Genomic DNA, 81,404 nt, shown 5'->3' with positions numbered 1-81,404 from the left:
CGTCGATGCTCCGCATCGACTCCCTCCTCCGCCTTGCAATGCACGGCACCAGACGACGCGGCCTGTCCGACCCTGATCCGCCGGACACCCCCTAGCCGTCGCCGGTGCGCCGTTCCAGCGGTGTAGCTACCGACGAGTTGCTCACACTGAAGGTCACGCTGCCGGCCCGGTAGCGGTCGTCGGACCACTCGATCGGGCGGCCGGAGGCCGTCGCGGAGACGTGCCGCTGGCGCAGCAGCGGGCTGCCGCGCCGGAGTTCCAGCAGCCGCGCGTCCTCGCTGCCGGCCGGGAGCGCGTCGATGAGGTGCTCGCCGTAGAGGGCCACGACCCCGGAGTCCTGCGCGAGGAGGTCCATGATGGAGCGGCAGTCCTCCGGCATCGCCTCCACGGCCGCCGCGATCCAGCCGGGGTAGGCGGTCCGCTCGACCATGGTGGGCTCCCCGTCGAGCCATCGCAGCCGGACCACCGCGAGGATCTCCGCACCCGGCTCCAGCGCGAGCCGCTCGGCCTCCTCCGCCGTGGCCGGCCGCCGCGTGCGGGACAGGAACCGGCTGGCGGCCCGGTGCCCGAGCCCCTCGGCCCACTGGGCGAAGCTGTTCAGCTCGCCGAAGCTGTGCCGCCGCTCGTGGCGCAGGACGATCCTCCGCGCGCCCTGCCGGGAACCGATCAGCCCCTCCGCCGCGAGCGTGGCCACCGCCTGGCGGACGGTTCCCCGGGACGCGGACCAGCGCGCGGCGAGGTCGCTCTCGGAGGGCAGCTGGGAGCCCACCGGGTGCTCGCCGGAGAGGATCGCCCGGCGCAGCGCGTCGGCGATCTCCAGATATCTGACCGTGCCCATGCCCTTCGCCCCCTGACCGGTGCGTGCGGAACACCTCGTGGTGCCCGTACCCATGATCATTCCAACACGTCCCGTCACGCCTTCTTCCGGTCATTGTCGTGTCTTCGTCGAGCCGTGCTCCCCGGTCCAGACTCCGTTCACCGTCCGTACAGTGAGACCGGGCGAACTGGAGCCAACTTGTTCAGACAAGTGAACCCCCACTTAGTCTCCGGGAGAGACCGTGCTCAGTTCCTCCGCCCGTCGTGGTGCGGCCGTTCTGCTCAGCGCCGCCGTCCTCACCACGCTCAGCGCGTGTGGTGCCGCCCCCGACACCAAGACCTCGGGTGGTGCCGGCGGCGCCAAGAACGGCGTGCAGCCGGCCGCCGCGGCCTCGGTGGCCGATTTCGGCTCCATGGAAGCCCTCGTCGCCGCCGCGCAGAAGGAGGGCAAGCTCAACGTGATCGCCCTGCCGCCGGACTGGGCGAACTACGGCGAGATCATCAAGGCCTTCGAGGCCAAGTACAAGATCAAGGTCAACAGCGAGAACCCGGACGCCTCCAGCTCCGACGAGATCGCCGCCGTCAAGTCCCGCAAGGGCCAGGACCGCGCCCCCGACGTCCTCGACCTCGGCATCGCCTTCGCCCGCAGCGGAGCCGGCGAGAACCTCTTCGCCCCGTACAAGGTCACCGCCTGGGACAAGATCCCGGCCGGCCAGAAGGACGCCGACGGCCGCTGGTACAACGACTACGGCGGCTACGTCTCCATCGGCTGCGACGCCGCGAAGATCACCACCTGCCCGCAGACCTTCGCCGACCTGCTGAAGCCCGAGTACAAGGGCAAGGTCGCCCTCAACGGCAACCCCACCAAGTCCGGTTCGGCCTTCGGCGGCGTCTACGCGGCAGCCCTCGCCAACAAGGGCTCCTTCGCCGACATCCAGCCCGGCATCGACTTCTTCGGGCAGCTGAAGAAGAGCGGGAACTTCATCCCCGTCGAGTCCACCCCGGCCACCGTCGAGAAGGGCGAGACGCCCATCTCCATCGACTGGGACTACCTCAACGCCGGCTACGCCCAGCAGTTCAAGGGCAAGGGCGTCGACTGGAAGGTCGCCATCCCCACCGACGGCGTCTACGCCCAGTTCTACTCGCAGGCCATCAACAAGGAGGCCCCGAACCCGGCCGCCGCCCGCCTGTGGATGGAGTTCCTCTACAGCGCCGAGGGCCAGAACCTCTGGCTCAAGGGCTACGCCCGCCCTGTCCTGCTCCCCGTCATGACCCAGGACGGCACCGCCGACAAGGACGCCGTCGCCAAGCTCCCGCAGGTCCAGGGCACCCCGTCCTTCCCGGCCTCCGCCGAGCTCGACAAGGCCAAGGCCACCCTCGCCGAGAAGTGGGACAAGGCCCTCTCCTGATGTCCACCACCACCCCCCGCCCCGTGGGGACCGCCGGCGGCAGCACCAGCCGCCGCCGGCGGCGCGGCCCGCGCACCTGGCTCGCCGCCCTCCCGCTCCTCGTCTTCACCGGGCTCTGCTTCGGCATCCCGCTCGGCGCCATGGCCTTCGGCGCGGTCACCCGCACCGACCCGGCGGGCGGCGCCACGCACCTCACCGGCGAGCACCTCGCGCGCTCGCTCCAGGGCCCCTACCTCGGCTCGCTCGTCGGCAGCGTCCAGCTCTCCGCCCTCACCGCCCTGATCGGCGGCGTGCTCGGAGTCGTCATCGCCCAGGCCGTGGTCACCTCCCGCTCCACCGCCCTGCGCAGCGCCGCGCTCACCGCTTCCGGGGTGCTCGCCAACTTCGGCGGCGTGCCCCTCGCGTTCGCGTTCATCGCCACCGCCGGCATCTCCGGGGTCCTGACCCAGCTCGGCGACCTCACCAGCCTCGGCTGGAACCTGTACTCCTTCACCGGCCTCACCGTGGTCTACCTGTACTTCCTCATCCCCCTCATGGTGCTGGTCATCGCCCCCGCCCTGGAGGGACTGCGCCCCCAGTGGCGCGAAGCCGCCCAGAACAGCGGGGCCACCGGATGGCAGTTCTGGCGCCACGTCGGCCTGCCCGTCCTCGCGCCCTCCCTGCTCGGCGGGTTCGTCCTGCTCTTCGGCACCGCCTTCGCCGCGCACGCCACGGCCGCCGCCCTCGTCGGCGGCTCCGTGCCGCTGGTCACCCTCAAGATCGCGGACGCGCTGTCCGGGAACGTGCTCACGGGCCAGGAGAACGTGGCGCTCGCCCTCGGCCTCGACATGATCCTGATCGCCGGCCTGGTCATGGCGGTCTACCTGCCCCTCCAGCGACGGAGCGCCCGATGGCTGCGATGACCCCCACCGCCACCCGCACGACCCCGGACGTCGAAGCCCCCGCGCGGCCCGCCCGGCCCCGGCCCAGGCCGCGGGTCTGGCGCGGAGCCGTCCTCGTACTGGCCGGCGCCTACTTCCTCGTGCCCCTCGTCGCCTCCTTCGTCTTCACCGTGCACGTGCCCGGCCAGGGCATCACCTTCGAGGCGTACACCGAGCTCCTCGCCGCCGAAGGCTTCACCCAGAGCCTGCTGCTCTCCCTCGGCCTCGCCGCCGCGACCATCGCACTGTCGCTGCTGCTCGCCGTGCCCGCACTGGTGGCCGTCCGCATCGGCTCCCCGCGGCTGCGCCCGGTCGTCGAGGTGATGTGCATGCTGCCGCTGGTGGTGCCGCCGATCGCCCTGGTCTCCGGCATCACCACCGTGCTGCGCTGGGGACCGGAACACCTGTCGCGGACCCCGCTCTACCAGACGTTCATCGCCGTCCAGAACGAGGACTTCCCCGTCGTCCTGGTCCTCGCCTACACCGTGCTGGCGCTCCCGTTCGTCTACCGCTCGCTCGACGCGGGGCTGCGCGCCGTCGACGTGCCCACCCTGGTCGAGGCCGCCCGCAGCTGCGGCGCGAGCTGGCCGCACGTCGTCCTGCGCGTGCTGCTGCCGAACCTGCGGGCCTCGCTCGCCGGCGCCGCCTTCCTCACCCTGGCCCTGGTGCTGGGCGAGTTCACCATCGCCTCGCTCCTCGGCTTCCGGCCCTTCGCGGTGTGGATCGTCTCCATCTCCGGAGCCCAGGCCCGGATGTCGGTGGCCGTCTCCATCCTCAGCCTCCTCATCACCTGGCTGCTGCTGCTCGCCCTCTCGCGGGCCGGGACCAACCCCACCACCGCAGCAGCCACCACCTCCCGCAAGGAGTCCTGACCCCCCATGCCCACCACTCTCCCCGCGGCCAGGAAGCCCATGGACCCCGCCGAGCCGGCGGGCGGAGCGCGCGTCGAATTCCGCGGCCTGCGCCGGGCCTTCGGCTCCACCGTCGCCCTCGACGGCCTCGACCTGACGGTCGAACCCGGCGAACTCATCGCCCTGCTCGGCCCGTCCGGCTGCGGAAAGACCACCGCGCTGCGGGTCGTCGCCGGCTTCGAGCAGCCCGACTCCGGCGAAGTCCTCGTCGACGGACAGGACATCACCCGCGTCCCGGCCAACCGCCGGGACGCCGGGATGGTCTTCCAGTCGTACAGCCTCTTCCCGAACCTGAACGCCCGCGACAACGTCGCCTTCGGCCTGCGCGTACGCAAGGTCGGCGCGGCGCAGCGCCGCGAGCGGGCCGCCGAACTCCTCGACCTGGTCGGCCTGCCCGACCACGGCGACCGCTACCCGCACCAGATGTCCGGCGGCCAGCAGCAGCGCGTCGCGCTCGCCCGCGCCCTGGCCCTGCGCCCGCGCGTGCTCCTCCTCGACGAGCCGCTGTCCGCCCTGGACGCCAAGGTACGGACGAACCTGCGCGAGGAGATCCGCCGCCTCCAGCTCTCCCTCGGCATCACCACCGTCTTCGTCACCCACGACCAGGAGGAGGCCCTGTCCATGGCCGACCGGGTCGCCGTCCTGAACGCCGGGAAGCTGGAGCAGTGCGCGGCCCCGGCCGAACTGTACGAACGCCCGGCGACGGCGTTCGTCGCCGAGTTCGTCGGCACCATGAACCGGCTGCCGGGGCTGCTCGCCGGTTCCGGCCTGGTGGAGGTGGCGGGCTCCCGCCTGCCCGTGGACGGCCCGGTCCCGGCGACGCCGGACGTGGAGGTCCTCGTACGGCCCGAGAACGTGACGGCGAGCGCCGACGCCGAGGGCACCGCCACCGTCGTCTCCGCCTCCTTCTTCGGCGCCGTCACCCGCCTCCACCTGGAACTGCCCGGCGGCGTACCGGTCAAGGCGGACCTGCCCTCGCGGGACGCCGCAGACCTGGTCCCCGGCGCGCGGGCCGCCGTCGCACTCGCCGAGCGGCCCGTGCTCGTCGTGCCGAGGTCCGCGTGAGCACCCTCGCCGCGGTCCTGTTCGACATGGACGGCACCCTTGTCGACACCGAGGTGCTGTGGTGGCGGACCACCGAGGAGATCGCCGACGGCCTCGGCCACCGCCTTGACCACGCGGACGCGCCGGAGGTCGTCGGCCGCGCGGTGGAGGACACCGCCGCCCACCTCGTACGGGTTTCGGGAGGGGGAGACCCGTACGAGGTGGCGGCGGCCCTCACCGACAGCTTCTTCCGCAAGGTGGACGCGGGGGCGCCGATGCGGCCGGGCGCACAGCGGCTGCTGACCGCGCTCGAAGCGGACGGCGTGCCCTTCGCCCTGGTCAGCGCCTCGCCGCGGGTGGTCGTGGACTCGGTGGTCGGGGGCTCGCTGGCCCACGTCCCCTTCGCCTTCACCCTCTCCGCCGACGACACCGACCGGACCAAGCCGCACCCGGAGCCGTACCGGGCCGCCGCCGGCCGGCTGGGCCTCGTCCCGGAGGCGTGCGTGGCGGTGGAGGACTCGCCGGACGGCGCGGCCTCGGCGGAGGCGGCCGGCTGCGGGGTCCTGGTGGTCCCCTCCCTGCTGCCGGTCCCGGGCTCACCGCTGCGGACCTTCGTACGCTCCCTGGAGGAGGTCACCCCGGACCTGCTGCGCCGGTGCCTCGCGGTGACGCCCGGCTAGTGCTGTGACCGGCAAGGTTCACCGGGTCACGGCGCCCGGCACGGCACCTCGCTGCGTTGTCGGACCGCGCAAGTACGTCCAGTACGAGGCGCGGCCCTCCGCCTTGCGATGCACCGCACCGGACACCGCGCCCCGGCAAACCTTTCCGGCCACAGCACTAGAGCGTGTCCGGGCGGTCTCGCAGGGCCTTGGCGACGAGGTCGTGGATGAGGTATTCGCCGGGGGCCCGGTTCTCCTTGAGGCGGGGCAGGTCTTCGGGGCCGAACCAGTCGTAGGCGGTGTGCTTGGACCATTCCAGGACCGGGTGGTCCAGGTCGCCGTCGACCTCGATGAGGTAGTCGGCCTCGTGCCGCATTCCGGCCCCGTCGTCGCCGGTCCACGTGGTGATCCCGAGGAGGCGCCGGACGCGGCGCAGGCGCCAGCCGGTCTCCTCCTCGACCTCGCGGCCGAGGGCGTCCAGCAGGGACTCTCCGGGCTCGACGTGGCCGCCGACGATGTCCCAGCAGTCGGGGAAGAGCCGCCGGCGGGGGCCGCGCTTCTGGGCGAAGGCCCTGCCGTCCTGGTTGAGGACGACCGCGCCGACCGCCCACAGCTCGCCGTCGGCGGGCACCGGGATCTCGACGCCGGCCTCCACGGCCGCGTGGTGCTGATCGTCTGGCATGTCCCCCACTGTAGGGGCGGGTTGTCCGACGGCGCCCGGGCTCAGGATCCCGGCCCTATCCGCCGGACACCCCCTGGCCCGATGCCCGGGCGCCGAGGATCTTCAGGATGCCCTCGGCGTACGCGGCGGCCCCCGACCCCGGGGCGACGGCGAGTTCGCGGCGGTAGCCGTCGACGCCCGTGCGGATGAAGGCCGCGCACTGGCCGTGCAGGCCGGCCTCGTGGGTGCCGCCGTCGTCCACCGTGCACAGCAGGGCCAGCAGCGTCCACAGCAGGGCCTCGCGGGTCGCCTGCCGGGGCGGCCGGGCCGACCACACGGCCATCAGGACGCCGCACGCCGCAGGCGCGGGCGGCTTCAGGTCCTCCCCGAAGAAGACGTGCCCCTCCAGCGCGCGGAACGCGGAGGGATGCCCCTCGGCGGCATCCCGCACCGCGCCCACCAGATGACCCGCGGACCGGCCGCAACCGCACTCGATCGCATCCCAGTCGTGACGCCGGATCTCCGCCTCCACCGCGTCCGGAACCAGTGGACTGGACGGCACCTCGGACTGGCGGCGCAGAGCACGCTGCGGCTTCTCGCTCCCCCTCATGGAGCACAGTATGAGGCCGGCCCCGGCAGCCCCGCGAGGGGGCCCGGAACCGGATCGCGCGGTCGGCCGTCTGAGACCCCGTGTGGATGAAAAGAAGAATCCTGACGCTGCTGTTCGCCCTGCTCGCGACCCAATTGGGCTCCCTCATCAGCCCCGCCTACGCGTGCGGCTGCGGGGCGATGATCCCGTACGGCCAATCCCGGTTCGGCGTCGACCGGGAGACCTCCGTCGTGCGCTGGGACGGCCGTACGGAACAGATCGTCATGCGCTTCATCGTTCGCGGGGACGCCGACCGGGCCGCCTGGATCATGCCGGTCCCGGGGCGGGCCACGGTGCAGCTGGGCGACGGGAAGCTGTTCGACGAGCTGGAGGAGCGGACCCTGCCCGAACACGAGACCCGGCACTACTTCTGGCCGCGCTCCAAGGACTGGCCCTTCTCCTCCGGCATGAGCGACGGCGTCGGCGCCGCCCCGCCGGGAGCCGGCGACGCGGCGGTCGGCGTCGTCGGCCGCGAGCAGCTCGGCGACTTCGACGTCGCCCGGCTGACCGCCACCGACCCGGCCGCCCTGAAGAACTGGCTGGAGTCCAACGGCTTCACCCTCCCCGACCGCCTCACCACCGAGGTCGAGCCGTACGTCGCCCAGAAGTGGGAGTACGTGGCCGTACGGCTCGCGCCCCGCGAGCCGGGCAAGAAGCTGCGCGGCGAACTCGACCCGCTGAGGATCCGCTTCGACAGCGACAAGCTGGTCTACCCGATGCGGCTGTCCCGGATGGCCAAGAACCCGCAGTCCCTGGGCCTCTACGTACTGGCCGAGCACCGGATGGAACCCGCGTCCCGGATCGGCGGCGCCGCACCGGAGGTGACCTTCGCGGGCACCGTCAGCCCCGGCTCCGGACCGCTCGCCGAACTGGCCGGCGGCAAGCCGGTGTTCCTCACCGCCATCGAGCAGGAGTTCCCGGAACCGGCCCGCATCGACGCCGACCACGAACTGCGGGCCACCGCCAAGGACACCCCCTACCGCCGGATCGTCTACCGCGACCAACTGCTCACGGTGGGCGGCGGAGTCCCGGTCTGGCTCCTGAGCGTCGTGGCCGCCCTCCTGGCGCTCGCGGCGGCGGTCGTCGTGATCCGGCGCCGCAGGCGAGCCCGGCGGTCCTGACGGTCGGACGTGCGGTGAGTACGGGTACTCATGTGCCCGGACATCGACGTCCTGCACGATGCGGGCATGCGATCGACACGACTCCAGAAGTCCGTTCTCGTGACCGTCCTCGGCTGCGTGGTCCTGGCCGGCTGCGGCACTCGGAACGCCGCCACCGATCAGACCCCTGCGGCGAACGCCGTCTCGGCGCCGGCCCCGCTCGGCGCCGAGCCCGGCGACAACGATCCCGAGATGCGGTTCGTCGAGCTGATCGGCCGCATCCTGCAGAGCTGCGACCCGGACGCCCTCAAGACCCCTGACGGCAGCGGTGGCATGGCCAGGCCCGAGGACCTGCCGGGTGGGAAGGGCGCGGGTGCGCCCACACCGGAGTACGGGCCGGGCGAGACCCCGCCGGGTGTGCCGAACGCCGACGGCGCCGTACCGGTCCCGCTGGAGGATCCCGCGCCGCCGGCGCCGAACCCTGACGCCCCCGGCCCCAAGCCGCTCGACGAGGTACCCCTGATGGACATAGAGCGGTGCGGCGGCAACGAGCACGCGAAGCGCATCGGCGAGGTGTTCAAGACCGCGAAGACGACCGACTACCGGGAGATGCGGGAGAAGCTGGAGGGCCTGGACTACCCGGCAGAGCGGATCCACCGGATGCCGGACCACGCCGGCGCCCCCCGGGCGAGGGTCGACCTGCGCTTCATGGGCGGCCACCTGGTCCTCGAGGTCACCGGCACCGGCAGCGGCGTCACGGTCGAGGCGTTCGGGGCCTCGGAGGAGGAGCGCGTGCACGCGACCGAGGTCAAGCGGACGCCGAAGCCGGACGCGCCCGCCTTCTGACCGGACCGCGCGAGAAGGGGCGTCCTCCGGGGAGGACGCCCCTTCTCGGTGACACGTTCAGGCCCGGGACCTCCAGAACGCGCACTGGTGATCGGCCTCGAAGGACGTGGACGTCCGCGTCGCCACCGGGTCGAGGACGAGCACCGTCGCCTCGGAGCCGGCCGCCGGCCACGGGGTCTGACCCGGCACGACGGGGGCGCCGAAGCGTGCGAAGGCACCCCAGTAGCCCTTCATCCTCGTCCCCAGCGCGACCTGGACCGGGGTCAGCGGCCGCTCGCCCATCGTGAAGTCGTGCAGATAGGCCAGCTCCGCACTGTGCGCGTTCGACTCGTCCAGCCCCGGCACCTGCGCCCCCGCCAGCGTCGGCGAGTCCGGGTCGTCGAACTCGTAGACATAGGTCGGCACTTGTGAGGCGAACGTGCGCGCCGACCACGCGGTGTGGCAGGCGAACGAGGAGTCGGTCAGCACGGCCGACAGCGCCAGGTAGGGCGAGCCGTGGGCCGACACCGGATAGCGGGCCAGCACCTCGGGCCCCGCGGCCCCGTACGTCGCCAGCACCTGCGCCGCGTACTCCTCCGCCGTCAGCCGCGGCTGCGTCAGCGCGACGAAGAAGCGCGCCTCGGAGCGGGTGCTGCCGATCAGCACGGGCACCTTGTTCCACGCCCCGCTCCCGATGGCCGCCGCCGGCTCCACCGGCAGCAGCCCGTCCCCGGACGCCGGACCCGAGGTGGGCAGCGCCCGGGCGGCCTCGACCAGCGCCGCCCCCGAGGCGGCGCGCAGGCACGCGGCGACCGCGGCCCCGTCCGTACACCCGGCCCGGTCGGCGAAGGCCCGCGCCTCGGCCTCGGCCCTCGCGCTGTCGGGCGTACGGAGCAAGGTGCACGGTCCGCTCTGCAGTACGGCCCGGTGGAACAGGCCGGCGGCCGACGGCGCGGCCAGCAGCGCGCACACGGAGCCGCTGCCCGCGGACTGCCCGGAGACGGCCACGTTCCCCGGATTCCCGCCGAACGCGGCGATGTTCTCCCGCGTCCAGCGCAGGGCCGCGAGCTGGTCCATCAGCCCGAACGACCCGGAGCGGGCCCCGTTCTCCGCGGCCAGCTCGGGCAGGCCCAGATAACCGAGCTGCCCCAGACGGTAGTTGACGCTCACGACGATGCTCTGCGTGAGCTCGCCCATGGTGCGCCCGCCGAACTGCGTTCCCGTGCCCTGGCTGTACGCACCCCCGTGCATCCAGAACACCACCGGGAGCCGGGCTCCCGGCCGGGCCGTCCGCGGCCGGTACACGTCCAGGTAGAGGCAGTCCTCACTGACGGCCAGCGGGTCGCGCAGCCCGAACGGCGAGAACTGGAGGCAGGCGGGCGCCTGTTGGACGGCCTCCCGTACACCGTGCCACCGGGGCGCCGGCTGCGGGGCCCGCAGCCGGGCGGCGCCGACCGGGGGAGCGGCGTACGGGACGCCGAGGAACTCGTGCGCCCCGCCCGCTTCCTGGCCGCGCAGGGCGCCCTGGGTGAGGGTGACCACGGGGCGCGGCGAGCCGCCGGACGGTAACGCCGCCGCGGGGACCGTCGAGGCGAGCAGGGCCGCCGCCAGCGCGAGGGCCGTGCCCAGCAGCGGTCTCATCCGGTGCTTCACGGGCGCAGACCCGCGATCAGCGCGGAGGTCAGGGCCGTGTCGGCCGGGCCGGTGTTCCAGTCCGCGTTCATCGGGCTGACCGCGATCCGGCCCGCGCTCACGGCCTCGATGTCGCCGCCCTTGGCCGCGGGCCGCAGGGCCACCTTCACGGTCACCTTCCAGGTGCCGTCCCCGGCGTCGGTGAAGTCCGGCTCCAGGAGGGTCTGCGGGTCCTGGAAGGTCGCGGCGACACCGGCCGCGGTGCCCTTGCCGTCGGCGCCGACCACGGGGTGGTTGACGTTCAGGCCGACGCCCTTGGGCAGCAGCGGCCCGGAGCGGGCCCGCGAGCGCAGCCGGTCGATGAGCTTGACCGCGAAGTCGACGGTCGGGCCCATCGCGTTGACGGTGGTGACCGGGTCGGGGGCGGAGACGCCGCCGGTGCTCAGCGCGATGGCCGGTATTCCGTGCTCCAGGGCGGCGACGGCGCCGCCGACCGTACCGGAGTGGGTGGCCAGACCGGCCACGTTCGGGCCGAAGTTGGTGCCGGAGACGACCAGGTCGGGGGCCCGGTCCGCGAATACCTCGGCCAGGCCGAAGGAGACCGAGTCACCCGGAGTGCCGTCGACGGCCCACACCTTGGGCTCGGGGTGCTTCACCGTGACGGAGGCGGCGCTCATCATCTTCGTACCGCTGCCGCTCTGGTTGGTGAGCGGGGCGACGATCGTGACGTCGTGGCCGGCGGCGGTCAGCTGCTCGAACGCCTTGCGGATTCCGGGTGCGTTGTAGCCGTCGTCGTTGGTGAGCAGGATCCGCAGCGGGCCGCCGGACGCGGCCGCCTCCTGCGGTGAGGCGAGCGCGGGCGCCGTCCCGGCCAGGGCCGGCGTGCACAGCATCAGGGCGGCCAGGGGCAGAACACGCTTGAGTCTCACGGAGTGCTCCTCGGAGGGGAGTTGCGCACGACGAGGGTGAACGGGGTGAAGACCGGCGGGCGGGCGACCCTCGGCGCGCGCCCGCCGGAGCAGGGGGTGCGAGGGGCTCAGCGCACGCCGCGGATCGGCAGGATGGCGAGCGCGCCGATCAGGGAGAGCGCCCCGCCGACCAGGAAGAGCGGGGTGTAGCCGCCGAGGGCGGTGACGATCGCCGAGGCGACGAAGGGGGCGATGATCTGCGGTCCGGCGTTCGCGATGTTGAGCACGCCCATGTCGCGGGCGGCGTCGTCGGCACTGGGAAGGACCAGGGTGACGAGCGCGGTGTCCACGGCCATGAAGCAGCCGAAGGCGAGTCCGTTGAGCGCGCTGAACACGAGCATGCCGGTCCAGGTCGGGCTGACCACGGGGACCACCATGACGAGCCCGGCGAGGGCGGCGGACACGCCGACGAACACCTTGCGGCGGTTCCAGCGGTCGGACAGCAGCCCGCCGAGCAGGGTGGAGACGGCCATCGCGACCATCGACACCGGGGTGAGCACGGCCATCGCGGCCGGCGGGGTCAGCCCGGCGGGCAGCGCGATGTGGTCGCCCAGGATGTACAGCTGGTAGCCGACGACGGAGAAGTAGCCGAGGACCATCAGGGCCCGGCCGATGAACGCCCACCGGAAGTCGTGGTGCGCCAACGCGGAGAGGAAGGCCGCGACTTGGGCGCGCTTGGGGGTGGCGGCGCGGACGGGCGCGGGCTCGGTGCGCGGGACGTCCCGGCAGAGGGAGGTCAGCAGCAGCGCGGACACGGCCACGATCGCGCCGAGGGCGAGGTAGCCGGTGCGCAGGTGGGTCGCGGTCTGCGAGGCGACCAGTACGCCGACCGTTCCGCCGATGGGCAGGCCGAGCCCCACCAGCGCGGACGCGGTGCCGCGGCGGGCGGCCGGGACGCGGTCGGGCACGATCGCGGTGACGGCGGCCTGGAAGATGTTCATGGTCGCCTGGGTCAGGCACCAGCCGATGCCGACCAGCAGGGCGGTGGACACGTTCCCGAGGAGGGCCAGGCAGGCGAGCGCGCCGAGGGCGCCGCCCAGGATCCAGGGGTTGCGGCGGCCCTTGCGGTCGGAGAGGGCGCCGGCGATCGGGTTGAAGGCGGTCGCGAAGATCGCGCTGATACCGCCGATCAGGCCGAGTACGGCGACCTTGTTCTCGGGGTCGATCGCGGCGACCTGGGTGGGGAGCAGGACGGAGCCGACGCCCATGTAGACCGCCATCATCGCGGAGTTCGCGACCAGCAGCAGGGGCAGGAGCGCGCGCTGGCGCGGCGGTTCCGAAGGGGTGGGGACGGGCGGATCGGCGACTTCGTGCGTGGCCATGACGACTCCTCGGGGGGACGGAACGGGGAGGTGGCGTGCGAGGGGGAGAGGGGTTCCCGGGAGCGGAGGACGCCGGGAAGCGATGTCGCCGGAAAGTGCGGCGGACGGACGCGGATCTGGTGCGTTCACTTGGTGTTGTTACACGTGTCACCGAGTGCGCTGGAGACTGTGTAGCACCCATTTCCGGGCTGCACCAGAGGTCGCGGTGGGGCGTTGTGCAGATCGTGACCGGGCGGCGAATCGGCAAGGAATGACGTGTAACCGCCGTGCCGAGGTCGCTGAGCAGGGCTGATGTGCCGAAAATCCTCTTGCCCTTGTGGCGGCCGTCACGGATCGGCCATACTCCGTGCCGCGCCGCGACGACCCCGTCGCCGGCTGCGGTCGGCCCGCGCCCCACCCCGGCGGCTCCCGACGCCGACCGCCCCCTCGCCTCGCGGCGGGGCCACCGCCTTTCGCCGCGTTCCCCTTCGCGCGGCCGCCGCCCGTGGGGCTTTTGTCGTCCGGCTCGCTCCGTCCGGCTCGCTCCGTCTGGCTCTGGCCGTCCGGCTCCCTGCGTCGGGGCCTTGTCATCGGGATCGCTCCGTCGGGCCCTTGGTGTCCGGCTTGCTTCGTGGGGGCTTTGCCGTCCGGCCCCTGCCTGCCGCCCCCTTGCCCGGCTCTCGTGCCGCCGGGCTCCGCCCCGTCGTCCGCCCTCCGGGCCGCTGCACCCTGCCCCGCTGTCCCGCCCAGCTCCCGCCACGCGCTGTGCCGCTTCCCGCTCTCCTCCCCGGCCCGCTGTCCCGCCCCGCACTGTCCCGTCCCCCGCTTCCCGTGGCCCCGGCCCCGCTGTCCCGCCTCGTGGTGTCCCGCTCCCCGCTGTCCCGCTCCCCGCTGTCCCGCTCCCCGCGGCCCCGCCGCCCCGGCCCCACCGCCTGGGGCCGCGCTCGTGAAAGGCCCGTCATGCCGCCCGCTTCCCCCTCCGTACCGGCCCGTGTGCCGTCGCCCGCGCCGTCCGCGCGCCATCACCTTCCGGCTGCCCCGCCGCGCCACGCGCTCGCCTTCGGGGTGGGTCTGCTGCTCGTCCCGTTCGCGGTCGCCCTGCTGCTCACGCTGGGCGGACGCCCCTTCTTCCAGGGGCTCGACGACGGCTGGGCGGCCTCGGCGAAGGGCCCGGCCGACGGATTCGTCCTGGTCCTCGACCGGCTCGGCGGCCCGTTCGGCCTGGTCCTGCCGCTCGCGCTGATCGGCTGCCTCTGCGTCTACGGCCGCTGGCGCTCGGGGCTGTTCGTCTTCGCCGCGGCCGTCGTCGCCAACGTGCTGGTGGTCCTGCCCCTCAAAGCGCTCGCCGACCGCCCGCGCCCGCCGTACCCGGCGGTGCTGGTCAACGACGGCTCGTACCCGTCCGGGCAGGTGTTCAGCGCGATCACGCTCGTGATCGTCGTCGCCGTGGTGGTGTTCCCGCCGCGCGCCCGGCGCTGGTGGTGGCCGGTCGGTGGTACGTACGTCCTCGCCATGATGGCGAGCCGGACCTGGCTGCACGCCCAGTGGCTGAGCGACACCTTCGCCGGCGCCCTGCTCGGCGCGGGGGTCTGTCTGGTGCTGTGGCGGGTGTTCGCGCCGATGCTGGAGACAGAGGCGCGGCGCATGGCCGCGGACAGCCTCTGGCTGTGAGCCCGATCGATATGGCGAAGTGTTGACGGTCGCGAAAATTGCGCAATAATCTCGAAGGTGTCGCGGCGCATCCGTTGCGCGGCCAGGAAGGACCGGCTCATGTCCCACTCCCCGGACGGCTCCACGCAGCCGTTCTCCAGCTCTGCCCCGGATCGCGGCCGGACGGTGGTGGACCCGCCCGCAGGCCGTCTCCGCGGGGTGATCGAGGACGGCCTCACCGTCTTCCGGGCCGTGCCCTACGCCGAACCGCCGGTCGGTGACCTGCGCTGGCGGCCCGCGCGGCCCCACCCCGGCTGGAGCGGAGTGCGGGACGCCACCGCCGACGGCCCGAGCGCCCCGCAGATGTACCAGGAGGAGGGCGACCCGGTGCTCGGCGGGCACGGATCGCCGCCCTTCGACGAGGACTGCCTGACCCTCAACATCTGGACGCCCGCCCCCGACGGGGCCCGGCGGCCCGTGCTCGTCTGGATCCACGGCGGCGGCTTCGTCTCCGGCTCGGGCTCACTGCCCGGCTACTCCGGCGCCACCTTCGCCCGCGACGGCGACCTCGTCGTCGTGAGCGTCAACTACCGCATCGGGCCCCTCGGTTACCTCTACTTCGGCCGGCAGGACGGCGACGCTTCCGACGAGGGCGGCAACTACTGGCTCACCGACCAGCTGGCCGCCCTGCGCTGGGTGAAGGAGAACATCGCCTCCTTCGGCGGCGACCCGGACCACATCACGGTCGCCGGCCAGTCCGGCGGCGCGGTGTCCACCGCCGCCCTCGCCGGACACCCGCAGGCGCGGGGGCTGGTCCGGCGGGTGATCCTGCAGAGCCCGCCCTTCGGGCTGGACCTCCCCGGCCCCGACGCCGCCCTCGAACGCACCGCCGTCTACCTGGAGTCGGCCGGAGCCAAGGACGTGCACGAACTGCGCTCCCTGCCCTGGCAGGCCCTCATCGGCGCGGGCGCCGGACTCTTCGCGCGGACCATGCGGTGGGGGTACTGGCCGACCCCCTTCCTGCCCGTGATCGACGGGATCACCCTGCACCAGCACCCGGCCGAGGCCCTCCTGCGAGCCGAGGCGGCCGGCATCGAGGTCGTGATCGGGTGGACGCGAGAGGAGGCCAACTTCGGCTTCGCCCTCGACGAGGGGTACGCCGGCGCCACCCGCGACCAAGTCACGGACCGGATCGCGGAGACCTTCGGGGGGCCGGCGGCGGCCGAGGTGTACGCGGCCTACGAGCGGGCCCGCCCCGGGGCCCGCCCGGCCGACGTCCTCATGGACCTCATCACCGACGAGCTGTTCCGCGTCCCCTCCGTCCGCCTGGCCGAGGCCAGGGCCGAGGCGGGCCGACCGGTCCGCGCCTACCAGTTCGACCTCCCGACCCCCGCGCACGAGGGCCGGCTCGGCGCCGCGCACTGCCTCGAACTCCCCTTCGTCTTCGACAACTTCGACCAGTGGTCGCACGCACCCTTCCTGGCCGGGCTCGCTCCCGCCGTCCGCGACGGCCTCGCGCACACCATGCACCGGGCCTGGATCGCCTTCGCCCGCACCGGCGACCCCAACCATCCGGGCATGCCGGCGTGGGACCCGTACGACACGGAGAACCGGACCACGATGCGCTTCGACTCGGTCGTGACGGCCCTCGGCGACCTCGCCGGCGCCTCCCGCCTCCTGTACGGGCCCGGGAGCCCGTCCGCGTAGCCCCGGCCGCGCCTTCCTAACTCGTGTAACCTGAGGGAGGAAGGTACGAACGGCACGAGGAGCGTCGAGGGACGTCATGACCAAAGCCACTCAGGTCCCCGCGTCCATCACCAGCGCGGACGTGGCCCGCCTTGCCGGAGTGTCCCGGGCCACCGTCTCCTTCGTCCTCAACGACACCCAGGGCCACCGGGTCAGCGCGAGCACCCGGGCCCGGGTTCTCGACGCCGCCAAGCAGCTCGGCTACGTACCGCACGCCGCCGCCCGGTCCCTGCGGGCCGGCCGCAGCAACCTCGTCCTGATGCCCGCGTCGATCTCCGCGATCGGCCGCCTGGTCAGCGACTGGGTCGACGACCTGCACAGCGAACTCGACCGGCACGGCTACACGGCGGTACTCCACGCGGGCCGCTTCGCCGACCCGCTCGACGCCGCGCGCGCCTGGGCGGAGCTGCGCCCGGCGGCCGTCGTCGCGCTCGACGGCGACCGCTTCAGCGCCCAGGCGGCCGAACTCCTGACCCGCGCCGGGGTCCGCGGCCTGCTGGCCTTCGCGTCCCATCCCGTCGAGGGGGTGCACAGCGTCGGCTTCGACCACGCCCGCATCGGGGCCACGGCGGCCGAGCACCTCATCGCCCGCGGCCGGACCGGGATCGGCGTGGTCATGCCCCAGGAGCGCGGCCTCGGCACCCTGGCCCAGCCCCGCCTGGCAGGGGCCGAATCCGTGGCCGCCCGGCACATGGCCACCGTCACGCCGCTCGACCTGGCCTACACGCGGGAGTCCGCGACCGCCCTCGCCCGGCGCTGGCCGAGCCTGGGCCTGGACGCGGTGTTCGCCTACAACGACGAGTACGCGGCGCTGCTGCTGCACGCGCTGCGGGCCGAGGGCATCGCCGTACCGGACGAGGTCGCCGTCGTCGGCTCCGACGACCTGGTCCTCTCCACCCTCCAGGAGCCTCCGCTCACCACGATCCGCCTCGACCTGCCGTCGGCGGCGCTGATCGCGGACACGGTCCACGCCCTGATCGAGACCGGCACGGCCCCGCCGGTACCGGACGTGGAATCTGTCCTGGTCCACCGCCAGACCTCCTGACGGGGGGCGGGCCGCTGCGGGCCCTGGCTACCCCAGGACCCGCGCTGGTGCGGTCACGCCATCAGGGTGAGCAGTTCGCGATGGCGCGCCCCGATTGGTTGCCACCACCGTTGTTGGTGTTCTGGAACTGGACGCGCCAGGTGTCGCCGGGGGTGTTGGTGGTCTCCTGATCGGACATGAGCGGGAAGACCCCGGGAGGCAGGGCGTAACCGCCGGAGACCGCCTTCTCGTTGGCCGGGCAGACGGCTCTGCTCGTCCCCGTACCGCCGTTCGGCGTCGCGGCGGCGAGCGGGCCGAGCTCTTCATGGGTCGTGACGGTGCCGGTGGCGCCGGTTGCGCCGGTTGCGCCGGTCGCGCCGGCCCCGCCCGTCCCGCCTGTGGCACCTGTCGCGCCCGCTGCACCGGTGGTGCCGGTCGGGCCCGTGGCTCCGGTTGCCCCGGTCGGGCCTGTGGCTCCGGTTGCACCGTCGTTTCCGGGGGTGCCGGTGGCGCCTGTTGCGCCGGTCTGGCCAGTGTTGCCGGTGGCTCCGGTGGCTCCGGTGGCTCCGGTCGCGCCGGTCTGGCCGGTGTCACCGGTTGCGCCCGTCGCACCTGTGTCGCCAGTGGCGCCGTCGGTTCCGTTGATCCCGGGGGTTCCGGTCGGGCCGGTCGGGCCCGTGGCTCCGGTTGCGCCGTCGTTTCCGGTGGCCCCCGTGTTGCCGGTTGCTCCGGTCTGGCCGGTGTTGCCGGTTGCTCCGGTCTCGCCCGTGGCCCCGGTCGGGCCTGTGGGTCCGGTTGCGCCGGGGGTGCCCGTGCCGCCGGTCGCGCCGGTTGCGCCTGTGTCGCCCGTAGGGCCGGTGGGTCCGGTTGCGCCGTCGTTGCCGGTGGCGCCCGTTGCACCTGCGGCGCCGTCGTTTCCGTTGATTCCGGGGGTCCCGGTGGGGCCTGCGGCGCCGTCGTTTCCGGTGGCCCCGGTCGCGCCGGCCAGGCCGGTCGCTCCTGTTGCGCCGTTCTGGCCCGTGGTGCCCGTTGCACCCGTCGCGCCTGGGGTCCCGGTCGCACCCGTGGCACCAGCGGGGCCCGCCGCACCCGTGGCACCAGCGGGGCCCGCCGCACCCGTGGCACCAGCGGGGCCCGCCGCACCCGTGGCACCGGCGGGGCCCGCCGCACCCGTGGCACCGGCGGGGCCCGCCGCACCGGCTGTGCCCGTGCCGCCGGTCGGGCCCGTGGGGCCGGTAGCGCCAGTGGCGCCCGTTGCACCGGTCGGGCCGGTTGCGCCGGTTACGCCCGCCGCTGTCGGGCCGGTCGGGCCGGTGGGTCCCGTGGCGCCGGTCGGGCCCGTGGCCCCCGTCGCGCCGCGCGGGCCCGCCGGCCCGGTGGCGCCGTGCGCGCAGGGGTCGTGGTCGCCCCGCAGAGCCGCTTCCGCCAGGTCAGGGGCAGCGAGCGGGTGGGGGCGGTGGGGGCGGCAGTCGTCGTCCCGGCCCGAGGGGACCACCGCGCTCCTGCGGGCCGACCTTTCGAAGCCCTGCGCCACGGCCACCGCAGGGCTCGCCATCCCCACCAGGACCAGGGCCAGCGAGGCCATGGCCCCGCCCGCGATCCATCTTCGGCTTCGGGGGAGCGGGCCGAGAGTGGACTTCGTCCAGTATTCAGGACACATGCGCTGCTCCTCGAAGAACCGACCGGGTGGCGCCCCGAACGAAAGGTCGGGCTTTCCCCGCCTCCATCGGTCCGCGGATTCCGCGGCTTGAGACCGCCACCGGAAAGATCAACACATTGGCGCAGCCGAGCGGCCCCGCTCCCGTTCAGCCGTCCCGGCCCACCCGTGCCCGCTCGGCCGCCCCCCGGCGGCCGTGCGTACGTACGCCTTCCCGGGCCAGCGCCGGCTGGAAGATCCACCACGCCAGCAGCCCAGCCCCCGCGCCGGCGGCCGCTCCGGCCACGGTGTCGGTGAGCCAGTGGGCGTGCAGCCAGGTGCGGCTCCACATCATCGCCAGCGTGAAGGCCGCGCCCCCGAGCCACCACGCCCGCCGTCGGGCCGCCGGGACCAGCAGGACTCCGACGGCCACGACCAGCAGCGCCGCCGTGGCCGCGTGCCCCGACGGGAAGGAGCCGTGGTCGACGCGGACCAGCGGGTTCGCCGGGCGGGGACGGTCCACCAGGTGCTTCAGCGCCTGCACCACGAGCAGGTTCCCGCCCAGGTACACGGCGAGCAGGAAGCCGGCCGACACCCACCGCCCGCGTACCAGCAGCAGGATCAGGAGGGCCAGCGGTACGAGGGCGCCGACAGGGCCGCCGAACCAGTTCAGGGCCGAGGCGACCGCCGCGTACAGCCCCTCGTGCGGGCCGCCCATCCAGGCCAGCCAGCGGTCGTCCAGGCCCTGGAACGGCGGTTCGGCGACGTCCGGGCGGACGACGAGCGCCGCCAGTCCAGCGGTTCCCAGGAGTACGAGGGCCAGGAGGAGCACGCCTGGACCGCGTGCCGTATCGCGGCTGCCGGGTCTGGCGGAGGGGGCGGTGGCGGTATTGCCGGACATGAACTGCCTCTCGCGGCCGGGGGAGTGACCGCGGCCGTGTGTGCGGTGAGTGGTGGGTGCGGGGAGCGGAGCCGTGCGGTGCGACGGGGCGAGGGCGTCGGGGGGTGCGGCCGAGCCGCGCCCCCCGACGTGCGGCCGGGTCGGCCTCAGGCCCGTGTGCCGAGGTGCCCGGCCAGGAAGGCCACGCCCTCGTCGACGATCGCGACGATGTCCGGGGAGCCGAGGAAGATGTGGTCGGCGCCGTCCACGGGCCGCAGCGTGACCTCGCCCCCGGCGCGCGTCAGCGCCCCGGCGAGGGATTCGCTCTGGCTGTAGGGGACCAGGCCGTCCCGGGTCCCGTGCACCAGCAGGAACGGCGGCGGGTTCGAGCCCTCCGCGTACGTCACCGGGCTCGCGGCCCGCGCCAGCGCCGCGAACCCGGGGTCGGACGCGGCGGCGCCCAGCAGGGCCTCGTACGGGTCGGGGAACTCGGCCCCGGACGGCATCGCCGGCATGGGGTGCGCCGACAGGGCCACGAGGTCGGAGACGCCGTACCAGTCGACGACGGCCAGCACCCCGGTCTCGCCGGAGCCGACGCCGTGCGCGCCCTCCAGCGCCGGGCCGTCCGGGCTGCCGGGCCCGACGAGCCCGGCCAGCGCGGCCAGGTGGCCGCCCGCCGACTCGCCCCAGACCCCGATGCGGTCCGGGTCGATGCCGAGGTCCCCGGCGAACCGGCGGACGTAGCGGATCGCGGCCTTCACGTCGTGCAGCTGCGCGGGGAAGGGGGCTTCGAGGCTGTGCCGGTAGTCGATGGAGACCAGCGCGAGCCCGGCCGCCAGCACCGCCCCGTGCAGCAGCGGGGCGGGCACGGTCGGCGGCGGGTAGCGGCGGTCGCCCTCCAGCCAGCCGCCGCCGTGGATCCAGACGACGGCGGGGAACGGCCCCTCACCGGCGGGCACCTGTACGTCGAGCAGCCGGGGGCGGTAGCCGGGCGTGGTCGCGTACGTGATCCCGTCGAAGCGCCGTACCCCGTCCGCGCCCGTGACGGGCGGCACGGGGGACTGGAACGGCGGGGGCGGCCAGGTCATGTCGGCGATGTCGAACCCGGCCGGAGGAGATTGCGTCATTGCGGCCCTTCCAAGGCGGAGTGGAGCCCGGCGGGGCGGGAGCAGGCTTCGCGGCGTTTGTCCGGAATGCTTGCGCGAGCCACCGGGGGAGGCGTAACGTGTTACACGTGTAATCAAGGACTCTAGCGACGTGTTTCCGCTGACCACAAGCCCCGAGGCGATCAGAGGCCTCTACCAGTTACACGAGTAGCTCAGCGGCTGCGGCGCCGGCCCTCCCCGGGAGTACGACATGCACACCATCACCCGCAGCTCCGCGATCCCCGCACCCCAGGCGGCCCGCAGCTTCGTCCAGTGGGTCGTCGACCCCGTTGCCGAGAACGTTCCGCAGGTCAGGGCCCGCGTGCGCGCCATCCTCGAGGGCTGGTGCGTCCCCCTCGGGGCGGCCGACGCCCTGCTGCTGGCGGTGAGCGAGCTCGTCGGCAACGTCGTCCGGCACGTGGGCGTCGGCCGCATGCGGGTCGGCCTGAGCTCGGCCGGGGGCTGGCTCCGCCTGGAGGTCGCCGACCAGGGTGCCGCGCTGCCGCGGCTGCCGTCTCCTCGCGAGCCGATGGACCCGGAGGCCGAGGACGGGCGAGGACTGGTGATCGTGGAGCTGCTGACCGCCGAGCTGGGCGGTCGGATCACCGTCACCGCCGGCGAGTTCGGGAAGTCCGTCCGCGTGCGCATCCCCGCCGCCTGACCTCCACGCCGGTCCGCGCCTGCGGCGCCACCGCCATGGGCCCCCGTGAGTCCCGCCCGGCCCCTCAGCCGGCGTGCAGGACCCGGAAGCGGCCGGGTGCCGCGGGATCCCGGTCGACGACCTGCACCGGTGTCCACGCCCACTGCCACACGCCGATGCCCGGCGTGCGCGAGAACCGGATCTGCCCCCGGGTGCCTTCGACCGCGACGCGCGGCCAGGAGGCGGCGATGCCTGCGCGGTCCGCGTCGCCGTGGGAACGCAGCACTTCGGCGAGTACGGCGATCGTGTCGTAGCCCTCGAAGGCCACGAAGGACGGCGGTTCGGCCAGCCGCTCGCGCAGGGCCGCGCCGACCCGGACACCGAGCGGGCCGAGCCGCTCGGGCAGGTAGCGCAGGAACGGGATCGCGGACCCCTCGTCGCCCAGCGACCTCGCCCATCCGGCGAACTCCGGTTGCCCGGCAGGAGCGCCGATCAGGACCTCGGCGAGGCGCTGGTCGCGCCGGACGGCCTGGACGATCGGCACGGCCGGCTCAGGGGTGCCGACCAGCAGGAGGAGGGCCGTCGCGCGCTGCTCGACGAGCGCGTCGCATAAGGCCGCGGGGGAGAGGGCGCGCGCATCGAGTTCGATGACGGTGCCGCCGCGTGGAGTGAGGTGGTCCCGCAGGATCCCGGCCCCCGAAGCCCAGTACACGCTCGGTTCGGCAGCGACGGCGATGCGGCTGTGGCCTGCGCCGAGGAGGAAGTCCGCGTAGATCCGCCAGCCGTGGGACTGCGCCGGAGCGAGGCGCGCGACCCATTCGGTCGGCCGTTCGGTGAGCGCGTCGAGAACAGCCGACGAGCAGAGGAACGGCAGGCCGAGGGCGTCGGCCCGGGCGGCCGCGGCCCGGGCGACGACACTGTGGTACTCGCCCGCCACGGCAGCCACGCCCAGGCGGTCCAGTTCCTCCACGGCCGCCTCGGCCTGCCGCGGATCGGCCGCCGTGTCCCGGACCACCAGCTCGAGCGGCCTTCCGTCGATCCCCCCGGCGTCGTTGACCTCGTGAACGGCCAGCTCGAGACCGGCGAGCACGTGCCGGCCCGCCTCGACCCAGCCGGGCCGGGACAGCGGAACGAGGGCGCCGATCCTGACGGATGATCCGTCAGTCCGATGCGCACCGGCCGGAGATGGTGTCGTGCTCATGTGCTGGCGTCTCCTGTGTGACGAGGTGGTGCGGGCGGGTTGCCGGATCGCAGCATTGCATCCACGGCCGGCGCGAACGGGCAAGCGATTATCAGCGGCCCTCCGCAGGCCGGCGCCCTCACGTCAGGGAGAGGTTCCAGAAGCCGGCGTAGCGGCCACCGCGGCGCACCAGCTCGTCGTGGCCGCCTTCCTCGGCGATCCGGCCGCCGTCCAGGAAGACGACGCGGTCCGCGCGCCGGACGGTCCGCATCCGGTGCGCCACCATCACCACCGTCCGGCCCGCCATCAGGCGTTCGACGCCCTCGTGGACCGCCGTCTCGTTCACGGGGTCCAGTGCGGAGGTCACCTCGTCCAGCAGCACGATCGGCGCGTCCTTCAGCAGCGCCCGCGCGATCGAGACGCGCTGGCGCTCACCTCCCGACAGCCGTGCGCCGCCCTCGCCGACGTTCGTCGCCCACCCGTCGGGCAGCCGCTCGATCACCTCGTCCAGCCGCGCCGCGGCGGCTGCCGCCCGCACCTCGGCATCGTCCGCGCCGGGACGGCCGATACGGACGTTCTCCTCGATCGTGCCGTCGAAGAGGTAGACGTTCTGGAAGACGATGGCGATCCGCGACATCAGCACCTCGGGGTCGATCGCGCGCACGTCCACGCCGCCCACGCGCACCGCGCCCGCGTCCACGTCGTACAACCGGGCGAGCAGGTGCAGCAGGGTGCTCTTGCCCGCACCCGACGGTCCGACGACGGCGAGCCGCTGCCCCTGCGGAACCGACAGCGTCACGCCGTCGACCACGGTGCGGTCGCCGTGCCGGAACGAGACGGACTCGAACTCCAGGTCGTGGCGCTCCGGCCGGACCGGTTCGGCGGCTTCGGGCAGCGGCTCGGCGCGCAGGACCGCGTCGAGGCCCGCCAGTACGCTCCGCGCGCCCCGGAGCCGGCCGCCGATGTCCGACAGCGACAGCAGCGGATCCGCGCTGCGGGCGGCGAGGACGAGGATCGTGAGGACCTCTGCCACACCGGTCTCCCCGCCGAGCGCGAGGTAGGCGCCCAGGGCCAGCAGGACGGTGAACACGGCCTGCACCGTGAGCGTCAGGCCCAGCGCGCCGGGCAGCGACGACAGCGTGGAACGGCGGGAGGCGCGCTCGACGTCCGCGAGCGAGTCGTCCAGCAGGCGGAAGCGCTCCGCGGACCGGCCGCCCGCCCGCAGGACCGGCTGCAGCTGGACGTACTCGATGACCCGCCCGGTGGCCTCCTGGTCGCGTGCGGCGCGCTCGGCGTCGTCCGCCGCCATCGTGCGTCCCGTCCGGATCTGGATGGCCGCCACGACCGGTACGGCGGCCAACGCGGCCAGTCCCATCTGCCAGTTGAAGGCGAGCATCACGGCGACGATCGTGAGGGGAGTCACGACGGCGGAGACGAAGGGTGCCAGCAGGTGCGCGATCGTGCCCATCGCCTGGAGGACGCCCCGGCCGGCGAGGACGGACACCTCCCCGACGCGGCCCGCCTCGTACCAGCCGATGGGCAGCCGCGCCAGGTGTGCGCCGAGCCGGTGGTACAGGCCGCGCAACAGCGAGGCCCCGACCCGGAAGCCCGACAGGTCGCTGATGTAGCGCAGCGCCGCGTAGACCGCGATCGCGCCCCCGAACGCGAGCAGCCAGGGCCAGGCGTCTTCGGGAGTGCCCCCGAGCAGTGCCCGCAGCACCGGCACCAGCAGGGCGTACGACAGCCCCTCGGCCATCGCGGTCGTCACCATCAGGGCGACGGTGCGGCGCAGCGGCCGGGCGTACTCGCGCCCCAGCACACGCAGCAGCATGCGGATCATCGGGACTCGTCTCCTCGGTGGGATTGCCAGAACGCGGCGAACTTCCCGTTCTGGGCCAGCAGTTCGGCGGGCTTGCCGCGCTCGGTGACCGCCCCGTCCTCCAGCATCACGACGGTGTCGGCATCGGCGACCGTCTCCAGGCGGTGGGCGATGACGAGGATCGTCCGGTCGGGCGCCAGCGTCGCCAGGGCCTGGCGCACCGCGCGCTCGGTCTGCGGGTCGGCGAAGGCGGTCGCCTCGTCGAGCACGAGGACGGGCGTGTCGGCGAGCAGCGCGCGTGCGAGGGAGATCCGCTGCGCCTCGCCGCCCGACAGGCCGGCGTCCTCGCCGATCACCGACTCGTATCCGCGGGGCAGTTCGAGGATCCGGTCGTGGATGTTCGCCAGCCGGGCGGCGCGCACCACGTCGTCGAGGTCGGCGTGCGGGACGGCCAGCGCGATGTTGTCGGTGATCGAAGCGCGCAGCAGCCTGACGTCCTGGAAGACGAAGGAGACCTTCCGGTAGAGCTCCCGGCTGCCGAGTTCGCGCAGGTCGACACCGCCGAGGAGGACCGAACCGGCGGTCGGGTCGAAGAACCGCGGCAACAGCTGGACCAGAGTGGACTTTCCGCTCCCCGACGGCCCGACGAGCGCGGTGACCGTCCCCGGCTCCAGCACGAGGTCGATGCCGCGCAGCACCTCGCGGCCGGCTTCGTAGGCGAACCGGACGCCGCGCAGCTCCACCCGGTGGCCCTGTGGTGCGAGCGGGTGCGCCGGCTCCGGCAGCGACCGCACGTCCAGCACGTCGCGGATCCGGCCGACCGCGCGTCGCGCGGCCTGCATCTCGTCGAAGCCGTGGCCGAGGGCCGCCACCGGGGCGGTCAGGCCCAGCCCGAGCAGCAGGAAGGGCAGCAGGTCGGCCGGGGCCAGGCCGCCGTTCACGATCAGGGCCGTACCGCCGGTCAGTACGACGAGCAGCACGAACGGCGGCGCCAGTACGAGCTGCATCCCCGCGGCGATCCTGGAGAGCCCGTGCACCCAGCGGTGGAACGTGCCGACGAACTCGTCCGCGGCCGTGAGGAACGCGCCGTGGGCCCGCCCGGCTCCGCCGTACGCCTTGACCACCGGGATGCCCTGCACGAACTCGACGACGGAACTCGAGATCCGTCCCATGGCCGCGTCGAACTCCTCCTGCTCGCGCAGCCGGGTCGGGGTCATCATCAGGGGGACCAGGGCCACGGCCAGCACCACCGGGACCAGCGTGATCAGGGTGAGCCGCCAGTCGATGGTGAAGAGGTAGACCAGGGACACCAGCGGAACCACGAACGCGGAGACGAGCTCGCCGGGGGTGTGGGCGATGAACGGGTGCACGGCACCGACGTCCTCACCCACCACCTTGGCCAGCTCCCCGGTCCGGCGCCGGGAGAACCAGCCGATCGGCACGCCCCCCAGCCGCTCGGCCAGTTGCCGCCGGAACGCCAGCTGGACCCGGCCGTCGAGGATGTGCCCGATGCCGGACGACGCGGCCGTGAACAGCAGCCGGACGAACAGGCCGACGGCGCCCGCGATCACGACGTTCCGGACGTGACCGTGGTCGACCGGTCCGGGCGCGGGCAGGGTGCGCCCGAGTTCGACGACCGCCAGCAGCGGTGCCAGACCCGCGAGGGCGCCGATCACCTGCAGGGCCACCACGGCGGCGAAACTCCGGGCATGGGGGCGCAGCAGCCCCGCGATGCTCCGTCCTGCGGTGTGCTGTCCGGTCGCGGGACCGGCGTCCGGAGGTGGCGCGGACTGCTCCCTCGCCTCGGCGAGGCCGGTGGTGGTCATCGTTCTCCCGTTTTCGTCGATGTCGTCGCGGCCGTGCCCGTGGTGGGCCGACGGCCGACCGTCCGCTCAGTCCCGGGCGGGGACCAGGTCCCGGTCTTCGGCCCGCTCGCCCGGTGACGGAGGGCCGGTCCGGCGCAGTACGGCGAGTGCGACGAGGACCGCGGCGAGCAGGAGCGTGGCGCTGAGCGTCAGCCCGAGGGCGTAACCGTCGGAGAGGGTCTCGGGTGTGGTGGTCCGGCCGGTGCGGTCGTGGGCCGCCGTGCCGAGCGCGGCAAGTCCGAGTGCGGCGCCGATCTGGCGTGAGCTGTTGAGCAGGCCCGAGGCGGTGCCGGTCTCGTGCGGTGCGACGCCGGCGGTGGCGGTGGCGACGAGCGGTGCGAGGCAGAGGCCGAAGCCGACGCTGGTCAGGACCGAGGGCCCGAGCACGTCGGTGGCGAATGTTCCCTCGGGGCTGATCAGGCCGAACCAGGCGAGCCCGGTCGCGGTCAGGAGCCCGCCGGCCACCAGGAGGGTGCGGGGAGCGAGACGGTAGCCGAGTTTGACGGCGATCACAGAGCCGACGACCACTCCGAGGGCGAACGGCAGGAACATGGCCCCGGTCCGCGCCGGCCCGTTCCCGAGCACGTGCTGGATGTAGAGGGACAGGAAGTAGAAGGTCGAGGTCATGGCCGCGCCGACCAGGAAGATGTAGGCGTTCGCACCGATGACCGCACGGTTGGCGAACAGGCCGAGCCGGACGAGCGGTTCGCGGGCCGTGGTCCGCTCCACGTGGATGAAGGCGGCGAGCAGCGCGGCGGCGACCGCCAGGGTTGTCAGGGTGACCGGCGAGGTCCACGCGTACCGGTCGGTCCGGACGACCCCGAACACCAGCAGGGTCATGCCCGCGGTCGCCAGGACGGCACCGAGGACGTCCGGGCGGCCGCTGCGCGCGGACGGCGGTCCGGCGGCGACACCCCGCCGGACCATGGCCAGCGCGGCGGCGGCCATCGGTACGTTCACGAACATCACCCAGCGCCAGCTCGCGTACTCGGTGAGGACGCCGCCCATCAGGACGCCGAAGGCGCCCCCGGCGGCGTTCATCGCGCTCCACACTCCGAAGGCCCGGACGCGGGCCTTGCCGGTGGGGAACGTCGTGGTCAGCAGCGACAGTGCCGCCGGAGCCAGCGCGGCGGCCCCGACGCCCTGCGCGGCGCGGGCGGCGACGAGCTGGCCGGGCTCCTGGGCGAGTCCGCCGAGTAACGAGGCGACGCCGAACAGGCCGAGACCCAGCAGCAGGACCCGCTTTCGGCCGTACCGGTCGGCGGCCTTGCCGCCGAGCAGGAGCAGCCCGCCGAAGGTGAGGGCGTACGCGTGGATCACCCAGGTCAGGCCCACCGCACTGAAGCCGAGGCCGGCGGCGATCTGGGGGAGTCCGACGTTCACGACCGACAGGTCCAGCGACACCATGAACTGCACGACGGCCACTGCTGCGAGCGTGAGCCCTGGCCGGGCCCCCGACCTATTCGTCATCACGAACTCCGTTCCAGGTGTTGCCCAACGACTTTCCGAACATGTTCCGAAAGTAGCACGGGGTGGGCCGGTGTGAACACGGAAGGCTGATCCGGACCCGTTTCACGGCTGGGGCGGCGGGGCGGCATGATGGGACGATGTCCCGAGCGCCCGCACCGCACGGCCGCACCGGCCGGCCCCCCGTGACCTCCCGCGCGCAGATCCTGGTGGCCGCCCGTCGGCTCATCGACCAGGACGGCTGGGAGAAGCTGACGATCCGGCGCCTGGCCGCCGAGCTCGGCATCGGAGCGACGACCCTGTACCACCACATCCGGAACAAGGACGACCTGCTGCTCCTCCTGCTCAACCAGCACGTCGCGCAGAGCGGGCGCCCCCCGCTGCCCGATGACCCGCGGGAGCGCGTCGTCGCCGCCGCCACCGCCATGCACGACGCCCTCGCGGCCTGGCCCTGGGCCGCGGAGGTCCTCGCGGCCGACGGGTTCGTCGGCCTCCTCGACGAGTCGGCGATGTGGATGGTCGAAGCCATCGTGGCCGGGGCCGACGACCACGGATGCACGCCCGAGCAGAGCGTCGACGTCTTCCGCAGCATCTGGTACTTCACCGTCGGCGAGGTCCTGGTCCGCGCCCAATCCGCCCGTCGGCAGGCCCAGGGCAAGCCCTTCGCCGAGCGCGACGACCTGGACCCGTCCCAGGTGCCCCACCTGGCCGCCATCGGCGTCCGATGGGCCGGCCTGGCGGCACGGGACATCTACCCCCAGGGGCTGCGCACCTTCGTCGACGCGCTGTTCGCGCAAACGCAGGCGTCCACGCGGTGAACACGGTCGCGATCACGCACTCGAAGACGGACTGCAAGCCGCCGGGGCATCACGGCGCGCCTTCGCCCGCCCGGGCCACGGCCAGCACTCCCGCGCAGATCAGGCCCACGCCCAGCAGCTGGGGGAGCAGCCACCAGTCCGAGCGCAGGTGCTCCTCGTAGAGCAGCACGCCCAGCGCGACGCTCACGCTCGCGTCGCCGAGGGTCAGGGCCGGCTGGGAGGCGACCAGCGGGCCGCCCTGCATGGCATGTTCGAGCAGCAGCAGCGCGCAGATCCCGGTCGCGCCGAACGCGTACGTCTCCCAGGAGGTCAGGAACGCGCCGAGACCGCCCTCGTCGAGCACGTGCACGGCGGACTTCATCAGGGCCGCCGTGAGCGCGTAGCAGACGGCGGTGGCCGCGCCGAGGCAGCCCGCCCGCGCCCGGCCCGGCGGGCGGCGCAGGCCGGTCACGGCCGGCGCGGCGACGGCCGCCGCACACGCCGCCAGGGCCAGGATCCACCGGTCGAACGGGACGTCCGTACGGTTCCCCTCGGGCGAGGCCGCCGCCATCGCGACCCCGAGCCCGGCCACCAGCACCGCCACGGCCAGCCACAGCGCCCCCGGCAGCCGTTGGTGCCCCAGCAGCGACGCGATCAGCAGCGCGAGCGGCAGCTCCAGCACGAACAGGGGCTGTACGAGGGCCAGTGCGCCGGTCGCCAGCGCCAGGGCCTGGCCGACCCCGGCCGCGATGACCGCGAGGATCCCGCCGATCCACAGCGGCCGCCGCAACAGGTCCAGGATCAGGCCGAACCGGAAGCCGTCGCTCTGCGGCACGGTGAGCGCGGCCCGGCGCTGCAGGACGGTGGCGAGCGCGTTGGAGAACGCCGCGAACACGGCGAAGAAGACCGGCAGGACGACGCCCATGCCCCGATCCTCACCGATCCCGCCGCCCGCCGGGGCCGCGACACCCCCTAGCGGGTGGCGCGGGTCCGCCGGGTCCGGCCGGTCCGCCCGGTCGCGCGCCGCAGCGCGAGCGCCGCCAGGGCCTCGGGGGCGCCGGCCTGGCCGCGGATTCCGGGGAAGGCGTTGACGTCCACGATCAGCGGCTTCCCGTCGCCGAGGTCGATGATGTCCACGCCGTAGACCTCCAGCGCGAACACCGCGCCCGTCTCGCGCACCAGATCGGCCCAGCCGACGGGCAGTTCGTCCAGGGGCAGCGAGCGAGTGGGCCCCCGGCCCTCGGGGGAGAGCTCGGAACGGCGCAGCGCGCAGAAGACCTGGTCCCCGATCGCCCAGAGCTTGTGGTCCCAGCCGCTGTTGGGGGCGAACTCCTGCACCACGACCGGCTCGTGCGGCCAGGCCTGTGCCAACTGCCGCAGCCCGCCGTCATCGTCCACCCGGGCGACCAGGTCGCCCCGGCGGCTGCTCCGGCTCTTGACCACCACGGGGGAGGCGAGCGCGGCGCCGGACGCCCATGCCGCGAGGGAGTCGTGGGTGCGGGTGGCGGCGAAGGGCAGACCCGCCGCCAGGGCGAGCTCCGCCATCAGGGTCCGGTCCTGGCACCGCGCGGTGGCCGCGGCGGAGTTGACCACGGCCGCGCCGCGGGCCTCCAGTTCGCGCGCGAGCCGCAGTGCCCGCTCGGTGCGCGACTTCAGCAGGTAGACGTCGGCGGGGCGGGTCGGCGCCCCGTCCGGCGCCGCCGGGTCGAGCACCTCGACGGTGTGCTCCGGCTCCAGCAGGGCGGTGGCGGCCGCGAGCAGCGGATGCCCGGGCTCCGGGGTGATCAGGCCGACCCTCACGCGCCGTCCCCCGCCCGGGCGGAGACCGGCGCCGTCGGGACCTGAGCCGTCGGGAGCTGAGCCGACGGGGCCTGAGCCGGCGGGGCCTGAGCCGGCGGGGCCTGCGTCGACGTCGCCTGTACCGGGATCGACACGGGCAGGGTGCACGGCAGGACCTGAGCGGGTGCCGGCCGCCCGGCCGTGCCCGCCCGCGCCAGATCCAGCACCGCCCCGGCCACCCGCGCGGCCGCCTCCGGCACCTGCCGGAAGCTCGGGAAGTCGTTCACGTCGACCACCACCGGCCCGTCCGGACCCAGCAGCACGTCCACCCCGTACAGGTCGAGCCCGTACACCGCCCCCACCCGCGCCGCGATCTCCGCGACCTCCGCCGACAGCGGCACGCGCCGCTCCCGTACCGAGGCGTCGGGATGCAGCGGGGAGCAGCGTTCGGTCGCGAACAGCTCGCCGCCGACCCCGTACACCTTGATGTCCGTACCGCGGTTGGGCACGTACGGCTGCGCGATGAGCATGCCCTCGCCCGCGAGTACGGGGAGCAGCTCCTCCAGCCGCCGCGGCGAGGACACCAGGTGCACGCCCCGCCCCGAGCTGCCGTCGGCGGGCTTGACGACGAGGGGGTACTCCGCCGCCGGTATCTCCCGCAGCAGCTCGGGGCCGGCCACCGCGTACGTGGTCGGCAGTGGGAGTCCCTGCCCGCGCCCGATGGCGGCGGCCAGCGCCTTGTCCCGTACGCCGCGGATCGCGCGGGCGTCGTTGACCGTGGTCATCCCGGCCGCGGCGGCGGCTTCGAGGAGGGTCAGCCCGGGCCCGCCGGAGACCGTCTTCAGCACCCAGGCGTCGTGCGCGCCCGCGTCGACCACCTCGCTCATGCGCAGCAGCGATCCGCCCGGCCGCACCACGTCGACCCGGTGCCCCCAGGCGGTCAGCTGCCGGATCACCTCGTTCGGCATGCCGTCATGGCGGTAGTGCTCCTCCACCAGGAAGCAGAGCCTCATGGACCTTCCCCATATTCCGCGGACGTCCGCCGATCCCGTCCGGCGAGTTGTGAGGCCACAGGATGTCATGAACCGCAATGTGATGATCGGTCCAGGCCTGCCCGGGTGCCGCACCGCCGGTCCGCACGCCCCGCCCACGGATCCGGCCGAAATCCCGGTGAATCATCGGACGATCGGCTGCTACGTTGAGCGCGTGCCGAAGCTGAATCAGATCATCGCCGTCGAAAAGGGCGTCAAGTCCAAGTCCCTCTCGGAGCTCACCCAGGCTCACCACGACGTGCAGAAGCCCGCCCTGCTGGCCGGCATCTCGCGGACGTACCAGCCCAAGGACGAGGAGGGCGAGCAGCTGCCGCCCGAGTCCACCCGGGTGCAGATCAAGGCGGAGGACGTGCTGCGCGCCACCGCGGGAACGCTGACGCGGCTGTTCGACGTGACGGCGACCAAGGACTGGGCGAACCGCAGCGCGGCCGCCGACGTGGTCGTGGACGGGAACGTCCTGCTGCCGCAAGTGCCGGTCCCGTACCTGCTCTTCCTCGAGAAGCAGCTCACCGATCTGCACACCTTCGTGCGCAAGCTGCCGGTGCTGGACGCCTCCGAATCCTGGAACCTGGACCCGTCCTCGGACTCCTGGAAGACGGACCCGGTGCGCACCGTCCGCACCAAGAAGGTGCCGCGCAACCACGTCAAGGCCGAGGCCACCGAGAAGCACCCGGCTCAGGTCGAGGTCTACTACGAGGACATTCCGGTCGGCTACTGGACGACCGTGAAGTTCTCCGGCGCACTCCCGGCCCGCCGCGTCAACGAGCTGCTCGACCGCGTGGAGAAGCTCCAGCAGGCCGTGAAGTTCGCCCGCGAGGAGGCCAACAGCACCGAGGTCACCGACCAGCGGGTCGGCGACGCGGTGTTCGGCTACCTGTTCAGGTAGCCCCGAAGACTCCCCCCGTATGTCTGCGGGGGGTGCGCGAGAGCGCAAGCTGAAACTGATGTTGAAGCTGAAACAGGGGTGTCAGTTGGGGGTTCGAATCCCTCCCCCGGCATTGACGAGCCGGGGTGGCCCAAGCCGGTAGAGGCGGCCCCATGAATCTCAGATTCTCGCTCCAGTCTCAGTATTCGCCGCCGAACGCCGGATCGACCGAGCGTGGACGATCATCGATGGATGGGGGTTCAAGTCCCCTCTGCGCCTCTCCTCGTGGCGCGGTAGTTCAAAGGCAGAACACATCGATCTAAGAATGATCCGCGACTCTTAAACGTGCCGGTGTGCGCAATTGGGTGGCACACAGGAGCCCGGGAGCTGGATATGCTCCCGGGCTCCGTCACGCCCGCTCCACCGGGCCCGCCCCGCAGGGCCCGTCAGACCGGTACGGACACGAACGCGCGGCCCGCCTCGTTCTCCACGAGGATCTCCTTGACGGCCGACGGGTCCACGGCCGCCGAGCCGTCCAGCGACGCGCCCTTGCCCTCGCCGCTCGAAGCGCTGCCCACGACCCAGCCTCCGGCGGTGGTGCGCGTGCCGTCCTTGGCGACCACGACCAGCCGGCACCGCTCGCCCGCCGGCACGCCCGTGACCGCCGCGTTGAGCCTCACCCACTTCGCGGCCGGGGTCATCTGTACGGTGATCCGCGCCCCGGAGACCGGATCTGTCGCGGAGGCCACCCTGGTCCCGGGCACCTGCGTCGCCGGAGGAGCCGCCGTCACCGTCGGGGACGGCAGCGGGGGCACGGCGACAGCGCCTTCGTCACCGGAGCCGAGCTGCGTACCGGCCCAGAACACGGCGGCCAGCGAGGCCGCCGCGGCCAGGGCCGCGAGCCCCGTGCGCCGGCGCCGCCGGCCCTCCAGCTCGCCGCGCATCTGCCGCAGGGTCCGCTGGAGCAGCAGGTCCCCGCCCTGCGGGGGTCCGTCCAGGAACGCCTCCTCGGGCACCTCGCCGAGCGCCGCCTCCATCTCCCGCAACGCGGCCACTTCCTCCCGGCACCCCGCGCATCCGCTCAGGTGCTCCTCGACCCGGCGGACCTCCTCCTCGTCCAGCACGCCGAGGACGTACGGGCCGAGCAGTTCCTCCTCGTGCAGCTGCCGGTTCATGCCACCACCTCACGCAGTCCGGCGGGCTGCTGGGGCGGCCTGCCCGATCGTTTGCCGTCTCTGAAACCGTTCTCCCTGCCTCCGCCGCCGTCGGTGAAGAGCTCGCGCAGGGCCTTGAGCGCGTAGTGCGAACGCGATTTGACCGTACCGGCCGGGATGCCGAGGCTGTCGGCGGCCTCCGCGACGCTCAGCTGCCCGTAGTACAACGCCGTCAGCACGTCCCGGTGTTCCGGGGACAGCCGGTCGAGGGCGCCGAGGACGGTCATGGTATCCACCACGGACTCGGCGTGGTCCGCCTCCACCGGGGGAGTGGCCGAGACGCCGGAGACCTCCGGCGGCCGGGCGGCCTTGGCCCGGTACCGGTCGGTGATGATGTTGCGGGCCACCGTGAGCAGCCAGCCGCGCACCGAACCCTTTCCGTTGACCAGGACCTCGGAGTGCCGCCAGGCCCGGATGAGCGTCTCCTGGACCACGTCCTCGGCGGCTGCCCGGTCCCCGGTCAGCCGGGTGGCGTACGCGAGCAGGGCGTGGCCGTGCTCCTCGTACACCGACTTGATCAATGCCTCGTCGGTCGAGCCCCGCCGAGTGCGGGGCCACAGTGGTCCGGCCATCTCACCCTCTCCGTCTTCCTCGCTTCGGTCGTGCGCTCGGAACACGCCGCCCGTACGGACCCGGTTCAGGTGACGTACGTCACTCAAAGGCGGCAGTCGCGGCCCGTGTTGAGGCAGTCGACGACCCCGGCCATCCGGCCGTCGGCCATCGCGTTCACGAACATGGCGTGGTCCGTGCGGGGGCTGTGGCGCTGTTCGGAGAAGGAGTCGAGGGCGATCGGCGCGCCCGCGGGGACCTCGTAGGCGAGGGTGAGCCGCAGTTCGGGCACGGGGAAGGTGCCCCTGGGGCAGGCGCCGCCCGCCCCCGGGAACAGCAGGTGCGAGCGGTGCCCGGCGGAGGCCGTGTCCAGGCCGTTCCAGCAGCTCGGGAAGGCGAGGGTGCGGGTGACGCGGTCGCCGGCCGGGCAGCGCGGGTAGCGGGTGGTGGAGCGGTCCGGGGAGCCGGAACAGCCCCACCGGGCCCGGACATCGGCGTCGGTGCCCGCGGTGAACGCCACGGCGTCGCCCGTCATCGCGCGCAGGAACCGCGGCATCGGCACCACCTTGCTCACCGGGTTGCCGCGGAACTCCACCCGGACCGAGGCCTCCCGCAGGATCTCGCCGGCGTTGCCGTGCCCGGCCGCGGTCTCGTGCGCGAGGGTGCCCGGCCGGTCGGTGCGGCGCAGGACCGGCCAGTAGTACGTGGACCGGTCGCCGCCCGTACAGCTGGTGGCGGCCGCGTCCAGGGAGGCGTCGGTGGACATCGCGTCCGCCGAGAGGTTGCCCACGTACGCGTGCGTGTGGTGGGCGCCGGACCGCAGGCCGGGGGAGACCACCAGGTTGTCCTCGTTGTAGTGGCCCTCCTCGTTGCGCCCGCACTCCACCAGCACCGACCCCGCCGAACCCTCGGCCCCGGCGGCCGGAGCGGGAGCGGTGGAGGGTGAAACGTCCGCGATGTCCACGTAGTCGGAGGGCGCCGGCCCGGCGGACCCGTGCCCCGGCCGCGGGCCGGCCGCTCGCGAGGCCCCCAGGACGGCGGCGAGCAGCCCGCCCCCCAGGACCAGGCAGATGACGAGCGTGAGCAGTCGGCGTTCGTTCCCCATGGCGGTCACGGTTGCCGGTGGCGCCACCGCAGTCAACCTGGCATCCGCATGCCGGGCGCGGTTCCGCCGGGGGCGCGAGGCGCTCTTGCCCGGAGGCCCGGCGGGTGCGCAGAGTACGGCTCATGACACCTGCCCAGCTCCTGAATGCCTTCGCCCGCACCCGCGCGTCGCTCGACGGCGCCGAGGTCGCGTTCTGGTGGTCCGGTGACGTCCACGCGTGGGGCCCCGGGGAGCCGTACCGGCGGCTGTTCGGGTTCGAAGGGGTCAACGTCGCCCGCCTCCTGCCCGACGAGGAGACCGGGGGCTGGCAACTGCTCACCCGGGAGGCCGCGTTCTACCTGGACCCGGTGAGCCGGGAGATCCTGGAGACCTGGGAGGACAAAAAGGTCGTCCACGTCTGGAACGACCCGGCGAACCAGCGGCTGCGGCCATTCCCCGTGCCCCTGACCGAGCTCGGCGAGCAGGTCTGCTTCAGCCTGGAGATCCCGCTCGCCTATCCTTCGCCGCTGCCGGTCGCCGAATTCCCGCTGAACTCCGCGGACGACACCTACCGGGCCCTGGAGCTCTTCCAGTTCTTCGCGCCGGCCGCCGTGACCGCCACCGACGCGCCGAGCGTGCCCGCCACCATGTCCTGGACCCGGATGTCCCCCTGGCTGCCCTGGATGGAACAGGGCCCGCGGCCCGGCGGCCTCGCGTTCCACTGCCGGGGCCGCAAGCTCGCCTCCTACGCCGAGGTGCCCGAACGCACCCGTGCGTACATCGCGGCCCACGGGCCGGAGTTCGCCCGGGCCCCGGAGAAGTGGACCGAGCCGAACGAGACCAGCTGGACGTACTTCCGCAAGCTCGCCGAATCCGGCTGAAATTCGACCGGACGTCCGGCCGGGGCACCCCGCCGCACCTCCCGCCGAACACCCCCCTTAGTATCCGGCGAGGGGGTCTCCGGGGGCCGGACAAGGGTTTTCCCCGTATCCAGTTCATTCCCGCGTTGCCTAATGTCTGCCCATCGGCGATCTTCCTCCAGGACGGTCGGACCCCACGCCAACCCCACATGGCGTGAATCCGCACCTCCTGGTGGTCCGCCGGTACCGCCGTTGCCCTGCCCCGCCGTCGAGGCCGGAGCGACGTGGCGCGCGGTGGCGGCCGGGGCGAGTTCGACCAGCTCGCTCCCGGCCCCGCAGCGCCGCCGGTTCACCTCCCACACTGCACCGACCGGCCGCTCCGGTTTGTCCGGAACCGGCCCGCGAAAGGGAACAAAGTGCACGCATCCAGACGTCGTAGGCTCATATCCGTGGCGGCCGTCTCCGTCACCCTGCTCGCCGGCTCCGCCACCGCTTCCGTGGCCATCGAGACCCCCGCCGGGGCCCCGGCCGCCGCGGCCGGCACCGCGCCGGTGGAGAACCTCATCGTCGGATACAAGTCCTCGGCCTCCGAGGCGAGTTCCAACACCGCGGCCGCCGCCGACGCCACCTCCAAGGGGAAGAAGGCCGGCAAGAAGGCGAAGTTCGACCGTCGCCTCGGCACCGGCGCCGCCCTCGTCAACCTCGGCGGCACCGTCGCCCCGGCCGACGCGGCCAGCGTGATGGCCCAGTTCCGCGCCGACCCGGACGTCGCCTACGTCGAGGTGGACTCCCGCGCCTACGCCCTGGCCGTCAACCCGAACGACACCGAGTACGCCAAGCAGTGGGACCTCTTCGAGCCCACCGCCGGCATGAACGTTCCCGCGGCCTGGGACAAGACCACCGGCTCCGGCGTCACCGTCGCCGTGATCGACACCGGCTACGTGGCCCACTCGGACCTCGCCGCCAACGTCGTCGCGGGCTACGACTTCATCTCCAGCTCCAGCGCCGCCCGTGACGGCAACGGCCGCGACAGCAACCCGGCCGACCAGGGCGACTGGAGCGCGGCCGGCGAGTGCGGCACCGGCTCCAAGGCCAGCGACTCCTCCTGGCACGGCACCCACGTGGCCGGCACCATCGCGGCCGCCACGAACAACTCCAAGGGTGTCGCGGGCATCGCGTACGGCGCGAAGATCCAGCCCGTCCGCGTGCTCGGCAAGTGCGGCGGCGCCACGTCGGACATCGTCGACGCCATCACCTGGGCCTCCGGCGGCACCGTCGCGGGCGTCCCGGCCAACGCCAACCCGGCCAAGGTCATCAACATGAGCCTCGGCGGCTCCGGCGCCTGCAGCTCCACCTACCAGAACGCCATCAACGCCGCCGTCGCCCGCGGTACGACCGTCGTCGTCGCGGCCGGCAACAGCAACTCGGACGCGGCCAACTTCTCGCCCGCCAGCTGCGGCAACGTGATCAACGTCGCCTCCACCAACCGGACCGGCGACCGCTCGTTCTACTCCAACTACGGCGCGAGCATCGACGTCTCCGCCCCGGGCGGTGAGACCCGCCGCGCCACCGACACGCCCGGCACCGTCACCACCCCCGAGAACGGCATCCTCTCCACGCTGAACGCGGGCACCACCACCCCGGGCGCCGAGATCTACAAGCCCTACCAGGGCACCAGCATGGCCGCCCCGCACATCGCGGGTCTCGCCGCCCTGCTGAAGTCCGCGAACAGCGCCCTCACCCCGGCGCAGATCGAGTCCGCGATCAAGGACAACGCCCGCCCGCTGGCCGGCACCTGCACCGGCGGCTGCGGCACCGGTCTCGCCGACGCCGCCGCGTCCGTCACCGCCGTGACCTCGACCCCGCCCACCTCGGGCTTCGAGAACACCATGGACGTCGCCATCGTCGACAACGCCACCGTGGAGAGCTCGATCACCGTCAGCGGTGTCGCAGGCAACGCCCCGGCCGGCCTCCAGGTGGCCGTGAACATCGCGCACACCTACATCGGTGACCTCAAGGTCGACCTGGTCGCCCCGGACGGCAGCGTCTACACCCTGCACAACCGCTCCGGCGGCGGCACCGACAACATCAACCAGGTCTACACCGTCAACGCCTCCTCCGAGGTCGCCAACGGCACCTGGAAGCTCCGCGTGAACGACAACGCGAGCGCCGACACCGGCAAGATCGACTCCTGGAAGCTCACCTTCTAGTCCCCCGGTGCCGCATCCTGCGCTCCCGCCCGCCAACTCGGCCTGACGGAGCGATAGTACGGACCAACCGAGCCCGCGGACCTGCTGATACACCTCGTATCGGCAGGTCCGACGGGTTTTCCTGTCACGTGACTGATTTCTGCGTCACAATCGGGGCCCTCCCGCCGTTTGACCTCGTATTGTCGCGTCTCACAGGAAAGGCACAGGAGCTGGGGACCGAGAGGCTGGTGGCTGTGCGTGGTGGCGGCGACGGGGCACGCTGACACAAGTGTCGGACACGTTGAACTCATCAAGGCGGTCGACCGCGCGCTGACCACGCACGGCCGGGCGGTCCTCACGGGACCCGCCGGCGCCGGCAAGACCGAACTGGTGCGCGCCGTCGCGGCCGCGGCCGCATCGCGCCGCGAGACCGTACTGCGCCTGGCTCCCGAAGCCGCCGACCAGTGGATACCGGAGGCCTCCGCCGCGGCCCTGCTGGCCTCCGTGCCCTGCGCCGCCTTCGAGCAGCTCTCCGGGCCCCAGCGCACCGCCATCGCCCTGCTCTGCCGGGAGACGGAAGCCCCCCGGGCCGGCGGCCGCGACCACGTCGCGCTGCGCCTCGCCGTCGTCGAGGTGCTGCGGACGCTCGCAGCCCGCCACCCCGTCCTGCTCGTCCTGGACAACGCCCAGTGGATGGACGCCGAGAGCACCGGCCTGCTCCGCTTCGCGCTCCGCCTCACCCCGCCCCGGGTACGGGTCCTCGTCGCCGAACGCGTCCAGGACGGGGCCCCCGTCGGCGAATCCCTCTGCGGCCCCGGCACCCCGGCCGTCCGGATCCCGCCGCTCGGCGCCGACGAGGTCGCCGAACTCCTCGTCCGGCACGGCCTGCCCGCCCGCCTCGCCGGCCGCATCCACCAGGCCAGCGGCGGCAACCCCCGGCTCGCCCTCGCGCTGGGCCACTCCTTCGCCCAAGCCGCCGAGGCCCGCGACGGCAGCGCCCACCACGCCGATGCCCTGCCCGTCGCCGGCCAGGCCCGCGAGGTGGCCCGCAGACTGCTCGCCGAAGTCCCCGCGGAAGCCCGCCGCACCCTCCTCCTCGCCGCCCTCGCCGCCCGCCCCACCACGGCCCTGCTGCGCCGGGCCGGCCGCCCCGACGCCGAGGCGGAGCTGGCCGCGGCGGAACGGGCCGCGCTGGTACGGGTGGAGGAGGACGGCACCGTGGAGTTCACCGCCGGCGCGCTGCCCACCGCGCTCGCCGCCGACGCGGGGTGGCCCGAACGCGCCGCAGGACACGCGGCCCTGGCCGAAGCCGTCGGCGACCCCGTCCAGGCCGTACGCCACCGGGCGCTCGCCGTGGACGCCCCCGACCAGTGGCTCGCCGCCGAGATCACCGAGGCCGCCGCGGTCTGCCGCCGCCTGGGCCGGCGCGCCCTCGCCGCCGAACTGGGCCTGCTCGCCGCCGAACGCACCCCGTCCTGGCTGCCCGGCGAGGAACTCGCCCGCCTCGTCACGGCCGCCGAGGACGCGGGCTGGGCCGGCCGGGCCGACCTCGCGCGCCGGGCCACCCGGGCCGTACTCGCCCGCGACGCATCGCCCGCCGACCGGGTCCGGTCCCGGCTCGCCGTGATCGACGCTGCCGGACAGGCCCTCGGCACCCTCGACGAGACCTTCGCGTACGCCATGGCCGACGCCGCGGGGGACCCCTCGCTCCAGGCCGCGGTCCAGCTGCGCATGGCCTGGAAGCACAACCTCAGCGACGGCGACCCCGTCCGCGCCCGCGACGCCGCGGCCCGGGCCGGAGCCCTCGCCGCGCTCGGCGGCGACCAGGTCGCCGAAGCCATGGCGCTGACGGTGCGGGCCCGGATGGGCCGCATCCTCGGCGACCCGGGCGCCGAGGCGATCCTCGCCGAAGCGCTCGCGCTGCCCGCCCCCGAAGTCCCGCTCGGCATGCGCAACGCGCCCCAGTACCTCGCCGTACGGCACGCCCTCTTCGACGACAGCCTCGACGACGCCCGCCGGCAGCTGATGGTGCTGCTCCCGGCCGTCCAGCGCACCGGCTCCGCCGAGGACGTCTTCGAGGTGCTGCGCAGCCTCACCGAGGTGGAACTGCGCGGCGGCCGCTGCGAGGCCGCGTCCGCGCGCGCCCGCCAGGCCCTGGAACTGACCATCGAGGCGGGCCTCTCGCCCGGCCCCGCCTGGTACCTCGCCGCGATGGCCGAGGCCGCGGGCGGCAGCTTCGCCCGCGCCGCCGGATACGCCCGCCGCGGCATCCAGGCCTCCCGGGAGGAACGGGACCAGGTCTTCCTCTCCCGCAGCCTGCACGCGCTCGGCCTGGTCGAACTGGCCACCGGAGAGGCCGCGAAGGCCGTCGCCACCCTGCGCCGGGTCGCCGAACTGGAAGCCGCCCAGAAGGTGGCCGACCCCTCGATCCTGCGCTGGCACGGGGAGCTCGCCGAGGCCCTGGTCGCCGCCGACGCACCCGACGAGGCCGCCCGGCTGATCGACCCGGTCCGCACCGTCGCCGTCGGCCTCGGCCGCACCGGGGTCGTCGCCGCCCTCGACCGGGCCCGCGGCCTGTGCCTGTCCGCACAGGGCGACGCCGATGCGGCCGTCCACCTGCTGGAGGCCACCGCCCACCGGTTCGAGACCCTCGGGCTGCCGCTGGAACGGGGACGCACCCTCCTCACCCTCGCCCGCGTAGAGCGGCGCCGCCGCCGCCGCGCACCCGCGCGGGCCGCGCTCACGGCGGCGGCCGAGGTGTTCGGCCGGGCCGGCGCCGCGCCGTGGGCGGAGCTCGCCGGCGAATCCGCGGCGGGCGAGGGAACCCGTACGGAATCGGCAGCGGCGGCGGCCCTCACCGAGGGCGAGGCCCGGCTCGCGCTGCTCGTCAGCCAGGGGGCCAGCAACCAGGAGGCCGCGGCGAAGCTCTTCCTCAGCGTCAAGACGGTCGAGGCACGGCTGACCCGTATCTACCAGAAGCTCGACGTGCGCTCCCGGGCCCAGCTGGCCACCGCCCTGGCCAAACGGAACGCGCCGGCGTAGCGGGAGCTACGCCGGCGCGCGGGGTGGGCCGGAGCCCGGGGATCAGCTGCCGGAGGAGAGGTTGCCGGACAGGATCGGGATGTTGCTGGCGATGTGCGACGCGGAGTCGTCGCCCTTGGCCTGCGTCGAGTTCTCGGCGCACTGCTGGTTCTGCGGGTTGGCCAGGACGTTGATGTCCTGGACGCCCACGTTGACGAGCGCGAGGATCGACTGGGCGTTGACCTTGGCCGGCAGGCCGACGCAGAGCTTGTTGAGGGAGCCCTGGACCAGGCTCGCCTGCGGGCTCATCGCGCCACCGGTCTCCTGGTTGCCGTAGATCTGCGCGGCGCCGTTGCCGTTGACGGTGTTGACGCCGTTGTCGTTGCCGATCGCCATCGCCGGGGTGGCTACGGCGGCACCGGCGCCCAGGACGGAGGCGGTGACCGCGGCGCTGGCCATGAGCTTCTTGAACATGTGGGGGATCCTTCTGTCGCACTGTCGCATGAGATAGCTGCCCTCGGCGGGACGAGCTGATCAACTGCTGGCGGCGCCAGGGGTTATCCCCCCTCACCCGGGTGGCCCATTTGCCATACCGGGCCACCCGGTCGACCTCCCGTGGTCCGGGGTCAGCCGGTCTTGCGGCGCACCTTCTTGTTCTTGCCGCCGCCGCCGCTGCTGGTGCCGTGGACCTTCGCCCGGTTCTGGTGCGCCTGCTGGGACTGGGCATTCGCCGCGTTGCGGTCCAGGGCCTCCCGGAACTTGCGCTTGGCCGCCTCGGCCGGGGATTCGTCCTGCGGGGTCTGCGTCTCGTCTGCCATGTGTCCTCCTGGGGTGATCAAGCGATTTCAGTCTGTCAGTCGGCGCTCGCGCTGACCAGCGAGTTCGGTGAGTGCGACGGGTGCGGGAGGACCGGAGCACCCCAAGTGAAACTTGGGTAGGCCATAAGTCAGCGTTATGGGGGCATAAGACGGGACCGGGTGCTAGGTAAGGCTGCCCTTCGTTTAGGGTTCAGCATGATCCATGTTGCAGTCGCTCGAAGGGAACCATTGCCATGCCTCGCCCTCTGCGAGTAGCAATCGTCGGTGCCGGACCCGCCGGCATATACGCCGCTGACGCCCTGCTGAAGTCCGAGACCGCCGCCGAGCCCGGTGTCTCCATCGACCTCTTCGAGCGGATGCCCGCACCGTTCGGCCTGATCCGCTACGGGGTCGCGCCGGACCACCCCCGGATCAAGGGCATCATCACCGCCCTGCACCAGGTGCTCGACAAGCCCCAGGTCCGCCTCTTCGGCAACGTCGACTACCCGAACGACATCAGCCTCGACGAGCTGCGGTCCTTCTACGACGCCGTGATCTTCTCCACCGGCGCCACCGCCGACCGCGCGCTCGCCATCCCCGGCGTCGACCTCGACGGCTCCTACGGCGCCGCCGACTTCGTCTCCTGGTACGACGGCCACCCCGACGTCCCGCGCACCTGGCCGCTGGAGGCCGAGAAGGTCGCCGTGCTCGGCGTCGGCAACGTCGCCCTCGACGTCGCGCGCATCCTGGCCAAGACGGCCGACGAGCTGCTGCCGACCGAGATCCCGGCCAACGTCTACGACGGCCTCAAGGCCAACAAGGCCCTCGAGGTGCACGTCTTCGGCCGACGCGGTCCGGCCCAGGCCAAGTTCAGCCCCATGGAGCTGCGCGAGCTGGACCACTCGCCCAACATCGAGGTCATCGTCAACCCCGAGGACATCGACTACGACGAGGGCTCGATCGCCGAGCGCCGCAAGAACAAGCAGACCGACATGGTCGCCAAGACCCTGGAGAACTGGGCGATCCGCGACGTCGGCGACCGCCCGCACAAGCTGTTCCTGCACTTCTTCGAGTCCCCGACCGAGGTGCTCGGCGAGGACGGCAAGGTCGTGGGCCTGCGCACCGAGCGCACCGAGCTCGACGGCACGGGCAACGTCAAGGGCACCGGGCGCTTCACCGACTGGGACGTCCAGTCCGTCTACCGCGCCGTCGGCTACCTCTCCGACGAACTGCCCAAGCTCCCCTGGGACGTCGACTCCGGCACCGTCCCGGACGAGGGCGGCCGTGTGATCGAAGCCGGCGCGCACCTCTCGTCGACGTACGTGACCGGCTGGATCCGGCGCGGCCCGATCGGCCTGATCGGCCACACGAAGGGCGACGCGAACGAGACCGTCGCCAACCTCCTCGCCGACCACGCGGAGGGCCGCCTGACCACGCCGGCCGCGCCCGAGCCGGAGGCCGTCGAGGCCTTCCTCGCCGAGCGGAGCATCCGCTACACGACGTGGGACGGCTGGTACAAGCTGGACGCCGCCGAGAAGGCGCTGGGCGAGCCGCAGGGCCGCGAGCGCGTGAAGATCGTCGAGCGCGACGAGATGCTCGACGCGAGCGGCGCGTAACCGCCCCCGAGGGCCGGGACCCGAACGGAGTCCCGGCCCTCGCGCGTGGGGAATGCCGTGCGCGCCAAGGGAGTTCGTACAGGCGCGACACCCATCCCGCGCGCACTGGAGGGCTCATGAAGATCGGCATCATCGGCGCAGGCAACATCGGCGGCAACCTCACCCGCCGGCTCACGGCCCTCGGGCACGAGGTCTCCGTGGCGAACTCCCGCGGCCCGCAGACCCTGAGCGCCCTCGCGGAGGAGACGGGCGCGACCCCCGTCACCGTCGCCGAGGCGGCCCGCGGCGCGGAGGTCGTCGTGGTCACGATCCCCCTCAAGAACGTCCCCGACCTCCCCTCCGGCCTCTTCGCCGGGGCCGCCGGGGGCTTCGCCGTCATCGACACCGGCAACTACTACCCGCGGCAGCGCGACGGCAGGATCCCCGGCATCGAGGACGAGGGCCTGACCGAGAGCCGCTGGACCGAGCGGCAGCTCGGCCACCGTGTGGTCAAGGCCTTCAACGGCACCTACGCCCAGGACGTCCTGGACCGCCCGCGCCCGGCGGGCGACCCCGAGCGGATCGCACTGCCCGTCGCGGGCGACGACGAGACGGCGAAGAAGACCGTCCGCGCCCTCATCGAGGAGCTCGGCTTCGACTCGGTGGACGCGGGCGGCCTGGACGAGTCCTGGCGCCAGCAGCCCGGAACCCCCGTCTACGGCCTCCGCGCCGGAGCGGAGGCCGTGACGAAGGCCCTCGCCGAAGCCTCCCCGGTCCGCCCGGAGGACTTCCGGGCCCGCTGACGGCTATGCCCTGCGCTCCAACAGGCCCCGTACGAAGGCCGCCTGGCCGGCGTGCTGCCAGTTGTCGCCGAGGACGCTCACCAGGCGGACGCCCAGGGTGACCGGCGGGTCCCAGCGCTCGTCCACCACCCGCTCCAGGTCGGCGGCGGCGAGGCCGTGGACGAAGCGGACCGTTTGCGCGTGGACCGCGTCGTAGTACCCGAGCAGCAGGTCGGGCGAGTCGACCCGGACCGATCCGACCTGGCGCGCGGTGTGCCCGTACCCGGTGGACGCGGCGGGCAGGGGCAGGGCGAAGCGGGTAGCCCAGTCCTGGGACAGCCAGACCTGGTCCAGCTCCGCCGCGTCCGCGATGTGGTCGTCCTGGATCCGGGTCAGGTGCCAGACGAGCCAGGTGATCGAGTTCGCGGCCGGGTCGACGCGTGCGTTGAGCGACTGCGCCGGGAGCCCGTCCACGACCTCGTGGACGAGCTCCCGGATGCGTCCGAAGCCGTCGGCGATGACCTCCGTAGCCTTCATGCACCCACCATGCGGTGCCCGGCGGCCGACCCGCCGTGCGCGACACGCGGCGGCCGGGGCGACTCAGACGGTCGCGTCGGCCTTCTCCGGGCTCGGCTTGGCCGTGGCCGTCGCCTCCGGTGCGGCGGCCGCCACCGTGCCCTGCCCGCCCCGCAGGCCGAACCGGCTGATCAGCGCGACCAGGGCGAAGGCCACGGCCCCGATCGCGAAGGTGAGCGTGAACCCGGACTCGGCGGGCAGCGGAGGCACGCCCGCGGGCAGGTGCTCGATGGTCTTCGACGCCAGGATCGTGGTGACGATCGCGCTGCCGATGGCGCTGCCCGTGGAGCGGGAGATCGAGTTGATGCCGTTGGCGATGCCGCTCTGGTGGTGCGGGACGCTCGACATGATCACGGCGGGCATGGCCGCGTAGCCGAAGCTCACGGCCGCGCCGACGACGAGGCCGGCGCCGATCACCGAGGCGGTGTGCGCGTGGTCGAGGGCCAGCCAGCCGAACCCGGCGGCGCCGAGCCCCGCGGCCAGGGCCAGGGTGACGCGCGGACCGCGGTGGCGGACCAGCTGGCCGCCGATCGGGGAGGCGAGCAGCGAGACGATCGCGCCGGGCAGCAGGAACTGGACGGACGCGCGCAAGATAGACGCGCCGAAGCCGTAGCCGGTGAGGGCCTCGGGCATCTGGACGAGGTAGGAGACGCCCAGGAAGTTCGCGAACATCCCGAAGCCGACGAGGATGCCGGCCAGGTTGGCCATGAGCACCGGGCGGTGGACGAACATCCGCATGTCGACCAGCGGCTCGCGGACCTTCAGCTCGGTCAGCACCCAGACGGCGGCCATGACCGCGGCTCCGGCGAAGCTGCCCAGCGTACGGCCGGAGGACCAGCCCCAGTCGTGGCCCTGCGAGATCGGCAGCAGGAGCAGCAGCAGCGTGAGGCCGAGGGTCAGCGCGCCGAGGAAGTCGGTGCGCCCGCCCGTCTTGTGCCGGGTCGCGGGGACCAGGAAGACCACGGCCAGCAGGGCGAGGACCGCGAAGCCGGTCGCCATCCAGAAGGCGTTGCGGTAGTCGGCGCCGGAGCCGGAGGTGAGCAGGCCGGTGGCCACCAGGGCGAGGCCGCTGCCGAACGCGAGCGTGCCGCTGACCAGCGCCATCGCACCCGGCAGCTTCTGCGGCCGGACCTCTTCGCGCAGCACCGACAGGGCCAGCGGGAAGATCGCGGTGGCGGCTCCCTGGAGCACCCGGCCCAGGATCAGCAGCGGCAGCGAGGAGGCCAGCGCGGCGATCACGGAGCCGGCGACCATGACGCCGAGCACGGCGACCAGGGTGGGCTTCTTGCCGTGCTGGTCACCGAACCGGCCGAGCAGCGGGGTGAAGACGGCCGCCGAGAGCAGGGTGGCGGTGGTCACCCAGCTCACGCCGGCGGTCGTGGCGCCGAGGTCGGCGCGGATGAGGCCCAGGATCGGGACCGGCAGGGTCTGCATCATCGACACGACCATGGCGGCCAGGCTCAGGGCGAAGACGATGACCGTCTCGTTCCTGCGCCCGGTGGCCGGGGCGGCTGAGGTGGAGGGGGTGCTCATGGCGGGCAGGACCTTCTTCGGACTTCGGAGAGCTTCAGGGCGGAGATGTTTGAGGTCATCAAGCAACTCGATCGAAGGTAGACCTCTATAGTTAAGGTGGTCAAGTAAACAATTGATAATGTGAAGCATCCTGGGTACGCTCCAAGGCATGAGCGACACCGCCGCCCCGCACGCCCCCGCCAAGCTCCAGCTGCTGGAACTGCTCGCCGCCATCGGCACCGCCCAGTGGCGCGACTTCGCGGCCGCAGCCTCCCGCTACGGCCTCACCTCCACCCAGGCCCGGGTGCTCGCCCAGCTCGACGGCCCCGTGCCGATGCGCGGCCTCGCCGCGCTCCTGGTGTGCGACGCGTCGAACGTGACCGGCATCGTCGACCGCCTGGAGGCCCGTGAACTGGTGCGCCGCGAGCCGGCCCCCACCGACCGCCGCGTCAAGAACGTGGTCGCCACGGACGCGGGCCGCGAGATCATCCGCCGCGTACGGGAGGAGATGCAGGCGACGCACGGCGCGCTGGACACCCTCGACGAGGCCGAGAGCGCGACCCTGTACGCCCTGCTGGAACGCCTGCGTCCCACGATGGAGAAGGACGCCCTGAAGTAGGCTCGGCCCCCATGAGCGCTCTGCGGACGATCAACGACGTACCGGTGCTGGTGTGCGAGGCCGAGGGTGAGGTCATCGCGGGCGAACGCGAAGCACTGGACTGCATAGGGAACGCCGGATACCAGGGTGCCCAGTGGGTGGTCATCCCCGCCGGGCGCTTCGATGAATCGTTCTTCCGGCTGAGCACCCGCGTCGCCGGCGCGATCATCCAGAAGTTCGTCCAGTACCGGATGGGGCTGGTCGTCCTCGGGGACATCTCCCGCCACACCGAAGCCAGTTCGGCGCTGCGGGACTTCGTCCGCGAGTGCAACCGCGGTACCCAGACCTGGTTCCTCGCCGACGAAGCGGAACTGCGCGCGCGGCTGGCCGGGGTGGGGGCGTGAGCGACCGCCTCAAGGTGCGCGTCCTGCGGGCCGCCGATCGCGCGGCTTCCCTCTGGAAGAACGGCGGGGGAGTCACCCGGGAGATCGCCGTCCTCCCCGAGGGCGCCGGCATGGACGATTTCGTCGTGCGGGTGAGCCTCGCCGAGGTGGCCGCCGACGGGCCGTTCTCCGCCTTCCCCGGGATCGACCGGACCCTGACCCTGGCCGAGGGTGCGGGCATGGACCTCACGGTCGGTGGCCAACGCCGCCTGGTGGACGAGCGGTTCGCGCCGCAGCACTTCCGCGGGGACGAGCCGACCGAATGCCGGCTCCTCGCCGGCCCCGTCGTCAACTTCAACGTGATGTACCGCCGGGGCGCCGCCGGGGTCCAGACCGCCGTCGTACGGGGCGACCTCACGGTCAGCGTCACGACGGACGAGGCCGTCCTGGTGGTCGCGCTCCAGGAGCCGGTCGCGGTCGAAGCACCCCTGGGTGAGGCCCTCACCCTGGACCCGTACGACGCGGTGCTGCTGGAGGGCTCCCTCATCGACCTCGTACGGATCTCCGGGCGCGCGGCGGTCGTACGGCTGCGGCCGCTGCCGTCCGGGCGGAAGGGCGGCCGAGCAGGATCCCTCCCAAGGCCAGCATGAGCCCGCACACCTGCTGCGGGCCGAGGCCCTCGCCCGCGATGGCCGTGCCGAGCAGGACTCCCGTCACCGGGTTGAGCAGGCCGAGCAGGCCCACCGTCGCGGCGGGCAGGTGCCGCAGGCCCGCGAACCAGGTGACGAACGCGAGCGCCGTCGCCACCACCGTGGCATAGCCGAATCCCAGCAGCGCACGCCCGTCGAGGGCCGGCGGCGCGCCCTCCACGACCACGGCGAGCGGCAGCAGCACCAGGCCGCCGCCCAGCAGCTGCCAGGAGGTCGAGGCGAGGAGCCCGGCCTCGGCGCTCCACCGCTTGGCCAGGACGTGGCCCAGCGAGGACGTCCCGATCGCGGCGACCGACGCGAGCACGCCGATCGCGTCGAGCGCGACGGCCGAGGTGAGCAGCATCAGGCACACGCCGCCCACGCCGACGGCGGCACCGGCCACGTGCCGCACCCCCGGCCGCTCGCCGATGAGGGCCCAGGCGACCAGCATCACGACCAGCGGCGCGGTCGCCATCACGGTCGAGGCCACGCTCGTCGGGAGCCGCTGGGCCGCGAGGTAGACCAGCGTGAAGAAGCCGCCCATGTTGAGCACGCCGAGCAGGAGCGACTTCCACCACCAGGACCCGCTGGGAAGCTGCCGGCACATGGCCAGGAGCAGCAGCCCCGCGGGCAGTGCCCGCAGCACCGCTCCGTACAGCGGAGAGGCGGCGGGCAGGAACTCCCGCGTGACGAAGTAGTTCGCCCCCCATGCGATCGGCGCGACGGCCGCGACCAGGGACCACCGCAGATTGGCTTCCATGGAAGGTAATATATCTTCCATGGAAGCCATTGACCATGTAGCCCGGATCCAGGCCGAGTGGGCCCGCGAGCGGCCGGATGTGGACGTCAGCCCCCAGGCCGTGATCGGACGGCTGCACCGCCTCGGCCTGCTCCTGACGGAGCAGCTCTGCCTCGTCTACCGCCGCTACGGCCTGAGTGAAGGGGAGTTCGACGTCCTCGCCGCGCTGCGGCGGGCGGGCGAGCCCTTCGAGCGGGCACCCGGCGAACTCGCCGCCCACACCATGGTGACCACGGGCGCCATGAGCAAGCGGATCGACCGGCTCGAACGCGGCGGCCTCGTCACCCGGAGCCGGTCCGCCGCCGACGGCCGGGGCCGCGTGGTCGCGCTCACCCCCGCAGGACGGGACCTGATCGACCGGGCCTTCACCGAGCACATGGGCAACGAGCGCCGCCTCCTCGAAGGCCTGGAGGCGGGGGAGGCGGCGCAGCTGGAGCGGATCCTGACCGGGTGGCTGGCGAAGATCGAGCCGCCGAACCCATGACCGGGGTCAACGACGTGAAGGGCTGCGGCCATAGAGGTGAGAGCGGGGCCGTGTAGCCCGCGCCGACCGCCCCGCGCGGCCGCGGGGCGCTATCCATGACGACGTGATCAAGTCGCTTCGTACCGGGTTCACCGCAGCCGCCGTGACCGCAGCCCTCGCCACCCTCACCCCCTCGGCCGGGGCCTCCCACGCTCCCTCGGCCCCCACCGACCAGGTGCGCGTGGACGTCGCCACCGTGAACGGATCGGGCTGCCGGCCGGGCAGTGCCGCCGTCGCCGTCGCGCCGGACAACTCGGCCTTCACCGTCACCTACAGCGAGTACCTGGCCCAGGCCGGCGGGGGCGTCTCCGCCGTCGAAGGCCGCAAGAACTGCCTCCTGTCCCTCGTGGTGCACGTGCCGCAGGGCTTCACCTACGCCGTGGCCCAGGTCGACTACCGGGGCTTCGGCAGCCTCCAGCCGGGCGCGATCGGCACGCAGAAGGCGAGCTACTACTTCCAGGGCATGAGCCAGACCGCCCAGCGCACCCACAAGTTCAACGGCGCACTCGACGACAACTGGCAGGCCACCGACACCACGGGCATCGAGGCGCTGGTCTTCGCGCCCTGCGGGGAACAGCGCAACTTCAACATCAACACCGAGCTGCGGGCCGAGGTCGGCAGCTCGGACCCGTCGAAGCTGAGCTTCATGGCCCTCGACTCGACGGACGGCAGCATCAACAGCGTGTACCACTTCTCCTGGAAGCAGTGCCCCGTGCGCTGACCGGTCCTCAGGCCGACGCGCGTCGCACCAGTGAGGTGGCCGTGACCACCGATCCGGGCGCGGCGCGCTGCTCGTGGCCCCCGCCCAGGGTCTCCAGCAGCAGACGTGCCATCAGCCGGCCCATCCCCTCGATGTCCTGGCGTACGGTCGTCAGCGGCGGATCGGCGATCGGCGCCACCGCCTCGGCGTCGTCGAACCCGACCACCGCCACCTGTGCCGGAACCGTACGGCCGCGCTCCCGCAGGACCCGCAGCGCGCCCGTCGCCATGAGGTCGTTCGCGGCGAACACCGCGTCGATGCCGGGGCAGCGGTCGAGCAGTTCACCCATGGCCCGGGCCCCGCCCGCCGCGGTGAAATCCCCCTCGGCGACCAGCTCGGCGCCGGCGGCCGGCAGCACGTCCCGGTAGCCGCTCAGCCGGTCGGCCGCGGAGGTCTGGTCGAGCGGGCCGGAGATGTGCGCGATCCGCTCGCGCCCCTGCGCGACCAGGTACCGTACGGCCTCGCGCGCGCCGCCCCGGTTGTCCGCGTCCACGAACGCCACGCCCCCGGACCGCCCGGGCTCCCCGGAGCCGTCGGTCCAGCCCGGCCGGCCGCCGTACACCGTGGGCACGCCGATCCTGCGGGTGATCTCGGGCAGCGGGTCGTCGGCGTGCAGGGAGAAGGCGAGCGCCCCGTCCACGTGCCCGCCGGCGAGGTAGCGCTCGATCCGCTCGTAGTCGCCCCGGTCCTCCACCAGCAGCAGCACCAACTGCGTGTCGTGCGCGGTCAGTTCCTTGCTGATACCGCGCACCTGGCGGGAGAAGAAGGGGTCGGAGAAGATCCGGGTCTCCGGCTCGGCGATGATCACCGCCACGGCCCCCGTGCGCCGGGTGACCAGCGTGCGGGCCGCCGGATTGGGCACGTAGCCCAGGTCCCGGACCGCCTCGCGCACCTTGTCCGCCAGGTGCGCGCGGACCCCGTCGCCGCCGTTGACCACGCGGGACACGGTGGCCCGGGACACCCCGGCGCGCGTCGCCACCGCCTCCAGGGTGGGCCGGTTCCCGGGACGCTGTTCGGGCACGGGCGCTCCTCCTGGGTGTCCGCGGGCGGTCGCCGCGCCGGGCAGCAGGGTAGCCCGTACCGCGCGGAGGCCGGGGGCGCTCCGTGCGGTACGGGCCGTCCGCGGCGCCGTCCTGTCCGGTCCGGTGCGGTCAGTGGCCGAAGTCGAACCAGTTGACGTTCACGTAGTCGGCGCCCTGGCCGCTGGTGAAGGTCAGGTAGACGTCGTGCGTGCCCGTGACGCCGCCGATGTTCGCCGGAACCGTCCGCCAGCTCTGCCAGCCGCCGGTGTTCGCCACGGAGAAGCTGCCGATCGGCGCGCTGGTGCGGCTGTCGAGCCGGACTTCGACGAGCCCGCTGACCCCGCCGGCCGCGCCGGAGGCGACCCGCCCGTAGAACTGCCGCGCGGCCGTGGACCCGAAGTCGACGCCCCGGAAGAGGGCCCAGTCGCCGTTGCCGATGGCGGCGAGGTTCTGGCCGCCGCCGGTGTCGGAGGTGGTCTCCCTGGCCACCCCCGCCTGGTCGTCGTACGACTCGGCCTGGATCGCCGCGTACGCGTCACGGTGGCCCGCCGGAGGGGTCGTGGGCGGGGTCGTGGTCGGCGGCGGCGTAGTGGGGGTGCCTCCCGTCGAGCGGAGCACGGACACGTAGTCGACCACCATGGGGTGGCCGGGCTCGGTGCCCGCGTCGGGCCCGCCGCCGAAGGCGTCCGGGAACCCGCCGCCCATGGCGACGTTCAGGATGAGGAAGTAGCCGTGGTCCGTGGCGTTGGTCCAGGTCGCCGCGTCCACCTGGTTCGCGCGCACGGTGTGGAAGACCAGCCCGTCGACGGCGAAGCGCATCTCCTCGACGGCCGTCGACCTGTCCCACTCCACGGCGTACGTGTGGAAGCCGCCCTGGCAGCCGGTGCCCGGGCAGACCCGCTGGCCGCCGATGCCGGAGGTCTCGTTGCAGGGGCCGCCGGGGCTCGTGCCGCAGTGCATGGTCGCCCAGACGTTGTTGATGCCCTGGACGTTCTCCAGGATGTCGAGCTCGCCGATGCCCGGCCAGTTCCACCAGTTGCCGCGGTACGGGGCCCCGAGCATCCAGAAGGCCGGCCAGTAGCCCTTGGCCGCCGGGCCCGTGACGTTCGGCATCTGGATGCGGGCCTCCACGCGCAGCCTGCCGCCCGCGGCCGGCCGGAAGTCGGACCGCCTGGTCTCGACGCGGCCCGAGGTCCAGTTGCCCGCGGCGTCCCGCCTCGGGGTGATCCGCAGGTTGCCCGCCCCGTCGAGGGAGACGTTGGCGGGGTCCGCGGTCATGGTCTCGATCTCGCCGGTGCCGAAGGCCGCGGGGCCGCCGGGGTAGCTCGTACCGGTGGTGTACTGCCAGTCGGCGGTGTTCACGCCGGAGCCCGCGGGCCCGTTGAAGTCGTCCAGGAACACCTGGGACCAGCCGGCCGGGGTGGGGGGAGCGGCGGCGCCGGCCGGCAGGGTGGCGGCGGCCGCGGCGGCCACGACCACGGCGACCGTACCGAGCGCGGCTAATACGGCCCGCCGTGCGGCCGGCCGCTTCCTACGGGATGTCTCTCGCATGGGTGCCCTCTCTGATGCGCCGTGCGGCGCGGTGCGGGGGGAAGAGCCAGGGGAGTTCGCCGTTCGGGAGCCGTCTGAGAGCGCTCTCAGACGGTGCCGCTGGACACTGTGCTCCCCAACCGTCGGGCCGTCAAGAGATGGAACCGGGAAAGGGCCTGCGGGGCGGAGCGGTGCACTTGTTGAACGCTCGCACGCCGAGGGCGGGGCGGAACGCCGCGTCACCCGTCAGGCCCAATCCTCCGTTCGACTTCAGTAGGCCGGGCCGAGAACCTCCTGCGCGCCCGGGAGTTCGTGCACGGAGGCGGCCTTCCCCGTGAGCGGCAGAAGGGAGGAGAGCGGGCAGACCACGGGCATCTCGTGGTCCACCTCCCACTCGCCGACCGCGTTGCGGCCGCCGCCGCGACCACCGCGGTCGGTGGTACAGACGGCGTACAGCTGACCGGCGCAGCCCCGGCAGAACAGGGGCAGATGGGCGCTCACGCCGGCTCCGCACGCGCGGCGGCCGGATGGCTGGGCGCGTTCCCCCGAGTGCCGGGTGCGCCGCGCGCTTGTAGCGTCGATCGCGTCAGGAGTCCCGGTGATCCGGAAGGACTCCGCAGGCCGGTTCGCATCCGCGGAACACGTCCCGCCGGCGCGCCGAGCCGCACGTGTGCAGCCCGCGACGGCGCCGAGCCGGTCCGCCCCGCACGCCCCGACGACCGGGCGCACGCGCAGCCCCCGTGAGAGAGGCCGTGCTGATGACGAACGACGCCCCGATAGCCCCCACCGCCCCGACCGCGAGCCTGTTCCGCGTCGAGAAGGGCCATGCGGAGCCCGAGGAGCTGGCCGCGATCGCCCTCGTGGTCGCCTGCTGCGCGCGGCGTACCTCCGGCGGCGGGAACGGCGCCGGCGGCGGCGCCCCGGGCCGGTCCGGATCCGCGGCGAAGGGCGCCGGGCGCCGCCCCGCCCGGTCGAACACCGGCTGCTGGGCAGGCTGCTGGGCCTGCCGCTGAACCCCCTCCGCCGGCCGCGCGCACGGCCGGCGGAAGGGAGAGCGAGGTGGTCACGCCCGGCGCAGCACCGTCGAGAGGGCGTTCCGCAGCGCGGCCCGGGCATCAGGCACGGCGCCCTCCGAGCGCCACGCCACGAACCCGTCCGGCCGTACGAGCACCGCGCCCTCGGCGCCCATCCCGTGGACCTCCGCCCAGTCGGCGCCGCCCTGGGGGACCAGGTCCGCGTCCGGCCCGGAGCCGATGGCGTAGGCGTCCAGCCGCGCCGACAGCTCCGCGGCCACCTGCTCGCCGGCCGCCCGCCACGGCGTACCCGCGCCGCTGAGCAGCACGAACGAGCGCTCGTACAGGTCCAGCGAGGAGATCCGCTCGCCGGACTTCGTCAGCCACATGTGCGGGGCGCGGGTGCCGGTGTCGCCCTTCAGCCGCAGCTCCTCCGGGATGACCGGCCGCCCGGGGTCGCCGCCGACGACCGCGCCCTCGGGGTAGCAGTAGCCCATGGCCGTCGTGAGGACCCCGCTGCCGGGCCCGCCGCCCATCGTGGGCGGCGGGGCGTACCCCGGGTGGCTGTGCTCGGCCGAACGGGCCGAGGCGCGGGCGCTCGTGGCGATGGCCACCGGAAGCCGCTCGGCCTCGTAGGTGTCGAGGAGCTCCATCCCGGCCGTGCCGTCGAGCACCGCGGCGATCTTCCAGGCCAGGTTGTGCGCGTCCTGGATGCCGGTGTTGGAGCCGAACGCGCCCGTGGGGGACATCTCGTGGGCCGCGTCGCCCGCCAGGAACACCCGGCCCACGGAGTACTGCTGCGCCACCCGTTCGGCGGCGTGCCACGGCGCCTTTCCGCCGATCACCACGTCCAGGTCGGGCACGCCGATCGCGGCCCGGATCTGCTCCTTGCAGCGCGCGTCGGTGAAGTCCTCCAGCGTCTCGCCGTCCTCCGGGTGCCAGGGCGCGTGGAAGACCCACTGCGTGCCGTTGTCCACCGGGAGCAGCGCACCGTCGGCGCCCGGGCGCATCAAGTAGCAGACGATGAACCGCAGATCGCCCAGCACCTCGGGGAGCATCTGGGAGCGGAAGGTCACGCTCACGTTGTGGAACAGCTCGCCGCCACCCGTCTGGGGGATGCGCAGCTGCTCCCGGACGGGGCTGCGCGGCCCGTCCGCCGCGATCAGGAAGTCCGCGCGCACGGTGGTGTGCTCGCCGGTCTCCCGGTCCTTCACGACGGCGCTCACCCCCGTCGCGTCCTGGTCGAAGCTCATCAGCTCCGTGGAGAAGCGGATGTCGGCGCCCTGCGCGCGGCTCTGCGAGGCGAGCACCGGCTCGATGTTGTTCTGGCTGCACAGGCACCAGCCGGTCGGGCTGAACCGGCTCAGCGCCCCGGACGGGTCGATCGCCTTGATCAGCCAGTTGTGGTCGCCGTCGACCAGGGACGTGGCCTGCAGAATGCCCTGGTTTCCCTCCAGTACGGAGGCGGCCCGGCGGATCGCGGGCTCCGCTCCTGCCGTGCGGAACAGCTCCATCGTCCGGGCGTTGATGCCTCGGCCGCGCGGGTGTGCGGACGTACCGGAGTGCTTCTCGACGAGCAGGTGCCTCACTCCGTGGCGGCTCAGGAAAAGCGAGGTGGACAGGCCCACGAGCGAGCCGCCCACGACGAGAACCGGTACGCGAACATCGGCTTTGTCTTCCATCAGCTGAGGGCTCCTGTTTTCTGTGTGGGGGAGTGGAGTCTTTATGCCACCGATCGGAGATCAGGCCCGGTTGATTCGCCGGTTGTCACCCGCTTGATCCGGACATGTAGCGGTACGCCCTCACCCGGACGACGATGAGCGACAGCGGCGCCCCCGACAGACGCGCCAGGCCTGCCGTTCCCGACCGAGACGGCCGCCGGCCCGGGTGGACGCCACCGGTGACGGACGAGGGGTCCGTACGCGATGGATCTCCACCCCCTCATGAAGGAGTGAGTAGATGACAACCACCCTGTCCGAACGGGTGTCGCAGTCAGCCTTCGACGGCTCCATGCTCCGGGTCGTCCTGCTGATGGACCTCCACGAGGGGACCCAGCAGCAGTTCTTCGAGGCGTACGAGCAACTCCGCCACGACATCGCCTCCGTCCCGGGCCACATCAGCGACCAGCTGTGCCAGTCGTTCGAGAATCCCTCCCAATGGCTCATCACCAGCGAGTGGGAGAGCGCCCCGCAGTACCTCGCCTGGGTCAACAGCGAGCACCACGCCGAACAGGTGAAGCCGCTCGGGGCCTGCGCCCGGGCCATGCGCCCGCTCAAGTTCACCGTCCTGCGCGAGACCGGCCGCGGCTACGACCAGGCCTCGCGCCCGGCCGCGGCCCGGCTCCAGCCCGTGCCCCGGCTCGGCGCCGGCATCGTGCACCACGCCCTGACCTTCACCGTCAAGCCGGGCAGCGAGAAGAAGGTCGCGGACATCCTCTCCAGCTACGCCTCCCCGGCGGCCCGCGTCGACGACCACACCCGCCTGTGCCGCACCTCGCTGTTCATGCACGGCAACCGGGTGGTACGGACGATGGAGGTCCAGGGCGACCTGATGGCGGCCCTGCGGCACGTCTCCGAACAGCCCGAGGTGCGCGCCGTCGAGGAAGCCATCAACCCCCACCTCGAACAGGACCGGGACCTCGGAAACCCCGAGTCCGCCCGCATGTTCTTCATGCGCGCGGCCGTCCCCGCGGTCCACCACATCGCGGCCGAGGAGCCGGACTCCGCCGACGTCACCCGCCACGCGCTCTTCTACCCCGCCAAGCCCGGCTGCGGCGCCGCGCTCGCCAAGTTCCTGGCCCGGCAGGACGAGGCCGCCGCGCACCTGCCCGCGCACCCCGTTCGGAGCAGCAGCATCTTTCAGCGCGACGACATCGTCGTCCGCCTGATCGACGTGAGCGGCCCGCTCGACGCCGACCCGGGAGCGGCCCTGGGCGCCTCGGGACCGCGCAAGACGGCGGTGCTGGAGCGCCTGATGGACGCGCCCGGCGGGCGGCCCCGCGCCGCGCGCCACACCATGAACCTCATCACCGACCGCCGGGCCCCCGCGGACTCCTGATCCGCTGCGCTCCCCCCACCGAGACCACCCCGAGCCCCACCCCACATCCCCGTCCAGGCACCCCACAGGCCAGGAGGAACCCGCCATGACCAAACAGCGCCCACGCATCGTGGACCTCAGCGAGACGCCGCCCAACCGCAGGCGCGGAGGCGACCTGAGGGCCGTGCTCACCCCGACCTCGGTGGGCTCCACCAGCGGCTTCATGGGCATGGCGATCATGGCGCCCGGGGAGTCCATCGCCGAGCACTACCACCCGTACTCCGAGGAGTTCGTGTACGTGGTCGCCGGCCGGCTGGAGGTGGACCTCGACGGCGAGGCCCATCCGCTGCGCACCGACCAGGGCCTGCTCGTCCCGCTCAATGTCCGCCACCGGTTCCGCAACGTCGGGGGCACCGAGGCCCGCATGGTCTTCCACCTCGGCCCGCTCGCGCCGCGCCCGGAACTCGGCCACGTGGACACAGAGGAGGCCCCGCACCCGGAGAGCACCGCGTGGGAGCAGCCTCCGGACCGCACGGGAGTGGTCTCGTGACCCGCCGCCGGGTGGCGGTGACCGGGGTCGGCGTCGTCGCCCCCGGCGGGATCGGGGTCTCGGCCTTCTGGGACCTGCTGTCCAGCGGCCGTACGGCGACCCGGGGCATCACCCTCTTCGACCCGGAGGGGTTCCGCTCCCGGATAGCCGCGGAAGTCGACTTCGACCCCGCCGAGCACGGCCTCACCGACGAGGACGCGGCCCGCGCGGACCGGTACATCCAGTTCGCCCTGGTCGCGGCCCGCGAGGCGCTGCGCGACTCCGGACTCGACCTGACCACGGACGAGGCCTGGCGGACCGGGGTCTCCCTCGGCACCGCCGTCGGCGGCACCACGCGCCTGGAGCACGACTACGTGGCCGTGAGCCAGTCGGGCGCCTGGTGGGACGTCGACCACCGGCTCGCCGGACCTCACCTGCACCGGGCGTTCACGCCCGCCACCCTCGCCTCCGCGGTCGCGGAGCAGACGGGTGCGCGCGGCCCGGTGCAGACCGTCTCCACCGGCTGCACCTCCGGACTCGACGCCATCGGGTACGCCGTGCACTCCATCGCGGAGGGCCGGATGGACGTGTGCATCGCCGGCGCCTCCGACTCGCCCATATCGCCGATCACCGTGGCCTGCTTCGACGCCATCAAGGCGACCTCGCCGAACAACGACGACCCGGCCCACGCCTCCCGGCCCTTCGACGCCGACCGGGACGGGTTCGTCCTCGGCGAGGGCGGCGCGGTCCTCGTCCTGGAGGAGATGGAACACGCCCGCGCCCGCGGTGCGACCGTCTACTGCGAGATCGGCGGCTACGCCACCTTCGGCAACGCCCACCACATGACCGGTCTCACCGCCGAGGGCCTGGAGATGGCCCGGGCGATCGAGACCGCGCTGGCCCAGGCCCGCGTCGGCGCCGACGAGATCGACTACGTCAACGCGCACGGCTCCGGCACCAAGCAGAACGACCGCCACGAGACGGCGGCGGTCAAGCGGGTCCTGGGAGAGCACGCCTACAAGACGCCGATGACCTCCATCAAATCCATGGTGGGCCACTCCCTCGGCGCCATCGGCGCGATAGAACTCGCCGCCTGCGTCCTCGCGATGAACCACCAGGTGGTCCCGCCGACCGCCAACTACGAGACGCCCGACCCCGAGTGCGACCTGGACTACGTCCCCCGCACCGCCCGCGCCCGCACCCTGCGCAACGTCCTGTCCGTCGGCAGCGGCTTCGGCGGGTTCCAGTCCGCCGTCGTCATGTCCCGGCCGAAGGAAGAGGTGTCATGACCAGCAGCCGTACGGTCATCACGGGCATCGGGGTCGTCGCGCCCAACGGCATCGGCGCCGACGCCTTCTGGAAGGCGACCCAGTCCGGCCTCAGCGTCCTGGACCGGGTCACCAGGGCCGGGTGCGAGCACCTTCCGCTGCGCGTGGCCGGCGAGGTGCGCGGCTTCGACCCCGGCTCGATGGTCGAGGACCGGTTCCTCGTCCAGACCGACCGGTTCACCCACCACGCGCTCGCCGCGGCCGACCTCGCCCTGGAGGACGCCCGGCTCGGCCGCGCCGACTACGAGGACGACCCCTACTCCATCGGGGTCGTCACCGCGGCCGGCTCCGGCGGCGGCGAGTTCGGCCAGCGCGAGCTCCAGCACCTCTGGGAGCAGGGGCCGCGCTACGTCGGCCCGTACCAGTCCATCGCTTGGTTCTATGCCGCGAGCACCGGCCAGGTCTCCATCCGGCGGGGCCTCAAGGGCCCCTGCGGGGTGGTGGCCAGTGACGAGGCGGGCGGACTGGACGCCTTCGCGCACGCCACCCGGGCGATCCGCCAGGGCAGCCGGGCGATGCTGGCCGGCGCCACCGAGGCACCGCTGGCGCCGTACTCGATCGTCTGCCAGCTGGGGTACGAGGGACTGAGCACCCGGGACGACCCCGAGCGGGCCTACCGCCCGTTCACCGCCAAGGCCTGCGGGTACGTGCCCGCGGAGGGCGGCGCGATGTTCGTCGTCGAGGACGAGGAGGCCGCCCGGCGCCGCGGGGCCGCCGTACGCGCCGTACTGGCCGGCCACGCCGCGACCTTCACCGGCACCCTGCGGCCGGAGGAGTCCGGCGAGGGACTCGCCCACGCGATCCGCGGCGCGCTCCGGGAGGCCGGCTGCGCCCCGGAAGAGGTCGACGTGGTCTTCGCGGACGCGCTCGGCACCCCCGAGGCGGACGCGGCCGAGGCCGCGGCCATCGCCGACGCCCTCGGCGGACACGGACGCAAGGTGCCGGTCACGGCCCCCAAGTCCGGTACCGGCAGGGCCTACTGCGCGGCGCCCGCCCTCGACACGGCCGCCGCGGCCCTGGCACTGGAGCACGGAGTCGTCCCGCCGACCCCCAACGTCTACGACGTGTGCCACGACCTCGACGTCGTGACCGGCAGCGCCCGCCCCGCGGAGCTGCGCACCGCGCTCGTGCTCAGCAGGGGCCGGATGGGCTCGAACTCCGCGCTCGTCCTCCGCAAGGGCTACCCGGCGCCCCTGTAGGCCGGAGGGACTCGTGCAGTCCCCTTCCAGGAAGAGAGAAAGCGACCATGTCCGACCGACTGACCCTGGAGGAGCTGGCGGCCCTGATGAAGACCGCCGGCATCACCGTCGACCCCTCCGAGATGGCGAGCCGTCCGGACTCCGCCTTCGACGACTACGGCCTCGACTCGCTGGGCCTGCTGGGCATCGTCGGCGAGCTGGAGAACCGGCGCGGACGGGCCCTGCCCACCGACGCCGACCGCTGCAAGACCCCCGGGGAATTCCTCGACCTCGTCAACAACAGCCTGATGACAGGAGCTTGAGATGGCAGGACACACCGAGAACGAGATCACCGTCAACGCGCCCGTCGACGTCGTGTGGGAGATGACCAACGACCTGCCGAACTGGCCGCAGCTGTTCAGCGAGTACGCCTCGCTCGACATCCTCGACCAGCAGGGGGACACCACCCGGTTCCGGCTGACCATGCACCCCGACGAGAACGGCACCGTGTGGAGCTGGATCTCGGAGCGGACCGTGGACCGCAAGGGCCTCCAGGTCCGGGCGCGGCGCGTGGAGACCGGCCCGTTCGCCCACATGGACATCCACTGGCAGTACTCCGAAGTGCCGGGCGGCGGCACGCGGATGAAGTGGACGCAGGACTTCGCCATGAAGCCGACGGCCCCGGTCGACGACGCGTGGATGACCGACAACATCAACCGGAACTCCAAGATCCAGATGGCGCTGATCCGGGACAAGATCGAGCAGCGCGACCCTGACGGCCGCGCCCCCGCCCACAGCCGTCTCTGAAGATCAGCCCGCACAGCAGCGAAAGGCGCACAGCAGGATGCACAGCAAGCACCGCGCTCTCATCGTCGCCCGCATGGCGCCGGAGTCGGCCCCCGACATCGCCGACCTGTTCGCCCACTCGGACGCCGGTGAACTCCCGCACCTGGTCGGGGTCACCCGCCGCAGCCTGTTCCAGTTCGGCGACGTGTACCTCCACCTGATCGAGTCGGACCGCCCGCCGGGTCCGGCCATCGCGAAGGTCACCGACCACCCCGAGTTCCGGCAGCTCAGCGACCGGCTCAGCGCGTACATCAGTCCGCACGACCCGGAGACCTGGCGCAGTCCGAAGGACGCGATGGCCCACGAGTTCTACCGCTGGGAGAACCCCGGCGCCAAGTGACACGGCGGCCCGGACGGGACCCGCACACCCGCGTGTGCGGGTCCCGCCGCGCGTTCCGCCCACCTACCGGCAGGAAGACCAGGGAAGACCAGGAGACGGTGATGACCCCGACCGACAACGACAACGACCACGAACCCGACCGCTTCCCGACGGATCCGGCCCGTCCGCACGAGGACGACCACGACCACGGCCGCGGCTCGCTGCGCGTCCTCGTCCTCTCCGGGTCCTCCCGCACCGGCTCGGTCAACGCGCGCCTCGCCTCCCTCGTCGCCGCCCAGATCGGCCGGGCCGGGGCGGTCGCCGACCCCGCCACCCTCGCCGACTTCCCGATGCCGCCCTACGACGGCGACGTGGAGGCGGACGAGGGGCTGCCGAAGGGGGCGCTGGCCCTGTGCGAGCGCATCGAGCTGGCGCAGGCGCTGGTCATCGCCTCCCCGGAGTACAACGCCTCCGTTCCCGGCGTACTGAAGAACGCCATCGACTGGGTCTCCCGCTACCGCCCGCAGCCCTTCAAGGACAAGCAGTCCCTGCTGGTCTCGGCCTCGCCCTCGATGGTCGGCGGCAACCGCGGGCTCTGGGCCCTGCGCGTCCCGCTGGAACACCTCGGAGCCCGCGTCTACCCCGACATGTTCAGCCTCGCCGGCGCCCACCACGCGTTCGGCGAGGACGGCGCCCTGGCCGACACGGGCCTCGGCGAGCGGCTCGGCGCGACGATCGGCTCCTTCCTCGACCTCGTCGAAGCGGACACCCGCTACCTGTGCCTGCAGCGCCGCTGGTACGAGTTCCTCGGCGACCGCACCGATGCCCCGGTGACCTCCCGCGCCCAGGATTGATCTTCACGGGGTGCGCCGTGAGCTATGTTGGAGCGCGAGCGTCGGTGAGAAGGAGGCCCTCCCGTGTCATCGGGGCAGCAGGCACGAGCGCAGGCGGCCGCGATCAAGCCGAGCGGCAGCGGCCAGTCGTCGGAGGAGGTCCGCCCTCCGGCCGACCGCCTCCTCGCGCTGTTCGACGGGCACCGGCTGTCCCCGGGCCAGCGCCGCATCGCCCAGTACCTGATCGACCACCTCACCGAGGCCGCTTTCCTCTCGATCACCGAGCTCGCCGAGCGGGTGGGCGTCAGCCAGCCGTCCGTGACCCGCTTCGCCGCCTCCCTCGGCTTCAGCGGCTACCCGGCCCTGCGTGACGTCCTCCAGCCGATCGCGCTCAGCGCGGTCGCCGGGGCCCCCGACACCCGCGAGCAGATCCGCCGCAACGAGCTGCAGGCCGCCGTCGACGCCGAGATCGAGAACCTGGAGAACGTGCGCCGGCTGCTCGCCGACACCAACCAGGTGCTCGACATCGGCCGCGACCTGGCGGCCTCGGTGCCCCTGACCGTGCTCGGACTGCGCATCTCGGTATCGCTGGCGGAGTACTTCGCGTACGCGGCCCGGCGCATCCACCCCGACGTACGGCTGGTGACCCGCGGCGGAAGCGTCGCCTTCGACGCCCTGCTCCAGTCCCGGGCGGCCGGCGGGACCTGGGTGCTGGCCTTCGCCATGCCCCGGCACGCCAAGGAGACCCTGGCCGCGCTCCGGTCCGCCCGCAGCGCCGGGCTGCGCGTCGTACTGATCACGGACCCCACCGTGGGCGGGCTGGTGGACGAGGCCGACGTGGTGCTCACCGCGGGGACCGGCTCGCGCCTGGTGTTCGACTCGTACGCGGCCCCCGGGATGCTCTCCGCGGCCCTGCTCCAGTCGATGGCCGACGCCGACCCGGAGCGCACGCAGGCCCGGCTGGAGCAGTACGAGCACGCTGCCGAGCAGCACCACTTCTTCCTGTAGGACCCACCCGACCCACCCGGGCCGGAGCGAACCGGCTGCGACCTGGACATATTCATGCCTCGACATGCATGAAATTTTTCATACCCTTGCTTACTCGACGGTATATATGTTTACTGACGGCGGCGCTCCGGATCCACCAAGATGCCAAGGAGGACTCTCCCCAGGTCCTCCCGAACGTTCAGCCGGCACGACGAACCTCCTCACGTCGTGACCGGGTGTCGAGTCCAGGCTTTCGGATCCCGCAGAGCGCCCTTGGCGGCCTCGGTCAACCCCTGGGCCGAGGCCGCCCCCACGCAACGTCTCGATCAGAGTTCGACACCACTCGGAAGTGACGAGAATGCCCCAGACGGCGACCATCACGCGCAGCCCGGACTGGCCCCTGCAGGTCAAGGCCCCCGGGACCCACGACTGGGAACGCAGCGCCACGCGCTGGCTGCGGGACCTCCTGCCGGCCCGCTACGGCAGCTACCTGACCCTGACCCGCCACCACGCGCTCCTGGCCCGGCACGTCCAGCTCCAGTTGCAGCACGAGATGCGCGCGGTGCGGGTGGCCATGCAGACCAGCCGCGCCGAACTGCCCATGCTGGGCATGGGCGAGTCCGTCATAGAGAACACGATCAGGATGTACGCGGTGGAGCTTGAGCAGCTGGGACGTCTCGCCCGCGGCGCCCGGCTCGTCAGCGACGCGCTCCTCGTGGGGACCCCTGCCCAGCGCAGGCGCTGAGGCCGGCCCCTGCCCCGGCCCCTGCCCCGGCCCCGGCTACGCGCTCCGCCAGGAGCGCAGCCGGTCGGCGATGTCGTAGACGGTGGCGCGGAGCGCGCGGATGTCCGTGATGAGCTCGCGCCACTGCTCGTACGTGGCCTCCACCGTCCGGCCGGACGCCTCGATGTACGCGACGGCGACCCCGTAGGCGAAGTACTCGTTGGAGCCCGGCAGCGGGCGCAGCAGGACGATCGCTTCGAGGAGGGCGGCCGCGCGCCAGTAGGCGTCGGGGTCGTCCACGTCCAGGCTGGGTGTGTTCACCCGGTGCCGGGCGACGGCGGCGACCAGGGCGGAGTGGTCGGCCACTTCCACGTCCTTGAACAGGGCCTCCTGCCGCTCCAGCAGCCAGCGGTGATCGATGTGCAGTTCCACGCGTCCGAGTATCCCCGCCCGGGGCCCGGCCGTGGGGCTTTTCGGGTCGGGCGGGGGGACTCCTGCGGTCGCTGCTACGGCTTGGGCAGGGTGCAGCCGGGCCGGTTCAGGTCGATCACGTTCTTGGGACCTATGCAGGGGACGATGGTGTAGGTCTCCTGCGCGTAGTTGATGCCCTGGCGGACCGTCACGTTGCCGCTCTCGTCCACCTCGCACGGGTTGTTGACGGTGCAACTGGCACCGTCCTCGTTCCCCGTGTTGTTGACGGCGACGACCTTGCCCGTCACCCGGTCGATCACCGGCGAACCGGAGGTGCCGCCGATGGTGTTGCAGGCCGGGGTGTAACGGACCGAGTCCTTCCAGGTCCACTCGCCCTCTTTGAGGCGGTAGGCGAAGCCGTCGATGTCACAGCTGTAGATCCGCTTCCAGTACCCGGACACCACGCTGATCGCCGAACCCTGCACCGGGCGCGCGTCGTTCAGGGTCAGCGGGCTGATGCCGTACTGGCTCTGGATCTGGGCGTAGGTCTTGGTGAGCTGGTAGATCGAGACGTCCGTGTCGGTCATGGTCGCGTACGAGATCTTGGCCGCGCGCAGCGTCGCGACCTTGGAACCGGCCGAGTTGAGCAGGGAGAACGAGCGGCTGGACCGCTGGTCCTTGATGACCTCGCCGGCCGCCGGGAAGCCCGTCTCCAGGCAGTGCCCGTTGGACAGGACGAGCGCGGGGTCGTTCGGCTGGGACGAGGGCGCGCGGACGACGGATCCGGAGCAGTTGCTGAGCGCGACGGTGCCCGCGAAGTCGATGGTGGCGGCAGCCTCGCCCGAGGCCGCCGCGGCGGGGGCGGCGGCAGCTCCGATTAGGAGCAGGGTGAGTGACGCGCCGACGAGAGGCTTCTTCATGTGGGGGTTCCCCTCTGAGGACAGAACGCGACCGAAGATCCTTCGGTTGTCATGGGCATTGTTGGTAGCTCCGCTTCAAGCCGCAAGAGCGCGCGGGGAGTTGGGGAACCGGGCGGCGGGAGGGGAATGGGGGCCGTCGGGGTGGGCGGATCTCGCCGCCGCACGGGTGTTCCGTAGCCGAGGGTTTGCCTCCTACGGTCTGTGCCAGCACAGTTCCGGATCTGGAGGCAGAGTGAAGCGCGAGATCGACATCGAGCAGCTCGTGACGGCGATGAAGGCGGTCGACGAGGCGGGACGGCTCTTCGAGGAGGCGCTCGGCGTGTACGAGGCGCGCGGTCTCCAGCGCACCGGCGACGACTTCCAGGTGGCGGGCGGTTCCGTCCAGACCCTCCAGGGCGCCGAGGAGATGGCCCGCGGCGCACGCAAGTTCCTGGCCGACCTCGCGCTGATCGTCGGCTACGCGAGCGCGGGCTTCGAGGACCGGGTGGCCGGACGGCACGACATGTCGCGGACGGGCTTCACCGCCGTCTCCGGCGGAGCCGCCCGGATGGCCCGCCCGCTGCTGGACCCGACCCTGCGCGGGCTGCGGCTGCTGCAGTCCGTGGACCTCTTCGACGACGCCTTCAGGGAGGCGGTCGAGGAGGTCGTACGCGCGGAGAAGGCGACCTACCCGGACCCCTCGATGTTCCGCGTCACCGGCCGGCGGGCCGCCGCCACCCCCGTGGGCGGCGGCCCGGCCTGATCCGGAAGGGACGTCCTGGGCCAGTTGCCAAGAGATGGGACGGTCCGTCTCGATCTGTGGTGTGGATCCTAGAAGTTGATCATGTGTCCGGCGAGTCCGTGCACGGCCTCCTTGACCGCCTCGCCCAAGGTCGGATGGGCGTGCACGTTCCGCGCGACCTCGTGCACGGTCAGGTCCCACTGCTGGGCCAGGGTCAGTTCGGGCAGCAGCTCCGTGACGTCCGGGCCGATCAGGTGGGCCCCGATGATCTCGCCGTGGGTGGCGTCGCTGATCAGCTTCACGAAGCCGGCCGTGTCGGCCAGGCCGTGCGCCTTCCCGTTGGCGGTGAACGGGAACTTGGCGACGGCGACGTCGAAGCCCTGCTCCCTCGCCTGCGCCTCGGTCCAGCCGAAGCTGGCGATCTGCGGCTGGGAGTAGGTGGCACGCGGGATCATCACGTAGTCCAGCTCCATCGTCTCCGCGTCCGCGATCGTCTCGGCGGCGATGACGCCCATGGCCTCGGCGGTGTGCGCGAGCATCAGCTTGGCCGTCACGTCGCCGATCGCGTAGATGTGCGGCACCGAGGTGCGGCAGCGGCCGTCCACGTCGATCGCGCCGCGCTCGGTGACGCGTACGCCGGTGGCCTCCAGGCCGTAACCCGCGACGTTCGGCGCGAAGCCGATCGCCTGGAGCACCCTGTCGGCCTCCAGGACCTTCCGGACGCCGTCCTTCCCGGTGACCGTCACGCGCACCTGCGGGCCCGACTCGTCGATCGACTCGACCTTGGTGGAGGTCAGCACCTCGATGCCGAGCCTGCGGTACCGCTTGGCGAGTTCGGCGGACACGTCGGCGTCCTCCAGCGGCGCGATCCGGTCCAGGAACTCGACGACGGTCACCTTCACGCCGTAGTTGTGCAGGACGTACGCGAACTCGATGCCGATGGCGCCGGCGCCCGCGATCACGATCGACCGCGGGACGCCCTGGCTGAGGATCTGCTCCTCGTACGTCACCACGCGCTCGCTGCGCCGGGTGCCGGGCAGCAGCCGCGGTGTGGCGCCGGTCGCGATGACGCAGTTGTCGAAGGAGATCGTGCAGAGGGTGCCGTCCGACTGGGCGACCTCGAGGGTGTTCGCGTCGAGGAAGGTGCCCCGGCCGTCGAACTCCGTGATCCCGTTCTTCTTCATCAGGTAGTGGACGCCCTTGGCCCGGCCGTCGGCCACCTGACGGCTGCGCCGGAACGCCGCGCCGTAGTCGAAGGACACCCGGCCCTCCACCTCGATGCCGAAGGTCTTGGCCTCGTGCGTGAAGAGGTGCGCCAGCTCGGCGTTGCGCAGGAGAGCCTTCGTGGGGATGCAGCCGACGTTGAGGCAGACGCCGCCCCAGTACTTCTCTTCCACGATCGCGACCCGCTTGCCCAGCTGGGCGGCGCGGATGGCGGCCACGTAGCCGCCGGGCCCGGCACCGAGTACGACGACGTCGAAGGGCTTGCACATGACAGTTCCTCAGGGTTGGAAGGGAAGGGCGGAGGACCGGGCGGGCGCGGCGGTTCGGGTCAGGTGTGCCCGGCGTGCGGGTTCCGGGACCGCGGCGAGCACGACGGCTGCCGTCTGCTCGTCGGCGCCGTCCAGCAGCCACGGCAGGAGCTGCGGTGCGTACGGTCCGACGCGCTGGGCGTGCAGCCGCCTGAAGCGGTCCCACTGGTGCTCGCCCAAGGCAGCCTGGATCAGCGGGAACACCGCATCCTCCTCGTGGTCGAGGTGGGCGCCGAGTCCGGCCAGCAGGGCTTCGGTCAGCTCGGCGAACAGATCCGGCGCGAGCCCGGGGGCGGTCGGCGCGGTCTCGTCGATCGCCCGGACCAGGGACCGGATCGCGGCGTGCTCGGCCTCCATCGCCTCCAGCCGGGTCAGATCGTAGGGCCGGCCTTCGAGGGCCCGGCGCAGGACCGGCCACAGTGCCTCGTCCTCGGCGGACTGGTGGGCGCGCAGCGCCCCCCTGAAATGCTCCCAGTCGGAGCCGGCGCGCGGGATGTGCCGGGGGTCCGAATCGAAGCGGGTGGCGGCCTGGGCAATGTGCTGCAGCTCCCGTCGCAGTCTGTTGTGCATCGCGTACATCACCGTCATGTCGAGCCTGTCGCTCACGGCTGTCTCTCTCTCCGCCCGTGGAAGTCGGCTGAGCGCGCTCCCCGGGCAACTCCACCCTTCCCTGGCGCCGCGTCACAATCAACGTAGAATTCGCGCGTTGATCAATAACTCTCCGGTTATCGCGGTGCGGGGGCGGCCATGGAACTACGTGATATCGAGATCTTCCTGGCCCTGGCGGAGGAACTGCACTTCGGCCGGACCGCCGAACGCCTGCGGATATCCCAGGCGCGGGTCAGCCAGGCGATCAAGAAGCAGGAACGCCGCATCGGTGCCGCCCTGTTCGAACGGACCAGCCGCACCGTGACCCTGACCCCGGTCGGGAAGGTCCTGCGCGTCGAGCTCCAGCAGGCCTACGACCTGATCCAGGGCGGGCTCGCCCGCGCCGGCGAGGCCGCACTGGGTGTGCGGGGGACGCTGCGCCTGGGCGTCATGGGCGTGCTGGCCCAGGAACTGCGGGAAGTGATCGAAGCGTTCCGCGCCAGGTACCCCGACTGCGACCTCGACATCGTGGAGATCCACTTCAGCGAGGCGTTCGCACCGCTGCGCACCGGAAAGACCGACCTGCAACTGATGTGGCGGCCCGTCCACGAACCCGACCTGACCGTCGGCCCCACCCTGCTGACCGAGGACCGCGTCCTCGCGGTCGCCGCGGACTCGCACCTGGTGGAGCGCGGGACCGTGTCCCTGGAGGACCTCGGCGACCTGCGCGTCCTCGACCCGGGCCCCGAGGTTCCCGGGTACTGGTTCGAGGCCATGCTCCCCTCGCACACGCCGAAGGGCCGGCGCATAGAGCGGGGGCCGGTCGGCCGCACCTTCCACGAGATCCTCGCCCACATCGAGGCCGGCCAGATGGCCTGCCCCGTCAACGCCCACGTCCCCCGCTACTACACACCTCCCGGCATCGCCTTCCTGCCGATCCACGACGCGCCGGTCACGGAATGGGCGCTGGTCTGGAACACCGCCGACGAGAGCGCCCGGCTGCGGGCCTTCCTGCAGACGGCGCAGGACTTCGAAGCCCGCCACATCGCCGGAGCCGGCCGCTGAGCCCGTGCGGGGGAGCCCGTCCGGGGCAGCCGTCCGGGGCCCCCGGGGTGCCGCGGCGGGCCGGCCGGGAGAGGCTGGGGCCATGCATCACGCACCCGTGGTCGTGCACCGGATCCTCCCCTCGGGAGGACGCCAGGTGACGCTGCGCACCGAGACCGGCGAGGAGTCCCTGGGGCTGGCCCGCTCGGACGAGGACGTCATCGAGTTCCTCCGCCGGGCCGGCGTGCCCGATCCCGACGAGGCCGTCCTCGGCGACGGCGCGCTCGTGGAGTGGGATGCGGACGCGCCCCACGCGTACGCGGCGGATCCCCCGACCACCGACCTCCCGTGAGCGTCACGGCGGCGGCCCGGTGGACGCGGTCGGCCGGTAGTCGAGGGCGATCGCTCCCGAGCTGAAGGTGGTCGTACCGGCGAGCGTCCAGGTCGTCCTGTCGCCGCTGTCCGGGAACAGGCGCCGCCCGCCGCCCACGACGACGGGGTGGAGGAACAGCTTGAGTTCGTCGACGAGGCCGTGCCGGAGCAAGTACGTGACGAGCCGGCCGCTCCCGTAGACCAGGAGGTCCTGGCCGGGCTCGCTCTTGAGCCTGCCCACTTCCTCGGCCACGTCCCCTTTCATGACCACGGCGTTCCACTGCGGGTCCGTCAGGGTCGTCGAAGCGACGTACTTGGGCATGCCGTTCATCCGGGTGGTGCCCTCGTCGGCGTCGCCCATGGCGGTCCAGGCCTTCGACATCCAGGCGTAGGTCTTCCTGCCGAGCACGAGCGCCCGGCTCTTGGACAGCTGTCCCGCCTGGAACTTGCCGTGCTCGTCGGTCCAGAACGGTGCCGTCCAGGAGGGCTCCTCCACGACGCCGTCCATCGACAGGTAGATCACCGCAACCAGCTTGCTCATGCGCACGCCTCCACCAAGAATTCCGTCGGCGTCCGCACACGACCTCGCTCCCGGACCACCCGTGAATACCTTGCCGGTTGGAAATGGCCCCATCAAGGAGCGATCATGGAACGCGTTCTTTAGACAAACTCAACGGTGGGGGCGAGCGTCCTGTGCTGGAACGGTTCGAGTTGGAAACGCTGTTCGCCCTTGCCGACGAACTGCACTTCGGCCGCGCGGCGGCGCGGCTGCACGTCAGCACCGGCCGGGTCAGCCAGACCATCAAGCAGATGGAACGCCGGATCGGGACGCCCCTGTTCACCCGCACCAGCCGCACCGTCCGCATCACCCCCGCCGGGCAGCAGCTCCACGACGACCTGCGCCCCGCCTACGACCAGCTCAAGGCCGGCCTCGAAAGGGCCATGGCCGCGTCGGGGGCCCTCAGCGGCATCCTCCGGGTCGGCTACACCACCCTGTGGTGCGGCGACCTCGTCGTCAGGGCCGCCGACCTGTTCCGCATGCGCCACCCCGACGTCGACGTCCGCATCCAGGAAGTCCTCATCCACAACCCCATCGGTGCCCTGCGCGCCGGCGACCTCGACCTCCAGCTCTCCGAATTCCCCATCGACGAGCCCGACATCACCACCGGCCCCGTGGTCCTCAACGAACCGCGCGCGCTCCTCGTCCCGGCGGACCATCCGCTCGCCCGGCAGGAGACCGTCTCGCTGGAGGACTACGCCCTGGCTCCTCTCATCACCATTGCCGGTGACGTTCCGGACTACTGGCTCGAGGCGCACTTCCCGTCCCGTACGCCCTCGGGCAAGCCGATCCCGCGCGGCCGCGCGGTCACCTACTGGCAGGAAGTCCTCCCCGACGTCAGCGCGGGCAAGGGCATCACCACGGTCTGCGCGCGTGCCGTCCACCACCACATGCACCCCGGAGTCGCCTTCGTCCCCTTCCGGGACGCGCCGCTCGTGCAGTACGGGCTGATGTGGCCCGCCGGCAGCGAATCGGCCCGCGCCGACGTGTTCATGGACACCATCCTCGAAGTGGCCGAAGCGGCACGCACACCCCGCTGACCACCCCGGGAGGCGTCCGGCCCTATTCGGCGGCGACGGTCTCGCCGCCGCCCGCGGTGGTGGTCGCGGTGCTCATGCCGCACCGTCCTTGAGGGAGCGGCCGAACTGCTCGTCCAGGACGGACAGCCGGCGCCAGTACTCGTCCTCGTCGATCTCGCCGGAGGCGAAGCGGCGGCCCAGGATCGCGATCGGCGAGTGCGGGCCGTACGCGGCGCCCCGGCTCTGCCACGGTGCCCGGCGGCCGCGCCACACCGTGCGGCGCAGCACGGTCACGACGGTGATCACGACGGCCGCCCAGATCAGCGGGAAGAACAGGATCCACGGGCCGGGACCGTCGTAGGCGAGGGTGGTGAGGGTGTTCATGTCGGTTCAGCTCCTCGGAAGCGTGGACTTCTCGTCTTGCTCCGAGAGTGGCCGTGGGAGGGGGTGCGGGTCGTCGTACGGCCGGCTGTACCGCGGGTACTTCCGTGGGAGTACGAGCGGGCGCGGTGGGGCCGGCTGGCCATACGAGAACCGGGCCGTGTCAGTGTGAGGGGTGTGACAGAGATCGAGATGGCAGATGTGTGCGCGACCGGTCGCCGCCATGGATGCGGGTGCTTCTACGCCTACCGCGTGCGTGGGCGCGGACGCAGCGCCGTGGTCCTGTGGATCGGCGGGCGGGGCGACGACCTCGACCAGGTGTTCGCGGTGCCGGAAACCGACCGCCTGCACGTGCCGGTGTTCGTGACGGCGCGGCAGGCCCGGGTGTACGCGCGCCGACGAGGCCTGGAGTTCGCCACCTCTGAGGCCGGCACGCTGGACCTCTGCCGTGTCGAGCACTGGCTGGACGATCCGGCGCGTCGAAAGATCCCGGCAGGTGCGGTGCTGGAGGCCTGGAACTACTTCGAGGACCTGGCCCGGGGCATCGACGAGGTCCACCAGTTGCCGCAGCAGGGTGCCGTGCAGAACAGCGCCTACGAGAAGCTGATCGACGGGGCGTGCGCCACGTGGACTCCCGACGAACAACGCGCGGTACTGGAGTTGATCAGGGCCGGCGTGGAGCTGTGGAACGCTTGCCCAGCGATCGTCAATCCCCGCTCGGGGACCGTCTCGGACGGTGGACCGGCCTCCGAGACCCGCCGCTAGCCGAGCCAGCCGGGCCGCACCAGGCCCGATTCGTAGGCCAGCACCACCAGCTGCGCGCGGTCGCGGGCGCCGAGTTTGACCATCGTCCGGCTGACGTGCGTCTTCGCGGTGAGCGGGCTGACCACCAGACGGCGGGCGATGTCCTCGTTGGACAGGCCCATGCCCACCAGCGCCATCACCTCCCGCTCCCGGTCGGTGAGCCGCTCCAGCTCGGCCGCGGCGGCCGGCTGCTTCGAGCGGGCCGCGAACTCGGAGATCAGCCTGCGGGTGACGCCCGGGGACAGCAGCGCGTCACCCTCCACCACCGCACGGACGGCGCGCAGCAGCTCCGCCGGCTCGGTGTCCTTGACGAGGAAGCCCGAGGCGCCGGAGCGGATGGCCTCGAAGACGTATTCGTCGAGCTCGAACGTGGTGAGCATGACCACCCGGACGGAGGCCAGTTCGCTCTCCCCGGTGATCCGGCGGGTGGCGGCCAGACCGTCCAGGACCGGCATCCTGATGTCCATCAGCACCACGTCCGGGCGCAGTTCCCGGACCAGCCGGACGGCCTCCTCCCCGTCCGCGGCCTCGCCCGCCACCTCTATGTCCGGCTGGGCGTCGAGCAGCGCCCGGAACCCCGCCCGCACCAGCAGTTGGTCGTCGGCGAGCAGTACACGGATCACGGGTCCTCCTGGATCGAAGCGGCCTTCAGCGGGAGCCGCGCCACCACCTGGAAACCACCGTCCGGACGCGGACCGGCCTTGATCGTGCCACCCAGGGCCGAAGCCCGCTCGCGCATTCCGACAAGACCGTTGCCGCTGCCGCCCGCCGGGTCCCCGGTGGCCGGGCCCTCGTCGTCCACGCGCAGTTCGAGAGCGCCCCGCTGCCAGCCGAGACCGATGCGCGCGGTACGCGAGCCGGAATGCCGCACCACATTGGTCAGCGCCTCCTGAAGGATCCGGAAGGCCGCCAGGTCCATCCCGGGCGCCAGCGCCCGCGGCGACCCCTCGACCGCGACCTCCACCGCGAGACCGGCTGCGGCGGCCTGCTCGACCAGCTCGGGGAGCCGGTCGAGACCCGGGGCGGGGGTGCGGGGGGCGTCCCCGGGCGAGCGCAGGGTGTCGAGGACCTGGCGGACCTCGCCCAGCGCCTCCTTGCTGGCCGCCTTGATGGTGGTCAGCGCCGTACGCGCCTGCTCGGGATCGGTGTCGAGGAGGGCCAGCCCGACCCCGGCCTGGACATTGATCACCGAGATGCTGTGCGCGAGGACGTCGTGCAGTTCGCGGGCGATCCGCAGCCGCTCCTCGTCCACCCGGCGTCTCTCGGCCGCGGCCCGCTCGGCCCGCTCGCGGGCCCACTGCTCGCGGCGGACCCGGACCAGCTCGGAGAGGGCGAGCATCGCCAGCACCCACGCGGTGATGCCCAGCTCCTGCGCCCAGGGCGCCGGTCCGTCCCCGGCGGGCGGCAGCCACCGGTAGAACCAGTGGCCGATGAGCAGATGCCCGGCCCACAGCACCCCGATGGCGCCCCAGGCCGCTCTTCGCCGCCCGGCGATCACCGCGGCGAAGCAGGCCACGGCGAGGCTGACGAAGACGGGGCCGTACGGGAATCCGGCCCCGACGTACACCAGGGTGACGACGGCGACCCCGTACACCACGGCCACCGGATACCGGTGCCTGAGCAGGAGCAGCGCGGGCCCCAGCAGCAGCAGGAGCCGCGCGAACCAGTCCAGCGACACCCGCCCGGTCTGTGCCCGCTCGGCCCATCCGGAGCCGACCTGGGCGAGGACGGCGACGACCAGGGCCGAGCGCCAGGCCGGGCTCCGCCCGGTCCGCTCCACCCATCGCCGCCACGGTGGGCCCTGGTGTTCCCGCTGATCTTCCATACCGGCCACGCTAGGCCGCGACCGCCATCACCCGCGTCACCCCGGCGTAGCGTTTCCGGCGTACTCCCCAGGTAGTACGCGGCCACTGCCCGCCCGCCTCACCATGCGGGCCCCGTAGGGCGTTTGACGGCCCGGCCGACCAGGAAGGTGTCGACGGACGGGATGCCGAGCCCGCCGATGTCGCGGGTCAGGAAGGCGTAGAGGTCGGCGAGGCCCGGCAGCCAGACGGCGACGTGCAGGTTGGCCGCCCCGGTGGTCGCCAGCACCCCGTGCACGGCGGGGTGGCCGGCCAGCCGCCGCCCCAGGGCGTCCAGCTCGCCCGGCGGAACCCGCATCCCGAGGTTCGCGTCGACGTACAGGCCCAGCCTGCGGGCATCGACATGGACCTCGGTGAGCAGCAGCCCGCGCTCCCGCAGGGAGGCCAGCCGCCTGCGCACGGTCGACTCCGCACCCCCCGTCCGCCGGGCCACGACCGCGGCCGTGGCCCGCCCGTCCTCGGCGAGGGCGGCCAGGATCCCGCGGTCGGTCCCGTCGGGGGCGCCCGCCGGGACCCGGGGGAGGGCCGGGGTGAGCGCCGCGCGTTCGGCCGGGGTGAGGACGTCGAGGCGCCAGTCGGCCGCGGTCCCGCCCTCGAACACGTGCAGCACGGTCTGCGCGTCCACCGACAGCACGGAGCCCGTCGCGGGCAGCTGCCGGAAGACGAGGCGGTTCGGCGCGCCCGGATCCGCGAGCAGGACCGCCCCGATCTCGTCGCCGCCCGCCGATAGGTCGACGTACGGGACGTCGTCCCGCTCGGCGAGCGCCCGCGCGACCGTCTCCGCCTTCCCCCGCAGCACCTTGATCCGCAGCAGCATTCCCGGTGGGAACGCGGTGCCGCCGGCCCGCGCGGACACGCGCACGGTCCCGCTGCCGAGCAGCGCCGCCAGCCGGCGGTGCACGACGCGGACGTTCAGCCCCAGCACCTCGGCGGCCCGCTCGGCGGTCAGCCGGCCGTCGCACTGGAGGGCGGCGATCAGCCGCTGGTCCCGCAGGCCGAGTACGTCTTCGATCGGTTCATCGGGCATGTATGCCAGTTTCGCTCATCCGATGGCCCGGGAGGATCGCCATGCGCCACCCGCGGGCGAATGTGTGTGCGTACGGACGAACCCACGCGCACCGAGGAGCCGTTGATGCCCGAAAACCCGGCAACCCCCGAAACCCCCGTAACCCCCGCCCACGCCTCGCTCCTGGCCCCCATGACGGCCGCCGCCGAAGAAGCCGGCGCCTGGGTGCGCACCCGGCCCCTGCCCGGGCCCGCCCGCACCATGGACGAGCTGCGCACCGCCTTCGACGCCGTCGACGGCCCGGCGGCCGCCCTGCTGCGCGGCCGGCTGTCGGCCCTGCGGCCGGACGCGGTCTGGGCCGAGGAACTGGACACCGAGCTGCCCGCGAAGGGCGCGGCCTGGGTGGTCGACGCCGTCGACGGCGCGGTCCAGTACCTCCAGGGCCTGACCTCCTGGTGCGTCAGCGTCACCCTGGTCGAGGACGGCGAGCCGGTCGCCGCCGTCCTGCACTCCCCGGTCCTCGGCGAGACCTACACCGCGGCCCTCGGCCACGGCGCGCGGCGCGACGGCGTCCTCGTCTCCCCGTCCCGCAAGCGGGCCCTGGAGGCGGCCGTCCTCGCGCACGCCCACCCGCCCTTCGCCGCCCGCCGGCCCGGGGCCGCGGCGTCGGCGGGCCGTTCGCTGAGTGCCGTACTCCCCGCCGTGGCAGCCGTCCGCAACCTCGGGCCGACCTCCTGGCAGATCGCGGACGTCGCCGCGGGCCGGCTCGACGCCTTCTGGGAGTACGGCCGCGACGACTCGAACCTGCTGGCCGGCGCCCTGCTCGCGCGCGAGGCGGGCGCCGAGGTCACCGACCCGTCGGGCGCGCGCTGGAGGCCCGGGGCCGAGGGCTTCGTCGCGGCTCCCGCCGCCCTGCACGCACCGCTGCTCGCGCTGCTGCCCTGACCGGTCCGAACCGACCGGCCCGCCCGAACATGACCGGCCGGGCCGGGTGCGTTCCGGTCAGGCTGCGGGCCGGCGGAACAGGGCCGTTCAGAGGAAGTCCTCGCCGAACAGCGCGGACTCGGCGGGTTCGTCGCGCATCCGGCGCAGCTCGACCTCCGTGAAGTCCGAGAAGATCAGGCGGAGCGACTCCGGTGTGTAGGCGAGGCCGCCCTGGAGGCCCGACGCGCGGTAGAACTCCGCGTCCGGCAGCTCGGAGCCCATACCGCCGGCCGCGAAGCGGGTCATGGCGAGGTGACCGCCCGGTGCCAGGACCCGTTCGAGCAGGCCGAGGTCGAGGGCGCGGCCCGGGGAGATCAGGTCCCGGTCGAGGTACGAGACCAGGTTCTCGTCCGGCTTCGCGACGAAGAAGGGCACGGGCTTCGAACGGTCGGCGTAGAAGCCGTCCCACCAGTCGGCGGCTCCGGTGGTCCATCGGTCGGCCCCCGGTGCGAAGAGTCCGTCGAGGAGGCTCAGTACGTCCTCCACCGTGCGTATGGTGCGGTCCACGTTGGACCCTGCCCCTCGCGGGTGGGTGCGCCAGGCCCTCCAGGGGCCCGCCGGAGGCCCTCCCGGCCGCGGGGCAGGTTTTACGAGAAAGACCCGGCAGTCCGCCCCTTCCGGGGCCGGCTGCCGGGTCGGTGGCCGTCGCGGCCTCCGTCACGGTCGTTCAGATCAACGCGGGGGCCTGCCTCAGGGCTTCGACGGCGGCCTCCGCCTGCGCGAACACCTCCCGCGCGCGGGCTTCCCGCAGCTCCTGCGGGATGCCGGAGAACTCCGTCCCGTACAGGAACCGGAATTCGACGCGGCCGACCCCGCAGTACTCCGAGACACCGGCCCTCAGCTGGAGTTCCAGCGCTTGGGTGAGGGGCGAAGTCGACGCCTCGCCGGCCAGGGCCAGCCACAGCATCCGCTTCCCGGCCAGGCGCGGCTTGCTCCGCCCATAGGCGAAGCCGTAGTTCCACACCCGGTCGATCCAGCCCTTCAGTACCGCCGGCGGGGCGTACCACCACACCGGGAAGACCACGATCATCTCGTCGGCCTCCTCGATCCGCCGCATGTGGGCGCGGACCTCCGGCGTGTACTCCTTCTCGCGGTTCGTCCAGTCCGGCTCGTCGGGCGGGGTCAGCAGCGGGTCGAAGCCCTCCGCGTACAGGTCGAGCAGGTCCACGGTGCCGCCCGCCGCCTCCAGCAGCCGGCGGGCTCGGTCGGCGACCTGGGCCGTGAGGGAGTCGGACCGGGGATGGGCGAGGACGAGCAGGGTGCGGGACACAGGGGCCTCCATGGCGAGGGGATCGGGCGGGGAACGGGGTGCTTCGATGTGATGAAGCGTGCGGTGCGGCGCATCGGATGCGGCTCGGATCCGGTTCGGGTTCTGTTGCGCCCCAGTTCAGGGCGGGGGTTACGGTGACGCCATGCGATTCGGAGTGCTGGGGCAGCTGAGCGTGTGGACGTCCGGGGGGATATCCGTACGGGTTCCCGAGCTGAAGGTGCGGACCCTGCTGGCCTCGCTGCTCGTGGACGCGGGACGGCCCGTCTCCGCACACCGGCTGATCGACGACCTGTGGGGCGAGGAGCCGCCCGGGAATCCCCTGAGGGCCCTTCAGGCGAAGGTCTCCCAGCTGCGCCGCGTCCTGGACGAGGCCGAGCCCGGCGCCCGCGACCTGGTGGCCACCCGCGCCCCCGGCTACGCCCTGGCCGCTCCCCGGGACGCCGTGGACACCGCCGCCTTCGCCGCCCTGGCGGCCAGGGCACGGGCGAGCTCCGACCCGGGCGCACGGGCGGCCCTGTTGGCCGAGGCCCTCGCGGTGTGGCGGGGCCCCGCCTTCGCCGACTTCGCCGAGCAGCACTTCACCCGGGCCGCGGCCAACCGGCTGGAGGAGGAACGGCTGGTCGTGCGGGAGGAGCACGCCGAAGCCCGGCTCGAACTCGGCGAACACGCCCTCCTCGCCGGCGAGCTCGCCGAACTGGTGGAGCGCCATCCGCTGCGCGAGCGACTGCGCGCCGTACACCTGAGCGCCCTGTACCGGGCCGGCCGCCAGAGCGAAGCGCTGGCGGGCTACGAGGACCTGCGCACCCGCCTCGCGGACGACCTCGGCCTGGACCCCAGCCCCGCCCTCGTCGCCCTCCAGCGGGCCATCCTCACCCAGGACCCCGGCCTGGAGGCCCCGCCCGCCGCCGCGGCCGCACCCCTGCGACCGGCACCGACCGCGCCCACCGAGGCCCGCACGAACCTGCCCGCCCCCCTCTCCGCCCTGGTCGGCCGCGAGCAGGCCGTGGCCGCCGTACGCGAACTCGCCGCCACCCGCCGCCTGGTCACCCTCACCGGCCCCGGCGGCGTGGGCAAGACCCGGCTGGCCGTGGAGAGCGCCGGCGGCCTCATCCCGCTGTTCCCCGACGGGGTGTGGCTGGTCGAACTCGCCGGATCCAAGGGCGAGGTGGCCGAGGCGACCGCCGCCGTCCTCGGCATCCGCGACGACGCCGTCTGGGGCACACCCCCGGCCGCGCAGCGGCCCGGTGCCGCCGGACGACTGGCCGGGGCGGTGCGCGGGCGCGAGCTGCTCCTCGTACTGGACAACTGCGAGCACGTCGTCGACGAGGTGGCCGCCCTCGCGGAAACCCTGCTGCGCACCGCGCCCGGGCTGCGGATCCTGACGACCAGCCAGGAGCCCCTGGCCCTGGCCGGCGAGACGCTGTGGAACGTACCCGCCCTCGAACTCGGCGCGGCCGTCGAACTGTTCACGGCACGCGCCGCGGCCACCGCCCCCGGCTTCGCCCTCACGGAGGGCAACCGGGAGACCGTCGAGGCCGTCTGCCGCCGGCTCGACGGCATCCCCCTCGCCCTCGAACTCGCCGCGACCCGGGTCCGCGCCCTCGGCGTCGACCGGCTGCTGGAACGGCTCGACGACCGCTTCCGCCTCCTCGCCTCCGGACAGCGCGGGGCCCCCGCCCGCCAGCAGACCCTGCGCGCCGTGATCGACTGGAGCTGGCACCTGCTCACCGCACCCGAGCAGGCCGTACTGCGCCGCTTGGCCGTGCACGCCGAGGGCTGCACCCTGGAAGCCGCCGAAGAGGTCTGCGCGGGCGACGGCGTGGACCCCGCCGACGTGCTCGACCTGCTGGTCCGCCTCGTCGACCGCTCCCTGGTGGCCCCGGCCCCCGGCCCGGCCGGGCCGCGCTACCGACTGCTGGAGTCCGTGGCGGCGTACTGCACCGAACGCCTCGAGGAGGCGGGGGAGTCGGGGGCCGCCCGGGCCCGGCACCTGGCCCACCACCTCGACCTCGCCGAACGGGCCGCACCCCGGCTGCGCACCGCGGCCCAGCACACCTGGCTGGACCGGCTCGACACCGAGGGCGCCAACCAGCGCGCCGCCCTGGACCACGCCCTCGGCCGGGCCCCGGCCACCGGGGACGCCGCGGCCGGGCTGCGCCTGGTCTGCGCACTGGCCTGGTACTGGATCCTGCGGGGCCGCCTCGGCGAGGGCCGGCGCGCACTGGGGGCTGCGCTCGCCGCACCCGGGGAGGCCCCGGCCGAGCTGCGCGCCCGGGCCGCCGTCTGGCACACCGGCTTCGCGATCCTGGCGGGCAGGGGAGCCGGCCGCACGGCCCGCATCCGCACGGCACTCGACGCCTACGAGGCGACCGGCGACCGGGGCGGCCTGGCGTGGGCGCGCTGGTTCCTGGCGCACGCCCTGTGCGAGACCGGCGATCCGGCGGGCGGCCAGGACCTCACCGGGCGGGCGCTCGACGGCTTCCTCGCCCTCGGCGACCGGTGGGGCACCGCCGCGGCCCTCGCCGACCGCTCCGTCCAACTCCTCCTCGGCGGAGACCTTGCCGGCGCCGCCCGCGACGGAGCCCGCAGCGCCGCGATCTTCCGCGAAACGGGTGACGGCGCGGCCGGGCTGTGGACCGTCTACGCGCTGGCCTCCCTCGCCGAGATCCACGGCGACTACGCCGAAGCGGCCCGCCTCCAGCGCGAAGGGCTGGCGACCGCCGAGCACCTGGGCCTGACCACCCAGGCCGCGGACCTCCTCTCCGGCCTCGGCCGCACCGCACTGCTCACCGGCGACTTCGACGCCGCCCGCGACCTGCACGAGCGTTCCCGGCGTACGGCGGCCGAGCAGGGCTTCACCGCCGGGGAGATCAACGCCGAGCTGGGCCTCGGGCTCGGCGCCCGCCGCGCGGGAGACCCGGCCGCCGCCGAGCGGCACCTGCGCCGGGTCCTGGACTGGCACCGAGACGTGGGCCTCGACGGGTCCGGCGCCCTGATCCTGGCCGAGCTCGGCTACCTCGCGCAGCTCGCCGGCGACACCGAAGGCGCCCTGGCCCTCCAGGAGCAGGGCCTGGCCATCGCCCGCACCACGGGGGACCCGCGCGCGCTCGCCCTGGCCCTGGAGGGGCTCGCCGGGGCCCTCGCCCAGGCCGGCCGCCCGGCCACAGCCGCGGCCCTCCTCGGCGCGGCGGACGCCGCCCGCCGCTCGACCGGCGCCCCGCTGCCCCCGGCGGAGCGCGCCGATGTGGACCGTACGGATGCCGCCGCCCGAGAGGCCCTGGGCGACGAGCGGTTCGACGCGGAGTTCACCCGCGGCTCCGCGCTGCCGGCGGGCACGGCCTACGAACGGATCACGGGAGGGTTTTAGGGGGTGTCCGGCGGGTCAGGGTCGCCTGGCCCGGGCCCGGCCATGACCCGCCGGACACCCCCTAGGGTGGGGCGGTGACGATGAACGCGGGCGCGGGCGAGCGGGTGTTGTACGGGTGCATGGGCCTGGGCGGGAGCTGGGAGCCCGAACCGTACGGTCCCGGCGAGATCGACACGGCCGAGGCGGCGATCGCCGCCGCCCTCGACATCGGGATCACCGCCTTCGACCACGCGGACATCTACCGCGGCGGCAAGTCCGAGGCCGTCTTCGGCGAGGTGCTCGCCCGGACGCCGGGGCTGCGCGAACGCATCACCCTCCAGACCAAGTGCGGCATCCGGCGGGCCGACGGGGACCGCCCGGGCCTGTACGACCTGCGCGGGGAGACCATCCTCCGGCGGGTGGAGGAGAGCCTGACCCGGCTGCGGACCGACGTCCTCGACGTGCTCCTGCTGCACCGCCCCGACCCGCTCGCCGACCCGGACGAGATCGCGGCCGCCCTCACCTCCCTGCACCGGCAGGGCCTCGTACGGCACTTCGGCGTCTCGAACATGGGCGCCCCGCAGATCGCCCGCCTCCAGGCACGGCTCGACGTACCGCTGGTGGCGAACCAGCTGGAGATGAGCCTGCACAGCCGCGACTGGGTCGAGGCCGGAGTCCTGCTCAACACCCCCCACTCCACGGGCAACGGCTTCCCCTTCGGCACTCTTGAGCACTGCCGCGACCACGGCATCCGCCTCCAGGCCTGGGGCGCGCTGGCGCAGGGCCGGTTCACCGGCCTCCAGCAGACGCCCGCCGAACAGGCCACCGCCGTACTCCTCGCCGACCTCGCCCGGCGCAAGGGCACCACC

The 81,404-nt window shown here is 73.2% G+C and carries 80 protein-coding genes (1 of these 80 only partly in view); 42 read left to right on the top strand and 38 right to left on the bottom strand.

Translation table 11 applies throughout. The annotated features are described in order from the left end of the window. Positions 1 to 91: 91 nt before the first annotated feature. Positions 92 to 838, bottom strand: coding sequence for a GntR family transcriptional regulator (locus AB0O21_RS08265; protein ID WP_365167744.1), 747 nt, complete (start codon positions 836 to 838; stop codon positions 92 to 94). Between the two features lie 256 nt (positions 839 to 1,094). Here AB0O21_RS08265 and AB0O21_RS08260 point away from each other — a divergent pair, with 256 nt between their 5' ends. The 5 genes from AB0O21_RS08260 to AB0O21_RS08240 are packed head-to-tail and all read left to right on the top strand — an operon-like array spanning position 1,095 to position 5,780. Beyond that, on the top strand, positions 1,095 to 2,225 hold the full coding sequence (locus tag AB0O21_RS08260) for an extracellular solute-binding protein (RefSeq protein WP_365167775.1): 1,131 nt from the start codon (positions 1,095 to 1,097) through the stop codon (positions 2,223 to 2,225). Continuing rightward, positions 2,225 to 3,127, top strand: a complete 903-nt coding sequence (locus AB0O21_RS08255; RefSeq protein ID WP_365167742.1) for an ABC transporter permease — start codon at positions 2,225 to 2,227, stop codon at positions 3,125 to 3,127. Before AB0O21_RS08260 ends, AB0O21_RS08255 begins: the two co-directional genes overlap by 1 nt. After that, positions 3,115 to 4,017 carry an ABC transporter permease subunit gene (locus AB0O21_RS08250; protein ID WP_365167740.1) on the top strand — a complete coding sequence of 301 codons (903 nt, stop codon included), beginning with the start codon at positions 3,115 to 3,117 and terminating at the stop codon, positions 4,015 to 4,017. The genes AB0O21_RS08255 and AB0O21_RS08250 overlap by 13 nt, the downstream gene beginning before the upstream one ends. A gap of 6 nt (positions 4,018 to 4,023) precedes the next feature. After that, the gene (locus tag AB0O21_RS08245) at positions 4,024 to 5,121 is read left to right on the top strand and encodes an ABC transporter ATP-binding protein (RefSeq protein WP_365167738.1); all 1,098 of its coding nucleotides are present in this window, start codon (positions 4,024 to 4,026) and stop codon (positions 5,119 to 5,121) included. Beyond that, complete coding sequence (locus AB0O21_RS08240; protein WP_365167735.1) at positions 5,118 to 5,780, top strand: HAD family phosphatase; 663 nt, start codon at positions 5,118 to 5,120, stop codon at positions 5,778 to 5,780. Before AB0O21_RS08245 ends, AB0O21_RS08240 begins: the two co-directional genes overlap by 4 nt. Positions 5,781 to 5,937: 157 nt before the next feature. Here the strand turns inward: AB0O21_RS08240 and AB0O21_RS08235 are convergent, their stop codons facing one another. Both AB0O21_RS08235 and AB0O21_RS08230 read right to left on the bottom strand, forming a co-directional pair. Further along, on the bottom strand, positions 5,938 to 6,441 hold the full coding sequence (locus tag AB0O21_RS08235) for an NUDIX domain-containing protein (RefSeq protein ID WP_365167733.1): 504 nt from the start codon (positions 6,439 to 6,441) through the stop codon (positions 5,938 to 5,940). Positions 6,442 to 6,496: 55 nt separating this feature from the next. After that, positions 6,497 to 7,030, bottom strand: a complete 534-nt coding sequence (locus AB0O21_RS08230) for a hypothetical protein (protein WP_365167731.1) — start codon at positions 7,028 to 7,030, stop codon at positions 6,497 to 6,499. An 86-nt stretch (positions 7,031 to 7,116) separates the two neighbouring features. On the opposite strand from AB0O21_RS08230, the gene AB0O21_RS08225 reads away from it, so the two are divergent. Beyond that, entirely contained in the window at positions 7,117 to 8,190 is a 1,074-nt protein-coding gene (locus AB0O21_RS08225) for a DUF2330 domain-containing protein (RefSeq protein WP_365167728.1), read from the top strand. Positions 8,191 to 8,256: 66 nt separating this feature from the next. Further along, complete coding sequence (locus AB0O21_RS08220; protein ID WP_365167727.1) at positions 8,257 to 9,015, top strand: hypothetical protein; 759 nt, start codon at positions 8,257 to 8,259, stop codon at positions 9,013 to 9,015. A 57-nt stretch (positions 9,016 to 9,072) separates the two neighbouring features. Here the strand turns inward: AB0O21_RS08220 and AB0O21_RS08215 are convergent, their stop codons facing one another. The 3 genes from AB0O21_RS08215 to AB0O21_RS08205 form a co-directional block, all read right to left on the bottom strand. Then, complete coding sequence (locus AB0O21_RS08215) at positions 9,073 to 10,635, bottom strand: carboxylesterase family protein (protein ID WP_365167724.1); 1,563 nt, start codon at positions 10,633 to 10,635, stop codon at positions 9,073 to 9,075. A gap of 8 nt (positions 10,636 to 10,643) precedes the next feature. Then, entirely contained in the window at positions 10,644 to 11,555 is a 912-nt protein-coding gene (surE, locus tag AB0O21_RS08210) for a 5'/3'-nucleotidase SurE (RefSeq protein ID WP_365167721.1), read from the bottom strand. A gap of 107 nt (positions 11,556 to 11,662) precedes the next feature. Further along, complete coding sequence (locus AB0O21_RS08205; protein ID WP_365167719.1) at positions 11,663 to 12,916, bottom strand: MFS transporter; 1,254 nt, start codon at positions 12,914 to 12,916, stop codon at positions 11,663 to 11,665. Positions 12,917 to 13,855: 939 nt separating this feature from the next. Here AB0O21_RS08205 and AB0O21_RS08200 point away from each other — a divergent pair. From AB0O21_RS08200 to AB0O21_RS08190, 3 genes are all read left to right on the top strand, one after another. Then, complete coding sequence (locus tag AB0O21_RS08200) at positions 13,856 to 14,566, top strand: phosphatase PAP2 family protein (protein WP_365167717.1); 711 nt, start codon at positions 13,856 to 13,858, stop codon at positions 14,564 to 14,566. 99 nt (positions 14,567 to 14,665) lie between these two features. Continuing rightward, on the top strand, positions 14,666 to 16,252 hold the full coding sequence (locus AB0O21_RS08195) for a carboxylesterase family protein (protein WP_365167714.1): 1,587 nt from the start codon (positions 14,666 to 14,668) through the stop codon (positions 16,250 to 16,252). Between the two features lie 76 nt (positions 16,253 to 16,328). Next, on the top strand, positions 16,329 to 17,336 hold the full coding sequence (locus AB0O21_RS08190; protein WP_365167712.1) for a LacI family DNA-binding transcriptional regulator: 1,008 nt from the start codon (positions 16,329 to 16,331) through the stop codon (positions 17,334 to 17,336). A 1,784-nt stretch (positions 17,337 to 19,120) separates the two neighbouring features. Here the strand turns inward: AB0O21_RS08190 and AB0O21_RS08185 are convergent. Continuing rightward, positions 19,121 to 19,852: a phosphatase PAP2 family protein gene (locus AB0O21_RS08185; RefSeq protein WP_365167710.1), complete on the bottom strand. Its 732-nt coding sequence runs from the start codon at positions 19,850 to 19,852 to the stop codon at positions 19,121 to 19,123. A gap of 146 nt (positions 19,853 to 19,998) precedes the next feature. Then, entirely contained in the window at positions 19,999 to 20,958 is a 960-nt protein-coding gene (locus tag AB0O21_RS08180) for an alpha/beta hydrolase (RefSeq protein ID WP_365167708.1), read from the bottom strand. Between the two features lie 229 nt (positions 20,959 to 21,187). Between AB0O21_RS08180 and AB0O21_RS08175 the strand changes: the two genes are divergently transcribed. Next, the gene (locus AB0O21_RS08175; RefSeq protein WP_365167706.1) at positions 21,188 to 21,637 is read left to right on the top strand and encodes an ATP-binding protein; all 450 of its coding nucleotides are present in this window, start codon (positions 21,188 to 21,190) and stop codon (positions 21,635 to 21,637) included. 64 nt (positions 21,638 to 21,701) lie between these two features. Here AB0O21_RS08175 and AB0O21_RS08170 read toward each other — a convergent pair whose 3' ends face one another. The 4 genes from AB0O21_RS08170 to AB0O21_RS08155 all read right to left on the bottom strand — a co-directional run bounded on the left by AB0O21_RS08170 (position 21,702) and on the right by AB0O21_RS08155 (position 27,950). After that, on the bottom strand, positions 21,702 to 22,817 hold the full coding sequence (locus AB0O21_RS08170) for an ABC transporter substrate-binding protein (protein ID WP_365167704.1): 1,116 nt from the start codon (positions 22,815 to 22,817) through the stop codon (positions 21,702 to 21,704). Between the two features lie 118 nt (positions 22,818 to 22,935). After that, positions 22,936 to 24,636, bottom strand: a complete 1,701-nt coding sequence (locus AB0O21_RS08165) for an ABC transporter ATP-binding protein (protein WP_365167701.1) — start codon at positions 24,634 to 24,636, stop codon at positions 22,936 to 22,938. Further along, positions 24,633 to 26,441 (bottom strand): ABC transporter ATP-binding protein, encoded by a 1,809-nt coding sequence (locus tag AB0O21_RS08160; RefSeq protein WP_365167698.1) that lies wholly within the window; start codon positions 26,439 to 26,441, stop codon positions 24,633 to 24,635. The genes AB0O21_RS08165 and AB0O21_RS08160 overlap by 4 nt, the downstream gene beginning before the upstream one ends. Positions 26,442 to 26,507: 66 nt before the next feature. Next, positions 26,508 to 27,950: an MFS transporter gene (locus tag AB0O21_RS08155; protein WP_365167696.1), complete on the bottom strand. Its 1,443-nt coding sequence runs from the start codon at positions 27,948 to 27,950 to the stop codon at positions 26,508 to 26,510. Positions 27,951 to 28,087: 137 nt separating this feature from the next. Between AB0O21_RS08155 and AB0O21_RS08150 the strand changes: the two genes are divergently transcribed. Then, positions 28,088 to 28,765: a TetR/AcrR family transcriptional regulator gene (locus AB0O21_RS08150; RefSeq protein WP_365167694.1), complete on the top strand. Its 678-nt coding sequence runs from the start codon at positions 28,088 to 28,090 to the stop codon at positions 28,763 to 28,765. Positions 28,766 to 28,814: 49 nt separating this feature from the next. Here the strand turns inward: AB0O21_RS08150 and AB0O21_RS08145 are convergent, their stop codons facing one another. The 3 genes from AB0O21_RS08145 to AB0O21_RS08135 are packed head-to-tail and all read right to left on the bottom strand — an operon-like array spanning position 28,815 to position 31,536. Next, entirely contained in the window at positions 28,815 to 29,669 is an 855-nt protein-coding gene (locus AB0O21_RS08145) for a DMT family transporter (RefSeq protein ID WP_365167692.1), read from the bottom strand. A gap of 47 nt (positions 29,670 to 29,716) precedes the next feature. Further along, on the bottom strand, positions 29,717 to 30,544 hold the full coding sequence (locus AB0O21_RS08140; RefSeq protein ID WP_365167690.1) for an alpha-L-glutamate ligase: 828 nt from the start codon (positions 30,542 to 30,544) through the stop codon (positions 29,717 to 29,719). Continuing rightward, a complete protein-coding gene (locus AB0O21_RS08135) occupies positions 30,541 to 31,536 on the bottom strand; it encodes a hypothetical protein (protein WP_365167688.1) in 996 nt (331 codons plus the stop codon). The genes AB0O21_RS08140 and AB0O21_RS08135 overlap by 4 nt, the downstream gene beginning before the upstream one ends. A gap of 193 nt (positions 31,537 to 31,729) precedes the next feature. Between AB0O21_RS08135 and AB0O21_RS08130 the strand changes: the two genes are divergently transcribed. After that, the gene (locus AB0O21_RS08130) at positions 31,730 to 32,461 is read left to right on the top strand and encodes a hypothetical protein (protein ID WP_365167685.1); all 732 of its coding nucleotides are present in this window, start codon (positions 31,730 to 31,732) and stop codon (positions 32,459 to 32,461) included. Positions 32,462 to 32,886: 425 nt separating this feature from the next. Here AB0O21_RS08130 and AB0O21_RS08125 read toward each other — a convergent pair whose 3' ends face one another. The 3 genes from AB0O21_RS08125 to AB0O21_RS08115 form a co-directional block, all read right to left on the bottom strand. Then, positions 32,887 to 33,615: a zf-HC2 domain-containing protein gene (locus tag AB0O21_RS08125; RefSeq protein WP_365167683.1), complete on the bottom strand. Its 729-nt coding sequence runs from the start codon at positions 33,613 to 33,615 to the stop codon at positions 32,887 to 32,889. Continuing rightward, positions 33,612 to 34,226 carry a sigma-70 family RNA polymerase sigma factor gene (locus AB0O21_RS08120; protein WP_365167680.1) on the bottom strand — a complete coding sequence of 205 codons (615 nt, stop codon included), beginning with the start codon at positions 34,224 to 34,226 and terminating at the stop codon, positions 33,612 to 33,614. The genes AB0O21_RS08125 and AB0O21_RS08120 overlap by 4 nt, the downstream gene beginning before the upstream one ends. 83 nt (positions 34,227 to 34,309) lie before the next feature. After that, positions 34,310 to 35,308 carry a DUF1996 domain-containing protein gene (locus tag AB0O21_RS08115; protein WP_365167678.1) on the bottom strand — a complete coding sequence of 333 codons (999 nt, stop codon included), beginning with the start codon at positions 35,306 to 35,308 and terminating at the stop codon, positions 34,310 to 34,312. Positions 35,309 to 35,430: 122 nt separating this feature from the next. Between AB0O21_RS08115 and AB0O21_RS08110 the strand changes: the two genes are divergently transcribed. From AB0O21_RS08110 to AB0O21_RS08100, 3 genes are all read left to right on the top strand, one after another. After that, the gene (locus AB0O21_RS08110) at positions 35,431 to 36,168 is read left to right on the top strand and encodes a DUF1838 family protein (RefSeq protein WP_365167676.1); all 738 of its coding nucleotides are present in this window, start codon (positions 35,431 to 35,433) and stop codon (positions 36,166 to 36,168) included. A gap of 428 nt (positions 36,169 to 36,596) precedes the next feature. Then, entirely contained in the window at positions 36,597 to 38,357 is a 1,761-nt protein-coding gene (locus tag AB0O21_RS08105; protein ID WP_365167674.1) for a S8 family serine peptidase, read from the top strand. Positions 38,358 to 38,594: 237 nt separating this feature from the next. Next, entirely contained in the window at positions 38,595 to 41,378 is a 2,784-nt protein-coding gene (locus AB0O21_RS08100) for a LuxR family transcriptional regulator (RefSeq protein ID WP_365167672.1), read from the top strand. A gap of 42 nt (positions 41,379 to 41,420) precedes the next feature. Here the strand turns inward: AB0O21_RS08100 and AB0O21_RS08095 are convergent, their stop codons facing one another. Together AB0O21_RS08095 and AB0O21_RS08090 are read right to left on the bottom strand one after the other, a co-directional pair. Further along, positions 41,421 to 41,831 (bottom strand): rodlin, encoded by a 411-nt coding sequence (locus AB0O21_RS08095; protein ID WP_365167670.1) that lies wholly within the window; start codon positions 41,829 to 41,831, stop codon positions 41,421 to 41,423. Between the two features lie 152 nt (positions 41,832 to 41,983). Further along, positions 41,984 to 42,175, bottom strand: coding sequence for a DUF5302 domain-containing protein (locus AB0O21_RS08090; protein ID WP_365167668.1), 192 nt, complete (start codon positions 42,173 to 42,175; stop codon positions 41,984 to 41,986). A 233-nt stretch (positions 42,176 to 42,408) separates the two neighbouring features. Here AB0O21_RS08090 and AB0O21_RS08085 point away from each other — a divergent pair, with 233 nt between their 5' ends. After that, a complete protein-coding gene (locus tag AB0O21_RS08085) occupies positions 42,409 to 43,770 on the top strand; it encodes an FAD-dependent oxidoreductase (protein WP_365167666.1) in 1,362 nt (453 codons plus the stop codon). Beyond that, the gene (locus AB0O21_RS08080) at positions 43,656 to 44,552 is read left to right on the top strand and encodes an NAD(P)-binding domain-containing protein (RefSeq protein ID WP_365167664.1); all 897 of its coding nucleotides are present in this window, start codon (positions 43,656 to 43,658) and stop codon (positions 44,550 to 44,552) included. Before AB0O21_RS08085 ends, AB0O21_RS08080 begins: the two co-directional genes overlap by 115 nt. A gap of 3 nt (positions 44,553 to 44,555) precedes the next feature. Here AB0O21_RS08080 and AB0O21_RS08075 read toward each other — a convergent pair whose 3' ends face one another. Beyond that, complete coding sequence (locus tag AB0O21_RS08075; RefSeq protein ID WP_365167661.1) at positions 44,556 to 45,068, bottom strand: DUF664 domain-containing protein; 513 nt, start codon at positions 45,066 to 45,068, stop codon at positions 44,556 to 44,558. Between the two features lie 63 nt (positions 45,069 to 45,131). Continuing rightward, on the bottom strand, positions 45,132 to 46,640 hold the full coding sequence (locus tag AB0O21_RS08070) for an MFS transporter (RefSeq protein WP_365167659.1): 1,509 nt from the start codon (positions 46,638 to 46,640) through the stop codon (positions 45,132 to 45,134). A gap of 148 nt (positions 46,641 to 46,788) precedes the next feature. On the opposite strand from AB0O21_RS08070, the gene AB0O21_RS08065 reads away from it, so the two are divergent. From AB0O21_RS08065 to AB0O21_RS08055, 3 genes are read left to right on the top strand one after another with little or no spacing between them, the layout of a single operon-like run. Further along, positions 46,789 to 47,238: a MarR family transcriptional regulator gene (locus tag AB0O21_RS08065; protein WP_365167656.1), complete on the top strand. Its 450-nt coding sequence runs from the start codon at positions 46,789 to 46,791 to the stop codon at positions 47,236 to 47,238. Positions 47,239 to 47,249: 11 nt separating this feature from the next. Then, the gene (locus AB0O21_RS08060) at positions 47,250 to 47,621 is read left to right on the top strand and encodes a DUF4180 domain-containing protein (protein WP_365167653.1); all 372 of its coding nucleotides are present in this window, start codon (positions 47,250 to 47,252) and stop codon (positions 47,619 to 47,621) included. Beyond that, positions 47,618 to 48,250, top strand: coding sequence for a HutD family protein (locus AB0O21_RS08055; protein WP_365167650.1), 633 nt, complete (start codon positions 47,618 to 47,620; stop codon positions 48,248 to 48,250). The genes AB0O21_RS08060 and AB0O21_RS08055 overlap by 4 nt, the downstream gene beginning before the upstream one ends. On the opposite strand, the gene AB0O21_RS08050 is transcribed toward AB0O21_RS08055, so the two are convergent. Next, positions 48,144 to 49,049, bottom strand: a complete 906-nt coding sequence (locus AB0O21_RS08050; protein ID WP_365167648.1) for an EamA family transporter — start codon at positions 49,047 to 49,049, stop codon at positions 48,144 to 48,146. The two genes, AB0O21_RS08055 and AB0O21_RS08050, sit on opposite strands and share 107 nt — an antisense overlap. A gap of 19 nt (positions 49,050 to 49,068) precedes the next feature. On the opposite strand from AB0O21_RS08050, the gene AB0O21_RS08045 reads away from it, so the two are divergent. Next, positions 49,069 to 49,572 (top strand): MarR family transcriptional regulator, encoded by a 504-nt coding sequence (locus tag AB0O21_RS08045; protein WP_365167645.1) that lies wholly within the window; start codon positions 49,069 to 49,071, stop codon positions 49,570 to 49,572. Between the two features lie 103 nt (positions 49,573 to 49,675). Next, positions 49,676 to 50,332, top strand: a complete 657-nt coding sequence (locus AB0O21_RS08040) for a DUF4360 domain-containing protein (protein WP_365167643.1) — start codon at positions 49,676 to 49,678, stop codon at positions 50,330 to 50,332. A 7-nt stretch (positions 50,333 to 50,339) separates the two neighbouring features. Here AB0O21_RS08040 and AB0O21_RS08035 read toward each other — a convergent pair whose 3' ends face one another. The 3 genes from AB0O21_RS08035 to AB0O21_RS08025 form a co-directional block, all read right to left on the bottom strand. Continuing rightward, positions 50,340 to 51,392: a LacI family DNA-binding transcriptional regulator gene (locus AB0O21_RS08035; protein WP_365167641.1), complete on the bottom strand. Its 1,053-nt coding sequence runs from the start codon at positions 51,390 to 51,392 to the stop codon at positions 50,340 to 50,342. 130 nt (positions 51,393 to 51,522) lie between these two features. Beyond that, positions 51,523 to 52,944: a glycoside hydrolase family 16 protein gene (locus AB0O21_RS08030; protein WP_365167639.1), complete on the bottom strand. Its 1,422-nt coding sequence runs from the start codon at positions 52,942 to 52,944 to the stop codon at positions 51,523 to 51,525. A gap of 249 nt (positions 52,945 to 53,193) precedes the next feature. Next, entirely contained in the window at positions 53,194 to 53,424 is a 231-nt protein-coding gene (locus tag AB0O21_RS08025) for a hypothetical protein (protein WP_365167636.1), read from the bottom strand. A gap of 257 nt (positions 53,425 to 53,681) precedes the next feature. On the opposite strand from AB0O21_RS08025, the gene AB0O21_RS08020 reads away from it, so the two are divergent. Then, positions 53,682 to 53,936, top strand: a complete 255-nt coding sequence (locus AB0O21_RS08020; protein ID WP_365167634.1) for an acyl-CoA carboxylase epsilon subunit — start codon at positions 53,682 to 53,684, stop codon at positions 53,934 to 53,936. Positions 53,937 to 53,986: 50 nt separating this feature from the next. Here the strand turns inward: AB0O21_RS08020 and AB0O21_RS08015 are convergent, their stop codons facing one another. Continuing rightward, positions 53,987 to 55,618, bottom strand: a complete 1,632-nt coding sequence (locus AB0O21_RS08015) for an FAD-dependent monooxygenase (RefSeq protein WP_365167631.1) — start codon at positions 55,616 to 55,618, stop codon at positions 53,987 to 53,989. Between the two features lie 277 nt (positions 55,619 to 55,895). Here AB0O21_RS08015 and AB0O21_RS08010 point away from each other — a divergent pair, with 277 nt between their 5' ends. From AB0O21_RS08010 to AB0O21_RS07965, 10 genes are all read left to right on the top strand, one after another. Then, positions 55,896 to 56,993: a SchA/CurD-like domain-containing protein gene (locus tag AB0O21_RS08010; RefSeq protein WP_365167629.1), complete on the top strand. Its 1,098-nt coding sequence runs from the start codon at positions 55,896 to 55,898 to the stop codon at positions 56,991 to 56,993. Positions 56,994 to 57,078: 85 nt separating this feature from the next. Next, a complete protein-coding gene (locus AB0O21_RS08005) occupies positions 57,079 to 57,522 on the top strand; it encodes a cupin domain-containing protein (RefSeq protein ID WP_365167626.1) in 444 nt (147 codons plus the stop codon). Continuing rightward, on the top strand, positions 57,519 to 58,790 hold the full coding sequence (locus AB0O21_RS08000; RefSeq protein WP_365167623.1) for a beta-ketoacyl-[acyl-carrier-protein] synthase family protein: 1,272 nt from the start codon (positions 57,519 to 57,521) through the stop codon (positions 58,788 to 58,790). Before AB0O21_RS08005 ends, AB0O21_RS08000 begins: the two co-directional genes overlap by 4 nt. Next, the gene (locus tag AB0O21_RS07995) at positions 58,787 to 60,028 is read left to right on the top strand and encodes a beta-ketoacyl synthase N-terminal-like domain-containing protein (RefSeq protein ID WP_365167620.1); all 1,242 of its coding nucleotides are present in this window, start codon (positions 58,787 to 58,789) and stop codon (positions 60,026 to 60,028) included. The genes AB0O21_RS08000 and AB0O21_RS07995 overlap by 4 nt, the downstream gene beginning before the upstream one ends. Before the next feature lie 47 nt (positions 60,029 to 60,075). Beyond that, positions 60,076 to 60,330: an acyl carrier protein gene (locus AB0O21_RS07990; RefSeq protein WP_365167617.1), complete on the top strand. Its 255-nt coding sequence runs from the start codon at positions 60,076 to 60,078 to the stop codon at positions 60,328 to 60,330. Position 60,331: 1 nt separating this feature from the next. After that, positions 60,332 to 60,814, top strand: a complete 483-nt coding sequence (locus tag AB0O21_RS07985) for an SRPBCC family protein (protein ID WP_365167615.1) — start codon at positions 60,332 to 60,334, stop codon at positions 60,812 to 60,814. 37 nt (positions 60,815 to 60,851) lie between these two features. Further along, positions 60,852 to 61,193, top strand: coding sequence for a TcmI family type II polyketide cyclase (locus AB0O21_RS07980; protein ID WP_365167612.1), 342 nt, complete (start codon positions 60,852 to 60,854; stop codon positions 61,191 to 61,193). 200 nt (positions 61,194 to 61,393) lie between these two features. Then, on the top strand, positions 61,394 to 62,026 hold the full coding sequence (locus tag AB0O21_RS07975; protein WP_365167773.1) for an NAD(P)H-dependent oxidoreductase: 633 nt from the start codon (positions 61,394 to 61,396) through the stop codon (positions 62,024 to 62,026). A 63-nt stretch (positions 62,027 to 62,089) separates the two neighbouring features. Then, positions 62,090 to 63,013, top strand: coding sequence for a MurR/RpiR family transcriptional regulator (locus AB0O21_RS07970; protein WP_365167611.1), 924 nt, complete (start codon positions 62,090 to 62,092; stop codon positions 63,011 to 63,013). Positions 63,014 to 63,350: 337 nt separating this feature from the next. Then, a complete protein-coding gene (locus tag AB0O21_RS07965; protein ID WP_365167770.1) occupies positions 63,351 to 63,737 on the top strand; it encodes a hypothetical protein in 387 nt (128 codons plus the stop codon). 36 nt (positions 63,738 to 63,773) lie between these two features. Here the strand turns inward: AB0O21_RS07965 and AB0O21_RS07960 are convergent, their stop codons facing one another. Next, positions 63,774 to 64,148: a toxin Doc gene (locus AB0O21_RS07960; protein WP_365167609.1), complete on the bottom strand. Its 375-nt coding sequence runs from the start codon at positions 64,146 to 64,148 to the stop codon at positions 63,774 to 63,776. A gap of 74 nt (positions 64,149 to 64,222) precedes the next feature. Continuing rightward, positions 64,223 to 65,047 carry a serine protease gene (locus AB0O21_RS07955; RefSeq protein WP_365167607.1) on the bottom strand — a complete coding sequence of 275 codons (825 nt, stop codon included), beginning with the start codon at positions 65,045 to 65,047 and terminating at the stop codon, positions 64,223 to 64,225. A gap of 232 nt (positions 65,048 to 65,279) precedes the next feature. On the opposite strand from AB0O21_RS07955, the gene AB0O21_RS07950 reads away from it, so the two are divergent. Next, positions 65,280 to 65,789, top strand: coding sequence for a hypothetical protein (locus tag AB0O21_RS07950; RefSeq protein WP_365167605.1), 510 nt, complete (start codon positions 65,280 to 65,282; stop codon positions 65,787 to 65,789). Positions 65,790 to 65,857: 68 nt separating this feature from the next. On the opposite strand, the gene lpdA is transcribed toward AB0O21_RS07950, so the two are convergent. Both lpdA and AB0O21_RS07940 read right to left on the bottom strand, forming a co-directional pair. Further along, positions 65,858 to 67,261 (bottom strand): dihydrolipoyl dehydrogenase, encoded by a 1,404-nt coding sequence (lpdA, locus tag AB0O21_RS07945; protein ID WP_365167603.1) that lies wholly within the window; start codon positions 67,259 to 67,261, stop codon positions 65,858 to 65,860. A gap of 9 nt (positions 67,262 to 67,270) precedes the next feature. Continuing rightward, positions 67,271 to 67,906: a hemerythrin domain-containing protein gene (locus AB0O21_RS07940; RefSeq protein WP_365167601.1), complete on the bottom strand. Its 636-nt coding sequence runs from the start codon at positions 67,904 to 67,906 to the stop codon at positions 67,271 to 67,273. Between the two features lie 141 nt (positions 67,907 to 68,047). On the opposite strand from AB0O21_RS07940, the gene AB0O21_RS07935 reads away from it, so the two are divergent. Both AB0O21_RS07935 and AB0O21_RS07930 read left to right on the top strand, forming a co-directional pair. Beyond that, complete coding sequence (locus tag AB0O21_RS07935) at positions 68,048 to 68,953, top strand: LysR family transcriptional regulator (RefSeq protein ID WP_365167598.1); 906 nt, start codon at positions 68,048 to 68,050, stop codon at positions 68,951 to 68,953. 82 nt (positions 68,954 to 69,035) lie between these two features. Further along, the gene (locus AB0O21_RS07930) at positions 69,036 to 69,284 is read left to right on the top strand and encodes a hypothetical protein (RefSeq protein WP_365167596.1); all 249 of its coding nucleotides are present in this window, start codon (positions 69,036 to 69,038) and stop codon (positions 69,282 to 69,284) included. 3 nt (positions 69,285 to 69,287) lie between these two features. On the opposite strand, the gene AB0O21_RS07925 is transcribed toward AB0O21_RS07930, so the two are convergent. Continuing rightward, positions 69,288 to 69,845: a dihydrofolate reductase family protein gene (locus AB0O21_RS07925; protein ID WP_365167594.1), complete on the bottom strand. Its 558-nt coding sequence runs from the start codon at positions 69,843 to 69,845 to the stop codon at positions 69,288 to 69,290. A gap of 152 nt (positions 69,846 to 69,997) precedes the next feature. Here AB0O21_RS07925 and AB0O21_RS07920 point away from each other — a divergent pair, with 152 nt between their 5' ends. Continuing rightward, positions 69,998 to 70,903, top strand: coding sequence for a LysR family transcriptional regulator (locus AB0O21_RS07920; RefSeq protein WP_365167592.1), 906 nt, complete (start codon positions 69,998 to 70,000; stop codon positions 70,901 to 70,903). A 72-nt stretch (positions 70,904 to 70,975) separates the two neighbouring features. Here AB0O21_RS07920 and AB0O21_RS07915 read toward each other — a convergent pair whose 3' ends face one another. Beyond that, a complete protein-coding gene (locus AB0O21_RS07915; RefSeq protein ID WP_365167590.1) occupies positions 70,976 to 71,266 on the bottom strand; it encodes an SHOCT domain-containing protein in 291 nt (96 codons plus the stop codon). Between the two features lie 249 nt (positions 71,267 to 71,515). On the opposite strand from AB0O21_RS07915, the gene AB0O21_RS07910 reads away from it, so the two are divergent. Further along, positions 71,516 to 72,028 (top strand): hypothetical protein, encoded by a 513-nt coding sequence (locus AB0O21_RS07910; protein ID WP_365167588.1) that lies wholly within the window; start codon positions 71,516 to 71,518, stop codon positions 72,026 to 72,028. On the opposite strand, the gene AB0O21_RS07905 is transcribed toward AB0O21_RS07910, so the two are convergent. The 3 genes from AB0O21_RS07905 to AB0O21_RS07895 form a co-directional block, all read right to left on the bottom strand. Beyond that, positions 72,025 to 72,690 (bottom strand): response regulator transcription factor, encoded by a 666-nt coding sequence (locus AB0O21_RS07905; protein WP_365167586.1) that lies wholly within the window; start codon positions 72,688 to 72,690, stop codon positions 72,025 to 72,027. The genes AB0O21_RS07910 and AB0O21_RS07905 overlap by 4 nt on opposite strands. Continuing rightward, positions 72,687 to 73,892, bottom strand: coding sequence for a sensor histidine kinase (locus tag AB0O21_RS07900; protein WP_365167584.1), 1,206 nt, complete (start codon positions 73,890 to 73,892; stop codon positions 72,687 to 72,689). Before AB0O21_RS07900 ends, AB0O21_RS07905 begins: the two co-directional genes overlap by 4 nt. Positions 73,893 to 73,990: 98 nt before the next feature. Continuing rightward, entirely contained in the window at positions 73,991 to 74,956 is a 966-nt protein-coding gene (locus AB0O21_RS07895; protein WP_365167582.1) for an Lrp/AsnC family transcriptional regulator, read from the bottom strand. Positions 74,957 to 75,061: 105 nt separating this feature from the next. On the opposite strand from AB0O21_RS07895, the gene AB0O21_RS07890 reads away from it, so the two are divergent. Next, the gene (locus AB0O21_RS07890) at positions 75,062 to 75,880 is read left to right on the top strand and encodes an inositol monophosphatase (protein ID WP_365167580.1); all 819 of its coding nucleotides are present in this window, start codon (positions 75,062 to 75,064) and stop codon (positions 75,878 to 75,880) included. A gap of 87 nt (positions 75,881 to 75,967) precedes the next feature. Here AB0O21_RS07890 and AB0O21_RS07885 read toward each other — a convergent pair whose 3' ends face one another. Both AB0O21_RS07885 and AB0O21_RS07880 read right to left on the bottom strand, forming a co-directional pair. Further along, on the bottom strand, positions 75,968 to 76,426 hold the full coding sequence (locus AB0O21_RS07885; RefSeq protein WP_365167577.1) for a hypothetical protein: 459 nt from the start codon (positions 76,424 to 76,426) through the stop codon (positions 75,968 to 75,970). 160 nt (positions 76,427 to 76,586) lie between these two features. Continuing rightward, positions 76,587 to 77,189 (bottom strand): NAD(P)H oxidoreductase, encoded by a 603-nt coding sequence (locus AB0O21_RS07880; protein ID WP_365167575.1) that lies wholly within the window; start codon positions 77,187 to 77,189, stop codon positions 76,587 to 76,589. Between the two features lie 142 nt (positions 77,190 to 77,331). On the opposite strand from AB0O21_RS07880, the gene AB0O21_RS07875 reads away from it, so the two are divergent. Beyond that, on the top strand, positions 77,332 to 80,556 hold the full coding sequence (locus AB0O21_RS07875; RefSeq protein ID WP_365167572.1) for a BTAD domain-containing putative transcriptional regulator: 3,225 nt from the start codon (positions 77,332 to 77,334) through the stop codon (positions 80,554 to 80,556). A gap of 80 nt (positions 80,557 to 80,636) precedes the next feature. Further along, on the top strand, positions 80,637 to 81,404 hold the 5' portion of the coding sequence (locus tag AB0O21_RS07870; protein WP_365167767.1) for an aldo/keto reductase. Its footprint extends 180 nt past the window's final position; the window shows 768 of its 948 coding nt (coding positions 1-768); its start codon is at positions 80,637 to 80,639; the stop codon falls past the right edge of the window.

Source organism: Streptomyces sp. NPDC091371, from assembly GCF_040684275.1.
Classification (GTDB): Bacteria; Actinomycetota; Actinomycetes; order Streptomycetales; family Streptomycetaceae; genus Streptomyces.
This window is presented reverse-complemented; position numbering and strand designations above follow the sequence as displayed.

What these genes read in the sequence shown, in the direction of transcription:
- AB0O21_RS08265 (WP_365167744.1), bottom strand. Translation starts at nt 838, where the DNA reads ATGGGCACGGTCAGATATCTGGAGATCGCCGACGCGCTGCGCCGGGCG.
- AB0O21_RS08255 (WP_365167742.1), top strand. Translation starts at nt 2,225, where the DNA reads ATGTCCACCACCACCCCCCGCCCCGTGGGGACCGCCGGCGGCAGCACC.
- AB0O21_RS08250 (WP_365167740.1), top strand. Translation starts at nt 3,115, where the DNA reads ATGGCTGCGATGACCCCCACCGCCACCCGCACGACCCCGGACGTCGAA.
- AB0O21_RS08245 (WP_365167738.1), top strand. Translation starts at nt 4,024, where the DNA reads ATGCCCACCACTCTCCCCGCGGCCAGGAAGCCCATGGACCCCGCCGAG.
- AB0O21_RS08235 (WP_365167733.1), bottom strand. Translation starts at nt 6,441, where the DNA reads ATGCCAGACGATCAGCACCACGCGGCCGTGGAGGCCGGCGTCGAGATC.
- AB0O21_RS08230 (WP_365167731.1), bottom strand. Translation starts at nt 7,030, where the DNA reads ATGAGGGGGAGCGAGAAGCCGCAGCGTGCTCTGCGCCGCCAGTCCGAG.
- AB0O21_RS08225 (WP_365167728.1), top strand. Translation starts at nt 7,117, where the DNA reads ATGAAAAGAAGAATCCTGACGCTGCTGTTCGCCCTGCTCGCGACCCAA.
- AB0O21_RS08220 (WP_365167727.1), top strand. Translation starts at nt 8,257, where the DNA reads ATGCGATCGACACGACTCCAGAAGTCCGTTCTCGTGACCGTCCTCGGC.
- AB0O21_RS08215 (WP_365167724.1), bottom strand. Translation starts at nt 10,635, where the DNA reads ATGAGACCGCTGCTGGGCACGGCCCTCGCGCTGGCGGCGGCCCTGCTC.
- AB0O21_RS08205 (WP_365167719.1), bottom strand. Translation starts at nt 12,916, where the DNA reads ATGGCCACGCACGAAGTCGCCGATCCGCCCGTCCCCACCCCTTCGGAA.
- AB0O21_RS08200 (WP_365167717.1), top strand. Translation starts at nt 13,856, where the DNA reads ATGCCGCCCGCTTCCCCCTCCGTACCGGCCCGTGTGCCGTCGCCCGCG.
- AB0O21_RS08195 (WP_365167714.1), top strand. Translation starts at nt 14,666, where the DNA reads ATGTCCCACTCCCCGGACGGCTCCACGCAGCCGTTCTCCAGCTCTGCC.
- AB0O21_RS08190 (WP_365167712.1), top strand. Translation starts at nt 16,329, where the DNA reads ATGACCAAAGCCACTCAGGTCCCCGCGTCCATCACCAGCGCGGACGTG.
- AB0O21_RS08185 (WP_365167710.1), bottom strand. Translation starts at nt 19,852, where the DNA reads ATGTCCGGCAATACCGCCACCGCCCCCTCCGCCAGACCCGGCAGCCGC.
- AB0O21_RS08180 (WP_365167708.1), bottom strand. Translation starts at nt 20,958, where the DNA reads ATGACGCAATCTCCTCCGGCCGGGTTCGACATCGCCGACATGACCTGG.
- AB0O21_RS08175 (WP_365167706.1), top strand. Translation starts at nt 21,188, where the DNA reads ATGCACACCATCACCCGCAGCTCCGCGATCCCCGCACCCCAGGCGGCC.
- AB0O21_RS08170 (WP_365167704.1), bottom strand. Translation starts at nt 22,817, where the DNA reads ATGAGCACGACACCATCTCCGGCCGGTGCGCATCGGACTGACGGATCA.
- AB0O21_RS08165 (WP_365167701.1), bottom strand. Translation starts at nt 24,636, where the DNA reads ATGATCCGCATGCTGCTGCGTGTGCTGGGGCGCGAGTACGCCCGGCCG.
- AB0O21_RS08160 (WP_365167698.1), bottom strand. Translation starts at nt 26,441, where the DNA reads ATGACCACCACCGGCCTCGCCGAGGCGAGGGAGCAGTCCGCGCCACCT.
- AB0O21_RS08155 (WP_365167696.1), bottom strand. Translation starts at nt 27,950, where the DNA reads ATGACGAATAGGTCGGGGGCCCGGCCAGGGCTCACGCTCGCAGCAGTG.
- AB0O21_RS08150 (WP_365167694.1), top strand. Translation starts at nt 28,088, where the DNA reads ATGTCCCGAGCGCCCGCACCGCACGGCCGCACCGGCCGGCCCCCCGTG.
- AB0O21_RS08145 (WP_365167692.1), bottom strand. Translation starts at nt 29,669, where the DNA reads ATGGGCGTCGTCCTGCCGGTCTTCTTCGCCGTGTTCGCGGCGTTCTCC.
- AB0O21_RS08135 (WP_365167688.1), bottom strand. Translation starts at nt 31,536, where the DNA reads ATGAGGCTCTGCTTCCTGGTGGAGGAGCACTACCGCCATGACGGCATG.
- AB0O21_RS08125 (WP_365167683.1), bottom strand. Translation starts at nt 33,615, where the DNA reads ATGAACCGGCAGCTGCACGAGGAGGAACTGCTCGGCCCGTACGTCCTC.
- AB0O21_RS08120 (WP_365167680.1), bottom strand. Translation starts at nt 34,226, where the DNA reads ATGGCCGGACCACTGTGGCCCCGCACTCGGCGGGGCTCGACCGACGAG.
- AB0O21_RS08115 (WP_365167678.1), bottom strand. Translation starts at nt 35,308, where the DNA reads ATGGGGAACGAACGCCGACTGCTCACGCTCGTCATCTGCCTGGTCCTG.
- AB0O21_RS08110 (WP_365167676.1), top strand. Translation starts at nt 35,431, where the DNA reads ATGACACCTGCCCAGCTCCTGAATGCCTTCGCCCGCACCCGCGCGTCG.
- AB0O21_RS08095 (WP_365167670.1), bottom strand. Translation starts at nt 41,831, where the DNA reads ATGTTCAAGAAGCTCATGGCCAGCGCCGCGGTCACCGCCTCCGTCCTG.
- AB0O21_RS08090 (WP_365167668.1), bottom strand. Translation starts at nt 42,175, where the DNA reads ATGGCAGACGAGACGCAGACCCCGCAGGACGAATCCCCGGCCGAGGCG.
- AB0O21_RS08085 (WP_365167666.1), top strand. Translation starts at nt 42,409, where the DNA reads ATGCCTCGCCCTCTGCGAGTAGCAATCGTCGGTGCCGGACCCGCCGGC.
- AB0O21_RS08075 (WP_365167661.1), bottom strand. Translation starts at nt 45,068, where the DNA reads ATGAAGGCTACGGAGGTCATCGCCGACGGCTTCGGACGCATCCGGGAG.
- AB0O21_RS08070 (WP_365167659.1), bottom strand. Translation starts at nt 46,640, where the DNA reads ATGAGCACCCCCTCCACCTCAGCCGCCCCGGCCACCGGGCGCAGGAAC.
- AB0O21_RS08065 (WP_365167656.1), top strand. Translation starts at nt 46,789, where the DNA reads ATGAGCGACACCGCCGCCCCGCACGCCCCCGCCAAGCTCCAGCTGCTG.
- AB0O21_RS08060 (WP_365167653.1), top strand. Translation starts at nt 47,250, where the DNA reads ATGAGCGCTCTGCGGACGATCAACGACGTACCGGTGCTGGTGTGCGAG.
- AB0O21_RS08050 (WP_365167648.1), bottom strand. Translation starts at nt 49,049, where the DNA reads ATGGAAGCCAATCTGCGGTGGTCCCTGGTCGCGGCCGTCGCGCCGATC.
- AB0O21_RS08045 (WP_365167645.1), top strand. Translation starts at nt 49,069, where the DNA reads ATGGAAGCCATTGACCATGTAGCCCGGATCCAGGCCGAGTGGGCCCGC.
- AB0O21_RS08030 (WP_365167639.1), bottom strand. Translation starts at nt 52,944, where the DNA reads ATGCGAGAGACATCCCGTAGGAAGCGGCCGGCCGCACGGCGGGCCGTA.
- AB0O21_RS08020 (WP_365167634.1), top strand. Translation starts at nt 53,682, where the DNA reads ATGACGAACGACGCCCCGATAGCCCCCACCGCCCCGACCGCGAGCCTG.
- AB0O21_RS08015 (WP_365167631.1), bottom strand. Translation starts at nt 55,618, where the DNA reads ATGGAAGACAAAGCCGATGTTCGCGTACCGGTTCTCGTCGTGGGCGGC.
- AB0O21_RS08010 (WP_365167629.1), top strand. Translation starts at nt 55,896, where the DNA reads ATGACAACCACCCTGTCCGAACGGGTGTCGCAGTCAGCCTTCGACGGC.
- AB0O21_RS08005 (WP_365167626.1), top strand. Translation starts at nt 57,079, where the DNA reads ATGACCAAACAGCGCCCACGCATCGTGGACCTCAGCGAGACGCCGCCC.
- AB0O21_RS07995 (WP_365167620.1), top strand. Translation starts at nt 58,787, where the DNA reads ATGACCAGCAGCCGTACGGTCATCACGGGCATCGGGGTCGTCGCGCCC.
- AB0O21_RS07990 (WP_365167617.1), top strand. Translation starts at nt 60,076, where the DNA reads ATGTCCGACCGACTGACCCTGGAGGAGCTGGCGGCCCTGATGAAGACC.
- AB0O21_RS07985 (WP_365167615.1), top strand. Translation starts at nt 60,332, where the DNA reads ATGGCAGGACACACCGAGAACGAGATCACCGTCAACGCGCCCGTCGAC.
- AB0O21_RS07980 (WP_365167612.1), top strand. Translation starts at nt 60,852, where the DNA reads ATGCACAGCAAGCACCGCGCTCTCATCGTCGCCCGCATGGCGCCGGAG.
- AB0O21_RS07965 (WP_365167770.1), top strand. Translation starts at nt 63,351, where the DNA reads ATGCCCCAGACGGCGACCATCACGCGCAGCCCGGACTGGCCCCTGCAG.
- AB0O21_RS07955 (WP_365167607.1), bottom strand. Translation starts at nt 65,047, where the DNA reads ATGAAGAAGCCTCTCGTCGGCGCGTCACTCACCCTGCTCCTAATCGGA.
- lpdA (WP_365167603.1), bottom strand. Translation starts at nt 67,261, where the DNA reads ATGTGCAAGCCCTTCGACGTCGTCGTACTCGGTGCCGGGCCCGGCGGC.
- AB0O21_RS07935 (WP_365167598.1), top strand. Translation starts at nt 68,048, where the DNA reads ATGGAACTACGTGATATCGAGATCTTCCTGGCCCTGGCGGAGGAACTG.
- AB0O21_RS07930 (WP_365167596.1), top strand. Translation starts at nt 69,036, where the DNA reads ATGCATCACGCACCCGTGGTCGTGCACCGGATCCTCCCCTCGGGAGGA.
- AB0O21_RS07925 (WP_365167594.1), bottom strand. Translation starts at nt 69,845, where the DNA reads ATGAGCAAGCTGGTTGCGGTGATCTACCTGTCGATGGACGGCGTCGTG.
- AB0O21_RS07915 (WP_365167590.1), bottom strand. Translation starts at nt 71,266, where the DNA reads ATGAACACCCTCACCACCCTCGCCTACGACGGTCCCGGCCCGTGGATC.
- AB0O21_RS07900 (WP_365167584.1), bottom strand. Translation starts at nt 73,892, where the DNA reads ATGGAAGATCAGCGGGAACACCAGGGCCCACCGTGGCGGCGATGGGTG.
- AB0O21_RS07895 (WP_365167582.1), bottom strand. Translation starts at nt 74,956, where the DNA reads ATGCCCGATGAACCGATCGAAGACGTACTCGGCCTGCGGGACCAGCGG.
- AB0O21_RS07890 (WP_365167580.1), top strand. Translation starts at nt 75,062, where the DNA reads ATGCCCGAAAACCCGGCAACCCCCGAAACCCCCGTAACCCCCGCCCAC.
- AB0O21_RS07875 (WP_365167572.1), top strand. Translation starts at nt 77,332, where the DNA reads ATGCGATTCGGAGTGCTGGGGCAGCTGAGCGTGTGGACGTCCGGGGGG.